Source organism: Rothia sp. HMSC071F11 (assembly GCF_001809115.1).
In the GTDB taxonomy this organism is placed as follows: Bacteria; Actinomycetota; Actinomycetes; order Actinomycetales; family Micrococcaceae; genus Rothia; species Rothia dentocariosa.
Map to the genome: position 1 here is coordinate 57,672 of NZ_KV795724.1, position 110,646 is coordinate 168,317.

Annotated in this window: 91 protein-coding genes, 1 tRNA gene and 2 pseudogenes (1 of these 94 cut by a window edge); 72 read left to right on the forward strand and 22 right to left on the reverse strand. The window is 52.6% G+C overall.

Annotated features, from left to right (window positions below):
• The 21 genes and pseudogenes from rsmH to nrdR form a co-directional block, all read left to right on the forward strand.
• Positions 1 to 11: the end of a 16S rRNA (cytosine(1402)-N(4))-methyltransferase RsmH gene (rsmH, locus tag HMPREF2554_RS00325; protein ID WP_115333574.1), read on the forward strand. The gene continues 1,069 nt to the left of window position 1, outside the view; 11 of the gene's 1,080 nt are visible here — the last part of the coding sequence; its start codon lies off the left edge, out of view; the stop codon is at positions 9 to 11.
• 78 nt (positions 12 to 89) lie between these two features.
• Entirely contained in the window at positions 90 to 1,067 is a 978-nt protein-coding gene (locus tag HMPREF2554_RS00330; RefSeq protein ID WP_115333573.1) for a cell division protein FtsL, read from the forward strand.
• A 50-nt stretch (positions 1,068 to 1,117) separates the two neighbouring features.
• Positions 1,118 to 2,965 carry a peptidoglycan D,D-transpeptidase FtsI family protein gene (locus tag HMPREF2554_RS00335; RefSeq protein ID WP_070553572.1) on the forward strand — a complete coding sequence of 616 codons (1,848 nt, stop codon included), beginning with the start codon at positions 1,118 to 1,120 and terminating at the stop codon, positions 2,963 to 2,965.
• Positions 2,966 to 3,092: 127 nt separating this feature from the next.
• Positions 3,093 to 4,811, forward strand: a complete 1,719-nt coding sequence (locus HMPREF2554_RS00340; RefSeq protein ID WP_013398838.1) for a Mur ligase family protein — start codon at positions 3,093 to 3,095, stop codon at positions 4,809 to 4,811.
• A gap of 9 nt (positions 4,812 to 4,820) precedes the next feature.
• Complete coding sequence (gene murF, locus HMPREF2554_RS00345; RefSeq protein WP_004004387.1) at positions 4,821 to 6,428, forward strand: UDP-N-acetylmuramoyl-tripeptide--D-alanyl-D-alanine ligase; 1,608 nt, start codon at positions 4,821 to 4,823, stop codon at positions 6,426 to 6,428.
• Positions 6,429 to 6,430: 2 nt separating this feature from the next.
• Complete coding sequence (gene mraY, locus HMPREF2554_RS00350) at positions 6,431 to 7,636, forward strand: phospho-N-acetylmuramoyl-pentapeptide-transferase (RefSeq protein WP_013398839.1); 1,206 nt, start codon at positions 6,431 to 6,433, stop codon at positions 7,634 to 7,636.
• Positions 7,636 to 9,237: a UDP-N-acetylmuramoyl-L-alanine--D-glutamate ligase gene (murD, locus tag HMPREF2554_RS00355; RefSeq protein WP_004004389.1), complete on the forward strand. Its 1,602-nt coding sequence runs from the start codon at positions 7,636 to 7,638 to the stop codon at positions 9,235 to 9,237. The genes mraY and murD overlap by 1 nt, the downstream gene beginning before the upstream one ends.
• 103 nt (positions 9,238 to 9,340) lie before the next feature.
• Positions 9,341 to 11,317 (forward strand): FtsW/RodA/SpoVE family cell cycle protein, encoded by a 1,977-nt coding sequence (locus HMPREF2554_RS00360; RefSeq protein WP_013398840.1) that lies wholly within the window; start codon positions 9,341 to 9,343, stop codon positions 11,315 to 11,317.
• A 133-nt stretch (positions 11,318 to 11,450) separates the two neighbouring features.
• Positions 11,451 to 12,545 (forward strand): undecaprenyldiphospho-muramoylpentapeptide beta-N-acetylglucosaminyltransferase, encoded by a 1,095-nt coding sequence (gene murG / locus HMPREF2554_RS00365; protein ID WP_004004391.1) that lies wholly within the window; start codon positions 11,451 to 11,453, stop codon positions 12,543 to 12,545.
• Entirely contained in the window at positions 12,546 to 14,030 is a 1,485-nt protein-coding gene (murC, locus tag HMPREF2554_RS00370; protein ID WP_013398841.1) for a UDP-N-acetylmuramate--L-alanine ligase, read from the forward strand.
• 2 nt (positions 14,031 to 14,032) lie between these two features.
• Entirely contained in the window at positions 14,033 to 15,253 is a 1,221-nt protein-coding gene (locus tag HMPREF2554_RS00375; protein WP_244864687.1) for a cell division protein FtsQ/DivIB, read from the forward strand.
• A 209-nt stretch (positions 15,254 to 15,462) separates the two neighbouring features.
• Positions 15,463 to 16,674 carry a cell division protein FtsZ gene (gene ftsZ / locus HMPREF2554_RS00380; protein ID WP_004004394.1) on the forward strand — a complete coding sequence of 404 codons (1,212 nt, stop codon included), beginning with the start codon at positions 15,463 to 15,465 and terminating at the stop codon, positions 16,672 to 16,674.
• 94 nt (positions 16,675 to 16,768) lie between these two features.
• Positions 16,769 to 17,584: a purine nucleoside phosphorylase YfiH/LACC1 family protein gene (locus HMPREF2554_RS00385; RefSeq protein WP_041321732.1), complete on the forward strand. Its 816-nt coding sequence runs from the start codon at positions 16,769 to 16,771 to the stop codon at positions 17,582 to 17,584.
• Positions 17,585 to 17,638: 54 nt separating this feature from the next.
• Positions 17,639 to 18,460 carry a YggS family pyridoxal phosphate-dependent enzyme gene (locus HMPREF2554_RS00390; RefSeq protein WP_013398844.1) on the forward strand — a complete coding sequence of 274 codons (822 nt, stop codon included), beginning with the start codon at positions 17,639 to 17,641 and terminating at the stop codon, positions 18,458 to 18,460.
• Positions 18,461 to 19,272: 812 nt separating this feature from the next.
• Positions 19,273 to 19,584 (forward strand): annotated as a pseudogene (locus HMPREF2554_RS11695) (cell division protein SepF); the annotation flags it as partial.
• A 3-nt stretch (positions 19,585 to 19,587) separates the two neighbouring features.
• A complete protein-coding gene (locus tag HMPREF2554_RS00400; protein WP_004004398.1) occupies positions 19,588 to 19,890 on the forward strand; it encodes a YggT family protein in 303 nt (100 codons plus the stop codon).
• Positions 19,891 to 20,164: 274 nt separating this feature from the next.
• Entirely contained in the window at positions 20,165 to 20,749 is a 585-nt protein-coding gene (locus HMPREF2554_RS00405) for a DivIVA domain-containing protein (RefSeq protein ID WP_013398846.1), read from the forward strand.
• Positions 20,750 to 20,919: 170 nt separating this feature from the next.
• Positions 20,920 to 21,543 carry a signal peptidase II gene (gene lspA / locus HMPREF2554_RS00410; RefSeq protein ID WP_013398847.1) on the forward strand — a complete coding sequence of 208 codons (624 nt, stop codon included), beginning with the start codon at positions 20,920 to 20,922 and terminating at the stop codon, positions 21,541 to 21,543.
• 66 nt (positions 21,544 to 21,609) lie between these two features.
• Positions 21,610 to 22,518 carry an RluA family pseudouridine synthase gene (locus tag HMPREF2554_RS00415; RefSeq protein ID WP_172461401.1) on the forward strand — a complete coding sequence of 303 codons (909 nt, stop codon included), beginning with the start codon at positions 21,610 to 21,612 and terminating at the stop codon, positions 22,516 to 22,518.
• A gap of 56 nt (positions 22,519 to 22,574) precedes the next feature.
• Positions 22,575 to 26,117, forward strand: coding sequence for a DNA polymerase III subunit alpha (gene dnaE / locus HMPREF2554_RS00420; protein ID WP_013398849.1), 3,543 nt, complete (start codon positions 22,575 to 22,577; stop codon positions 26,115 to 26,117).
• Between the two features lie 250 nt (positions 26,118 to 26,367).
• A complete protein-coding gene (gene nrdR, locus HMPREF2554_RS00425; RefSeq protein ID WP_070523452.1) occupies positions 26,368 to 26,979 on the forward strand; it encodes a transcriptional regulator NrdR in 612 nt (203 codons plus the stop codon).
• Between the two features lie 110 nt (positions 26,980 to 27,089).
• Here the strand turns inward: nrdR and ppgK are convergent, their stop codons facing one another.
• On the reverse strand, positions 27,090 to 27,881 hold the full coding sequence (ppgK, locus tag HMPREF2554_RS00430; RefSeq protein ID WP_172461400.1) for a polyphosphate--glucose phosphotransferase: 792 nt from the start codon (positions 27,879 to 27,881) through the stop codon (positions 27,090 to 27,092).
• A gap of 125 nt (positions 27,882 to 28,006) precedes the next feature.
• On the reverse strand, positions 28,007 to 28,903 hold the full coding sequence (map, locus tag HMPREF2554_RS00435; protein ID WP_070523455.1) for a type I methionyl aminopeptidase: 897 nt from the start codon (positions 28,901 to 28,903) through the stop codon (positions 28,007 to 28,009).
• 256 nt (positions 28,904 to 29,159) lie between these two features.
• On the opposite strand from map, the gene HMPREF2554_RS00440 reads away from it, so the two are divergent.
• Positions 29,160 to 29,354 carry a hypothetical protein gene (locus tag HMPREF2554_RS00440; protein WP_004004406.1) on the forward strand — a complete coding sequence of 65 codons (195 nt, stop codon included), beginning with the start codon at positions 29,160 to 29,162 and terminating at the stop codon, positions 29,352 to 29,354.
• A gap of 106 nt (positions 29,355 to 29,460) precedes the next feature.
• On the opposite strand, the gene panB is transcribed toward HMPREF2554_RS00440, so the two are convergent.
• The 3 genes from panB to HMPREF2554_RS00455 form a co-directional block, all read right to left on the reverse strand.
• Positions 29,461 to 30,384 (reverse strand): 3-methyl-2-oxobutanoate hydroxymethyltransferase, encoded by a 924-nt coding sequence (panB, locus tag HMPREF2554_RS00445; RefSeq protein ID WP_070553574.1) that lies wholly within the window; start codon positions 30,382 to 30,384, stop codon positions 29,461 to 29,463.
• A 99-nt stretch (positions 30,385 to 30,483) separates the two neighbouring features.
• Positions 30,484 to 32,016, reverse strand: coding sequence for a hypothetical protein (locus HMPREF2554_RS00450; protein ID WP_070553576.1), 1,533 nt, complete (start codon positions 32,014 to 32,016; stop codon positions 30,484 to 30,486).
• Positions 32,017 to 32,081: 65 nt separating this feature from the next.
• On the reverse strand, positions 32,082 to 33,731 hold the full coding sequence (locus tag HMPREF2554_RS00455; protein WP_070553578.1) for a hypothetical protein: 1,650 nt from the start codon (positions 33,729 to 33,731) through the stop codon (positions 32,082 to 32,084).
• Between the two features lie 478 nt (positions 33,732 to 34,209).
• Here HMPREF2554_RS00455 and HMPREF2554_RS00460 point away from each other — a divergent pair, with 478 nt between their 5' ends.
• Genes HMPREF2554_RS00460 through HMPREF2554_RS00475 form a run of 5 tightly spaced genes read left to right on the forward strand, consistent with a single transcriptional unit; the run spans position 34,210 to position 40,351 of the window.
• On the forward strand, positions 34,210 to 35,550 hold the full coding sequence (locus tag HMPREF2554_RS00460) for a glutamine synthetase family protein (protein ID WP_004004410.1): 1,341 nt from the start codon (positions 34,210 to 34,212) through the stop codon (positions 35,548 to 35,550).
• Between the two features lie 27 nt (positions 35,551 to 35,577).
• Positions 35,578 to 38,964, forward strand: a complete 3,387-nt coding sequence (locus HMPREF2554_RS00465; protein WP_070553580.1) for a bifunctional [glutamine synthetase] adenylyltransferase/[glutamine synthetase]-adenylyl-L-tyrosine phosphorylase — start codon at positions 35,578 to 35,580, stop codon at positions 38,962 to 38,964.
• Between the two features lie 24 nt (positions 38,965 to 38,988).
• Positions 38,989 to 39,408 (forward strand): hypothetical protein, encoded by a 420-nt coding sequence (locus HMPREF2554_RS11375; RefSeq protein WP_141744352.1) that lies wholly within the window; start codon positions 38,989 to 38,991, stop codon positions 39,406 to 39,408.
• Positions 39,378 to 40,073, forward strand: a complete 696-nt coding sequence (locus HMPREF2554_RS00470) for a hypothetical protein (RefSeq protein ID WP_013398859.1) — start codon at positions 39,378 to 39,380, stop codon at positions 40,071 to 40,073. The genes HMPREF2554_RS11375 and HMPREF2554_RS00470 overlap by 31 nt, the downstream gene beginning before the upstream one ends.
• A 14-nt stretch (positions 40,074 to 40,087) precedes the next feature.
• Complete coding sequence (locus tag HMPREF2554_RS00475) at positions 40,088 to 40,351, forward strand: type II toxin-antitoxin system Phd/YefM family antitoxin (RefSeq protein WP_013398860.1); 264 nt, start codon at positions 40,088 to 40,090, stop codon at positions 40,349 to 40,351.
• 68 nt (positions 40,352 to 40,419) lie between these two features.
• Here the strand turns inward: HMPREF2554_RS00475 and HMPREF2554_RS00480 are convergent, their stop codons facing one another.
• Positions 40,420 to 41,058: a hypothetical protein gene (locus HMPREF2554_RS00480; RefSeq protein WP_013398861.1), complete on the reverse strand. Its 639-nt coding sequence runs from the start codon at positions 41,056 to 41,058 to the stop codon at positions 40,420 to 40,422.
• 119 nt (positions 41,059 to 41,177) lie between these two features.
• On the reverse strand, positions 41,178 to 41,594 hold the full coding sequence (locus tag HMPREF2554_RS00485) for a hypothetical protein (protein WP_244864689.1): 417 nt from the start codon (positions 41,592 to 41,594) through the stop codon (positions 41,178 to 41,180).
• A gap of 354 nt (positions 41,595 to 41,948) precedes the next feature.
• On the opposite strand from HMPREF2554_RS00485, the gene HMPREF2554_RS00490 reads away from it, so the two are divergent.
• Complete coding sequence (locus HMPREF2554_RS00490; RefSeq protein ID WP_013398863.1) at positions 41,949 to 42,203, forward strand: type II toxin-antitoxin system Phd/YefM family antitoxin; 255 nt, start codon at positions 41,949 to 41,951, stop codon at positions 42,201 to 42,203.
• A 2-nt stretch (positions 42,204 to 42,205) separates the two neighbouring features.
• The gene (locus HMPREF2554_RS00495) at positions 42,206 to 42,466 is read left to right on the forward strand and encodes a Txe/YoeB family addiction module toxin (RefSeq protein WP_013398864.1); all 261 of its coding nucleotides are present in this window, start codon (positions 42,206 to 42,208) and stop codon (positions 42,464 to 42,466) included.
• An 89-nt stretch (positions 42,467 to 42,555) separates the two neighbouring features.
• On the opposite strand, the gene hrpA is transcribed toward HMPREF2554_RS00495, so the two are convergent.
• Positions 42,556 to 46,995 (reverse strand): ATP-dependent RNA helicase HrpA, encoded by a 4,440-nt coding sequence (gene hrpA / locus HMPREF2554_RS00500; protein ID WP_013398865.1) that lies wholly within the window; start codon positions 46,993 to 46,995, stop codon positions 42,556 to 42,558.
• A gap of 111 nt (positions 46,996 to 47,106) precedes the next feature.
• Here hrpA and HMPREF2554_RS00505 point away from each other — a divergent pair, with 111 nt between their 5' ends.
• The gene (locus HMPREF2554_RS00505; RefSeq protein WP_013398866.1) at positions 47,107 to 47,802 is read left to right on the forward strand and encodes a GNAT family N-acetyltransferase; all 696 of its coding nucleotides are present in this window, start codon (positions 47,107 to 47,109) and stop codon (positions 47,800 to 47,802) included.
• On the opposite strand, the gene HMPREF2554_RS00510 is transcribed toward HMPREF2554_RS00505, so the two are convergent.
• From HMPREF2554_RS00510 to HMPREF2554_RS00520, 3 genes are all read right to left on the reverse strand, one after another.
• Positions 47,799 to 48,743: an NADP-dependent oxidoreductase gene (locus HMPREF2554_RS00510; RefSeq protein ID WP_013398867.1), complete on the reverse strand. Its 945-nt coding sequence runs from the start codon at positions 48,741 to 48,743 to the stop codon at positions 47,799 to 47,801. The two genes, HMPREF2554_RS00505 and HMPREF2554_RS00510, sit on opposite strands and share 4 nt — an antisense overlap.
• A gap of 223 nt (positions 48,744 to 48,966) precedes the next feature.
• Positions 48,967 to 49,485: an HXXEE domain-containing protein gene (locus HMPREF2554_RS00515; protein ID WP_013398868.1), complete on the reverse strand. Its 519-nt coding sequence runs from the start codon at positions 49,483 to 49,485 to the stop codon at positions 48,967 to 48,969.
• Positions 49,486 to 49,611: 126 nt separating this feature from the next.
• Positions 49,612 to 49,684, reverse strand: a tRNA-Arg gene (locus HMPREF2554_RS00520).
• Between the two features lie 118 nt (positions 49,685 to 49,802).
• On the opposite strand from HMPREF2554_RS00520, the gene argS reads away from it, so the two are divergent.
• From argS to HMPREF2554_RS00565, 10 genes are all read left to right on the forward strand, one after another.
• On the forward strand, positions 49,803 to 51,467 hold the full coding sequence (gene argS / locus HMPREF2554_RS00525; protein WP_210395998.1) for an arginine--tRNA ligase: 1,665 nt from the start codon (positions 49,803 to 49,805) through the stop codon (positions 51,465 to 51,467).
• Positions 51,467 to 51,622, forward strand: a complete 156-nt coding sequence (locus tag HMPREF2554_RS11645) for a hypothetical protein (protein ID WP_013398870.1) — start codon at positions 51,467 to 51,469, stop codon at positions 51,620 to 51,622. The genes argS and HMPREF2554_RS11645 overlap by 1 nt, the downstream gene beginning before the upstream one ends.
• A gap of 28 nt (positions 51,623 to 51,650) precedes the next feature.
• Complete coding sequence (lysA, locus tag HMPREF2554_RS00530) at positions 51,651 to 53,165, forward strand: diaminopimelate decarboxylase (protein WP_013398871.1); 1,515 nt, start codon at positions 51,651 to 51,653, stop codon at positions 53,163 to 53,165.
• 205 nt (positions 53,166 to 53,370) lie between these two features.
• Positions 53,371 to 54,654, forward strand: coding sequence for a homoserine dehydrogenase (locus HMPREF2554_RS00535; RefSeq protein ID WP_013398872.1), 1,284 nt, complete (start codon positions 53,371 to 53,373; stop codon positions 54,652 to 54,654).
• A gap of 79 nt (positions 54,655 to 54,733) precedes the next feature.
• Complete coding sequence (gene thrC / locus HMPREF2554_RS00540) at positions 54,734 to 55,834, forward strand: threonine synthase (RefSeq protein ID WP_013398873.1); 1,101 nt, start codon at positions 54,734 to 54,736, stop codon at positions 55,832 to 55,834.
• A gap of 195 nt (positions 55,835 to 56,029) precedes the next feature.
• Positions 56,030 to 57,010, forward strand: a complete 981-nt coding sequence (gene thrB / locus HMPREF2554_RS00545) for a homoserine kinase (protein ID WP_013398874.1) — start codon at positions 56,030 to 56,032, stop codon at positions 57,008 to 57,010.
• A gap of 389 nt (positions 57,011 to 57,399) precedes the next feature.
• A complete protein-coding gene (rho, locus tag HMPREF2554_RS00550; RefSeq protein WP_041321737.1) occupies positions 57,400 to 59,490 on the forward strand; it encodes a transcription termination factor Rho in 2,091 nt (696 codons plus the stop codon).
• A 164-nt stretch (positions 59,491 to 59,654) separates the two neighbouring features.
• Positions 59,655 to 60,737 carry a peptide chain release factor 1 gene (gene prfA, locus HMPREF2554_RS00555; protein WP_004004426.1) on the forward strand — a complete coding sequence of 361 codons (1,083 nt, stop codon included), beginning with the start codon at positions 59,655 to 59,657 and terminating at the stop codon, positions 60,735 to 60,737.
• A gap of 17 nt (positions 60,738 to 60,754) precedes the next feature.
• Complete coding sequence (gene prmC / locus HMPREF2554_RS00560; protein ID WP_013398877.1) at positions 60,755 to 61,696, forward strand: peptide chain release factor N(5)-glutamine methyltransferase; 942 nt, start codon at positions 60,755 to 60,757, stop codon at positions 61,694 to 61,696.
• Between the two features lie 92 nt (positions 61,697 to 61,788).
• The gene (locus tag HMPREF2554_RS00565) at positions 61,789 to 62,838 is read left to right on the forward strand and encodes an L-threonylcarbamoyladenylate synthase (RefSeq protein ID WP_013398878.1); all 1,050 of its coding nucleotides are present in this window, start codon (positions 61,789 to 61,791) and stop codon (positions 62,836 to 62,838) included.
• Between the two features lie 119 nt (positions 62,839 to 62,957).
• Here HMPREF2554_RS00565 and HMPREF2554_RS00570 read toward each other — a convergent pair whose 3' ends face one another.
• Complete coding sequence (locus tag HMPREF2554_RS00570) at positions 62,958 to 63,968, reverse strand: NAD-dependent epimerase/dehydratase family protein (RefSeq protein ID WP_013398879.1); 1,011 nt, start codon at positions 63,966 to 63,968, stop codon at positions 62,958 to 62,960.
• A 307-nt stretch (positions 63,969 to 64,275) separates the two neighbouring features.
• Here HMPREF2554_RS00570 and HMPREF2554_RS00575 point away from each other — a divergent pair, with 307 nt between their 5' ends.
• The 13 genes from HMPREF2554_RS00575 to HMPREF2554_RS00635 all read left to right on the forward strand — a co-directional run bounded on the left by HMPREF2554_RS00575 (position 64,276) and on the right by HMPREF2554_RS00635 (position 77,368).
• Positions 64,276 to 66,195 carry a glycosyltransferase gene (locus tag HMPREF2554_RS00575; RefSeq protein WP_244864692.1) on the forward strand — a complete coding sequence of 640 codons (1,920 nt, stop codon included), beginning with the start codon at positions 64,276 to 64,278 and terminating at the stop codon, positions 66,193 to 66,195.
• Positions 66,196 to 68,106 (forward strand): polysaccharide biosynthesis protein, encoded by a 1,911-nt coding sequence (locus HMPREF2554_RS00580; RefSeq protein WP_013398881.1) that lies wholly within the window; start codon positions 66,196 to 66,198, stop codon positions 68,104 to 68,106.
• Positions 68,107 to 68,257: 151 nt separating this feature from the next.
• A complete protein-coding gene (locus tag HMPREF2554_RS00585) occupies positions 68,258 to 69,364 on the forward strand; it encodes an MraY family glycosyltransferase (RefSeq protein ID WP_013398882.1) in 1,107 nt (368 codons plus the stop codon).
• The gene (locus HMPREF2554_RS00590; RefSeq protein ID WP_013398883.1) at positions 69,361 to 69,852 is read left to right on the forward strand and encodes a hypothetical protein; all 492 of its coding nucleotides are present in this window, start codon (positions 69,361 to 69,363) and stop codon (positions 69,850 to 69,852) included. Before HMPREF2554_RS00585 ends, HMPREF2554_RS00590 begins: the two co-directional genes overlap by 4 nt.
• A 39-nt stretch (positions 69,853 to 69,891) precedes the next feature.
• Positions 69,892 to 70,146, forward strand: a complete 255-nt coding sequence (locus HMPREF2554_RS00595; RefSeq protein WP_013398884.1) for a DUF2339 domain-containing protein — start codon at positions 69,892 to 69,894, stop codon at positions 70,144 to 70,146.
• Between the two features lie 99 nt (positions 70,147 to 70,245).
• Complete coding sequence (gene atpB, locus HMPREF2554_RS00600) at positions 70,246 to 71,043, forward strand: F0F1 ATP synthase subunit A (RefSeq protein ID WP_004004435.1); 798 nt, start codon at positions 70,246 to 70,248, stop codon at positions 71,041 to 71,043.
• Positions 71,044 to 71,169: 126 nt separating this feature from the next.
• Entirely contained in the window at positions 71,170 to 71,361 is a 192-nt protein-coding gene (gene atpE / locus HMPREF2554_RS00605; protein ID WP_004004436.1) for an ATP synthase F0 subunit C, read from the forward strand.
• A gap of 50 nt (positions 71,362 to 71,411) precedes the next feature.
• On the forward strand, positions 71,412 to 71,969 hold the full coding sequence (locus HMPREF2554_RS00610; protein WP_013398885.1) for a F0F1 ATP synthase subunit B: 558 nt from the start codon (positions 71,412 to 71,414) through the stop codon (positions 71,967 to 71,969).
• Positions 71,969 to 72,784 carry a F0F1 ATP synthase subunit delta gene (locus tag HMPREF2554_RS00615; RefSeq protein ID WP_013398886.1) on the forward strand — a complete coding sequence of 272 codons (816 nt, stop codon included), beginning with the start codon at positions 71,969 to 71,971 and terminating at the stop codon, positions 72,782 to 72,784. Before HMPREF2554_RS00610 ends, HMPREF2554_RS00615 begins: the two co-directional genes overlap by 1 nt.
• 152 nt (positions 72,785 to 72,936) lie before the next feature.
• Positions 72,937 to 74,562 carry a F0F1 ATP synthase subunit alpha gene (gene atpA / locus HMPREF2554_RS00620; RefSeq protein WP_013398887.1) on the forward strand — a complete coding sequence of 542 codons (1,626 nt, stop codon included), beginning with the start codon at positions 72,937 to 72,939 and terminating at the stop codon, positions 74,560 to 74,562.
• 79 nt (positions 74,563 to 74,641) lie between these two features.
• On the forward strand, positions 74,642 to 75,586 hold the full coding sequence (locus HMPREF2554_RS00625; RefSeq protein ID WP_037230839.1) for a F0F1 ATP synthase subunit gamma: 945 nt from the start codon (positions 74,642 to 74,644) through the stop codon (positions 75,584 to 75,586).
• A gap of 55 nt (positions 75,587 to 75,641) precedes the next feature.
• Positions 75,642 to 77,084, forward strand: coding sequence for a F0F1 ATP synthase subunit beta (gene atpD / locus HMPREF2554_RS00630; RefSeq protein ID WP_013398888.1), 1,443 nt, complete (start codon positions 75,642 to 75,644; stop codon positions 77,082 to 77,084).
• 2 nt (positions 77,085 to 77,086) lie between these two features.
• Positions 77,087 to 77,368 carry a hypothetical protein gene (locus HMPREF2554_RS00635; RefSeq protein ID WP_013398889.1) on the forward strand — a complete coding sequence of 94 codons (282 nt, stop codon included), beginning with the start codon at positions 77,087 to 77,089 and terminating at the stop codon, positions 77,366 to 77,368.
• 113 nt (positions 77,369 to 77,481) lie between these two features.
• On the opposite strand, the gene nucS is transcribed toward HMPREF2554_RS00635, so the two are convergent.
• Positions 77,482 to 78,195, reverse strand: coding sequence for an endonuclease NucS (gene nucS, locus HMPREF2554_RS00640; protein ID WP_041322057.1), 714 nt, complete (start codon positions 78,193 to 78,195; stop codon positions 77,482 to 77,484).
• 112 nt (positions 78,196 to 78,307) lie between these two features.
• Between nucS and HMPREF2554_RS00645 the strand changes: the two genes are divergently transcribed.
• Positions 78,308 to 78,634 carry a hypothetical protein gene (locus HMPREF2554_RS00645; protein ID WP_004004444.1) on the forward strand — a complete coding sequence of 109 codons (327 nt, stop codon included), beginning with the start codon at positions 78,308 to 78,310 and terminating at the stop codon, positions 78,632 to 78,634.
• Between the two features lie 66 nt (positions 78,635 to 78,700).
• Entirely contained in the window at positions 78,701 to 79,519 is an 819-nt protein-coding gene (locus HMPREF2554_RS00650) for an alpha/beta hydrolase (protein WP_013398891.1), read from the forward strand.
• An 81-nt stretch (positions 79,520 to 79,600) separates the two neighbouring features.
• Here the strand turns inward: HMPREF2554_RS00650 and HMPREF2554_RS00655 are convergent, their stop codons facing one another.
• Positions 79,601 to 80,836, reverse strand: a complete 1,236-nt coding sequence (locus HMPREF2554_RS00655) for an AI-2E family transporter (protein WP_041321742.1) — start codon at positions 80,834 to 80,836, stop codon at positions 79,601 to 79,603.
• Positions 80,837 to 81,136: 300 nt separating this feature from the next.
• Here HMPREF2554_RS00655 and HMPREF2554_RS00660 point away from each other — a divergent pair, with 300 nt between their 5' ends.
• From HMPREF2554_RS00660 to HMPREF2554_RS00680, 5 genes are all read left to right on the forward strand, one after another.
• Positions 81,137 to 82,093, forward strand: a complete 957-nt coding sequence (locus tag HMPREF2554_RS00660; RefSeq protein ID WP_013398893.1) for a co-chaperone YbbN — start codon at positions 81,137 to 81,139, stop codon at positions 82,091 to 82,093.
• 298 nt (positions 82,094 to 82,391) lie between these two features.
• Positions 82,392 to 83,240 (forward strand): ABC transporter ATP-binding protein, encoded by an 849-nt coding sequence (locus tag HMPREF2554_RS00665; RefSeq protein ID WP_013398894.1) that lies wholly within the window; start codon positions 82,392 to 82,394, stop codon positions 83,238 to 83,240.
• Positions 83,216 to 84,871 (forward strand): hypothetical protein, encoded by a 1,656-nt coding sequence (locus HMPREF2554_RS00670; protein WP_013398895.1) that lies wholly within the window; start codon positions 83,216 to 83,218, stop codon positions 84,869 to 84,871. The genes HMPREF2554_RS00665 and HMPREF2554_RS00670 overlap by 25 nt, the downstream gene beginning before the upstream one ends.
• Positions 84,872 to 85,039: 168 nt before the next feature.
• Positions 85,040 to 85,339 carry a DUF3039 domain-containing protein gene (locus HMPREF2554_RS00675; protein ID WP_004004450.1) on the forward strand — a complete coding sequence of 100 codons (300 nt, stop codon included), beginning with the start codon at positions 85,040 to 85,042 and terminating at the stop codon, positions 85,337 to 85,339.
• A gap of 238 nt (positions 85,340 to 85,577) precedes the next feature.
• Positions 85,578 to 87,368 carry a DEAD/DEAH box helicase gene (locus HMPREF2554_RS00680; RefSeq protein ID WP_172461382.1) on the forward strand — a complete coding sequence of 597 codons (1,791 nt, stop codon included), beginning with the start codon at positions 85,578 to 85,580 and terminating at the stop codon, positions 87,366 to 87,368.
• Positions 87,369 to 87,385: 17 nt separating this feature from the next.
• On the opposite strand, the gene HMPREF2554_RS00685 is transcribed toward HMPREF2554_RS00680, so the two are convergent.
• Entirely contained in the window at positions 87,386 to 88,012 is a 627-nt protein-coding gene (locus HMPREF2554_RS00685) for an isochorismatase family protein (RefSeq protein ID WP_013398897.1), read from the reverse strand.
• Positions 88,013 to 88,053: 41 nt separating this feature from the next.
• Positions 88,054 to 89,361, reverse strand: a complete 1,308-nt coding sequence (locus HMPREF2554_RS00690; protein ID WP_305793961.1) for a nicotinate phosphoribosyltransferase — start codon at positions 89,359 to 89,361, stop codon at positions 88,054 to 88,056.
• Between the two features lie 142 nt (positions 89,362 to 89,503).
• On the opposite strand from HMPREF2554_RS00690, the gene clpS reads away from it, so the two are divergent.
• The 7 genes from clpS to HMPREF2554_RS00725 all read left to right on the forward strand — a co-directional run bounded on the left by clpS (position 89,504) and on the right by HMPREF2554_RS00725 (position 95,434).
• Positions 89,504 to 89,851: an ATP-dependent Clp protease adapter ClpS gene (gene clpS, locus HMPREF2554_RS00695; RefSeq protein ID WP_013398899.1), complete on the forward strand. Its 348-nt coding sequence runs from the start codon at positions 89,504 to 89,506 to the stop codon at positions 89,849 to 89,851.
• 3 nt (positions 89,852 to 89,854) lie between these two features.
• Positions 89,855 to 90,421 carry a DUF2017 domain-containing protein gene (locus HMPREF2554_RS00700; RefSeq protein WP_013398900.1) on the forward strand — a complete coding sequence of 189 codons (567 nt, stop codon included), beginning with the start codon at positions 89,855 to 89,857 and terminating at the stop codon, positions 90,419 to 90,421.
• Positions 90,422 to 90,644: 223 nt separating this feature from the next.
• Positions 90,645 to 91,685 carry a glutamate racemase gene (murI, locus tag HMPREF2554_RS00705; protein WP_013398901.1) on the forward strand — a complete coding sequence of 347 codons (1,041 nt, stop codon included), beginning with the start codon at positions 90,645 to 90,647 and terminating at the stop codon, positions 91,683 to 91,685.
• A gap of 12 nt (positions 91,686 to 91,697) precedes the next feature.
• Entirely contained in the window at positions 91,698 to 92,585 is an 888-nt protein-coding gene (locus HMPREF2554_RS00710) for an MBL fold metallo-hydrolase (RefSeq protein WP_013398902.1), read from the forward strand.
• 7 nt (positions 92,586 to 92,592) lie between these two features.
• A complete protein-coding gene (gene rph / locus HMPREF2554_RS00715) occupies positions 92,593 to 93,330 on the forward strand; it encodes a ribonuclease PH (RefSeq protein ID WP_013398903.1) in 738 nt (245 codons plus the stop codon).
• A gap of 7 nt (positions 93,331 to 93,337) precedes the next feature.
• A complete protein-coding gene (locus HMPREF2554_RS00720) occupies positions 93,338 to 94,000 on the forward strand; it encodes a non-canonical purine NTP pyrophosphatase (RefSeq protein ID WP_013398904.1) in 663 nt (220 codons plus the stop codon).
• Between the two features lie 204 nt (positions 94,001 to 94,204).
• On the forward strand, positions 94,205 to 95,434 hold the full coding sequence (locus HMPREF2554_RS00725; RefSeq protein WP_013398905.1) for a hypothetical protein: 1,230 nt from the start codon (positions 94,205 to 94,207) through the stop codon (positions 95,432 to 95,434).
• 88 nt (positions 95,435 to 95,522) lie between these two features.
• Here HMPREF2554_RS00725 and HMPREF2554_RS00730 read toward each other — a convergent pair whose 3' ends face one another.
• Positions 95,523 to 95,735, reverse strand: a complete 213-nt coding sequence (locus tag HMPREF2554_RS00730; protein ID WP_013398906.1) for a DUF7455 domain-containing protein — start codon at positions 95,733 to 95,735, stop codon at positions 95,523 to 95,525.
• 227 nt (positions 95,736 to 95,962) lie between these two features.
• On the opposite strand from HMPREF2554_RS00730, the gene HMPREF2554_RS00735 reads away from it, so the two are divergent.
• From HMPREF2554_RS00735 to cydC, 4 genes are all read left to right on the forward strand, one after another.
• Positions 95,963 to 98,065 (forward strand): DNA gyrase/topoisomerase IV subunit B, encoded by a 2,103-nt coding sequence (locus HMPREF2554_RS00735; RefSeq protein ID WP_013398907.1) that lies wholly within the window; start codon positions 95,963 to 95,965, stop codon positions 98,063 to 98,065.
• A gap of 487 nt (positions 98,066 to 98,552) precedes the next feature.
• Complete coding sequence (locus HMPREF2554_RS00740) at positions 98,553 to 100,130, forward strand: cytochrome ubiquinol oxidase subunit I (RefSeq protein ID WP_041322060.1); 1,578 nt, start codon at positions 98,553 to 98,555, stop codon at positions 100,128 to 100,130.
• A 20-nt stretch (positions 100,131 to 100,150) separates the two neighbouring features.
• Positions 100,151 to 101,224: a cytochrome d ubiquinol oxidase subunit II gene (gene cydB / locus HMPREF2554_RS00745; protein WP_013398911.1), complete on the forward strand. Its 1,074-nt coding sequence runs from the start codon at positions 100,151 to 100,153 to the stop codon at positions 101,222 to 101,224.
• Between the two features lie 180 nt (positions 101,225 to 101,404).
• Positions 101,405 to 105,199: a thiol reductant ABC exporter subunit CydC gene (gene cydC, locus HMPREF2554_RS00750; RefSeq protein ID WP_244864696.1), complete on the forward strand. Its 3,795-nt coding sequence runs from the start codon at positions 101,405 to 101,407 to the stop codon at positions 105,197 to 105,199.
• Between the two features lie 113 nt (positions 105,200 to 105,312).
• Here the strand turns inward: cydC and HMPREF2554_RS00755 are convergent, their stop codons facing one another.
• Positions 105,313 to 105,783 (reverse strand): GNAT family N-acetyltransferase, encoded by a 471-nt coding sequence (locus HMPREF2554_RS00755; RefSeq protein WP_013398913.1) that lies wholly within the window; start codon positions 105,781 to 105,783, stop codon positions 105,313 to 105,315.
• A gap of 207 nt (positions 105,784 to 105,990) precedes the next feature.
• Here HMPREF2554_RS00755 and HMPREF2554_RS00760 point away from each other — a divergent pair, with 207 nt between their 5' ends.
• Positions 105,991 to 106,368, forward strand: coding sequence for a nuclear transport factor 2 family protein (locus tag HMPREF2554_RS00760; RefSeq protein ID WP_013398914.1), 378 nt, complete (start codon positions 105,991 to 105,993; stop codon positions 106,366 to 106,368).
• A 62-nt stretch (positions 106,369 to 106,430) separates the two neighbouring features.
• Here the strand turns inward: HMPREF2554_RS00760 and HMPREF2554_RS00765 are convergent, their stop codons facing one another.
• The 4 genes and pseudogenes from HMPREF2554_RS00765 to HMPREF2554_RS00780 form a co-directional block, all read right to left on the reverse strand.
• Positions 106,431 to 107,030, reverse strand: coding sequence for a tetratricopeptide repeat protein (locus HMPREF2554_RS00765; RefSeq protein ID WP_013398915.1), 600 nt, complete (start codon positions 107,028 to 107,030; stop codon positions 106,431 to 106,433).
• A gap of 163 nt (positions 107,031 to 107,193) precedes the next feature.
• Positions 107,194 to 107,709, reverse strand: coding sequence for a GNAT family N-acetyltransferase (locus tag HMPREF2554_RS00770; protein ID WP_013398916.1), 516 nt, complete (start codon positions 107,707 to 107,709; stop codon positions 107,194 to 107,196).
• Between the two features lie 21 nt (positions 107,710 to 107,730).
• A complete protein-coding gene (locus HMPREF2554_RS00775) occupies positions 107,731 to 109,062 on the reverse strand; it encodes a tetratricopeptide repeat protein (RefSeq protein ID WP_244864698.1) in 1,332 nt (443 codons plus the stop codon).
• A gap of 203 nt (positions 109,063 to 109,265) precedes the next feature.
• Positions 109,266 to 110,646, reverse strand: a pseudogene (locus tag HMPREF2554_RS00780) (tetratricopeptide repeat protein); the annotation flags it as partial.

The window sequence follows — 110,646 nt, forward strand, 5'->3', positions numbered from 1 at the left end:
TATCCAGCTGAATCTCTAAGACAGCTTAACTCTCCCGGCACATCTACCTAATTGGCATAACAACAGATACAGACTTGAAAGAGTAGGATATGACCCCTCCGCAACACTCTCCGAGCGTTACCACTCCCGAAGCGCCGACTGTAACCGGCGTAGAGGAGACGCCCCGCGCTGCCACTCAGCGCAGGGGAACTCGGAACGCTAATTTGCGTATTATTCCTGAGCATAAACCTGCTCAGAAACACCCAACGCGCCGGGGTGTACCGGGGCGGAATAAACCTGCGTCAAACGTGAAAAGCCGTGTTTCTCAAATCCAGGTTCCACGTACTTCTGTAACTTCTGATACGCACGCTCGAATTGCTCATCGTGCACAGAACCGGTTGTCGGAACATGTAACCGCATACGCTGGTCCGCGCACTGGCGGTGCTCAGCATCCGCGTACTATCGGATACCCGGCGAAATCTGCATACCCAGCTCGTTCGATTGCGGCTAAGAGCTCACGAGTAAAAGCCCAGGCTCGGGAGACTCGTCGTGTACCGCTTGCCCTGTCACTGGTACGTCCGCGAAGCTGGAGTCCTGTGGCGTTGGTGGGTGTATTTGTTGCTATCCCGTTGACCTTGGTCTTTATCTTGATGCTCAATATCTTGATCGCAACCCGTCAATACGACCTTGTGGACTTGCGTACCCAAGAGCAAACACTGACCCAAGAGAACCAAGCCCTGCAACAAGAAATTGGGTACCAACAGGCCCCGCAAAACTTGGCGAACCGTGCAAGCTCGCTGGGTATGCATGCGACGGATATTCCGGCAACTTTGGATATCAACAGCGGGCAGATTAACGGCACGGCTACTCCTGTAGCGAAGCCTAAAGATGATGCCCCGGGCGCTCGCAACCTCGTGGATGCCCCCGCCGTTCCCAGTCAGGGGAGTCGCGCTTCGACATCTGCAACGCCGAGTGCAGCACCGTCTGCATCGGCGGATAAACAGCAACCGGCTTCGAGTGCGTCTGCTTCATCGTCGGCGTCTGCAAAACCCTCGGCATCCACTAACCCTTCAGCATCTCAACGATAGTATATTGGTGGGGACTGGAACGAACTGTTTAAGAGTTTGAAAGGACACCTTTGAGCTTTCATGAGAATGCGCCCGTGCCGCCCGAGCCTCAACAGCTTGGGCGTCGCGGGTTTGTAGTGGGTGCTTTGGCTACTGGCGGCTTGGCGGCCGTGGGTGCACGGCTTCTCTATCTACAGGGGTTTGATCCACAGCATACTGCCGAGAAATCGCGTGAGAAACGCATGCGCTCTCAGACTGTTCCAGCGGTTCGAGGTCAGATTCTCGATATTAACGGAGTGGTGCTTGCTCGAAGCGTGCAGCGGTACAACATCATTGCTGATCAGACTATTGTTGCTTCGTATAAGCGCTACGATAATGACCGCGATACTAAGAGTGAAATCACTCCAGAACAGTTGGTGTATGAGCTAACCGACATTCTGCATACCGTTGACCCTACGGTTACCGACGAGTTTATCAAGTCTAAGCTTGACGGAGACTCAAAATATGCCGTCGTGAAATCAAATGTCACCCCTGAGATATTTCGCCGTATTGATGCTCTAGGAGCCCCGTTCCTTTATGGGGAAGCCATCTCTGAGCGCCTGTACCCAAACGGACCCGTGGGCGGCTCTGTTGTGGGTCGTTACCGTATTGTTGATGAGGCAACCGGTAACGAGAACGAGACGATCAAGAAGAATTTATCTGTAGGTATTGAGCGCGTCTTTGAAAAAGATCTTGCGGGCGTGGACGGTCAGCGTACCTACGAAATTAGTGCCGATGGTGTGCGTATTCCTGTTACTAAAGAAGAGGCGACCGATGTAGAAAATGGGAAGAACGTACGTTTGACCATTAACCAGGATATCCAGTATTTCGCGCAGCAGATTGTCAAAGCGCGTGTGGACGAGCTCAAAGCGGAATGGGGAACCGTTATCGTTATGGATGTGCGGGATGCCTCGATTTTGGCAATGGCCGATTCTACGATGATGGATCCCGGCGCTGAGAAAGTTAAGAACGAGCAGGATACAAGCCCACGTGCTATTTCCCAGGTTGTTGAGCCTGGCTCGACTGAGAAGATTCTGACTGCATCAGCTTTGATCGAAAGCGGCATTACGACCCCTACCTCGGCGTATGATGTTCCGGAACGTTTGGTGATCAACGGGCAAACATTCACGGACACCTTTGACCACCCCGCACAGCGCCGGACTTTTTCAGGTATTATTACCGATTCAATGAATACCGGAACGGTACTTGTCGGGCAGAAACTCCCCAAGGAAGATCGCTATAACTGGCTCAAAAAATACGGTATGGGGGATTATACGGGTATTGAGCTGACTGGCGAACAGCAGGGACTAGTAACTGATTGGCATGAGTGGGACGGTCGTCAGGAATACACAGTTTTCTTCGGGCAGGGTATTGCCCAGACCCCTCTACAAACCGCCATGATTTTTCAGGCACTCGGTAATAACGGTGTGAAACTTAAACCGCGCATCGTTGACGCTTTGATTGATGCCGATGGTACGGTGCATAAACGCGATGTGGAACCCGGCACCAGGATGGTGAGCGAAAAAACTGCTGAACAATGTCGAGAACTAATGGAGAATGTTGTACTTCAAAGCCATGCGAAAACAGCCTCTGTCGAAGGGTACCGGGTCGGCGGTAAGACGGGTACAGCTGAAGCTCCCAGCGATAAAGGCGGATATGACGGATACACCACATCCTTTATAGGTCTTGCGCCTATAGACAACCCGCAGTTTCTCGTAAGCGTTACTCTGCAGCGCCCTCAGGGTGATGTGCGTAGTGTGGGAGCAACAAGCCAGTTCTCACAGATTATGGAGAAAGTACTGCATACGTATAACGTGCCTAAATCCACCACAGATCCAGTAAAAATTCCTATTTTTGCGGATGGAAAATCTAACGGGTAAGTCACATGCGGTCACCCGACCGTGTAGAACTTATTACAATAGGAACGTACCTTGGCGTTGATCGAGGACGATAACAATAAAAATCTCGGCGGCAAGAAATGCGTATGACCGTCAGGAAAGAAGGATAATGGACAGCGAAACGCGCTTGGCTCAAGACGCTCGTCGCACCTCGCACTTGGGAGGCGATGTGCAGAGTCTGCGACCTCGGAATCCACGAGGGAGCACGGTTACTGAGCTCGTGGAGCATCTAGAGGCTTTAGGTGCGCATCCTGTTCTAGAACATCAAAGCTCTGAAGAAGATGTGCGAGGGATCAGCATGGATTCTCGTGCAGTTCGTCCTGCAGACCTATATGTTGCTCTTCCAGGCGCGAAAGCTCATGGTGCACAATTCGCGCAAAAAGCGCTGGAGGCCCAGGCTCACGCTATCCTCACGGATACTGCAGGCGTTCGGATGATTCGGGAGGCAAATCTTTCTTTAGATAGGTGCTCCCTGCTGGTCTGTGACTCTTTACGTCCTGTTATAGGATCACTCGCCGCTTTGATCTATGGGTCACAAGATTACAAGGGTCTGAATCGCTACGCTGTCACAGGAACCAATGGAAAAACGACGACTACCTACATGCTGGAGTCGGTATTCCGAACTGCTCTCAAGGCTAAGACCGGTCTTATCGGTACTATCCAAATTCTTGTTGATGGTGTGAGCGTTCCTTCAGCTCTAACCACCCCAGAGTCTGTTCACGTTCATTCTCTCCTTGCGATTATGGGGGAGTGCGGCGTGTCTCATGCAGCAATGGAAGTTTCCTCGCATGCTATCGACTATCACCGTGTGGATGGTGTAGTTTATAAGGTCTCTGGGTTTACAAACCTCACCCAGGATCATTTAGATTTGCATGGCACCATGCAGAATTATTTTGATTCTAAAGCACAGCTTTTTACACCCGAGCGGACTGAGCGCGCTGTCATCACTGCCGATGACGAGTGGGGCGAGAAGATGCTTCGCCACGCCCAGATTCAGCTGGGGACAGGTAATGCTGTTCGGCTTGTTACTGAGTACGGCATGGGTCTAGCCGAGGTTCCAGCTGAGTTCGGTCCGCTTGATTGGGCGGTAATCAACGTTGAACGTGATGGGTTAGGGCATCGTTTCACGCTGGCTAACGGCGCGGGAGACACCATTCCCTGTTGTACCCATCTTCCGGCAGATTTCAATGTTTCAAACGCCGCACTCGCCGCACTGATGGTATATATTGGTGCTTCTGAGGAAGAACGCATTATCCTACGACCTGCCCTAGCTGATGGCACGGCACTAACCCCTATAGTGCCCGGGCGTATGCAGCTGATTTCTCTGGCACCGCATACTATTGTCGATTTTGCCCACAACCCTGACGGGCTCACTCGGGCGCTTGAAGCCATGGACCGACCAGGTGGTGGGCGAGTCATTATTGTTTTCGGGGCAACAGGCGAACGCGATCATCTCAAACGTCCCCTAATGGGAGAAATTGCTGCACAGCACGCCGATATTGTGATTGTGACCGATGACGATCCGCACGGTGAAGATCCCGCCCCAATTCGTGAGGCTGTTGTTGCCGGGGCTGAACGAGCTAATGCCGAAGGTGCGCGAGCATCCCAAATCCTTAATCTTGCTCCGCGAGAAGTGGCGATTGCTCGGGCAATTGAACTCGCAGATGCGAGAGATGCTATTCTTATCGCCGGTCGTGGACATGAAACGGCACAGGATGTTGCCGGTACCGATGTGCAACTTGACGACCGCGTGGAGACCGCGAAAGCGCTTGTCTCCAACGACTTCGAAATTCTTCCGGATTATCGACGCATGCTTGAAGAAGCATAAGGAGCATAGATGATTAAGCTTTCCGCCGCCGAAATTATTACGGCAACAGGCGGCTCACCGCTCGGCTTAGCCGGGCGTGAGAGCGAGCTAGGTGCTACCTTCGCGACCACCGATTCGCGTGAGGTTATACCAGGCACCCTATTTGTTGCTAAGCCAGGTGAGGTGACCGACGGACACAACTTCGTGTCAGGAGCCTTCGACAAAGGTGCTGTCTTAGCGCTTGTCGAACGCCCTGTTAAAGATGAGCGGGGTATTCTGTACCCCAGCATCCAGGTTGATGATGTGGTTCTCGCCATGGGTAAGATCGCACAGTACGCTGTTGAAAAGATGCGGTCTCTAGGCGATCTTACGGTTATCGGTATTACCGGTTCTGCGGGGAAGACCACCACAAAAGATTTATTAGCAGCGATCCTAAGTTCTCAGGGCGAAACTATAGCCCCTGTAGGTTCGTACAACGGCGAAGTTGGCGTACCTTTGACTGTATTCCGCGCTGACGAAAGTACTCGCTACCTTGTGATTGAGATGGGTGCCGATCATGTGGGGAATATCGAATACCTGGCAAATATTGTGCACCCTGACCATGGTGTGATCCTTAAAGTTGGCACCGCACATGCTGGCGAGTTTGGCGGGGTCGACAACATCGAACGTACTAAAGGGGAGCTTGCCGAAGGTATTCGTACTGGCGGAACCTTGATCCTCAATGCTGATGATGAGCGTGTTGCACGCATGTCAGCTCGTGCAAGTGCGCCGGTAACCTACTTTGGGGTGGGGGAGAAACCGCAGTACGAACGCTATACTGCCGCTTTGGGGCTGCATACTAATGATGCTGGTTGTCCGGAATTTACTCTTCGCCTTCCCGACGCCAGCGAATATGAGATTTCCTCCAAACTCATTGGTGAGCATCATGTATGCAATATTCTGGCGGCTGCTACGGTAGCCTATAACGCTGGTGTTCCTGGAGACGCTATTGCGCATGCCCTCAATAACACCGGGGCGCTGTCTAAATGGAGGATGGCTCGCACAGACCGCGCAGACGGCGTGACTGTTATCAACGATGCGTATAATGCTAATCCCGAGTCAATGACAGCCGCTTTACGCACTTTGGCCCAACTGGGACGAGGCGCGAAGCCACGACGGACTTGGGCAGTTTTGGGGGCCATGCTCGAACTGGGCGAGGCCTCTTTGGAGGAGCACGATCGACTCGGTCGTCTGGTGGTACGCATGAATATATCAAAGCTTATTGCGGTTGGGAATGAGGCGAAACCAGCCTACAACGCCGCGCATCTTGAAGGTTCATGGGGTAACGAAGCTACCTGGGTAGAGACACCGCAAGAAGCACTAAATATTTTGCGTGCAGAGTTACGTTCTGGCGATATTGTGCTGTTTAAATCTTCAAATGGCGCTAAACTAGGTTCTTTGGGCGATGAGGTTGCCTTCTGCACCGAGACCTTTGGCGAGGCTCAAGAACAGGCTCCAGCTTGGCTGAGTGCTGGCGATTTTGTTGAGGTGACGGATTTAACGGGCGCCGCTCTGAGCACGGTATCAGCTGGTAGTTCTGCAGCGCAAACCTCGACGACCGCCCTAGACCGTAGCCATCTTCACGAAGGAACACATTAACCATGATTACTGTGCTTATTGCTGGAATCCTAGGGTTTATTATCTCCTTCTCAGCAATACCGCTCTTCATCAAGCAGATGCAGAAGCTCAAGTTGGGGCAGCTGATTCGTGAAGAAGGCCCCGCCGCGCATCAGCATAAGGCGGGGACGCCCACGATGGCAGGTCTTATTTTTATCCCAGCCGCCGTTGTTGCCTACTTGCTTGCGTTGCTGATTAACGCTGCGGTTTTTGGAACCTCGCCGGTTCCTAGTGCGACGGCTTTATTGACCCTCGGGTTTACACTAGGAATGCTCGGAGTCGGTGCCGCCGACGATATTATGAAGTTCCGCAACCAGGGGAACGAAGGACTTACCGAGAACCAGAAGACTATTGGTCTGCTGGCGGTGACTCTTCCTTTTGCGTATTTGGTGTTTCAATTTCCTAATGCGGCGGGAGTGACCCCCGCCTCGACGGCGATTTCGTTTGTGCGTGATCTTTCGTTCGACTTCATGGCTGCTGGGGCTATAGGCGGTACTATCCTCATGGTGTTGTGGATTACCCTGATTTCTCTTTCGGGCACTAACGCCGTGAATTTCACTGATGGTCTCGATGGACTTGCGGGTGGCGCAACGATGACCATCTTTACTGGATACCTTGCCATGACTATCTGGCAATACGTACATGCCTGCAGCGGTGGGGCGGGAAATGCATGCTATGATGTGCGGGATCCAGGGTCGCTGGCACTTATTGCAGCCGCACTTGTTGGTTCCCTCGCCGGGTTCCTATGGTGGAACGTTTCTAAGGCACAAATCTTTATGGGAGACTCTGGTTCTCTTGCTTTGGGGGGTGCACTGGTCTCCTTCGCTATTTTCACCCGTACCGAGCTCCTGCTTCCCATTATCGCGCTTGTGCCGGTTCTGGAAGTGTTTTCGGTGATTGTGCAGAAAGTTGTCTTCAAAGTTAGCCGTAAACGTTCTGTATCTGTTGGCGATAAAATTCCTCATGCCTACCGTTTCTTCCGCATGACTCCTTTCCACCATCATCTTGAGAAAACCGGTGCAAACGGAAGATACTCCATAGATAAGAAGGGTCTTGTCCCCGGCTCTGTCAGCAGTGGTGAAGTGAACTCGGTATTCCGTCTGTGGATTGCAAATGCGCTTTGTGTGCTGGTTGCTCTTGCAATTTTCTTTGGAGATTGGTTCTCACAGACGTCTGGAGTGATTCACTAATGCCTGACGCTAAGAACTCGCAGCGGGCCTCCAAGTATCAGGCACAGCGTGCCCAATATGCAGATGCTATCGCTGTCAATCCAGTCGTCAATAATCCTCGGCTTGCTGAGCTCACTACCTGGGACGGGCCTTGGGCGGGGCTGAAGGTTGTCGTGATAGGCCTCGGCACCAGCGGCGATGCTGCAGTGGATGTGCTGGCCCAGAAAGGTGCCCACATTACCGCTATTGATGCGCAGGATACGCAAGAAAAGCGAGAGCGCATCCGAATTTACCAAGAGGCCTATGGAAACGTGGCGGGTTTATTTGGTGAGGAATACATGGAATGTGTGCCTCGTGTCGATGATCAAGACCCGGATGTTATCGTGACTTCGCCAGGAATTCGTCCAGATAGCCTGGTCATGCTCGATGCTTATGAACGGGGTATCCAAATTTGGAGTGAAATCGAACTGGCATGGCGTCTGAATCAACGTCAAGGTCGGGTTACTCCAAAGTGGCTGTGCCTGACGGGAACCAATGGGAAAACTACGACCGTGGGCATGGTCGATTCGATTCTTAAAGCAGCCGGTAAAAAATCTCTGCAGGTTGGGAACGTGGGCATGCCAGCAGTCTACGCTGTTGCCGACGATGAACCCTATGAATTTTTTGCGGTAGAGCTTTCGAGCTTTCAGCTGCATTGGACTTCTTCACTATCGCCATACGCTTCCGTGGTGCTTAACGTAGCGGAAGATCACGTCGATTGGCACGGTTCCTTTGAGGCTTACAAGGCCGATAAAGCACGTGTGTACGAAAATACTCAGGCAGCGTGTATTTTCAATACCGATCATGCTGATACTTTGCGTATGGTCGAAGAAGCAGACGTTATAGAAGGTGCCCGTGCCATCGGTATTAGCTCAACCGAGATCCCCTCAGTCTCCATGTTGGGCTTGGCGGAAAACATTATTGTTGACCGTGCGTTTTTGAAGAATCGATACAGCGAGGCACTTGAGCTTGGTGTTCTTGAAGATTTAGCGCCCGTTCCCGGTCAAGCTCCCGCACAGCACACCGTGGAGAATGCGCTAGCCGCTGCCGCATTATGTCGTGCTGCAAATATTGCTCCTGAGGCTGTGCGGGATGGACTGCGTTCTTATAAGCCTGGTGCGCATCGTAATCAGACGGTGCTTTACCGCGATGGAATCCAGTGGGTCAACGATTCTAAGGCTACTAACCCACACGCCGCTAACGCTTCAATGAGCGCTTATCCTTCGCTGATTTGGATTGCTGGAGGTCTTTCTAAAGGGGTGGAGTATGATGATCTTATAGCTCAGCATGCTTCACGTTTGAAAGCAGTATTAATCATTGGCACTGATACGGCGGGACTTAAAACATCTTTGGCGAAGTATGCAAGCCATGTTCCTACCTATAATATGACGGCTTCGGCGAATGATCCCTCTGACGGGGTTACTGTTATGGAAGCTGCCGTAGTCAAAGCAGAAGAGCTAGCCGCTGAGGGTGATACAGTACTCATGGCGCCTGCCGCTGCTTCGATGGATCAATTTAACAATTATGCCGTTCGTGGTAACGCTTTTGTGGATGCGGTCAAATCTCATATTGTCGGTATCTGAAGGCATATTGATTGCTCTGAAACGATAAACGCCGTGTAGACTTTTCTGCTGTAGGAAAAAATCTATTGAGTTTGTCGTGTTAAGACACAGAAGAGGAGAACGCATGAGTAATGCACCCGGTCAGACTCACTCGTCGACCCGTGGAGGCGTAAGTCATGCACAGCGCCAGGGCAGGAACGGCTCAACGAGGCTCGGTTCTTTTCTGCATAACGCTATCTCGTCTCTTTATAAGCGTTCCGCATCGCGCGATTTAGCGGATGTGCCGCGACTGATTCTTTTAGTATGCGCTGGTCTCACAGTTTTTGGCGTGATCATGGTACTGTCTGCATCATCTGTGAGCATGATTTCACAGGGAATGTCCCCTTTCTCACAGGTAACCCGTCAGGTAATGTTTGCCGCTCTAGGCGCCGCTGCATTAGGGGCTATAGCAGTATTGAAAGTACAGCGGTACCGCAAAATGTGGGTCGTTAATATCCTCTTAACCCTGGCGATTCTTGCCCAGATTGCCGTTCTTGCTATTGGTACCGATATTAATGGCAACCGTAACTGGATTAGGTTCAGCGGCATTCAGATTCAGCCTTCGGAGTTCTCTAAACTCGCTATTGTGCTGTGGATAGCGATGGTCATGACTCGGCAGGGCAGTAAACTCAAAGAGAAGACATCTCGTGCAATTTTTCCCGCACTTTTTGGACTCTTGCCTTTGATGCTGCTTATTCTGGCAGGTAAAGATCTCGGTACCGTGATCGTCTACGCCTTTATCTTCTTGGGCATGGTATATATTGCGGGCGCAAACCGTAAGACTATGGTATGGCTTTCGATTATTCTGATCGTGAGTGCCGTAGTGGGGTCAATTTCGAGTTCAAACCGTCGTGAACGACTGATGAGTGTTCTCGGTGTGTGCACCGGTTCTGTCTGTGATCAATCTCAGGCTGGCGGGGTTGCGTTGGCAACCGGTGGGTTCTGGGGCGTTGGTCTAGGACAATCCCGCCAGAAGTATAACTATTTGCCCGAAGCACATAACGATTACATTTTCGCCATTATCGGCGAGGAACTGGGGCTTTTGGGCACGCTTACCGTAGTGCTTTTGTACCTGGGCCTGATCTATTGTGCGTTACGCATTATCGCCCGAACCGCAGACCCGTTTATTCGTATTGCAACGGGCGGTATTATCGCATGGCTTTCCACTCAGGCTATTGTGAATATGGCGATGGTTTCCGGTATTCTTCCCGTGATTGGTGTGCCGCTTCCCTTTATTTCATACGGCGGTTCATCCTTGATTTCATCAATGCTTGCCGCAGGTATGCTCTATGCTTTTGCGCGGCAAACTCCACTTGTAGGTGGGCCCATACCGGCCGCCGATTTAACGAAACAGACACCTCGCGAAGTGCGACGCGCTAATGAAGACTGGAAGCGACGACTGTCTCTTCAAGCCATCGTTGAAGATGAGCGGCTTCAACTGCAAGAAGCCGGTGGAGCTCTTGGTAAAGATTACTGGGGTGGGGGCTTACTGCGTAGAGTTAAAGAACTGCCATCCTGGTTGGGCATAACCCAGCGACAGCGTGAGCATACTCGCAAGACGTATGAGCAGCGCGCTCAAGCACGTGCCGATCGTGCTGCTGAGCGTCGCCGTGAGGCGGAGCATCAGGAAGCTCTCGCTCATGAAGAGCAGCGTATTCAGCGTGAACGGCAGCGACTTCGTGAGCAGCGGTTCCAAGAGGAACATCCAAATGGATTGCATACCCATGAACGGGTTCCTCAATTGCGCCGTAAGGGAGATGCGCATCCTGCATCTCGCCCCTCGCAGGGCAAGCAACGGTCAACCCCTGCAGACCATGAAGACACAATTCCCCTGCAGAACCTGCAAAAGCGCACAAACGCCAATCGAGCGCGTCACCGTTCTTCGTCATCGGGACGTTTGCCAGCCGGGTTGCGACCTTTGCACCCTCAACCGGGTTCCCAAACATCTTCTTCAGGGCAGCCTTCTGCGGGAACATCACGTCAGATACGTCGGCAGCAGCCTTCACAGAGTCAGCAGAACCCGCGAGGCCGTAAACCTGGCCAGGGTGGTTCACGCTCATAGCCTCTGAAATAGGGAAAGGAGGAATACCAGGCTCGGGACGTGGGTATATACCCGACTTCATATTCTTTCACTACGGGGTTAGTCCTGCTATGTCGTAAAATGAGGTGAATGTATTTGTTGGGAGTTATTATCTATGTCTAAGGCACCCTCTGTGGTTCTCGCTGGCGGCGGCACCGCTGGTCATATTAACCCGATGCTTGCTATAGCACGCGAAATCCGCCGGATTGAGCCGGAAGCTAATATTCTGACTCTTGGCACCAAGGATAAGATGGAAGCTCAATTAGTTCCTGAAGCTGGATTTGATATTGAGTTTATTCCGCGTGTAGCTTTCCCCCGAAGTCTATCGCTTAACGCATTAACCTTTTTACCAAGATTCGCAAAAGCGATTTCGCAAACCCGTAAAATTCTCAAAGATGCGAATGCAGATGTTGTAGTAGGCGTAGGTGGTTATGTGTGTCCGCCAGCATATCTTGCCGCTTTTTTCTCCCGCATTCCTGTTGTTATTCACGAGGCTAATGCAAAGCCCGGTCTGGCGAATAAACTGGGTGGTCCTCTAGCGAAGTTTGTGGGTGTGGCTTTCTCCAACACCCCTTTCCCTCGCGCCAAACTTGTGGGTATGCCCATGAAAGATGAGATCGCGCATCTGAACCGTCGAGCGGCACGAGCACAGGCGAGGCATACTCTAGGTCTTGACCCTGATAAGCCTGTTCTGATTGTGACGGGCGGTTCCTTAGGCGCACAAAGCCTTAATAACGCCGTCGCTGAGAACATTACGAATTTTGAGGACTGGGGTTTTCAGGTTTTGCATATTACTGGTAAAGGCAAAGCTATTGTGGATGATTCAGGCGAGCCCGTTACAGCCCCAAATTATCGTCAGATTGAGTTTAGCCACGGCATGCAGGATGTTTATGCCGCAGCCGATCTTTTGATAGTCCGTGCTGGAGCCGCAACCGTAAGCGAAGTTGCTGCGGTGGGTGTACCCGCAATTTTTGTTCCGCTCCCGTTTGGTAATGGTGAACAAAGTCTCAATGCTCGTTCTCTGGTTATGGCAGAAGCCGCGCTTCTCATCGAAGATAAGAAAATGACCGGGGCGTGGTTTGCCCGTGAAATTCCATCGTTGATGGCTGATGCTCAGAAGTTAAAAGAAATGGGTCGTCGAGCATATAAATTGGGCATTCGTGATGCCGCACATGTTATGGCTGAGGCAACCCTGAAGGTGGTTAAATAAATGTCCGAACTGATGAACCTTAACATGGTGCTTCCTGAGCCCCTGAACCCGCCGTTTCCCGCGCGCGCATCTCTGCAGGAGTTGGGACGTGTGCATTTTGTAGGGATCGGCGGTGCCGGTATGAGTGCTATTGCAACGTTGATGCTGAAAGCTGGTATTCCCGTAAGCGGCTCTGACCGAGCAGAAACGGCGACTATTCAGGCTTTACGTGAAGCGGGCGCTCGTGTTTATACTCCCCAAGATGCTGCGAATATTCACGATATTGATACCGTTGTTATCTCAACGGCCATTCACGAAGATAACCCCGAACTGATTGCGGCTCGTGCTCAGAACCTTCGGGTATTGCACCGCTCTGAGGCTTTGGCTGCCGCTATGGGAGCATCACAGGTTGTAGCGGTTGCTGGCACGCATGGTAAGAGCACAACCAGTTCCATGATTGCCGTCATGCTGGATAAGTTAGGGTTTCACCCGTCTTTCGCGGTAGGAACAGTTATTGCAGGATACGGCAGCAACGCGCGATTGGGGGCCACTGGTGAAGGCTCTTGGTTTGTAGCAGAGGCTGACGAATCCGATGGGTCTTTTGTGCGCTACCAGCCTGCGATCGCAGTGGTTACCAACGTTGAACCTGACCACTTGGATTTCTACGAAACTCCCGAACGCGTGTATGAGGCGTTTAACCGTTTTGTTGCCTCTATGGTCCCTGGTGGCGTCTTGGTGACATGCTGGGATGATGAAGGCGCTCGTGCGCTTGCAGAACGTGCGCGCGATGCTGGGATTGAAGTGGTAACTTACGGCCAGTCTACTGAGGCTGATCTACGGGTTTCACGCATTACGAGCCACGGCTCGGAGTCTTCGGCAACACTGCGCTGGTCTTTCGAGTGCGCGAGTAAACATTACGAAGGCGAACAGGATGCTCAGCTGCGGGTACCCGGTATTCACAATCAGTTGAACGCAGCGGCAGCTTTTATTACCGCTCTTCTCGCTGGAGCACAACCTGAGGACGCGGCCGCCGCGTTATACGGCTTCGGAGGAGCAGATCGACGTTTTACTCTGCGTGGTGACGTAGCGGGTATTAAAGTCTTTGACGATTATGCTCATCACCCAACAGAGGTATTCCGTGCACTTGAGACCGGCCGCACGGTTGCCGATGGGCATAACCTCTATGTGGTTTTCCAGCCGCATCTGTTCTCACGCACCCAAGAATTTGCCGCCGATTTCGCGCAGGCTCTTTCGAAGGCTGATCGTTCGTATGTACTGGATATTTATCCTGCCCGGGAACTTCCGATTGAGGGAGTCACGAGTGAACTTATCACCGGTGCTGGATTTTCTGAGGTGCATTATGCGTCGGATGCAGCTGCAGCCATTGAAGATATTGCTATGTGTGCTGTTCCAGGCGATATTATTATGACCATTGGTGCAGGTGATGTTACCGCATTAGGAGAGCGTATTCTGCATGAGCTACATGCCCGTTACCTTAAGGAGTAATAGTGGCTAAAGGACGTCAAAAGCGAAAACCGGGCACGGAAGCGTTTGCAACCTCGCCGATACGTACTCCGAAGTTACCGGTTGTTCGCGGCAAAAAGAAAGCTAAACCTGCTGAAGATACGTCAAAATCTTTTGAAGGTATGAGCCCTCAGAACCAGACGAATCCTGTTGAGCAAGAAACTCATACCGAAAGTAAGAGCCAGACGGGTTCTTCCCGTGCAACGTATTCTGAATCTTCAGAGCTCAAGGACCGTGATATACGTCTGGATGCAGGGGAATCTGAACCGGATGAGTTGGATTCACAATCGGCGAAATCTACGTCTAGTACCTTTGGCCGATGGCGTCGTGAACGTGAGAAGGAACGCCAAACCGAGATAGCGCGGGAACAGGAGATCCGCGAAGAGCAGGGGCGTATCGCCCAATTACGCAATGACCCTGGGCTCGACGGGCTTTTGGCAGAAGACCAAAGTAAGAGTCAGACTTCGAAGCGCCGACGTCCGCTCACTCGCTTGCGGAAAATCCTTTATGGCGTTGGTGCGTTTATGCTTGCTGTGCTTCTATATATCGGTTTGGTCTTTTATTCTCCGCTGCTCTCTGTTCAGACTATTCGAGTTGAAGGCGCTTCGCTATTGGATAGCGTGCAGGTTGAGCAGAAACTGGAACCACTCAAGGGCACGCCGCTGACTCGTATTAATGATCAGAAGGTGCGTGAACTTATCGACCAGGAGCATGTACTGCGCGGCGTGCAGATTGAGGCGCATCCTCCGCATGAACTAGTTGTAAACCTCAAAGAGCGTACCCCTGTTGCCGTCATTCATCAGGACGGGAAATATATGGTTGTTGATAGTGAGGGAATCAAACTTCGTGAAGTTGAGAATGCTGATGGAATCAATGTTCCGCTTGTCGATGTTGGACAGGAAGCTCCCCAGGACTCTGCGGCCTTCCGCACGGTTGCAAATGTGCTCTCTGCTTTGCCCTCGTCAATCCTGACACAGGTGAAGGAGGCACGGGCAAGCTCAACCTCAAATATTAACTTAACCTTGAAGGATGGGGTTGTCGTACAGTGGGGTACAGCTGAAGAGAGTGACCTTAAAGCTAAGGTTTTAACCAAACTGATGGAGGCGGTACATGAGGACCAGTCAAAAACCGCACAACAAGGACAAGCTACTAATAAAGTAAACACTTATGATGTTTCTTCGCCGCGTGTTCCGGTTACTCGTTAGCCTTTAACCTTATGGTTAAGCATCGGGTAAAAAGATAGATTTTTTATAAAAATCTATAAATAATACACGTCAAATACCTCAGGCAACTAGGAACCTGGTGAAACTGTTGGTATCCTTGCAGATAAAGTCACTATGAGGTTAGGAAGACTAAGGTTCTACTTGAACCTTTGGTTTTTTCTAGAGATTTACACGAAATAATCGAGGGATAAATGGACGCTGGAACTCCCCAGAACTACTTGGCAGTCATCAAAGTCGTCGGTATCGGTGGCGGTGGCGTCAACGCAGTCAACCGTATGATCGAGGTTGGCCTGCGAGGCGTAGAATTCATCGCTATTAACACAGATGCTCAGGCACTTTTGATGTCTGACGCTGACGTCAAACTTGATGTTGGTCGTGAACTAACTCGCGGTCTCGGAGCGGGCGCAAACCCCGAGGTCGGTCGTCAGGCTGCTGAAGACCACGCCCAGGAAATCGAAGAGGTTATCAAGGGCGCAGACATGGTCTTCGTGACTGCAGGTGAAGGTGGCGGCACCGGTACCGGCGGTGCTCCCGTTGTAGCACGTATTGCACGCTCTTTGGGTGCCCTCACGATCGGCGTGGTAACTCGTCCCTTTACCTTTGAAGGTCGTCGCCGTTCGAACCAGGCAGAAACCGGCATTGCTGCACTTCGTGATGAAGTAGATACCCTCATTGTGATTCCGAACGATCGTTTGCTCTCTATCTCTGATCGCAACGTTTCGATGCTTGACGCCTTCAAATCGGCAGATCAGGTTCTTCTCTCCGGTGTGCAGGGTATTACCGACCTGATTACTACTCCGGGTCTGATCAACCTTGACTTTGCAGATGTTAAGTCTGTTATGCAGGGGGCTGGTTCGGCTCTGATGGGCATTGGCTCTGCCGCTGGTGAAGACCGCGCTGTTAAAGCCGCCGAGCTCGCTATCGCATCCCCACTTTTGGAAGCATCCATTGATGGGGCACACGGTGTACTCCTCTCCATTCAGGGCGGTTCCGATCTCGGTCTATTTGAGATTAATGAGGCTGCACGCCTGGTCCAGGAAGTCGCACATCCTGACGCAAATATTATCTTCGGTGCTGTGATTGATGACGCCTTGGGTGATGAAGCACGTGTGACCGTTATTGCCGCTGGATTTGACGCTGTCAATCCTGAGACTAACACCAACGCTAACAGTTCAGCTTCGGCAAATGCTCAGGCGCAGCGTACTCAGCAGGCATTCGGCGGCTCTGCGCAGGCCGCTCCTGCAGCTCCCGCATCAACCGGATATGGTTTCGGCGGTGCGCAGAATGGTACTCAGCAGAATGATGTTCCTGCCGCGGCTGGCTTTGATGTTGATCTACCGCCCGTCGTGGAAGAGTCCCCGGCGCGGCGCGATACCCTCGATGTGCCCGACTTCTTGAAGTAAGTCGCACACATCCTTTTTAGACATAAGGGAGCCAAGGACATATACGTCCTGGCTCCTTTGTGTATGCTTTGACCTTATGACAGCAGAAAGAACCATGAGTACCCTCAACCCGTTCTACTCCACAGGAACTTATACCAGCGGCCCATATACCGTGCATATCGGATTTACTTCACGGTCGGCCGGTAATTTGGGGCTTCATGTTAATGCGGGCGAGTCCCATACCGCAACGCTGAAAAACCGTGCTGATGTACAAAGTCTCTGCGGTTCGGCTCCTTTCCTCTACCTCAATCAAGTACACGGTGCAGATATTGTATGCGCCGATCATATTCTGAGTACACAGATTTCTCCGAATGACGAGCGTGGAGCATATACGTTGAAACGTGCCGATCAATTACGCGAGCAGGCTCCGCAAGCAGATGCTGCCTACAGTACAACAGGTCAGCCTCTAGCTATTATGGTTGCTGACTGCATTCCACTCGTGTTCGTGGGAGAGAAACCTACCCCACATGACGTGCCCATTATTGCTGTGGCACATGCAGGGCGTCCTGGGCTACTTGCAGGAGTTATTCAACGCACAGTTGCGACGATGCGAGAGCAGGGCGCAACACAGATTCACGCGTGGTTAGGGCCTAGTATATGCGGAAGCTGCTATGAGATACCTGAAGATATGCGCGAACATGCGACACAGCAGATTCCTGAAACGTACGCTCAGACAAGCCAAGGAACACCGGCTTTAGATTTGCCAGCGGGAGCGATTGCTCTCTTGAATAAGCTGAAGATAGAGGTTTCTACCGACTTGGCAGCCTGCACTTATGAAAGCACCAGTCTTTTTTCGCATCGAGGATTTATGAATCGAGGTGAAGCACCCGGACGTATCGCTGGGCTCGTATGGGTGACGAAACCTTCCTAAGATCTTAAAATCGAAGAAGAGCTGAGTATGAGGGTATATCGGTAAAGGGGACTGATGATGAGCGAAGAACAGACATTGACGTACACCTCGGAACGCGCGCAGCAGCTTGCGGATAACTACGCACGGGTTATGGCGCGCGTCCGCGATGCTGAAGCCGATACCAGTGGTGTGCGCACCGAGCATAGCCCTACAGTTCGCCTTGTCACCGTGACCAAGTTTTTCCCTGCCTCTGATGTAGCAGCGCTTTACACCCAGGGGGTACGTATTTTTGGTGAGAACCGTGATCAAGAGGCGGCTCCTAAAGCTCGTGCTCTTCGAGCCATCGAAAAACCTGCCGACCCCGCTTACTGGACGTTTATTGGGCAGTTGCAAACGAATAAGGCAAAGTCCGTCGTAAAATATGCCCATCAGGTACAGTCCGTAGATCGTTCGTCTCTGATTGATTCTTTAGCAAAAGCCTATCGCAACCAAGTAGCTCGCTATGAGGCGGGGGAGCAGGATGCCCCAGCGGCTCTATCCCAAGGAGCTCTAGAATGTCTGATTCAGGTTTCGCTTGAAGCGCAGGCAACGGCCGGACATGCATCGGAAGGGGCGCGTGGTGGAACGGACCAAGACGAGATTTTAGAGCTTGCTGAGCGTATCGAAGCTCAAGAAGAATTACGCTGTGGGGGTATTATGGCGGTGGCGCCACTGGGTGCGAACCCCGACGAATCCTTTGAAAAACTCTGGGAATTGGCGCAGGGCCTGCGCGCCGAGTTTCCGCATGCAGATCAGATTTCGGCGGGTATGAGTGCAGATTTAGAAGCCGCTATTCGCTGGGGGTCTACGTGTGTGCGGGTAGGAAGCGACATCATGGGGAAGCGAGATTACCCCTAGATTTTTACCAGGTTTTGTTGTGCAAGGCATGCAGCAGATGAGAAATACGCTGATAGGATTTTCAAGCGCTGGTAGAATGTACACCTGTGAGGGATGGTTGACGTCGTCTTTAAGAATATGCATCATCGTCAATAAAGCCCGTGGGAATACCCCCAAAATTCTCTGTGAACATATATAATCGGTGTCGAACCGACAGCATGTGCGGTGCTATTTCCCACGTTAGAATCTCAGGTATCGGTGGAGCGAATCTCCCGCATATATGTGAATGTACGACTGCGAAACGAGAGTAAAGAATGGCGAAACAAGGCGGTGGCAAACTTGCCAATAGCCTCGGTTCTTTCTTCGGCGTGACTCGTTATGGGTCGGAAACTGAAGAATTATCGGAAGGTATGCAGGATGTCCATAGTCATGATTCGACGGATGAGGCATCTATTCCTTCCACTGAAACTCCCGCTCCATCACCTGGAATCCGGCTGAATGCATTACCCACACCAGCATCTGCTAACCCTGATACCGCAGCTATGCCACAGGCAACGGGCGCTGCGGAGCCACTATCTGTAGAATCAGAAGCGATTACGGCATCGTCTGCTTATCAAACTTCAGCTCAGCGGCAAGAAACCAACCAGTTTGCCGCGACTTACACGCCAATCCCACACCGGGAACAGAAAACTAACCGAGAGGAATACCAGGTGCAAAATCACTACGAGACCGACGAGTACCCCTACCCTTCCTCCGGCTACGATCAAGTTCATGAGCTTGATGTGAACTCTTACGGCATTGACGAGGGTCTTGGTGCCGGATACCCCTACGAGGAAGATGAGGACGAATTGCGCCGCATTACAACAATCCACCCCCGCTCATACAACGACGCCAAAATTATTGGTGAAGCGTTTCGTGAGAATATTCCTGTGATTATGAATGTCGCTGAAATGAGCGATTCGGATGCTAAACGTCTTGTGGACTTTGCCTCCGGACTCGCATTCGGGCTCTCAGGTCGCATTGAACGTGTGACCGGGCAGGTATTCTTGCTAACCCCCGAAAACCTAGAGGTACTGGGGGCTGACACGACTCCGGCACCGGGCGCTTTTGAGGCTGAGGGTCCGTTTCCTTTTGACCAGGGGTAATGCATGGGGTACATCTTCGCCATCATTACCATAGCCCTGCACATTCTGTACATTGGGTTGCTCTTGCGGATGCTTCTGGACTGGGTGCGTGTCTTTGTGCCGGGGTGGCGTCCGCGAGGGATTGCCCTGCTGTGCGCCTCTGGAGTGTATGCTCTGACGGACTGGCCTATGAACCAGCTTCGCAAGGTTGTACCGCCACTGCGTATTGGTAATTTCGCCCTTGATACTGGGTTTCTGATTCTGATTTTAGGCGTGGGACTTTTATTGTCAGTGATGACCTCTTTGACACTAACTTTTTCACGCTAAATAACAGTTATATTTCCTGGTCAAAGCATAAATTTTTCTGATATGCATAAAGATGTATGAAGCAATAACGGCGAGGCAGACTTTCCGTCAGGAAATACATTTACTATGATGGTAAGAGGTTCTCTGCGCCGAATTCCTGGAAAATCGGGTCTTGAAGTGTAGAGAAGAGTAGAATAATGGGCGGTACCCTAGCCAGCACCGTAAGTTTATTTAATAAATTTATGGGCATCCCAAAACCTATTCACAGATAACTTTATTCCAAAGGAGATAAGCTGTGGCTATCACCCCCGAAGATCTGATTAACAAGAGCTTCAAAATTGTGAGAAACGAATCCGGGTACGACCGCGATGAGGTTGATAATTACCTTGATGAGCTTGTTGTTGAGCTCCGCGCGCTGTACACCGAAAACGAATCCCTCAAGCGTAAGCTTGCAGCCGCCCAGTCTGGTTCGGCAACTCCGGCGACCAACAATACGTCTTCTTCGTCCGCAACGGCTAAGTCCGCTGCACAGGATAAGACCAGCACCCCAGCACCCGTTGCTGCTGGCGGCGCTCAGGATGCAGCAGGTCTGCTTGCCATGGCCCAGAAACTCCATGACGAATACGTCTCTCAGGGTGAAAAAACCCGTGCAGAACTCGTTGCTAAGGGTGAGAAAGAAGCTAAAGATCTGGTGGCAGCTGCACGTTCTCAGCGTGATGAGGTTCTTTCCAAGCTCACCGATGAGCGTGACAGTTTGGAAATCACCGTGGAATCCCTGCGTGGTTTTGAGTCGCGTTACCGTTCGAAGTTGCAGGAACACCTCACCTCTCAGCTTGAAGAGCTGAAGACTCTTAAGTCTTTTGAAGCAGATGCTCGCTAAGCTCTAAGCTTCGATACCTTTTTATAAACACCGTCCGCATCCGTGGCAAGAAGAACTTTGCTACTGGCTTTGCGGGCGGTTGTTTATACCTGGCTTAAGATAAGCTAGAGGAGGGCGAATTCAGGTACAACATCCGCCGCCCTGCTCATTGCCCTTCACCGAGGAGATACATGGAATCTGAAGAGACCACTGCGTCTGCCGCTGGTTCAACAGCATCGCATAAATCTGTTACGCGCATACTCTCATCACGCGGCGCATGGGTAGTCGGGATTCTAACGGCTCTTACTATTTTTTTCATTGACCAGGGCACAAAACTTCTGGTGGTTACCAAGATGCAGATTGGGGAGCGCATCCCCGTGATCGATGGTCTTCTGTGGTGGTATTCCATCAGGAATTCTGGCGCTGCCTTTTCTCTCGGCGAGAATGCAACCTGGATATTTACGGTTATTATGGCGCTTGCCGCTGTAACCGTCCTTTACCTCTTCCGAAGGACGCGGGCTCTGAACTGGACCCTTGCCCTTGGAGGGCTGCTGGGCGGTGTTCTCGGAAACCTTTTTGATCGTCTTTTCCGTGAGCCAGGATTCGGTATGGGACACGTGGTGGACTTTATTTCGGTGCCTAACTTTGCCATCTTTAATATTGCCGATTCGGCGATCTGCGTTTGTATGGCTTTAATCGTACTGCTTAACTTCCGTGGCATAACGCTGCTCGGTACACGTGCTAAATCCTCTGCGAAGAAGGCTTCCGCACTATCTACCCACGTGAAAACTCAGAAGATCTCCGAAGGGGAATAATTGACCGATAATGTTGCGCCAGCAGGCATAACCGCCGAGTTCGATGTTTCTGAGGCTCTAGTAGGTATGCGATTGGACGCTGCTCTCGCCGGTGCCCTTGAGATACCGCGTACCCGCGCATCCGGCTGGATTCGCGACGGGCATGTGCGTGTGGTTCAGTGTGGAAATGAGCTGAAAATCGGTAAGTCGCATAAACTTTCTGCGGGCGAGACTGTGTTTGTGAATGCGCCTGCTCCGCGTGACCTTGCCGATATTCAGCCCGAAAAGGTAGATGGCTTCGGCATAGTCTATTGCGATGACGATATTGTGGTGGTCGATAAACCTGCTGGCGTTGCCGCGCATCCTTCTCATGGGTGGCATGGGCCTACTGTTCTTTCGGCTCTTCTGGGAGAAGGCGTTACCGTGGCTACCTCCGGGGCGGCGGAGCGTCAGGGGATTGTACATCGGCTGGACGTCGGCACTAGCGGGCTTATGGTGGTGGCACGCAGCGAGCGGGCATATACCGAGCTTAAACGTGCCTTTAAGGATCGTACCGTTGAGAAGGTATATCATACCCTGGTACAAGGACTGCCGGATCCTCTCATGGGGACTATTGATGCTCCTATCGGCAGGCACCCCGGACATGAATGGAAATTCGCCGTTATTGAGGATGGACGTTCTTCTATTACCTACTATGAAACTTTGGAATCTTTCGGGTCTGCCTCTCTTGTTGAGGTGCATTTAGAAACGGGACGGACTCACCAGATCCGTGTGCATTTCTCTTCATTACGGCACCCCTGTTGCGGCGACCTCACTTATGGAGCCGACCCCCGGTTTAGCGCCGAACTTGGCCTGACCCGGCAGTGGCTGCATGCGCATCGTCTAGGGTTCACTCACCCTACCACCGGAGAGCGCGTTGAATTTGAGAGCCCCTATCCGCAGGATTTAGACTATGCACTTGAGGCACTTCGCACCGGGAACATTACTAGAGCATAACTAAAACTCAGTCAGCACACTAAGAGACCAACAACCACAGCTAACGAGGAGAAAACGTGGCTAAGAAGGGCTTCGCGCATCTGCACGTGCATACCGAATATTCCATGCTGGACGGCGCTGCCCGCCTAGGCGATCTCTTTCAATACGCACGGGAACTCGGAATGGACTCTATGGCCACTAGCGACCACGGGTTCCTTTTTGGTGCTTTCGACTTTTGGCGTCAAGCGAAGGCCAATGACATTAAACCCATTATCGGTGTGGAAGCGTACCTGACTCCCGGAACCCACCGTACCGACCGTTCACGTGTGCGCTGGGGCGATGGCTCTCGCGACGATGTTTCCGGTGGTGGTGCATACACCCATATGACTATGTGGGCGGAAACCACCGAGGGCATGCACAATCTTTTCCGCGCATCATCTGTCGCCTCACTGGAAGGCCAGCTGTACAAGCCGCGTATGGATCGCGAAGTACTGCAAACCTACTCTAAAGGGCTCATTGCCACGACCGGATGTCCTTCCGGAGAAATTCAGACTCGTTTGCGTTTGGGGCAGTACCAAGAGGCAGTCGCCGCGGCAGCAGAATTCCGTGACATTTTTGGCAAAGATAACTTCTATTGTGAGGTCATGGATCACGGGCTTGATATCGAGCGTAATGTGCAAGCAGATCTGCACCGTCTGGCCAAGGAACTCAACCTGCCGTTTGTCGCGACGAACGATCTGCACTACACTCGCCAAGAAGATCACACCGCGCACGCTGCACTTTTGTGCGTGCAGTCTGGTTCGACCCTGACCGACCCTAAACGCTTTAAATTCGATGCGGACAACTTCTACCTGCGCTCGCCGGAAGAGATGTATCAGATATTCGGCGATGTTCCGGGTGCCTGCGAAAACACTCTTGAAATCGCCGAACGATGCAACGTCGAGTTCAATACCAAAGCGAACTATATGCCAAACTTCCCTGTACCCGAGGGAGAGAACGAAGAATCCTGGTTCGTGAAGGAAGTTGAACGAGGACTGCACTACCGATTCCCCAATGGCGTGCCCGATAAGGTACGTGAACAAGCGGAATATGAGGTAGGCGTTATTACCTCCATGGGATTCCCCGGATACTTCCTGGTGGTGGCTGACTTTATCAACTGGGCAAAGAACAACGGTATCCGTGTGGGCCCAGGGCGTGGCTCCGGCGCAGGCTCGATGGTCGCCTACGCCATGCGTATTACCGATCTGAACCCGCTCAATCACGATCTGATTTTTGAGCGCTTCCTCAATCCCGACCGCGTGTCAATGCCCGACTTCGACGTGGACTTTGACGATCGCCGCCGTGCCGAAGTGATCGACTATGTGACCGAGAAATATGGCGAGGACAAAGTTGCACAGATCGTCACCTTCGGAACTATTAAGGCGAAGCAGGCGCTCAAAGATGCTTCTCGCGTGATGGATCAGCCTTATTCGGTAGGTGAGCGCCTCACGAAGGCGATGCCGCCGGACGTTATGGGTAAGAACATTGCACTTGCCAATGTGTATAACCCCGAAGATAAGCGCTACTCCGAGGCGGGCGATCTGCGTGCACTTATCGAGGATCCGGTCGATAAGATTTACGGCGAAGTCTTCGAGACCGCAAAAGGTCTGGAAGGTCTGAAACGTCAGTGGGGCGTGCACGCCGCGGGCGTTATCATGTCGAGCAAAAACCTGACTGACGTGATTCCTGTGATGCGCCGCGAGGCTGATGGACAGGTTATTACCCAGTTTGATTACCCCACCTGTGAAGGTCTGGGTCTTATCAAAATGGACTTCTTGGGTCTTCGCAACTTGACGATTATTTCTGACGCACTAGATAACGTCAAGATGAACCGCGGTATAGAGATAGACCTTGAAAACCTAGAGGTTGATGACAAAGAGTCCTACCGCCTACTGGCGCGTGGTGACACCCTAGGCGTATTCCAGCTCGATGGCGGTCCAATGCGCAGCCTGCTCAAGCTTATGGAGCCTGAAGAGTTCGAGCATATTTCCGCTGTGCTTGCCCTGTACCGCCCTGGACCTATGGGCGCGAACTCGCATACGAACTATGCCCTTCGTAAGAACGGTAAGCAAGAGATTCAGCCGATTCACCCCGAGCTTGAAGAGCCTCTTGCCGAGATTCTTGATACTACCTATGGCCTGATCGTATATCAGGAGCAGGTGATGGCGATCGCCCAGAAGGTTGCGAATTATACGCTGGGTGAAGCGGATCTGCTGCGCCGCGCGATGGGTAAGAAGAAGAAAGCTGAGCTGGATAAACAATATGAGGCTTTCCACGATGGCATGATTTCTAACGGGTACTCGGAGGGCGCAGTTAAGGCTCTGTGGGATATTCTGCTTCCGTTTTCCGATTACGCATTCAACAAAGCCCATACTGCGGCATACGGTTTGGTATCGTACTGGACCGCCTATTTGAAGGCGCATTATCCGCAGGAATATATGGCGGCTCTGCTAACGAGTGTGGGCGATAACAAGGATAAGCTGGCTCTGTACCTCAACGAATGCCGTGCCATGGGTATTACCGTGCTGCCCCCGGATGTGAACGAATCCACCCTGACCTTTGCGCCTGTGGGGAAGGATATCCGTTTCGGTATGGGCGCTATTCGTAACGTGGGCGCAAACGTGGTCGACGGCATGATTGCAGCCCGCGAAGAGAAGGGGCACTTTGAGTCTTTTAACGACTTCCTGAAGAAAGTTCCGCTGGTTGTGTGTAATAAGCGCACCATAGAATCGCTGATTAAGGCGGGTGCTTTCGACGAGCTGAAACATACTCGCCGTTCGCTTTCGCTGGTACACGAGTCGGCAGTGGACGCGGCGGTCTCCGTAAAGCGCAAAGAGGCGGCAGGCCAGTTTGACCTCTTCGGATCCCTGGGCATGGACGATGCACTCGGTGACGATCTTTCGGTGACAGTTCCAGATATTCCCGACTGGGAACGCCGCGAGAAACTGAATTTCGAACGTGAAATGCTGGGTCTGTACGTCTCCGATCATCCGCTGCGCGGTCTGGAACGTGCGCTTTCGGACGCGGCAACCGCATCCGTGCACGATATTATCGACGAGGACTCGCATATTCGCGACGGCGAAGTGGTAACGATCGCGGGCATGCTCACGAGTGTTTCGCGGCGTATTGCCAAGTCGAGTGGTAACCAGTATGCGTCGGTAGAGCTTGAGGACTCATCGGGTGCTACCCTGACCGTCATGTTCTTCTCCCGGGCATATGAGACGATGGGCAACGCCCTGGCGGATGACCTGATTTGTTCTATTAAGGGCCGTATTCAGCGGCGTGATGACGGCAGCGTGAATATGAGCGCCCAGGAAATGCAGATTCTTGAGCTGAGCGATGATGGTCGCGGCGCCCCGATTACGATTTCGGTGCCCGAGTACCATGTGACGGAGGACCGTCTTAAAGAGCTGAAGGACGTTCTGCGTGATCATCGCGGGAATGTGGATGTTCGAATGCTCCTGCGCACTCGCGATAAAGAACAGCTGGTTCTTCTGGATTCGAGTGTGCGAGTCGATCCCAATCCCAGCCTCTTTGGTGAGATTAAGACGATTTTCGGTCCCAGCTGCATTCGCCGGTAGGGGAGAAGCCCTCAATATCTAGCGGTATAGGTAAGGCTTATTCAGGAGGGATAATTCCCCTGGATAATCCTTACCGAACCGTTAGGTCAGCTCTTCAGAGATCTACACAGCGGGCTAATGCTGGGTGTTAAACCATCGTGGGCGTGGCTGGATGAACACAAGCCTCTGACGGTTCTCTTGACGGCATCTGTAAAATAAGAATGATGATGCTCGACGCGGGTGCTGCACAGTGCCCACCTGAGGAGACACCATGTATTGCCCGTACTGCAAACACACAGACTCTCGCGTAGTAGATTCGCGAACTACCGACGACGGCGCGGCCATCCGCCGCCGTCGTCAATGTACCGCGTGCAGTCGGCGTTTTACAACCGTTGAAACAACTACTATTTCCGTCATTAAACGCTCCGGTGTGACCGAGCCATTCGACCGTTCCAAAATTGCTGCCGGTGTGCGCAAAGCCTGCCAGGGGCGTCCGGTGGGTGAAGACGATTTGGCAAAACTTGCTCAAGAAGTCGAAGAGCTTATTCGGGCCCGCGGACTCGCCGAAATTAACGCGCACGAGGTGGGACTTACCATCCTTGAACCGCTCTCCAAACTGGATGCGGTAGCCTACCTGCGCTTTGCCAGCGTTTACCAAGCATTCGAGAACCTTGAAGACTTTGAATCTGCGATCGCTCTTCTGCGTGAGGACCGCGTGGGAGATGCCGAGCCTCCCGAGGACGCGGTAGCCTCTTCGGATAAAACTTCCCAAGACAAACGAGATAAAGACGCGAAGCCCGCGAAGAAAAATACCGCCAAAACTACCAAGGCTCGCTCTGGGAAATCAAACGAGAGTAACCCGCTTCAGGGGACGTTCCTCTAAGCATCAGTTGTTTAATCCCGCGAGCAGACAATATTTTGACGAGCAGATAGCAATCGGCTATCTGCTCGTCAAAATACTGTCTGCTCGCGCTTTATGAAGTTTTACAGGCTTTAGAGCTCGCCGCGCCGCTGACGTTCGGAAGGCATTCCGCCAGCCCAAAGCGCAGCACCCACGATGCCCGCATTATTGCGCAGAGTCGCCATCACCATAGGGGTGCGAATCTCGTCCTCGAAGTAGGGCATAAATTTTTCGGGGTTCTTTGAGATGCCTCCACCAATAATGAAAAGGTCGGGAGAGAACAACGCTTCAACATGCTGGAAATACCGGCGCAGACGCTTTTTAGCGTACTTCTTCCACGAAAGATCATGAACTTCGCGTGCTCGCGCGGATGCGCGGGATTCCGCATCATACCCGTCAATTTCAAGGTGTCCGAGTTCGGTGTTCGGCACCAAAACCCCGTTGTTAATCAGGGCGGAGCCAATACCGGTTCCTAAAGTGATAACGGCGATGAGCCCCGTCTTGTCTCGTCCTTGCCCGTAGGTGGCTTCGGCAAGACCGGCGGCATCAGCATCATTAATGCCGTAGACAGTCCTTGAATCCAGGGCGTCACTGATGAGCTGCTCAAGGTTGGTGTTAATCCAGGCGGGATCAACATTTGCAGCTGAGAAAACCACACCATTCTTCACGACGGCGGGGAAATCAACGCCGATAGCAGAATAAGGCTCTGGCGCTATCTCACGTGATTGAAGCTCATCAACAATCTGGCGTGCCACCTGCGCGATAGCCTGTGGGGTTGCTGGCTGCGGGGTGGGAATGCGAAAACGTTCGGATACCAGATTGCCGGTTCGCAGATCGACGATACCGCCTTTCATACCGGTACCGCCAATATCAATACCGATCATCAGGTCTTTGGGGGTGGGCGCCGGAACATCGACGTATTCTACCGAGTTTTCGACCGGAGGAATTGCGGCAGTAGTCTCGTTCATAGGTCTCTCTTTCGTCGTGTCTGTGTTATTTGGGAGAAAAACTAAGGTAGGGTGAGAACATCCACGCCGTCTGCTGTGACAACCATGGTGTGCTCAAATTGGGCGGTACGTTTGCGATCGCGGGTGACCACAGTCCAATCGTCATCCCACAAATCCCACTCGATCGTGCCGAGGGTCAGCATGGGCTCGATGGTGAAGATCATGCCCTCTTTGATCTCCATATCATAGGCGGGTGCCGCATCGTAGTGCGGGATAATAAGGCCCGAGTGGAATTCACGCCCCACGCCGTGCCCGGTATAGTCACGCACTACACCGTATCCAAAACGCGCCGCGTATTTTTCAATCACGCGACCGATAACGTTGATTTGACGGCCTGGTTTAACCGCCTTCATCGCGCGGTTGAGGGCTTCTTCAGTACGTTCTACCAGCAGACGGGATTCTTCATCGACGTTGCCCACTAACAAAGTTTTATTGGTGTCGCCGTGCATTCCATCAAGGTATGCGGTGACGTCAAGGTTTAGGATGTCGCCGTCCTCAAGTACCGTGGAGTCGGGAATGCCGTGACAGATTACCTCGTTCAGCGAGGTGCATACCGATTTCGGGTAGCCGCGATAATCCACGGTGGAGGGGTAAGCGCCGTGATCGCAAATATACTCGTGGATCAGCACATCGATCTGATCGGTTGTCGTGCCCGGGACGGCAATCTTTGCCGCCTCCACAATAGCGCCTGCAGCAACCTTACCCGCTGCACGTACTCTCTCAACCTCTTCAGGGGTGTACATATTTGAGTCGTTGCCCTCATTGGGGGTTTTCTTACCCACGTATTCGGGGCGAACAATATCTGCCGGTACAGTGCGCATGGGGGTGACAACTCCGGGGGTCAGGCACCCTATGGGCGCGGCACCCGGTTCTGCGGGAAGATTATGAGAAGTAGCCATAAAATTATCTTACCGGCAGAACACAGGTGTATCGCTAGGTACCCCATACAAAACCCGAACCTTTTTCCATATACGCAGAATATTTTTCATCATGCGCGCACAAGCTCTAAAACGGCTATAGAGTAGTCCACGAAAAATAGTGAAAACAGTACACGAGGATGTAAAAGATGTGTAAATACGTTACTGTAAAGGACATAGAAAACCCGCATAGTTTTCTGCCACCAAAGCGCAAGCGTGGGCATGCTGAAGGAGAATAATGAGCATTACCGAAGACATCACCCCCGGTCCGCACCCTGTGCAATACTGGTACAACACCTTTACTGGGCAGGTAGAAGAAGGGCAGCAGAGTAAGATTACCCACCTGTGGGGTCCTTATGCGACACGCGAAGAGGCCGAAAAGGCCATGGAGACGGCGCAGAAGCGTAACGAAGAATGGGACAACCAGGACTAGCCGATTTCCGAGCAAATCTTAAGAGCCGGACTCACCGCGTGTGAGGCTGGCTCTTGTGCTTTGTAGATTTTCTGCTGATCCCTAAGACGGTTTTTCTGAGGGGATCCTACTCGAAAGTGTGCTCATGTGCAGGGAATTCGCCCGAGCGCACCTCGGCGCGGTAGGCACGTGCCGCATCCTCAAGAAGCGAACCGATCTGCGCAAATTGTTTGACGAACTTGGGGAGTTTACCCTCGCGCATTCCCATAGCGTCTTGCCAGACGAGAACCTGACCGGTAGTGACGTTACTTGCGCCGATACCGATAGTAGGGACTGCGCCCACCGCCTGATCAACGCGGCGCGCGGTCTCTGTAGTCACCATTTCGAGAAGCACGCAGAATGCGCCAGCTTCGGCGAGAGCGCGTGCATCCGCAACAACGGCATCGCTTTTTTCGCCGCGGCCCTGCACTCGGAAACCGCCGAGAGCATGTTCCGACTGCGGGGTGAAACCGACGTGTGCTACAACTGGAATACCTGCACGAACTATGGCGCGAACCCACTCGGTCATAGCGGCGTTAGCCTCGATTTTGATAGCGTGTGCCCCGCCTTCTTTCATGAGGCGCGCCGCCGAAGCGACCGCTTGTGCGGGAGACTGCTCGTAACTGCCGAAGGGGAGATCAGCAACTACCATAGCGCGGGATGCGCCGCGTGCTACTGAGGCTACGAGCGGAATCATCTCGTCAAGAGTAACGGTGAGAGTGGACTCATATCCGTAGACGACATTAGCGGCGGAGTCACCGATAAGAAGCATATCGATTCCCGAGCGGTCAAAAATCTGGGCTGTTAAGAAGTCATAGCAGGTGAGCATTGAGAACTTTTCGCCCGCAGCTTTAGCTTGCGCGAGGTGGAGGGTACGCACTTTTTTCACCGTTTCAAGGCTGAAAGGCTTATCTCCGGTTCCCGTGGGGGTGGCACTCGTCGCGTTGTGCGGGTGCTGTGCAGATGCGGCAGGTGCGGATGGTGCGTAAGGGGCGTTTTCGTTCTCGCTCATGGGGTCTATTTTATCGTGGTTGCTCCGGTATTGCTGGGGAACGGTTCGCTGATAGATAACGCCTGATGCTATGGCATACCAAAACACCCATCATTTGGTTTAGTACAGGGCGCGTAATGGAGAGTAGTCGCCTCTGACAAGGGACTTTCGCCAGCCCCAGCGCCAACCGTGACGTTCTGCGTGGAAGAGGAAAACGGTATCTTGTGTGAGAGCAGGGGTCCAGTACACGAGTGGGTCGGTACCGGAGCCTCGTTTCTCAGCGGCGAGCGCATCGCATTGGAATTGTTCAAGACAGTGTTGTGCTTGGGTTCGCAGTTCGGCTGAAGACCGGGTCAGAGCCTCCGTTACAGTCGAGAGAATTTCTCCATGCGTAAAAGCTGAGAATTTTTCGTGATATTCAGTGCGGGCTCGATGGTGCAGCGCAGATGCGGATTTCATGAGGCGTTCGCACTCGCGGATCATCTGGCTAAGCGACATCATCTCGTAGAGTTGGGGTACCTGAACATGTGCCTGAGAGAGGGTGGCACGAAGCTCTGGGCTTATAGGCAGAAGGTGACCGAGCGTGTATACGTTGGTGCGGGCTAGATTAGCCGAGATAAGTGTTTCGGTAGTGGTGCTCAGGAGGGCGCGCGCATCGTTTTTAGTGTCTGCGGAAACTGCGTATCCGAGAGCTTTGAGAATATCGAGAGTAAGCTGTGTTGCCTGTACTAGCGCGGTGATGGGGTCTTGTGATGGCACCGCCGATTGTAGCTCGGTGAGCCTTGCACGATATTCGGTAAGTGTCTGAAAATGCTCTGATGCGTGGTCAGTATCAATCTGCTGAAGCAGACGCTCAAGGGTTTTCAGCGTTGGGCTCAGCTGTGATTGTGCGGAGTTGAATGCGTCCGTGAGCAGAGTAAGGTGTCGATAAATCGTCTGGGCACCTTGGAGATATCGTTCATGGTGTGTATTCTTGTGCAGCGTTTGGGCTAGGCGAAGGTGCCTATGTAGTACATCAAATGGGAATGAGGTGATGGCTGGATAGCGTGTCTCAAGATCGTGAATTTGGCGCGATAAAGCCTGTTGGTGCTCCCGAGCATGGTAGGCGATATGCGCGAGTTTTTCATCGGTGAGATAACTTTCGGGAACGGGCAAATAGGCAATGCTCAAGAGCACCCCGAGAGAGCAGCTGAGAGACTGCGCTACAGCGGTTTTGAGGGCTTGATCGTCTCTGTGCACCGTAGTCGCGAAAGCATAATATGCAGCGTGCATATTCCGGATGAAACTATCGGTATCTTCCAGATAGTCACGACTGACGGCTTTGCTGACTCGAACTTGGGCTATCTGCGCCCGTTCTCGTAGCAGCTGAAAATATTGGGCGGCGTATACAGCTTCGCGGTACCATGCGGTGCATCTGTGCATGAGTTCCGCCTGCGATAGCTCGAAAATTGAGGGGTGAGCGTTGGCAGGGGCGAACCCTTGGGGAGAGAGTGCTACTGCCGAGAGCGCATACGGATCGGCCACGATAAACTCGGGCTCATAGACTCCATTGGGTAAAGGACAGGGTTCTTTGAAAGAAGAGATATAAGAAATAAGCCAGATGATACTGAACATAACGAGCATGAAGGCGCCGCTGAAAATAAGATACTCCACAATTATTCCTTCCTGGTTTTACGAAGGGTAGCTTCGCCACTTTATATGACGTGATGAACCGAGTATCAGACTTTCAGATAGTCCGGTCGTGGGTAGTCTGGCTCCTCCCACACCTTATGCCAGGGTACAAAAAAGTCATCCTTATACAGGGAATGATAAAACCAACTAGGGTTTTGCAGCAGCCAGTAATGATATTCCTCTGAATCGGGCTGCAGTCTGCTGCGCTTATCGCGTTCGAGCATACGCTGGCATTCGTCATATGCCGCATACATTTCGGTGTCAGATACAAGAAGCTCGTAGCTTAGCGCCGTCACAAACCGTTTTTGGCTTGGGGAATCTGGTGTCATATCGGGGAAGTAGCCGTCGTATGTTTGCAGCATTTCCTCTCGTGCATGCCGTAATTGTTTCACCAGGTTTACCAGGTACTCTAAAGAGCCCGATAGATCATCTTTATCCTCCAGAAGTATTTGGCAAGCATACTGATTCAGCATAGCCGCGCAGAGCTCATGTGCGTTCAGCGGCGCGTATTCTCCAGCAAGAAGGAGCTTTGTGTAACCGTATTCGCGGCGTATCTGCGTTATGCATAGGTGTTGAATAAGGCGCTCGCAGCGTGTATAAGATTCCTCTGAAAGTACCGGCTTCACCTCCGTAAGCAGATCTACGCAAAAGCTCGTTATGCGGTCTCGATGCCCTTGACTTTGTGACAGATCAGCGGGGGGCTTGCCGGTTGTCGCTAGGATTTCTTCGAGCTGTTCGGCACGGTGGCTAACAATTTGCCGATAAAAACGGTTGCGGCGTTCTTCGGCTCCGTGCTGCGCTGCTTCAAGAAGCTCAACGGCAGCCTGCGTTTCGGGGGCGGCACGGCAGTACTCCCTGTATTCGTCAAGGGCTTCTTGCAGCGCCGTCAATATAGTCCTAACGCCGCATATTGCACGCTGAATTTCGTGGTGCAGGTAAGTTCGTGCCGCATCCCCGCGAATATGCGGATGTTCGGCGAGTTTATGCTGCGCTGCCTCTAGAACCTGTGTTGCGGCGGCAAGCACCGCACAAGCAATCTGTTGGGGAAAATCACTATTTCCATACGATAGTACGGCGGAAAGATGCTGTTCGGTTTCATCACGGATGCCGCAAAGTTCTTGTACCTTAGCTTCTTGCCCTTTAAAGATTTTTGCGGATATATTTCGCGGTTCTTTCCACTCTCCAAGTATCAAACCTGTCTGACGTATAACACCCCGAGAGTATCCGAGAGCGTCGGTACTCGCCTGACGGAGTTTCTGCGGTTGAGAAGATTTAGTATCTAGCGCGTATTCATATCTGTTCAAGGCCGTGTAGGCTCGCAGAATGTCAACACGGACAGCTTCAGAGTAGGCATCGTCCAACGCGGGTTTTTTGAGGGTATCAGGGTGGATAGCGATATTGAGGTAAATACGATGCGCCCACCGTACGTACAGTTCATGCCGGTCGCGCAGTTGGCGAGGCGATAGAGCCCAGGTAATTTCGTCGAGTTTAAACGGGTTTTTGGGAGTCTCTGGAATCGGGGTGGAGTTTCGGTTGCGGAACTTGTCTATAACCCACAGGATTGGCGTGAGGGGTATAGCAAGAAGGGCGCATACGATAAATCCAGCGAAAATGAGAACGGGAATTCCTATAACGATAAAACATACGATGTACATGAACGCTATAGCTATCATTCTGCATATTTCTGCAATGCTCATATGTATTTCCTCTGGAACGTATTCAGTGATTTCGTGGTTGGGCTGTACACAAAATTTTGAAGTGATGGGAGTCACCCAGCAACTTCTATCTTAGGTGACTCGCCGGGCAGTCCAGCGCCCGTTAGCGTGAATTGAACATGAATTTTGAGGGAATAAACTACTGTCTACATAAGAAGCTGGCTTTAGATCGAGAACGCCACAGGTCTAACTTCTTAGCTAGAAGCCCGCTTTTATAGTTCAGTTTTCAAAGGTGGGTAAAACACGGAACATACAACAACTGAGCTACACCTGCCTACTTGCCCCATAGAATTTACATAAACGAAACCTGAACATCGGGCGTTTGCGGGAAGAAACCGATAGTCTAGAAAGAGACATAAAACCGTGCCAGCGCACTCGCGTCTTGCGGCACCAACATATGCGTGAGCACGGCATCACTCACCGCCGAGTCAGCTACCGCCCGGAATACAGGGAGATATCTATGGACCGTCAACAGGAATTTGTACTGCGCACCATCGAAGAGCGCGACATTCGCTTTATTCGGCTGTGGTTTACCGACGTGGTGGGAACCCTCAAATCCGTAGCATTAGCCCCAGCTGAGGTTGAAAGCGCCTTCGAGGAAGGGCTCGGCTTTGACGGTTCCTCTATTGAGGGTCTTTCGCGCGTGTACGAATCCGATATGCTGCTTCAACCCGATCCCTCCACATTCCAGATATTGCCTTGGCGCGGGATTGAAGACCATACCTCCCGCATGTTCTGCGATATTCTTACACCCGATGGTGAGGCGAGCGCATCCGACACTCGCGGCGTACTTAAGCGAACCCTCAACAAAGCGGCTGAGATGGGGTTCACTTGCTATACGTCGCCTGAAATTGAGTTTTATCTGCTCAAATCTGCTCAGCTGGGTGATGATGGTTTTCCGGTACCGGTAGACTATGAATCCTATTTTGATCACACTCCCGGCGGGATTGTACAGGATTTCCGTCGCAAGGCGGTGACCATGCTTGAAGAGGTTGGTATCTCGGTGGAGTTTAGCCACCATGAAACCGGTCCCGGGCAGAACGAGATCGACCTGCGCCATGCTGATGCCCTGCAGACCGCCGATAATGTGATGACGTTCCGTACCGTTATCAAAGAGGTTGCGTACACGCGGGATCTTTACGCAACGTTCATGCCTAAGCCTTTCACCAAATATGCCGGCAGCGGTATGCACACCCATTTCTCGCTTTTTGAGGGCGATACTAACGCGTTCTTCGAGGCCGGGGCTGAGTATCGTCTCTCAAAGACGGCGCGGCACTTTATTGCCGGGGTGCTCAAGCATGCCCCGGAGTTTACATCGGTCACCAATCAGTTCATCAACTCATACAAGCGGCTGTGGGGCGGTGGGGAAGCACCCAGCTACGTTTCATGGGGGCACAATAACAGGTCGGCGCTGGTGCGGGTACCGCTCTATAAGCCGAATAAGATGCAGGCGGCGCGCATCGAATACCGAGGGCTTGATTCGGCCTCGAACCCTTACCTGGCATATGCGGTAATTCTTGCCGCAGGGCTCAAAGGTATTGAGCACGAGTATGAGCTTATGCCTGCCGTGACTGAAGACCTCGCCGCCATGACAACCGCAGAACGCCGCGCTATGGGGTACAACCCGCTGCCTGCTTCTCTGCGTGAAGCTATTAACCGTACCGAGGACTCCGAATTTATGGCAGAGGCTCTGGGGGAGCAGGTTTTCGAACAATTCTTACGCAATAAGCGCGCCGATTGGGAACAGTACCAAGCGCAGGTCACCCCGTACGAGCTCAAGCATAATCTGGGTATTCTCTAGTAGACAGGCGAGTTTCGGGAGGGGACCATGCCAGAGCAGCAACCTACTGAAGGCACAGCGGCGGTACCGGCGGATGCGGAACGTCAAGAACGCGCACGCAGGCGCAAGCGCATGGTCGCCGCTGGGTTCTACGATGCCGTAAAGAGTGAGCGCTGGCTTGATTCCCCCGAACTCGCCCAGGTTAATACGGATGCTCTCTTCGCCGGGCTCCGCTGGGCACCCTCGCCGGATATCGCTTTACCTTCGCTGGTGAGGCTTATCGAAAAGCACCCCGCAACGGCGGAGCGCGCGAACCGCGGGGATGCCGAATTTAGCATGTTCCGGCTTTTGGGCTCTTCGCAGGCGTTGGGCGATTTTCTGTACCGCAACCCGCATTTAATCGACCATGTTCTCGACAGCCACGGGCTAGACTCTGAACCCGAGCTTATCGCCACTCAAGAGCCCAGCACTGTTCAGGCGGAGGATATTGAGCCGCAGATAGACCCGCACGATGTTGAAGAAACCCCGCATATTCGCGGGTACAGCGGCACTGCCGGGGGTAAAAAGCTCGACGATATTGATGAGCCTACAGCCCCGCTGGCAACCGCATACCGCACGGATCTGTTGGAAGCGGTGGGTGCAAACCCCGACGATGAGCGGCCGCGCGCATCACGTGAGATGACGGGTAAAGATGGGTATACAGCGTTGCGTGTGGCGTACCGTGCCGCACTCACGAAAATTGCGCTTGTTGATGTGTGTTCGCCCGATCCTGTGGAACTTATGCCCACGGTTGGGCGGCATCTTGCTGATCTTGCCGCCGCTGCGCTGGAAGGAGCGCTCGCGATAGCCCGCACCGAGGTTGCCGAGGGGCTGGGCGGTGGACTGTGCTCGGCACCTGCTCGGGGTGCATCCGTAGATGCCCTGGATTTGGCGATTATCGGTATGGGCAAATGCGGGGCGCGCGAGCTGAACTATATTTCTGATGTAGATGTGGTGTATGTGATAGCACCCGTTCCCGCCAGTGAACTGCCTGAGGGCGTAGAACCCCTCACCGAGCAGGACTGTGCCCAGATCGGTACTGAGCTGGTACACGCGCTGACGAAGGCGATCATGGCGCCTGCCTCCGAACCGCCGCTGTGGGAGGTGGACGCGAACCTGCGCCCCGAAGGTAAGGACGGGCCGCTGGTGCGCACCGTCGAATCCTATGTGCGGTACTACAAGCGTTGGGCTGAGAACTGGGAGTTTCAGGCGCTTTTGAAGGCCCGACCGATCGCTGGGTCTGCGCATTTGGGTGAAAAATATGCACGCGCAATCGAGCCGTTTGTGTGGGAATCAGCCGCTCGGGATTCCTTTGTGGAATCTGTGCAGGCTATGCGCGCCCGCGTGACCGATAATATTCCTGCCGCCCAGCTGGAACGTCAAATAAAGCTCGGTCCTGGCGGTCTGCGTGATGTCGAGTTCACGGTTCAGCTTTTGCAGCTGGTGCACGGGCGCACTGACCCTGCGGTGCGTACCAAATCTACCCTGGATTCGCTCGCCGCGCTTACCCGTGCCAGCTACATTAGCCGTTCCGATACCGAAGCGTTCTCACGCGACTACAAGAAATTGCGTCTGCTGGAGCACCGTATTCAGCTTATGCACTTGCGCCGCACCCAACTGATGCCCGACCGTGCCGGGGAACAACGCGTTCTTGCCCGCTCCTTGGTGCCCGCCGAACGTATGGGAACGCTCTCGGCTGAGCAGATGCTCAAAGCCTGGCAGAAACTCAAACGCAATGTGCGCTCCCTGCACGAACGTATATTCTTCCGCCCGCTGCTGGCTGCGGTTTCAACCCTGAGTCGCGATGAAGTGGCGCTTTCTGACCAGGCGGCGCAGGACCGTCTGGCAGCGCTCGGCTACCGCGACCCGCGCGGAGCCATGCGGCATATCGAAGCGCTCACCAACGGGGTCAGCCGCCGCGCTGAGATTCAACGGCACCTGATGCCCGTGCTCTTGGGCTGGTTTGCTGAGGGGGTGGATGCAGACGCCGGGCTGCTGGGGTTCCGCCTGGTTTCAGAGTCTTTGGGCACCACGAGCTGGTACCTGCGTATGCTTCGCGATTCGCCCGCCGCAGCGGAGCGGCTGTGTCAGATACTCTCAAGCTCGCGGTATATTACCGATCTGCTGGAAGATGCGCCCACCTCCATCACCTGGCTTGATAAGGTTGCCGACCTGCAGCCGCTGAGTGCGGGTGCTCTCAAGGCCGAAATTACCTCACTCCTATCACGACATGAAGATTCTGCGGACGCTATGCGCGCGGTACGGTACCTGCGCCGCCGCGAGATTTTGCGTATCGCCATGGGAGATGCCCTGAACCTGCTGAGCGTGCAGCAGGTGTGCACCGGGCTGGCGACCGTGGACGAGTGCACCATCGGCGCGGCGCTCGCCCTGGCGGAACGCGAAGAGGCCAACGCAGGGGAGCGTGACGAGAAAACCACGCCCCAGAAGAGCGACGCACCGCAGAATGATTCTCAAGAGGCAACGGGGGAGAGCCTCGAAGATGAACAGAGGAATCCGCTACTAACCGAGATCACGGTAATTGCAATGGGTCGCCTGGGCGGCGCAGAGAACGGCTTCGGTTCGGATGCAGACGTGATGTTTGTGCACCGCCCCGTGGAGGGAGCCGATGAGAAAGAAGCCCAGGCGCAGGCAAACCACATTGTGAACCGGCTGATGCAGCTGATTAAACAGCCGGTACGTCCGGCAATCCGTGCCGAACGCCCGCTTGAGGTAGACGCGGATCTGCGCCCGGAAGGTAAGCAGGGGGCACTGGTTCGCTCGCTGGATTCGTACCGCGCTTACTATGAGCGCTGGGCTGAGACCTGGGAGTTTCAGGCGCTCTTGCGGGCGCGCCCGATTGCCGGGTCTGAAGACTTGGGGCGTGCGTTTGTTGAGCTGGTTAATCCTTACCGGTATCCGCGTGAGTTCACGGTGGAGCAGGTACAGCAGGTGCGGCGCATGAAGGCGCGTGTGGAGCATGAGCGGATGCCGCACGGGGCGGACCGTACCCGGCAGTTGAAGCTGGGGCGTGGCGGGCTCTCTGATGTGGAGTGGCTGGTTCAGCTGATTCAGCTTCAATATGCTCATAAGGTTGAGGGGCTTCGCACGACCTCGACTCTGGAAGCGTTGGATGCAGCCGTTCAGGCTAACCTGGTGGCTGCTGAGGAAGCCGAAGTTTTGCGGGATGCGTGGCTGCTGGCGACCAAGATTCGCGGCGGCAACGTGCTGCGCGGCGTACGCCAGTCCGATTTGCTGCCGACTCTGCGCGATGCTTTGGAAGCGGTTGCCCGCTGGAGCGGCTACACCCCAGGCAGCGCCCGCCAACTGGAAGAAGACTATCTACGCGTTACCCGAAATGCCAGGAAAGTTTACGAAAGGCTTTTCTTTGAGGGATAAGGGAATAAAAAGGAGTGTGTAACGTTGAAATATGAACAAAATATTCCAGGTTATATGAGGAATTATTTAAATAATAAATCTAAAAGAAAATATATGGAAGCTGCATTAGGTATCTTATGGAGAATACCAAAAACAGCTCCTTTATATATGAGTGTATTAGGTGTTTTTCATTTATATTTATGGGCATTTTTTATATCTTCAGGAAATCCAGTGGATATTTCCTTCATAATTCAGAAGGAGGGTATAACAGGTGGAATACCCCGGCTGCTGCCATTAATAGTATCGCATTTTATGATGCTAATAATAGTCTCAACGCCCGGTGTGGTAATAATAATTTTAACATATTTAGCAGTGAAGTTTAAAAGTTGGGTTTATAAGAAAAGTGGGAATACATGGAATAAGCGTAGTTACATTTGTGGTTTTTGTTTTTTGGTTTTGAGTTAACTTTAATTTATTTAGCTTATGTGTTTTTGATTAGTGATTTTATAAGAAATTTTCATCTCAATACATCTTTTGTTTATTGGATTGAGTCAGAAAATATTCTTCCTCAACTAATAATTATATTTATATTACTTATAATTCCTATACTATTCTTTGTAAAATACCAAGAGGATAGTCGTAAGTTATCAATTTATAGAATAGTTTTGTGGGTAGCTATTCTCTCTATCTCAGTAGTCCCGTTTTCTATGTTTGGAGGTGTATATTCTAAGGGGTATGGTACTGAGTGTGTTTCTCTTGAAACTGAAGATAATATGATTGTGGATTCAAGTGCAAAGATGGGTAATGGGGAAGAAGGGAAAAAGATATTAAAGATTTCGGAAGTTATTCAATCAGGTGGTGGATATGTCGCTGATATACTGAGTGAAGGTAAAGGGAATAAAAATTATATTTTATCTAGTTATGTCTATTCTGAGGATAAGGACTACTTGAATATTATGGTTTTTTCCATTCGAGAATGGTATAAGGACGATGGGGAATATGATCGAACAGGGAACGACCTGTTAATTGACAATAAGGGTGAAGGGAGGAATGGGGTGCTAGTATCCATCAAAAAATCTTCTATTAAAAATAGATTCATGTCTACTCCCTTGTGTTTTAACGGTAATTAGCGAGGGAACACCCTATGAAAACTTTTTCCTATAACGGTTCTGCCGGGCAATTGACCGAAGTTCTCGACTGCGTCGAAACGTATTGTGAAGAACTCGTGATTACCCATGTTGGGCATGAGTCCATTGTGGTTTTACCTCTTTCTGAATACGAATCACTCCGAGAAACTATGTACCTGATGAATTCTCTGGCGAACGCTCGTCGCCTCATGGATTTGATAGCCCATCTTGAGCAGCATATTCACAAAACAAGAGCGGTTTCTTTATCTGAGGGTATTTGAACCGCTCTTGGATAAAGAAACCGCTCCCGAAATGGGCGACGACTCTATGTATATGTCCCTGCTGAACGTTACACCTGTTGACCGCTTAGATTTTGACCGATGGGGTTTTCCGTAAGATATTGCGGAGCGGCTGCCAATGAGGCTTCCTGCATCAAAACCTGTTGATCCTCGGGGCTCGTTGGGGAAGGCCAGCGACCATTAACCTGACGAAATACCAGCGCACACATAACCCGTTCACCTCGCAGATACCGGGACGTAAATGCAATCTTACGCTTATCTGCTGTCTTGAGAACCAACCATCCACCGGGATGCCCCGAGCTATACGCGTACGAATCAATCTCGTGAAAGGGGATGCGGGTAACTTTGCCGTACCATGTGCACTGCTCTATGTAATCTACGCCGGTTTCAACATACTGACGTTGGCCCATGAGAATTGCCCAGACGCCAAACACTAAGCAGATTCCAATAACCCCAAACGCCATATATGGAGGCATCGGATTACTGCCCGAGATCAAGGCTGGGGTGATAAGGGCAAAGAGCACTCCCACAGCAACAAGGAAATAACCACAAAATCTATACCAACCGGGCAGCTTTGCCCTGATTGTCCCATCGGGTTGAGGCTTTACCTGCGCGGCATGTTTTCTATAGAAGTAGCCGCTAACCGCACCGATACACACCAGAAGAATCGCAGTAATAATAAAAGTCATATATCCATAATACGTGTTCAAAAACTGAGGAAGGGGAGACCAGATACTTGCGGGACCGATCTTAGAGCAAGGTTTTCTTGCCCACCTCCAAATCTTTGCTGTTGTAGGCACCGTATCCGTTACCGCCGCAAACCCCGAGCTTTCGGAGTCTTCGCAAGGTACTGCTGAGCGGCTCTCATGGATGATTCCTCTCCCAAGACTCGTTGTTCCTCCTGGTTGTATGGGGAGGGCCAGCGGCCATTAATCTGGCGAAACGCCAACGCAGCAATCACCCGTTCACCCCGTAGAAAACGAGAGTTAAACGCTATCCTGCGTCTATCCGTCGTCTTAAGAACCAGCCAACCGCCAAGGCCCGCTGGACTATACGAGTACGAGTCAATCTCATGGAAGGGAATTCGGGTCACTTTGCCGTACCAAGCGCGGCGTTCGATATAGTCCACGCCGGTTTCAATGTATTGGCGCTGACCCATAAGAATCGTCACGATACCAAGACCGAAGGTCATAGCAGGAAAGCCAATCGCCATGTTTAGGGGCATAGGATTGCTGCCTGAACTTAAAATAAGTGAAGCAAAGGCTAAGAAGACTCCTGCTGCAATGAGAAAATAACCAAACGCGATGTACCAGCCGGGCAGCTTCGCTCGGACGGTTCCATCAGGCTGAGGTTTTATCCGCGCGGCATGTTGTCTGTAAAAATAGTTGCTTCCCGCACTAATACCTATCAGAAGAACCAACGTAGCGATAAAACTCATACCATCATCATACGTGTTCAAAACCTGCGGATTGGTGCAGAAATAACTGGAGAAACCGACCCAAGTGCATGGATACCTGAGCTTTATTGCTTCCCTATCAAGCTTTCTGTACATTATACTGTACGGAGAAGGAAGGTGTTTATGAAAACCATGTCTTACACCGAGTCGCGGGCTCGGTATGCTGAAGTACTTGACCACGTTGAAGATCACCGTGAAGAGGTTATTATTACACGTGCCGGGCATGAACCGGCAGTCATTCTCTCATTGTCTGAGTACGAATCTCTTCAAGAGACTGCCTACCTCATGCGTTCCCCGGCTAATGCACGTCGTCTTATGGAATCCATCTCCCGTCTTGAAGCTGGTCTTGGGTCTGAGCATCAGCTGGTTGAGGAATAGTCGTGAGAATTATTTTTGACGATTCAGCATGGAGCGACTATCTCTGGTGGCAGGTGCAAGATCGGAAGGTTCTCAAGCGCATTAATCTACTGATCAAAGATGTTGAGCGAAATGGTAATGAAGGTATAGGGAAGCCTGAAGCTCTCAGACATCAATTTTCAGGCTGGTGGTCACGCAGAATTACTGATGAACACCGTCTCGTATACAAGCTTACTGATGACTCTATTGTCATAGCTTCATGCCGATATCACTATGGCGCGTAGAAGGGTTGGGTGTTGCCACAAGATTCAGAATCTTGTGGCAACACCCAACCCTTCGAGGAACGAAAACCTAGATAGAGCTCGCCGAAAACCTACCTTTTCACTTGCTCCAGCGCCTCGCGCTGAGCCTTGGCGATGCGCTTCTCAGAGACCGTGTACGCCGTGCCGAGTTCCTGGGCGAAGAAGCTCACGCGCAGTTCCTCAAGCATCCAGTTCACGCGGGCGAGCGCATCGGGAATAAGAGTCCCCTCGGGCAGCGACTTGATAGCAGAATCGTAGGAATCCTCTAAATCCTGCACCGTGAGCATGAGCTGATTATCTCGGTTCAGGTTCGGTCCCAGCTTCGTCAAGCGTATCTGCGCTGCCTTCAGATAGCGCGGCAGGTGAACCAGCTGATCGTACCCGGTGTTCGCCACGAATCCGGGGTACACCAGATTATCGAGCTGCCCCTTCACGTCTGAGACGGCGTGCATGGTGCTCAATGAGGTTGCTTTCTTAATGGCTTTGCGCAGCGCCGCCGCTTCTGAGAGGATTTCGGCAACCAGCTTGGTGACCTCAAAGACGGTATCGATTAGTTCGGCGCGCACCTGCTCGAACAGCTCGCGGTACTCGGCACGCGTGAACACGGGCGTATGCGGCACCAGCTTGTCGAGCGCGGCAACCGTGCAGTCCCGAATCAGCTCATCAATCGAACCATGCGGGTTCTGTGTGAACACAATCTTCTCTTTATTTGACAGGTGATCGCTTACGTACCGCTCAGGTGAGGGCACCTGCAGCTGCAGAAGACGAATAATACCGCGCCGCTGCGAATTCACCTGCTCGGCCTCGGTGGGGAAAATACGGATGCCCGCGCTCGTTTTTTCGTCCACCAGCGCCGGGTATCCACTGACCGCCTGGGTCGCAATAATGCGCTGTACCTTGCGCGGAATCTCCTCGCCGGGAAAGTCAGTCAAGCCCGTGGTCTCACGGATAGAATCTTGCGATCCTATACCTTGAGCGGCGGTTTTCTCGGGTTTTGCGCCCGGATCTGAGCTGTTTTCCTGCGCGCCCTGCTGCGCCGAACCGGTTTGCGATGAGGCCCCCTGCGCGGAGTTCCCACCTGCGAGCGCCGCCATCTTCGCCACCGTATCTTCAGAAGCACCCAGCGAATCTGCCAGGGCGGAGCGAATCTGCGCATGGAGTTTTTGCTGCAGTTCACGGATATCTTTGCTTTCGCCCAGAATCTTATTGCGGGCATCGCGCACCTGGAACGTGAACTTCAGATGATCCGGCACGGACTTCCAGTCGAATGCATCCGGCTCAACCACCACGCCGCGCAGACGACGCAGCACCAGTGCGAACGAGGGCAAAAGCTCGTCGGTCGCGGGGGAGTAGTCAGCCTCCAGAGACTCCAACGCCATGCGTGCAACATCCGGGGCGGGCACAAAATTACGGCGAATCGCCTTCGGAAGCGATTTAATGAGTGCCGTTAAAAGTTCATGGCGCATCCCCGGAATCTGCCAGCGGAACGGCTCGGGAGTCAGCTGGTTCAAGAACAGAATCGGTACCTGAACCGCCACGCCGTCGCGTTTTGCCGCATCCGTGCGGGCACCGCCCAAACCTGCCCCCGGGGCGTATTCGTACCGCAAATCCAGGGTGAGTTCGCCGCCGTCAGTACGCTGTACCCACTGGCGCGGGAACTGCGAATCGTCATAATCGGCGGCATCCTCATTAATAAGGTTTTCCGGGTTGAAATCGAGCAGGTTATCGTTTTCTAAACGCGCGTGCTTCCACCATTTATCGAAGGAACGAACGTCCGTCACATGCTCGGGGATGCGCGCATTATAGAACTCGAAAAGCACGGCGTCATCCACTCGCAGATCTCGGCGGCGCAGGCGGGCCTCAAGCTCCTCAACCTCAGCCAGGGCACGCAGGTTGCGCTTGTAGAACTTGTGCTGGGTGCGCCAGTCGCCCTCCACCAGGGCGGAACGAATAAAAATCTCACGTGCAGCGGCGGCATCTACCCGGGAATACTGCACTGGGCGGTCGGCATAAATCGTCAGCCCGTACAGTGTGCCCTTCGTATACGCCACGGCGGCGCCCCGGCTTGCCGACCAATGCGGCTCGGAATACTGCTTTTTCAGCAGGTGCCCGCCCACTTCTTCAACCCACTGCGGCTCAATCGCGGCGTTTGTGCGCGCCCACAGCCGGGAAGTCTCCACAAGCTCGGCAGAAAGCACCCAGTCAGGGTTCTGCTTGAAAAGCCCTGAACCTGGGAAGATAGCGAATTTTGTGCCGCGCGCCCCCAGATATTCACGCGGGCCACGCGGGGCTTTGCCGTAGGTTTTCTCACGCTCCTCCTTAGCGCCCACATGCGAGAGCAGGCCCGAAAGCAGGCTCTTATGAATCTCAACCTCACGCCCCGACGCGTCAATATCGCGCCCGTTCGACACGCGGATATTCGCGGTGCGCCCCATCTCGCGCAGCTGGGCGAAAAGATCCTGCCACTCACGAATACGCAGAAAGTTAATAAACTCGCGGTGGCACATCTTTCGCAGCTGTGAAGAGGAAAGCTCAGCCTGGCGCTCATTAATGTACTGCCACAGCAGCAGGAACGACGAAAAATCAGATTTATCGTCCGTGAAACGGGCATGCATCTCATCGGCGGTGCCACGCACCTCAGCCGGGCGTTCACGCGGATCCTGAATCGTCAAAGCAGCGGCAAGAACCATCATCTCTTTAGCACAGTCACGGCGCGAACCCTCAATAATCATGCGCGCCAAGCGCGGATCAACCGGGAACGCACTCATTGCACGCCCCGTAGCGGTCAGCGTCGAGGTAGCACGATGATGCTTCCCCCTCTTATCCGTGCGCGCCGGTTTTTCAGAAAGCGCCCCAAGCTCACGTAGCAGATTCACGCCGTCATTAATCGCGCGCGATGCGGGCGGCTGCACAAACGGGAAACGCGCAATATCGCCGGGCTCACGCACCACGCCGATCGCAATCATCTGCAAAATAACGGCCGCCAGGTTCGTGCGCAGAATCTCCGGGTCGGTAAACTCGCTGCGCGACGCGAAATCCTCCTCAGAATACAGCCGAATTGCAATACCATCGCTCACACGGCCGCACCGCCCCGAGCGCTGGTTCGCGCTTGCCTGCGAAATCCGTTCGATCGGCAGGCGCTGCACCTTCGTGCGCGCCGAATACCGCGAAATGCGGGCGGTACCGGTATCGATCACATACTTGATACCCGGCACCGTCAGCGAAGTTTCCGCAACGTTCGTCGCCAGCACGATGCGCGGCCGACTCCCCGGCGTAAACACACGATGCTGCTCCGCGAGAGACAGACGCGCATACAGCGGCAGAACCTCATAGTTCATACGTGGGGACTTGGCAACCAAAGACTCTAAAGCATCGTGAGCATCGCGAATTTCACGCTCGCCCGAGAAGAAAATCAGGATATCGCCGGGCGCCCCCTTCGACAACTCCTCAACGGCGGCAAGGATTCCATCGGTTGGGTCACGGTCTTCGTCGCCTTCATCTTCATCAGCGTAGTCGTCCCCATCGAGCGGGCGGTAGCGAATCTCCACCGGGTAGGTGCGCCCCGAAACTTCAATAATCGGGGGAGCATCATCGGGAAGAATCTGCTCGGCAAGCTCACGTTCCTCATCGCTGAGAGAATCGTCTACCACACCCTTACCTGGCACGAAACTCGGTGCGAAATGCCTCGCGAATCGTTCAGGATCAATGGTTGCGGAGGTAATAATGACCTTCAAATCGGGGCGCTTCGGCAGAATCCGCTTCAGATACCCCAGAATAAAATCAATATTTAGGCTGCGCTCATGTGCCTCGTCAATAATGAGCGTGGAATACTTGCGCAGCAGCTTATCGTGCTGAATTTCGGCGAGCAGAATACCGTCCGTCATGAGTTTGATAGCGCTGTTCTCGCCCACCTCAGAGGTGAAACGCACCTGGTAACCCACGGTCTCACCAATTTTCTGCCCCAGTTCTTCGGCGATGCGCTCCGCCACCGAACGTGCGGCAAGGCGGCGCGGCTGGGTGTGCCCAATCATGCCTTTTTCAGCAAGACCGAGTTCCAAGCACATCTTGGGCAACTGCGTGGTCTTACCCGAGCCGGTCTCGCCAGCGACAATGATGACCTGGTGATCACGAATAGCCGTCTTAATGTCTTCGCGGCGCTCGCTGACGGGCAGTTCTTCGGGATAGGTAATCTCAGCGGGAATCAGCGGGTTGTAGGGACGCTGTTCGGGCCGGTCCCGGTGGTTCTTGTGATGCGCGCGTTTTTGCGGGTTTTTGGAGCGTGAAGCGTTATTTTTACGCGAGGAATTCTTGTGGGAAGTATCCCGCTTTGCACCTGGCTCTGCTGTGGAAGCATCGCCGGGTTTCTCACCGGATATTTGGGATGTGCGCGCGGGCTTTTGAGGTGCGCGCACCGGCGCCGCATGAATGGCAGCCGCCATGCTCGCCATACTGGGCGCGGTTCGAGTGGTCTTAGGAGTATCTGTGTGTTCGGTGGGTTTCTGCTCAGACATATTGTTACTAGTTTACTCTTCTGTATTTGGTACCCAAGAGGGACGTGCTTTCGGCGGAGACTTGTGTAATCTTGGAGCAGATACTAATAATCTCAAACGCAAAGGCAGGTCATGAAAATAAAACTGCGGGCTTGGCGGGAAGATGATGCCGCAAGACTCTATGACATATACCGTGCAACGCCCGATCTTGTACATCAGATGCCAGCTCTCGGTGGTGTAGAAGATGCACGTATTCTCATCTGCGAAGAGCTTCTTCCGTCTTCTGAACACATCCCATGGTGTTTGGAAGTTGATAACCAAGCTGCCGGGTGCGTAGGTTTCAGATGTATGGGGCGCCAGCCTTCTGGAACCTGGGATAGAGCTTGGGTTTACTACTGGATCTCGGCAGAAACCCGAGGGCTCGGTATAACAAGTAGATGCGTGCGTGCGGCGTGCGACTGGGCACAGAATATAGACGCGTCGAATGATAGCGCTGTATCACCTGGAAAACCCGCAGAACAAGCCAAGATCAGCTACGATTTCTCAGCTCTTACATCCGCAAGGTCCCCACGTGTTCGCCGTTTAGAGCTTGGGTACCGCACCAATAACCCTGCATCAGCGGCAGTGGCACGCCATATAGGGTTCGTGGTTGAGGGCGTAGAACGTGAAAAGTTCTGCTACAACGGCGTGCTCTATGATGCCGCCATAGCCGCGCGCCTTCACAGAGACGTGGACCATATGCTGGCAGCCACCTCATCGTCTGGAGTGTCGGCAGCGCAGCCCTATAAAGATTCAGGTTCTTCTTCCAGAGAACACGTAGAATCCTAAGGAACAAGCACCACTTTGCCGCGCACATGCCGGGAGCCCACAAGCTCATGAGCTTTCGCTGCCTGCTCTAGCGGGAAAGTCTGATCCACGTGAATTTTCACGATCCCCAGCGACATGAGTCGAGCAATCTCACCCAGCTGATAACGGTCGGGATGCACCGTCAGCCACTCTGCCGTAAACCCGCGCTCGCGTGCAGTCTCTAAAGGATCGGGGCTTGTGAGGGTCACGATTCGACCGCCCGGAACCAGTACATCCAAAGAATCTACGAAGGTTTGTGCACCCGTAGAATTCAGTACCACATCAAGGGTAGGACCTAGAACCTGCCGGAAATCTTGGGTTGTGTAGTCGATAAATTCTGCGCCCAAAGACTGTATAAACTCACGGTTTTTCTCAGAAGCCGTAGCGTAAACTGTAGCGCCAGCGTCGAGGGCAAGCTGAATCGCGAGATGACCAACACCGCCTGCGCCCGCATGGATCAGCACGCGCTCCCCGGAAGAAAGTTTCGCAACCTCAAAAAGTGCCTGGTATGCCGTCAATGCTGCCAGGGGAGCGGCACCCAGCTGCTCATCGGGAATATCTGCAGGGGCGTGCACAAGCTGATGGGCAGGAGCCAAAACGTATTCGGCATATGTCTTACCCGGATGCGGAAACTGCACCAGCCCGAAAACCTTCTCGCCTGGCTGGAATCCCGTGTAATCGCCCGCCGTTTCACAAACCAAACCGGCAACATCCCATCCTAAAACGGCGGGTTCTTGGTCAAGATTAATCAATGATGCCGCAGGGCCCAATCCCTTGCGCGTTGTAAGGTCTATAGGATTAACACCAGCGGCGGTAACTTTGAGAAGAACATGCCCGCGAAGGGGCGAAGGCATAGGAGTCTCTGTAAAATGCAGATTCTCGGGCTCACCCCATACGGTGAGCTGTACCTGGTGCATGGTCATGATGAGCCCCTTCTGCCGTGACGATAACGATTGGAAACATTCTCTCAAGCGCAGGTCACGGGGCAAAATAGCATGTCATAAAAGGCAACTCTCACACATGCCGTTTTCGTGGCGAGTGTGTGTATATCCTAGCTAAATTGAAGCCCTATAAGTTCCTGTAGCAGAGAACTATCAGCGCCGTGGGGGCTTATTGCCTAACTATAGAAACCCGGGAACCCTAGTATTACGCGATCTTCTGAATGAACGTTTCAATCTTTCCCGATAGTCGGTAAAGCATCTGTAGGTTAATAAGAACCACAGCGCTCAAGACCACGGTCAAAATAACTAATTTGAGGTAATCGATATGCTGGGTAGCAAAGATAGCGTATAAGGTAATAGCGTTAAACGGCATCGTAAATACTGCGGTCCTGCTGCCCGGTGCCCATCCCGGAAAGATAAACGCCTCGCGGATATGAAGGATAAGATGCAGGATATAAGCGATAAAGATAGCTGTGACGGTCTCAATGGAATCAAATATGACCCCGCTAAAAAGGATCAGACAAGCAACAATAAATTCTTCACCGATCATGGCGGCAATAGCTGCGGTTGAGGGGTAATGGTCTTGCCCCGCTATAAACATTTCGTCGTGGTACCGGTTATCGCTGGAGTACTTCTCGATATAGCGGCGCACGAAGATGATCTCCTCAAATTCGTGCACCATGAAGAGAGCGATCGTAATAAATGCAAAAGTGCCTATAGACATCCTAGCCTCCCAGGTTCCTGCATAGTTTCGTTTCTCCACGTTATTTCATGGTATGGCTCAGCGGGCTAATGTCAGTAGTTCAATAAAAATGGTCTACCCGCTGAAGCGGATAGGCCAATAAAAAAGTGCCCTTGAAAGGATTCGAACCTTCGACTTCTTGCTCCGGAGGCAAGCGCTCTATCCACTGAGCTACAAGGGCTGACATATGAAATTTTGGTTACCGCCTTGGCACCTCAACCGGAAACTAGGCGTTTCAGCCGCATACGGCGCACAAGCGAACCTCTATATCCTATCAGATGTTGCTAGAATATGTAGCTATGACTCCCGAAGAATTATCAGCAGCAATTGCTCAAGAACTCGATAAAACTATCGCATCCGGTCAGCTTACCCTCGCAGATAACGCAGAGCTTCCCCTCGCGCGCGTGGAACGCCCGAAATCTCGCGAACACGGTGACTGGGCGACTAATATTGCGCTGCAGCTCGCCAAGAAAGTTGGCAAGAATCCTCGCGAAGTAGCAGCTGTTCTTGCCGATAAAATTGCCTCAATTCCGGGAGTTTCAACGGTAGATATTGCCGGTCCAGGCTTCCTCAATATACCCCTGGATGCGGCTGCGGCAGGCACCCTCGCCGCCACTATCGTCGAAGCCGGGAAAACATACGGAACCAGCGATAAATTCGCGGGAAAAACCATCAACCTCGAATTCGTCTCGGCTAACCCCACCGGCCCCATCCACTTGGGTGGAACCCGTTGGGCGGCCGTGGGCGATGCGCTCGCCAATATCCTCGAAGCCGAGGGCGCAAATGTGGTGCGCGAATACTACTTCAACGATCACGGCACTCAAATTGATCGGTTCGTCAACTCGCTTCTTGCTGCAGCCAAGGGAGAGCCTACCCCTGAAGACGGCTATGCGGGCGCCTATATTACCGATATCAAAGATCAGATTCTCGCCCAACGCCCAGACGCGCTCGACGCCGAAAACCCCGCAGAAGTTTTCCGTGAAATCGGAACCGAGCTTATGTTCGCACAGATTAAAGATTCTCTGCACCGTTTCGGCACCGACTTTGATGTCTTCTTCCACGAAAACTCGGTATTTGAATCTGGCGAGGCCGACCGCATCATTGAGCAGATGAAACAGGATGGTCAGCTTTTTGAATCCGAGGGCGCGTGGTGGATGCGCACCACTGACTACGGCGATGACAAAGACCGTGTGGTCATTAAATCGGATGGTAATCACGCCTATGTTGCTGGAGATATTGCGTATTTCCGCAATAAAATGACCCGTCCTGAGAACCCTGCGGACATAGCCATCTATATGCTTGGCGCAGACCATAGCGGCTATGTGGGACGGCTCAAGGCTATCGCTCAAATCTTGGGGTACCGGACCGAGCAGATTGAGGTCATGATTGGGCAGCTGGTGAACCTTGTCAAGGACGGCAAACACGTGCGTATGTCGAAGCGCGCCGGTAATGTCGTCACCCTTGAAGACCTTGTAGAGGCTGTGGGTGTGGATGCGGCACGTTACGAACTGATCCGCTACTCGGTAGACAGCACAATTGATATCGATCTTGATCTGCTTGTGCAGAAGAGCAGCGATAACCCTGTCTATTATGTGCAGTATGCGCACGCCCGCACTGCGGCTGTAGAACGTAATGCCATTGATGCTGGCGTGCATCTTGCCGATGGCGTGGACACAGGGCTTCTGAATACGCCCGCAGATACTGAGCTTCTTGCAGTGCTGGGGCAATACCCGGCAACCGTGCGTACTGCAGCGGAATTCTACGAGCCGCACCGCATGAGCCGTTATCTGGAAAACCTTGCGGCGGCCTACCACAGCTGGTACGGCCTCTCGCGCGTGGCTCCAAAGGGCGATGAGCCAGTGACTGATCTGCACCGTACCCGTTTGCTTCTCAACAATGCAACACGTCAGGTACTCGCCAACGGATTGGGTCTGCTGGGGGTCACCGCCCCCGAGCGTATGTAATGCCGAACCGACCGGAAGCTGCGTACCCCGCCAACACGATGACGGGGCACGCGGCTTTTGTATATTGGTTTATCCGCTATCTGAACACCACCTATGAGCAGCATCGTGGCAGCAAGGCGTTCCGATATAGTGGTGATGGCATCACGAATCTGTGACCGTGACACAAGACCCGAGGACTTCTGCATGAGCGACGCACAATCCCTGTACGCCCCCGACTGGCTTACCTGCCCCGAACATCCGGCTGAGCTGAACCGTACCATCTGGACGGACTCATTTCAGCGTAATCATGGGGGAGAGCTAACCATCGACGGCATTGCAGCGAGTGAGCTTGTCAAAGAGTTTGATACTCCGCAGTACGTATTTTCGGAAGATACATTCCGAGCTAGGGCACGCGGGTACCGCCAGGCATTCAAGGATGCTTTCGCCCGGTATGGCGCGCAGGTGAGTGTCTACTACGCAGGAAAGTCATTCTTGTGCACGTCCGTGGCGCGGTGGGCGCATGAAGAAGGTTTGTGTCTTGATACGGCATCGGGAGGGGAACTGGCGATTGCCCTGCGGGCTCAGGTTCCCGGGCAAAATATTGCGCTGCACGGTAATAACAAGTCGCACGGCGAGATTGTGCGCGCCATCAAACACGGAGTAGGGCGTGTGGTGGCAGATTCCGTTGACGAGCTTAAACTCATCGCGGATGTGCATGCCGAGCTGAACGCAGAACGCGCTGCAGCGGGGCAGGAGCCGTATCCGGCGGTTCCCGTGCTCATTCGGATTACGCCCGGTGTACATGCCTCCACCCACGAATCTATTGCTACGGCGCATGAAGATCAAAAATTTGGGATGTCGCTTCAGCCTGGAACCGCGCGTCTTGCCGGGTTAGAGGCAGATGAACTTGAGTATTGGTCAACCACTGAGGACGAATCCTACGCGATGCTTGCCGCCGGTATCCTCACCGCTACGGATTCCCTGGAATTTCGGGGTATTCACTGCCATATAGGCTCACAGATTTTTGAGGCGCAGGGCTTCGAGCAGGCGGCAGATACGGCTCTTACCTTTATGCACGCCGTGAACCAGAAATACGGTCTTAGCCTGCCTGAGCTTGACCTGGGCGGCGGCTACGGTATTGGCTATACCGAGGCCGATACCCCGCGCAGTATTGAGCAGATTACCGTCTCGATTGCGGATGCAGTCGCGGCAACCTGCGTGCGTCTTGGCCTGGCGATTCCGCATATGTCTTTTGAACCTGGCCGCTCGATTTCAGGCCCCTCAGGGGTGACGCTTTACACCGTCGGCACCATCAAAAACGTGAGTATTGAGGATGAGCACGGTCAGATTCGAGTGCGCCGGTACGTCTCTGTGGACGGCGGTATGAGTGATAATGCGCGCCCAGTGCTCTATGACGCCGACTATGCGGTAACCCTGGCAAACCGCGCCCCGGCGGGAGAGCACGTGCTTTCACGTGTGGTAGGTAAACACTGCGAATCGGGTGATATTGTGGTGCGGTATTGCTATCTTCCTGCTGACCTGCGTGCGGGGGATATTCTCGCGGTGCCAGCTACCGGTGCGTACTGTTATGTGCTGGGGTCGAACTATAACTACCTGAGCCGTCCGCCGGTTATTGCTACGTCGGCGGGGGAAGCGGCGCATCCTATTATTCGTCGCCAAAGCGAAGATGAGATGCTTGCTCTCGATACGGGCTTCTAGTACGGGCACCAAATCTTTTCCGCATGATGACCCGCATGGCGTATGTTTGGGTAAGAAACTGCTTGTAATATAACGACACCCCCGTAAATGGCGGTAATGTTGGCGTCTTGACCGCGTCCAGGCGCCGCTCTCTTGATACAGTTGATGATGACGTCGCCCGTTCGTACAGGCGCGTTCACCACTCGGTCAAAATGTAGGAGATAACGTGACTGACACCATTAAGGTTGCTCTGCTCGGCGCTGGGAACGTTGGTTCTCAGGTAGCGCGTATTTTTAGTGAGGATAGCGCGGTTCTCAAAGAACGGATAGGTGCGCCTGTTGAGCTGATCGGTATAGCCGTGCGTGATACTGCGGCTAAACGCCACTGGGATGCCGAACCAGGGCTGTATACCACCGATGCAGACGCCCTGATTGACGCTGCCGACGTGGTGATCGAGCTGACCGGCGGTATTGAACCTGCACGAACCCGCATTCTGCGCGCTCTAGAGGCAGGTAAATCGGTGGTTTCAGGGAATAAAGCGCTTCTGGCAAAACACGGTGTTGAGCTACAGGCTGCTGCCGATAAGTCCGGTGCACAGCTTTCCTATGAGGCGGCGGTCGCCGGTGCAATTCCGATTTTGCGCCCCCTGCGCGATTCTTTGGCAGGAGATACTGTCACACGTGTGCTGGGCATTATGAACGGCACCACCAACTACATTCTGGACCAGATGGATACCACCGGCGCAACCTTTGCCGATGCGCTCAAAGACGCCCAGGAACTCGGCTATGCCGAAGCAGACCCCACCGCTGACGTTGAAGGTCATGATGCTGCATCAAAGGCGGCTATTGTAGCCTCATTGGCGTTCCACTCTGATTTCACCATTGATGACGTTCACATAGAGGGTATTACCGCCGTAAACGCCGATGACGTTGCCGCCGCAGATGCCGACGGCTACGTGATTAAACTCCTGGCTATTTGTGAGCGCGACGGTGACGGAGTCAATATTCGCGTAGCTCCTACGCTCATTCCACGGCAGCATCCGCTAGCAGGTGTCCATGGCGCGTTTAATGCCGTGTTTGTACAGGCGCAGAACGCAGGCGAGCTGATGTTCTATGGCCCTGGTGCCGGTGGGGCACCGACCGCTTCTGCTGTTCTGGGTGATTTTGTGTCGTTGGCGCGCCGTCTGGTATTGGGCGGTCCGGGTGTGCCCGAGTCCTCTTACGCGCAGCTGCCTGCTACCGGATTGGGCGACATTATCTCCCGCTATTCGGTAGGCATGTTGGTTGATGACAAATTGGGCGTACTCGCAAATATTGCTCGTATTTTCGCCGAACACGGTATTTCGGTGGATTCTTTGCGTCAATCTACTCCGCGGGATGGCGCCGCACAGATTCGCCTGGTGACGCACTCTGCCAAAGACTCTGACCTGCGCCGCGCGATCGCGGTGATCGACGGTTTAGATACTGTGCGTGAGATTATTTCCGTGATTCGCGTCGAGTCCGGTAAATAGATCAGGAAGACTAGAATTTCAGCGCGGAAATTCTCAAGTCCGCGCGAGTAAAACCATCAGCAGAAAGTAGGAGAATCCCATGGCACATGTGTGGCAGGGCGTCATTAACGAATACCGCGATCGTCTTCCGTTCGGGGACGAGGTAAAACCGGTAACTCTAGGCGAAGGCGGAACCCCGCTGATTCACGCACCGGCGCTGTCAGCGCAGACTGGCAATACGGTATACCTCAAATTCGAGGGGATGAACCCCACCGGATCTTTCAAAGACCGCGGCATGACGAGCGCTATTACTGCCGCTAAACGCGAAGGTGCGAAGGCTGTTGTGTGCGCTTCGACCGGTAATACTTCAGCGTCGGCAGCGGCATATGCGCTTCAAGCGGGGATGCGCTGCGCGGTACTCGTGCCGGACGGCAAGATTTCGATGGGCAAACTCTCGCAGGCCATCGCCCACGGCGCTGATATTATTCAGATTGACGGAAACTTCGATAACTGCCTCGAAATTGCCCGTAAACTCAGCGAGAATTACCCAGTATTCTTGGTGAACTCGGTGAACCCCTACCGCATTGAGGGTCAGAAGACCGGTTCTTTTGAGGTCGTCGACACCCTGGGAGATGCCCCCGATTACCATCTGCTCCCGGTAGGTAACGCGGGCAATATTACCGCTTATTGGAAGGGGTACAAGGAGTATTCCGAGCCCTATACGAACCGTGACGGCAAGGTCCTAGAGCCGGTCGCCACCAAGCGACCCATCATGTGGGGTTTCCAAGCAGCTGGCGCGGCCCCGATTGTTGCAGGGCACCCGATTGACACTCCCGAAACGATTGCGACCGCAATTCGCATCGGTAACCCTGCCTCATGGGAGAAAGCTGAAGCGGCACGCGACGAATCCGGCGGCGTGATTGAAGCTGTCACCGATGAGGAGATTCTTGAGGCGCACCGCTGGCTCTCTTCCCGCGAGGGCGTTTTCGTTGAGCCCGCTTCAGCCGCTGGTGTTGCGGGTCTGCTCAAGAAACATCGCGCGGGTGAGGCTCCCGAGGGCAAGACCATTGTCATTACGGTGACGGGTCACGGTTTGAAGGATCCGCAGTGGGCGCTGGAACCGGTCAACGGTGCGAAAGTTGAACCGACTAAGGCAGCCTTCGATGTTGTGGCTGTGGCAGATATTCTTGACCTGAACTAACCACCCTATAGCCTGTTAACCGATAGGTCGATGCGCCCTTGTCCGAGAAAATTTTCTTGGGCAAGGGCGTCTTATTCTGTCCGTAACCCGCTCAATGCTAGGATAAATTCTCGTAAAGTAAGTGACATTAGTGTTGTTCCACCGCTTGAACAGCACAGTATGCGCTCCTAACATCCACATGCACCCGAGGTTTCCATGTCGAATTCTGATACCCCTATCACATGCGCAGATATTCCTGTCGGTAAAACCGTCACCGTCAAGGTTCCGGCATCAAGTGCTAACCTCGGGCCCGGCTACGATACCTTAGGGGTGGCTTTAGGGTTTTATGATGAACTTAGGGTTGAGCGTATTTCTGAAGGTTTAGAATTTGAGCTTTCCGGCGAGGGCAGTGAGGCCGTACCGCGCGATGAAACCCATCTGGTGATTCAGGCGATGCGTTCCACTTTTGAGAAGGTCGGACTTCATGATTTCCCAGCCCTCAGGCTGACGGCGCACAACCGTATTCCGCATTCACGTGGCATGGGCTCATCTGCCTCCGCTATTGTTGCGGGCGTTGCGGCGGCTTCCGGGTTGCTTCCCGAGCACGCTCAATTGAGCCGTGACCAGATTCTTCAAGTAGCTTCAGACCTTGAAGGACACCCCGATAATGTGGCGCCTTCGGTGTATGGTTCGCTATCAATATCCTGGGGCGAACTGGGGGACTGGCGCTCGTTGGTCGTACCGGTTCATTCTGCCGTTGTACCTATCGTAGCGGTACCCGATTATGAAGTTTCTACAAAACTTGCACGTTCGCTGATTCCTGCTGAGATTCCGCATGAGCAGGCTGCGGCAAACTCAGGTCGTGCTGCTTTATTGATTCAAGCCCTTTCGCAAGCACCGGAGTATCTTATGGATGCAACCGTGGACTATCTGCATCAGGGGTACCGTATTCCTGCGATGCGACCGAGTGCGGCGCTGGTTGCCTATCTGCGTGATCGGCAGCTTCCCGCCGTAATTTCGGGGGCCGGGCCTACCGTATTAACCTTCTCCCGTAGCTGTGAAGAAGTCGCTGCAGCACAGCGAGCGATCGCTGAGTTTGAGGTTACTCATGAGGGGAACGAATATGAGGGGCGTCGCCTGTCATGGCGCGTCATGCCCCTTGAAATCGATGCAGAAGGTGTTATAGTTACACAGTAAGGTGTTTTTCACCTGACATGGTTTATCGTGTTTGTTTTATCTCCCGGTCGCACGAAGAACCGCCACATCCGGGAATGGAAAGTATTTTCTTTGAACCACGTCTTTTTGTGTGTTCGCGTATGCTTCTTCTTCCGTGGGGAGCTCGCGAGGAAATATTTTTCTGTGGTCATGTATTTTTTGCCTCACTTCACAAGGACTTTGCCGTTTCTTGACCTCACGTAACGACGGTTCGAAAGTGAGTGCCTCGGATATACATGAGGCAGTATAGCGTAGCGCGATACCGCACAGTATGCGGTATGTAGTTTCTACACTGTATGCATGATGAGAAAAACCCGATCCTCAATTCTGAGAGGATTTTCTGGGTGTCCCTGACTAAAAGGATAAATCGTTTGGCAAAGAACATTGTCGTGATCGAGGATAATGGCACCGGTTCCGGTGACGCTTTCTCCGAATTCAGCGGCTTGAAGGTCGCACAGCTTCGTACTCTCGCTCAGCAGCTCGGTATTCGTGGATACCTGAAAATGAAGAAAGCTGAGCTTGTGGAAGCGTTAACCCTGCATCAGCGCGGCGGCACCACCGAAGGTGCCGAGGCTGCCTCGACTCAAGAAAGCACAAAAACTTCTAAAAACACCCGCTCAAAGTCGCAAGATTCTCAAGCGCAGGATGAGACTCCGGCACAGAAGCGCGCGCGTAGTCGCAAGGCCGCTAAGGCAGCTTCTGAAGAAGCCGCTAAACCTGATGAGGCTTCCTCAACAAAGAAATCTTCCGAAGGAGCAGCATCTGGCGAGAGTACCGAGACCCCCGAGCGCGAGGAACGTACTACTCGCCGCACTCGAAATTCACGATCTCGGAAAGACCGTGAAGCTAAGAACGGTCGCGGTCCCCAAGAGGGTAAGAATACGGATTTGCCTCCCTTAGATGTGAAAGCAGAACTGGCTTCTGAAAGCATCGGTTCGCGTTCTGCACAGCGTGATCTTCCCGAGAATTCCGCCGATTTGAAAGCCACAACTTCGGACGGCTCTACTACCCTGGACTCCATTACGGCGGCTCTGGATATGACTTTCGGCTCTGAACCTGAGAAGCCGACTAAACGTACCCGCACACGCGAGCGGAATAACCGTCGTAAGGGTGAAGAAGAGGCCGAAGAGCGCACTAGCCGCCGTAACAAGCGTGACCGTTCTGAGAAGAATGAGCGTTCCGAGAAAAACGATCAACGATTCGAAAAACAGAATCAAAATCGTGAGGAGCGCACTAGCCGCCGCAATAAGCGTGACCGCTATGAAAAGAACGATCGTCGTAACCGTCGTGGGGATTCCGATGAGCCTCAGGTGAATGAGGATGACGTACTGGCACCGATTTCAGGTGTTCTCGATATCCTCGATAATTACGCCTTTGTGCGCACCTCCGGCTATCTGCCCGGTCCGAACGATGTCTATGTATCCCTGGCTCAGGTTAAGCGTTACCACATGCGTAAGGGTGACCATATTCTGGGCGCTATTCGCGTGCCGCGCGAGGGAGAACAAAACTCGCGCCAGCGTTTCAACGCGCTTGTGAAAGTTGAAGCTATTAATGGGCAGCCTGTGGAAGAAGCTTCCAGCCGTCGTGAGTTCTCGAAACTTACCCCGCTGTATCCCAAGGAGCGACTGCGCCTAGAGACCACCCCGAAGAAACTGGGTACCCGTGTTGTTGATCTGGTATCTCCGATCGGTAAAGGTCAGCGCGGTCTGATCGTTTCGCCGCCAAAGGCCGGTAAAACCCTTATGCTGCAGTCGATCGCGAACGCTATTACTGCCAACAACCCTGAGGTTTACCTCATGATGGTTTTGGTGGATGAACGCCCTGAAGAAGTAACCGACATGCAGCGCACGGTCTCCGGCGAGGTTATAGCTTCAACCTTCGACCGTCCTGCTGAGGATCACACCACCGTCGCTGAGTTGGCTATCGAACGTGCTAAACGCATGGTTGAGCTGGGCTACGATGTGGTTGTGCTGCTGGACTCCATGACTCGCTTGGGGCGTGCCTACAACCTGGCGGCTCCTGCCTCCGGACGTATTCTCTCCGGCGGTGTTGATTCTGCCGCTCTGTACCCACCGAAGAAATTCTTCGGTGCCGCTCGTAACATCGAAGAAGGTGGCTCGCTTACTATTCTGGCGACGGCTCTGGTAGAGACCGGCTCGAAGATGGATGAAGTTATCTTCGAAGAGTTCAAGGGCACCGGTAATATGGAACTGCGTCTGTCACGTCAGCTCGCGGATAAGCGTATTTTCCCGGCGGTGGATATTAACGCCTCCGGCACACGCCGCGAAGAGAATCTGCTCTCTCCGGACGAAGTTAAGATTATGTGGGGTCTGCGCCGTGCTCTGGCCGGTATGGAACCCGAGCAGGCTCTAAATATTCTTACGAACCAGCTTCGGAAGACTGAGAGCAACGTTGAATTCTTGCTGACCGTTCAGAAGAATGGGCTGCGCCTTGTGGATTAGCATGGTAGCCGTCTCGTAGCGGTTATCGCACAGCATTGTTCGCCCCGTACCGCCCAAGAGATTGTGCGGTACGGGGTGTGCGGTGCCTAGACCCTGTAATAATGAAGTGAAGATATACGCGAGTTCCGAAAAAACGGCGCGTATACCAAGGTAAGAGAGCAAAAATGTTTGAGTCTATCCAGGTGCTCCTTGACGAGCACACTGAGCTTCAGGAGCAGCTGGCTGACCCCGCCGTTCAGGCAAATCAGGGGAAGGCTCGCCGCGTGGGACGGCGTTATGCGGAACTCACCGGTATCGTGACCGCATATAACAAATACAAGTCCTTGGCGGATGACTTAGAAGCGGCGCGTGAAATGGCCTCAGAAGACCCTGATTTTGCGGCTGAGATTCCTACTCTTGAGGCCGAGCTTGAAGAAGCCCAAGAGAGGCTACGCCGTCTTTTGATCCCTCGTGATCCTGATGATGGTCGCAACGTTATTCTTGAGGTCAAAGCGGGCGCGGGCGGCGACGAGGCGGCTCTCTTCGCGGGTGATCTTTTGCGTATGTATCTGCGTTATGCCGAGCATAAGGGCTGGAAGACCGAGGTTATTTCCTCCACCAGTACCGATGTGGGTGGGTACAAGGATGCCCAGATAGCAATCAAGGGAACCTCCAACGAACCTGCCGAAGGCGTATGGGCACACATGAAATATGAAGGCGGCGTGCACCGAGTTCAGCGTGTTCCCGCGACTGAATCGCAGGGGCGCATTCACACGTCGGCTGCGGGCGTGCTTGTATTTCCTGAGGTTGATGAACCCGAAGAGATCGAGATCAGTCAGAACGACCTGAAGATTGATGTTTACCGTTCTTCCGGTCCCGGCGGACAGTCTGTGAATACAACCGACTCTGCCGTGCGTATTACTCACCTTCCTACGGGCATTGTTGTGGCTATGCAGAATGAGAAATCACAGCTGCAGAACCGCGAAGCTGCAATGCGCGTGCTGCGCGCCCGTTTGCTGGCGCATCAGCAGGAGCAGATCGACGCTGAGAACGCCGCGCATCGTGCCTCTCAGGTGCGTACGATGGACCGTTCGGAACGCATACGTACCTACAACTTCCCCGAGAACCGTATTGCCGACCATCGTACCGGATACAAAGCATATAACTTAGACGCGGTTTTGGACGGCGACCTTGATCCAGTCGTGCAGTCTGCCATCGAAATGGATGAGGCTCACCGACTGGAACAGGTTGGCCAAGAGCAGGAATAATCCGAGGCAACGCAGAAGTGACAGGATTACGGGTCACCCCAACAGCACACCGCGGCGAAGGGCTTGATGAAGCCTTGCGCCGCGGTGCTGACGTACTGCGTCACGCCGGGATAGAACAATATCGGGCAGATGCCGAACTTCTTGCCGCATATCTGTTAGGTACTGGCTCTCAAGGCATTCAGCGCGGTAGCTATGGGGAATCTTCAGTAACTCGTGCGGACGTGCAGCGGTTCGCCCTGATGGGGCGTAGGATTACGCCACAGGATTCAGTACGCTATACGGAACTGCTAGAGTGCAGAGCTCAGCGCGTTCCGTTGCAGCATATTACGGGGGTCGCACCTTTTTATCACCTGGAGATAAAGGTAGGTCCGGGTGTTTTTATCCCTCGTCCTGAAACTGAGCTTCTAGTGGAGGAAGCTCTGCGGGTCTTGGCGACATACGAGTCTAACGCTCGCCCTCGCGTCGTGGATTTATGCACGGGATCCGGGGCAATCGCCGCAGCGGTTAAAGAAGAGAATCCTCAAGCAGAAGTTTTTGCGGTTGAACTTTCCGAGCAGGCTCTCCTCTGGGCACGCAAGAATCTTGATCCTCAGAACGTACACCTTATTCCGGGCGATATTCGTACCTCGCTTGAAGATCTGCCCGGATACTTTGACTTGGTGCTTTCAAACCCTCCATATATTCCTCCCCACCGCAAACCCCAGGCTCTTGAAGTCGCCGAGTATGACCCGCAAATGGCGCTTTATGGCGGGGGAGAAGACGGCATGGAAATTCCTCGGGAGGTGATCGCTCGGGCTCACTATCTTTTGCGTCCCGGCGGTTTCTTTATGATGGAGCACGATGATTCACAAGAGACCCGAGTGACTGAGACATTGGCGGCACAGGGGTTTGTGAGCATATACTCAATCCGAGATTTGAACGGCAAACCCAGACACACCGCGGGATATAAACCCCGGTAGAGAGCGGTATATTCGGGCGTGGCCACTCGCTTATTGCGTAACCTTGTCACACCATCCATCGCCTCGTACCAAAACATGAGAGAATAAGGCACGTGAACGCAAAGCTGTACCCAGTAACGACTGATACCGAGACCACGGAGGCCGTCGAAGCCGCTCGTGAGGCATTGAATGCCCACGAAACTATCGTGATTCCTACCGATACCGTCTACGGCATCGCCTGTGATGCTTTCTCGCATCAGGGCGTTTCGAAGCTTCTGGCTGATAAAGGCCGTTCCCGTACCATGCCTCCGCCTGTGCTGATATTCGACCTTGCAGCTCTTGCGGGCGTTGCTGACGAAATCCCAAACGATGTTTATGATTTGGGCAATAAGTTTTGGCCCGGAGCTCTAACGATTATTCTGTATTCCTATCCGTCGCTGACGTGGGATTTGGGCGAAACTCAAGGGACGGTTGCTGTACGTGTGCCCGACGATAAGTTTGCGCTCAAGCTTTTGACTGAGCACGGTCCATTGGCGGTGTCTTCGGCTAACAAGACAGGACAGCCTGCGGCAGCTAAGGCCGAAGAAGCGCTTAATCAGCTGGGTGAGGACGTCACGCTTGTTGTGGACGATGGTCCTCGTCCTGCACCGCAGGAAGACGGAAGCGTTGGCGATAGCAAACCGTCCACAATTCTGGACTGTACTTCGACTCCTTATGTCGTGGTCCGTGAAGGGGCTATTACCGTTGAAGAGCTTCGTGAGGTTGTGCCTTCAATCGTAACCCGTAGTGAGCTTAATGCTCGTAACGAGGAGAAGGACAAGCAAGAAACTTCCACTCAAGAAGATACTGAGCAGAAACCTACCGGTCAGGAAGACCTTGATGAAGCATATGACCAGTGGGACGCAGAACATGCCGGCAGCGGCAAAGAACCGGAGCGTGCAGCATCACCAGTAGCCGGTTCTATCGCAGACATGCTGTTGGGCGCCGTTAATACCGCCACCTCGCTTGCTGCCGATAAAAAGCCTGAGGTTGATCAAAAACGCTCGCGTGGTTACCGCAATAACACACCTCAGCCGGTCAAGACAGCGCAGGCTCCAGTTAAGCCGGTATCGACGGATGCCGCTCGCGCCCTTGTGCACGGCGAAGCGAAATCAGAATCTTAGAGGGCAGATAACTCTCACAAGAAAATACTGCTATTCAAAAACGGTGAGGGAATCGAGATACTAACTCTCGAATCCCTCACCGTTGCTTATTCTGTGTAGAAAAGTGTAAGGACCTGTAGCTAGGCGTTCTTAAATCGCTTATCTTTCTTTTTACCGAGTGCAGTATGGGCATTGCGCAGCACTTCACGCACTCGCGGCTCGGGTAGAAGACCGTTTTCACGAGCCCAGGAATCGTCGAGTTCTTGTCCAAACCACATGAGCTCGACTTTGCGAACGGAACCTTGGAACCTATCGTTCATCATTTCGGAGACCGTATACCCGGTCTTAACCGCCAGATTGCACAGCCATTCAGGCAGGTGCACGGGCTTGCGGCGACCGGCATCCGCCATGGTAGAGGCTACCGTCTCGCCTTCCCACGGCTGCAGCACAATAGAGGGCAGTTCACCCTTAAAGGAGCCGACTTTAACCACAAATTCAGCCAGCGCATATGAGCTCGATACGGGGGATTTGCGGGTTCCTGCACCTGCTACAGAAGCTAACGGGGAAGAGGCTATTTTGGCGAAGACCTCGGTAGTGCGGCGCCCGCGCCCCTGCACGCTGGTGGCACGCAGGATGCACAGCTCAACAGGTTCAGAGGTTTCGCCATGCGAGGCCTCGTGGAACGTATCCTGCAAGTCTAAAAGAGCTTCTTCACCCAAGGCTTTTGAAAAGGAGTATGCGCTAAAGGGAGCTGTGTATTCGCTCGCATCAAGAACAGATTTTGCGCCCTGAACTGCTGCCGAACTGAGGTGAATAACTCGGCGTACTCCGGTACGGTGTGCTGCTATAGCGATAACCGCCGGTAACAGAGCATTAGCACCCACTAGCGCAGGTACGTCTTGCATATTGGGGGCAGCAAGACCTGCTGCGTTAACAACAACCTGAGCCCCGGCAAACGCATCCGCTAGGGAGTCGATGATGCCTTCAAGGAGCTGAGCTTCTTCGATAATAGTTCTTGAGTCGAGTGCTCGGGTTGCTAAACGGGGTGCCTCAATGGGATCTACGCTGATTCCTTCGGCATTTAGTCGTGCCACGATGGACGACCCCACGAAGCCACTTGCACCGATAACTTTCCATTTAGACTCGGACACGTCTTTTCACCTTTCTCACCCCAAACTGTTACGGAGTGTGTATTTCAACTTTCGCATATTCGGTGGTGTTTAAGAAACAGAAATAACGTTTTAGAGTAGTACTTCAGGGCAGAAGAGAGCTAAAGCATAGTCGTGGCACAGGAGCACGTGGCGGAGCTAACTTTTTGGTCTCTAGTCGAAACTGAAGCTGGAACGTAATGTTTAGCTATAGAGCTTTCGACGGGTAGAATAGCTATCTTGGGATGTCTCATATATCCGTGTGTTTATAGGTCCGCCTGAAAAGTGCGTGCTGGGGGAGGAAGCGTCGATGCCTGATGAGAGCGAAAACTCGGTGAGTGCGCCTGTCTGCGGTGTGGCACAGCTCGGTAGGCCGCGTGTTGTAGCGGTTGTTGTGACCTATAATCGTCAAGATTTATTACCCATTACCCTTGCGGGTATCGCCGCAGGGCAGGTTGTGCCGGACGCTGTTGTCGTGGTTGATAACGCCTCTACCGACGGCACGGTCGAGTATCTAAAAAATCTAAGCTATTCGCTTCCGCTCGATATCATCACATTGTCTCAGAATATGGGAGGTGCGGGTGGATTCGCCGTTGGAATCGATCGAGCGTTAGCGCGCCACAATCCAGATCTTGTGTGGGTTATGGATGATGACACTGAACCAACCGAAAACACCCTGCATGAGTCTGTTCAAGCATGGGAATCATATTCGCCGGACCGCAGCCGTCGTCCCGCCTTGATAGCTTCACGGGTTGTGTGGACCAATGGGGAAGACCATCCCATGAATACGATGCGCACTATGTTCGGTGCTGGCTCTGGGCGGCATCGTCGTGCACAAGCGGTGGGGGGTCGGCCTATACGCAGCGCCTCCTTTGTATCTTTGGTGATGGACGCTCAAGTTATTCGTCAGAATGGCGGCCTACCGATTGCGGATTTTTTTATCTGGAATGATGATTTTGAATTTTCGACCCGTCTTGCACATCATCGAGATGCCATTGCTGTACCCGCCTCGGTGGCTCGTCACCACACGAAAACTTTTGGGACGACGAATGCGAAGCCGGGCCCACGATTTTATAACGATGTTCGCAATAAAATGTGGGTTTTCACGCGATCCCGTACTCTTAGCCCGCTTGAGAAGTTGTTATATGGCGGGTCGGTAGCAAGACTTTGGGCTTCGACGGTTCTGCGTACGGACGAAAAATCTATTTATTTGGGGTATTTCCTGAGGGGCATCAAGGATGCGCTGCATGCCCCTCGCCTTAATCGTGATGTGCTTCGCGAAGTGTACGACCTTGAATTTCCGGGGCATTATGGCGCTCAAAAAAATCGTGGTTCCTTCGGCGCACCACATTCTCAGGCAGAGTTCTCTGTTCTGATGAGTGTTTACGCTCGGGAATCTGCTGATCATGTGGAGGCGGCTATTGCCTCGAACGCTCAGCATCAGACCCTTCGGCCTGCTGAACTGGTTTTGGTTCAGGATGGCCCGTTGCCTTCTGAAGTACGCGCGGTCGTTGACCGTTGGGTCGAACGTAGCAGGGCGGGGGAATGCGCTCCTATCGTCACAGTCAAACTGCCTCAGAACGTGGGTCTTGCCGCTGCACTCAACGAGGGGCTGAATGCTTGTTCTTACGGCATCGTTGCCCGCGCGGACTCTGACGATATTTCGGAGCCAGACCGATTTGCAACCTTAATTCCGGCGCTTATCGAGAGCGACTGCGCGGTGATGGGCTCTGCCATGTACGAAGTTGATGCGCAGAATACCGCAGTAGAGGCTACCCGCCAGACGGTAACTGACGCATCTCGGTTGGCTGACATGATGCCTTCGCGCAATCCCCTGTACCACCCAACGGTGGCTTTCTACAAAGACGTTGTTCAGCGTTTAGGCGGGTATGAATATGTACCCGGGGCCGAAGACTGGTGGCTGTGGTCGCGGGTTATCTCCGCCGGTTATAAGATTGGTAATGTGCCTGAGCCATTAGTCCGTTATCGTGTGGGTGCAGGTGCCTACACACGGCGGGGCGGACTTAACGCCTGGAAACAGGATTGGGCGATTCAACGTCGACTATATACCGGGCACGCGATCTCAAAGCTCGGGTGGATTAAGAATATGAGCGTTCGAACGGCGTACCGGTTTATTCCGGAGAGTACACGCCGTAAGGCATTTCGAGCGCTCACCGATATACGGCCTAGTAGGAACGTAGAGAATAGTTTGCAGGGGAAGGACGCATAAGTGGAGAACTATCCCACGACTCAACCGATTGCGGTGGTGGATCGCCAACGCCCCTACACCCCTAAAAGCTGGTGGCTTCTCGTTCAGATTGCATTAGATTCCGTAGCCTGGATTATAGGGCTTGTCATCGCGTTTATGCTACGATACAGCCTGCTTCTGAACCAGAATTCTGTCTTTGATGTGATTGATCTTCAAAGCGTGGCGCTCAGTATGGGGTTTGCGATTATTCTGCAGATTCTTGTGGGCTACGGTATGAAGGTGTACCGCGGCCTGTATTCTTACGGTTCTTTCGAGGAAGTCTGGCGTACGGGCGCAACTGTAGGTATCGTCTCGGTGGCGCTTTTCCTCTTCAGCTACGTAGATGAAGCTCTCGGACTAGTACATGTGCCTCATGGTGTGCCGCCTATCTCGGTGGGTATTACATTGCTGTTCATGGCGGCGATGCGCATGGTTAAGCGTATTTATGTTGAGCATAAGACTTTGCGTAATCTTGATGGTGAGCCTGTTATTGTCTATGGTGCCGGGTTCACGGGTCGCACAGTTATCGAAGCTCTTATGCATGATGACTCTGCATATATGCGACCTGTTGCGGTGGTGGACGATAACCCTCAGCTACGCGGTATTAACATTCACAATGTGCCGGTTTATAACACCGGTAAAGAACTGGATGCGGTCATCAGGCGCTATGCCCCTAAAAAAATGATTGTCGCTATCACCAACATGCCGCATGATCGTTTCGACCGGGTCTGGGCACGCATGCAAAAACACGGAGTCGAAGTAACTCGTGTAGCGAGCGCCAGCGAAAAGCTCTTCGGCAACAACGTGGTAGAAACCGACGATAACGAGCTCATGAAGCTTATCCGCGGCGAAATTAACTACGATGTCGATACTGAAGTTTTGCGCAGCTACCTTCAAGGTAAGCGGGTCTTGGTGACCGGCGCAGGAGGATCTATTGGTTCTGAGCTATGCCGTCAGATCCACGAATACGACCCTGAGCTGCTCATGATGCTCGATCGTGACGAAACCCTGCTGATGGAAACAAAGCTCTCGATCACTGGCGAGTCCAGCCTGGATGATGAGCGTATTATTCTCGCGGATATTCGTGAGGGGGAAAACCTGCGTAATATCTTCCTTGAACGAAAACCGCAGGTGGTTTTCCACGCCGCAGCTTTGAAGCATGTTTCTGCACTGGAGGCATACCCTGAGGAAGCATGGAAAACAAATTCGCTGGGCACCCTTAACGTTCTATATGCTGCGCAAGCGGCGGATGTTGAAACATTTGTGAATGTTTCAACAGATAAAGCGGCAGATCCTAAGACCGCTTTGGGGCAGTCAAAACGAACCGCTGAATGCTTAACCTCGTGGTTTGGACAGCAGACGGGGAAGACTTATGTATCGGTTCGATTCGGTAACGTTTTTGGCTCGCGCGGCTCTATCAAACCTCTGTTTACGCAGCAGATTCTCAATGGCGGTCCCATTACACTTACTGATGAGAACGCTACCCGATACTTTATGCTCATCACGGATGCTTGCCTGCTGGTGATGCTGGCAGGGGCTATTGGTCATCCGGGTGAAGTTATGGTGCTTGATATGGGTGAGCCTGTATCTATCTACGATGTTGCACATGAGATGCGTAAAGCCTATGAGCGTTACGATGTTGATATTGTAGTGACCGGTCTGCGTCCTGGCGAAAAATTGGATGAAACCCTCTTTGGTGCTAATGAGCAACACACTCGAAGCACTCAAAACAAGTTTATTTCTCACTCGACGGCACCAGCTCTCAATCCTGAGGATTTGGATTATGAGCAGTGGATTCAGAATTATGAAGCGCATCGTTCTTATGAGCGTCATGGATTTACCCGCGTAGTAGATCCGCGTCAGGGTCGTCTTCTGGAAGAACACAGGAATTAGCCGTTTTTGAATATTGAACGATGAAATTTTGCCCCGTTAACGTCTACATAGGCGTGTACTACGTGATGAATTCGTCTTGTAGAACCAGCAGCGGGGAAGTAGAATCCCAAATTACACCCTGTTACGAGGTTTTACCGTCTAGAGGAGAGACATGAACCAGGCATCTCTGGTGCTTATACTAGCGTTTGTGTTAGGAGCGCTTCTGCCTTTTGCGGTACGCCCCCTGTTGCACGCGCTAAATATGGTTGATATACCCAATGAGCGTTCCTCGCATACGATTCCGACGTACCGGGGCATGGGGCTGGCAACCGCTAACGCTACCTGTTTGAGCTTCGCGGTCGCTACCCTCATGGAGTGGACTGTAAATCTCCCCATCTCGTTAACTTTTTTGGCAGGCGGCGGTCTTGCTTTGCTTTTGGGATGGACCGAAGATGTCTATGGGGTCAGCGTTGCCAAGCGTGCCGGGATGCAGCTTGTTATAGGACTCGGTATTGCACTTTCTCTCGCTATTATTCAAGAGGCATCATTGCTGTGGGTTCCTGTAGCAGGGATCTTTATTGCGGGGTATATAAACGTTACAAACTTTATGGACGGCATCAACGGTATCTCCGGATGCCATGGGCTGGTGGCTGGGCTTGCCTACGCCTATATGGGTGGCGTAAGTAGTTTGCCGTGGATGACGATAGGCGGTCTGGCAATTGCAGGTGCCTATACGGCTTTCCTACCTTGGAATTTACGCACGGGTCACAATGTTTTCTTAGGTGATGCTGGGTCTTATTTCCTGGGTGCCTCTCTTGGAACAATTGCTGTTGGTGCTTTCTATGCTGGAATTCCGTTCCTTGCGTCGATAGCCCCGCTTCTGGTTTATCTTGCAGATTCTGCGATGACTCTTATACGTCGTATGGCTGCTGGGGAGCAGTGGTACAAACCGCATCGAACCCATGTGTATCAGCGTCTGACTGACGTCGGATTGGGACATATCAGCGCAACAATTATGGTGAGTTCTGCGACTGCGATTGTATGGGCTTTTGTACTCTTTGCCTCAGATCTTTTCCTAACAGGTGCCTTTTTCGCTGGTGTTGGCGTTCTTGCCCTTGCTGTAGCTGTCATTGTTTTATACCTGCGGCTTCCCGAACTACTGGATACGCGTCTGCAGCCTGCCGAGCAGGGGCACGCTAATTCCAAGCAGAATATTGCAGATCTGAACACAGAGACGCATCCTGTGAGCGAGCGGAAGTCTGAGGGCTCACAGGAGTGAAACAACGGCGGCTAAATTCGATTCGGAGAGCTCTGTGGAACCCAAAATTTATCTATGGTATAGGTAAGAAAGACAATAAGCAAAATAGGGTGCAAGGCTTTTCCTGGGGGCTTTTAGCCTATCGCGAGACCGTAATGTTTGTACTGGTTTTAATTCTTTGTTTACCGATTCTGGGAATCATATTGGGCATTCGCGGGTCGGCGGGATTTATGGTTGGGTTTCTGGTAGTCTATATATGTTTCACCATGGGCGTAGCAACTGCTTTGGGGGCACACCGTATAAAGATTGGGATTCCTCAGGCTTTGCTTGTAAGTTATGTGGTGAAGGTGTTACTCATGGCGATGGTGCTTTTACTAGTACCTATGCCAGAGGCACTTAAACACGGTTGGACGCTTGGTGGTGCCGTCATAGGAGCGGTACTGTGGTTAAGTGTCGAGGCTGTAACCATTATGAATTCAAGGATTTTGTACTTCGATCCTGAGTCTTAGCACACACAAAGGCTTACTCAGAAGTAGATAGGGAAATTTTTGACCGATTCTGAGAAGAAATGGTGGGACGGAGATAAGAAACTCCGTACCACAGGAGAACTGGTATCCGGCGGTGGACTATCTGGCGGCGTGATGTCTGTTTTGTATCTTATTATCGGCATAGCTTTTTGGGGATTGGTCGGCTTTGGAGCTGACTGGCTCCTCAATACCCGGTGGTTTGTATGGGTTGGTGTTCTGATAGGTGCTTGCGGAGGCATCTACCTGGTATATCTGCATACGAGCCGCTCTAAATAAATAGCCTAAAAATTTTAGGTTTTGCACACATTCCATCCAGTTAGTTGAGCATAGTTTTGCACCAGCAAGTAGCCAGCTAACGGCAAGAAAGGACTTGCTTTGAACGAGAACGGGTCTGTACTCGCAGAAGGCTATACGCCGCCGACACCGGCCGATATGCATCTGCCTGACTTCTTCCAGGTTGATTCTCTTGGGTTCGGCTTTGGTAAACAGATGCTGCTCGTCATCCTGTCTGTCGTAGTCGTTTCCCTATTCTTTATGATGGCTGCACGCAAGCGTGCAATGGTTCCGGGTAAAGCCCAGTTCATTGCAGAATCAGGCTATCTCTTCACCCGTAATTCACTTGGCAAAGACCTGATTGGCGCACAGCATTTCAAGCCTTTCGTGCCCCTGCTCTTTACTTCTTTTTTCTTTATTCTGATTAATAACCTTTACGGTTCAATTCCCCTTATTCAACTTCCTTCTTTTTCTCACCCAGGCAGTGCCTATGCATTGGCTATCGTCGGCTACCTTACCTGGGTCGGTGTAGGTATCAAGCGCAAGGGACTGGTTGGATTTTTTAAAGATCTGACGATGCCCTCCGGAGTTCCGGGGTGGGTGTACGTTATTTTGGTACCGATTGAGTTCCTCTCGAACCTTATTATTCGTCCCGTGACTCACGCGCTTCGTCTTTTCGCTACGATGTTCGGCGGTCACATGGCAATGATGGTGGCAGCATCCCTAACTCAGTTCCTAGTGATGAGCGTCGGCGGGGCTGCAGCTTTGGGCGGTATCGCCTCTGGGGCGTTGGGTCTATTCCTCTACTTCCTGGAACTGATGATTCAGGTAATCCAGGCTTATGTCTTCACACTGCTCCTCGCGGTATACCTGCAAGGGTCAGTTTCCGAAGGACATTAAAAATAGGTTTTCGTAACTGGCTATCCAGTTGCGAAGAAAGCAACCCGTTTTACGGGTCGAATACACATAAGTAGCTCTGTAACTTCGGTATTTTCACTGAAGCACACACTGTTGAAAGGAATCAACATGAACGTTATTGGTTACGGCCTCGCAGCTATTGGTGGCGGCATCGGCGTGGGTCTAATTTTCGCTGCCTACATGACGAGCGTTGCACGTCAGCCCGAGTCCCAGCGTACCCTGCAGCCAATGCTGTTCATGGGTTTTGCGGTGGTTGAGGCTCTGGCGATTCTGGGCCTCGTTCTGGCATTCATCATCTAAGCTCAGATATAGCTGTTAACGAACCAACCTAAAGAACAGGAAATCCCTCAATGACTTATCTGGCAGAAGGAGGGGGCGCAGAGCACAGCTCTAACCCTCTAATTCCCAATCTCTGGGAATTGGGCATCACCGTCGTTGGGTTCGTGATTCTCTATTTCATCGTTCATAAATACGTTGTCCCGGCGTTCGAGAAGATCTACCAGGACCGTAAAGAAGCAATCGAGGGTGGTCTTGCCAAAGCTGAGAAAGCTCAGGCGGAGGCCGCAGCGGCTCGCGAAGAGTACAACCAGCAGCTTGAAAACGCTCGTTTGGAAGCTCAGAAAATTCGCGAGGAAGCGCGTACCGAAGGCGAATCAATTATCGCAGCGGCTCGTGAGCGTGCAACCGTTGAGGCTCAGCGTATTACTGATAATGCGCAGAAGACTATCGAGGCTGAGCGCCTAGCTGCTTCAGTATCTCTTCGTCATGAAGTTGGTACTTTGGCGACTACTCTTGCAGGAAAGATTGTGGGCGAAGCCCTTGACGATGATGAGCGATCGGCCCGCGTGGTAGATCGTTTTCTTGCTGACCTTGAAACCGAGCAACAGAATGCAGGTGCAACTCGGTAATGGCAGGAGTATCTACTGAATCACTGAGCAAGGTGGAAGCGGTTCTTGAAGCCAACGCTTCGTTGAACCCACTCAACCTAGCTAGCGAGCTTTTCGCCGTGGTCGATGTACTTGACCACGATGGCGGTTTACGCCGTGGTTTGACCGACTCTTCGCGTGAAGGGAAGGACCGAGAAAATATTGCACAGGCTATTTTTAGCGGCAAAATTTCTTCTCAAGCACTCAAGGTGCTGACTACGGCGGTAGCACTGCGTTGGTCTCAAGAGCGTGATCTTGCAGACGCGCTTGAGAAGGCTGCGGTACTCGCATCCATCGCATCCGCTCAGTCTCGTGGTGGTGCTGATGCCCTTGAAGAGGTTACCAACGAGTTGCTGACGTTTGTGCGCAACGTTGATGGTACCCCCGAAGCGCAAGCGGCGCTGTCCGACAACTTGGCAAGCAAAGAAGCAAAGAAGAAGCTCGCTGTAGCATTAGGCGGTCCAGCCGTCACTGCGGAAGGCGTACTTCTCTTGGAACGAATTGGTAGCGAATCCCGTGGTCACCATGCCGCTCGCCTCGCTGATGAATTCGTGGAAATCATCGTCACGCGACAGAACCGTTACATCGCAAAGGTAACTTCTGCAGTAGCGCTGTCGCAGGCACAGCTTGAACGCCTGAGCCGGACCTTGAACAAGATCTATAATCGTCAGCTTAAACTCGACGTATCTATAGATACAGCTGTTCTAGGCGGTATGCGCGTACAGATTGGAGATGAGGTTATCGACGGAACCGTTGGTACCCGTCTTGATGATCTTGAACGTGACCTTCAAGCATAGAGATTAGCTGAACATTTCTGCGATACGTCGCAACGGTGATTTAGAAGATACCTTGGGAAGCAGACAAATTTTTAGAATATTGTTCCTTCCCACGAAGCAAGTTTCGGTTGTTCCGAGAGGTGCAACCACAATTAGGAGAGCAGGGACATAAGATGGCCGATTTGACCATCAACGCCGATGATGTCCGTAACGCGCTGAACGAATTTGCAGCGTCTTACGAACCCGGCAACGTGGAACGTGTTGAAGTGGGGCGCGTTGTAGCAGCCTCCGATGGTATTGCGCGCGTCGAGGGTCTGCCCTCGGTGATGGCGAACGAACTACTTCGTTTTGAGGATGGCACCCTTGGCCTCGCGCAAAACCTTGATACCCGCGATATTGGCGTCATTATTCTGGGCGACTTTACCGGTATCGAAGAAGGACAGCCAGTTCACCGTACCGGTGAGGTGCTTTCGGTCCCGGTGGGCGAAGCTTACCTCGGTCGTGTAGTCGATCCGTTAGGTAACCCTATTGATGACCTGGGTCCTATTAAGGATGAAGGGCGTCGTGCTCTTGAGCTGCAGGCACCTGGTGTAACGCAGCGTAAGTCTGTGCATGAGCCCCTACAGACCGGTCTGAAAGCTATTGACGCTATGATCCCGATCGGTCGAGGGCAGCGTCAGCTTATTATTGGTGACCGTCAGACCGGTAAAACTGCGATTGCAGTCGATACGATTCTGAACCAGAAGGCTAATTGGGAAACCGGTGACCCCAGTAAGCAGGTTCGTTGTGTTTACGTGGCAGTTGGACAGAAGGCCTCCACCATTGCTGCTGTTCGACACACTCTTGAAACCAGGGGAGCGTTGGAATACACCACGATCGTTGCTGCCCCCGCATCTGACGCAGCAGGCTTTAAATACTTGGCTCCCTACACCGGTTCTGCCATTGGTCAGCACTGGATGTATGGCGGAAAGCACGTCCTGATTATCTTTGATGATCTTTCAAAACAGGCAGAAGCGTACCGCGCCGTGTCGCTATTGCTTCGTCGTCCGCCAGGGCGTGAAGCATACCCCGGTGACGTTTTCTACCTGCACTCTCGTCTATTGGAGCGTTGCGCTAAGCTCTCTGATGAGTTGGGCGCAGGGTCGATGACCGGTTTCCCCATTATCGAAACCAAGGCAAATGACGTTTCTGCCTTCATCCCGACCAACGTCATTTCTATCACTGACGGCCAGATCTTCCTACAGTCCGATCTGTTCAACGCTAACCAGCGCCCCGCCGTGGATGTTGGTATTTCCGTCTCTCGTGTGGGTGGTGCAGCGCAGACCAAGGCTATGAAGAAGGTCTCCGGTACTTTGAAACTGGACCTTGCTCAGTACCGTGCTATGGAAGCGTTCGCAATGTTCGCCTCCGATCTCGACGATGCTTCCAAGGCACAGCTGACTCGCGGCGCCCGTCTTACCGAGCTGCTTCGCCAGCCGCAGTACACTCCGTATGCGGTAGAAGAGCAGGTTGTCTCCATTTGGGCAGGTACCAACGGTTACCTTGATGATCTTGAGGTTTCTGACGTTCTTCGCTTCGAGGCAGAGTTCATTGACTATCTGCGTCACCGGACCTCGGTGTTGAGTGATATTGCCGCATCCGGCAAGCTTGAGGATGAAACCCTAGATGCCTTGAAAACTGCCGTTGCAGATTTCAAGAAGGGATTCCGCTCGGAGGGTACAAGTCACCTTGTTGACGCAGGTCATGAGGAGCATAAAGCGGCTCAGGATCGTGACATCACTCAGGAAACCATCGGTTAGCGATTAGTCCTAGGTGTTAGCCCCGCTCTGAACTTTCAGAGTTATGGGCGGGGCAGATGTCCAGGAGAAAGGAAGCTCTATGGGAGCCCAGATTAGGGTTTACCGACAGAAAATTGCTTCGACATCGTCTATGCAGAAGATCTTCAAGGCGATGGAGATGATCGCGACCTCCCGTATTAACAAGGCGCGTCGGAGCGCTCAAACCACGGGTCCTTACGCAAACGCATTGACCCGAGTTGTGACTGCTTTGGCAACGCAACAGTCCGTGCAGCATCCTCTGATCCATCGTCCCGATACATTCGGCAAGCATGAGCATAAGCGCTCTGCAGTCTTGGTGATGACGAGTGATCGCGGTCTTGCAGGCTCGTATTCGTCGTCTGTGCTGAAGAAAACAGAAGAGCTTATCGAGAGGCTACGCGGCGAGGGGCGCGAAATACAGCTGTACTTGGTGGGGCGTAAAGCGAAGTCTTATTTTGAATTCCGGGAACGTCCCTATGAACGTGCTTGGGAAGGACACACCGATAATCCGCATATTGATACCGCAGTTGAGATTCGCGATGTGTTCTTGGAGGAGTACGAAAAGGGACATGAAAACGGCGGGGTAGACGATCTGCATATCGTATACACCGAATTCAAGTCCATGGTGACTCAAGAGACCAAGATTCTTCGTTTGCTTCCCATCCACGTGGCAGAAGCAACTAAATTGGGCGAGGAAATCGTACCTGATGAAGAACTTTCTTCAGCCGATTATCAGCAACCCGCATCCTTTGAATTTGAGCCTTCTCCCCAGGAAGTATTGGATGCGCTGCTACCGCGTTATATCGCTTCTCGTATCTTCGCGTGCCTGCTCCAAGCCGCTGCAAGTGAACTTGCGTCGCGTCAGCGTGCGATGAAGACTGCGGGCGATAACGCTGAGACTCTAATCAAGAAGTACACTCGACTGATGAACAACGCTCGTCAGGCCGAGATTACTCAGGAGCTCTCTGAGATTGTGGGCGGCGCAGACGCTCTCGCCTCCTCTTAAGAACACTGCTAACTCGAAGCTATCTACTTTCAACTTTTCAAGGTAAGTGAGAAACATGACTACTACCACCACCCAGGGCGCAACGGGTCGTATTGCCCGCGTGATTGGCCCCGTGGTTGACGTTGAGTTCCCCGCTGGTCAGGTGCCGGATATTTACAATGCACTGACCACTGAACTCACCCTCGACGGGAAAACCTACACCATCACCTTTGAGACTGCTCAGCATTTGGGTGATTCGATTGTTCGTGCCATCTCTATGCAACAGACTGACGGTCTTGTGCGTGGGCAGGCTGTTCTAGATACCGGGGCTCCTATCGCTGTACCCGTGGGCGATGGCGTGAAGGGGCACCTCTTCAACGTTCTTGGTAACGCACTAGATGTGCCGAACTCCGATATCGATGCTGACGCATACTGGCCTATTCACCGCGCCGCTCCCGGCTTCGCAGAGCTAGAGGGATCGACCGAGATGCTAGAGACCGGTATTAAATCTATCGACCTGCTCACCCCTTACATTAAGGGTGGTAAGATCGGTCTGTTCGGTGGTGCTGGTGTTGGTAAGACAGTGCTGATTCAGGAAATGATTACCCGTGTGGCGCGCAACTTCGGTGGTACCTCGGTGTTCACCGGCGTTGGTGAGCGTACCCGTGAAGGTAACGACCTGTGGGTTGAGATGGAAGAAGCAGGGGTTTTGAAAGATACTGCCCTTGTCTTCGGACAGATGGATGAACCCCCGGGAACTCGTCTGCGTGTGGCACTCACCGGCTTGACTATGGCGGAATACTTCCGCGATGTGAAGAACCAGGATGTGCTGCTCTTTATCGATAACATCTTCCGCTTTACTCAGGCAGGTTCTGAAGTTTCGACTTTGCTCGGCCGTATGCCCTCTGCTGTTGGTTACCAGCCTAACCTGGCGGATGAAATGGGTCTGCTTCAGGAACGCATTACCTCGACTCGCGGTCACTCTATTACTTCGATGCAGGCAATCTACGTTCCTGCAGACGATTACACCGACCCTGCACCGGCGACAACCTTCGCACACTTGGACGCGACTACCGAGCTTTCGCGTGAGATCGCATCGCGCGGTCTGTACCCGGCAATTGACCCGTTGACCTCGACCTCTCGTATTCTTGATCCGCAGTACATTGGGCAGGAACACTATGACACGGCTATTCGAGTGAAGGCTATCCTGCAGGAAAACAAGGACCTTCAGGATATTATCGCGATTCTGGGTGTTGATGAGCTTTCTGAGGAGCAGAAGGTCGTTGTTTCACGTGCACGCCGCATTGAGCAGTTCCTTTCACAGAACACCTATACCGCAAAGCAGTTCACTGGCGTTGAAGGATCCACTGTTCCGTTGAAGGACACCATCGAATCATTCCAGATGATCTGCAATGGCGATGTAGACCATATTCCTGAGCAGGCGTTCTACAACATCGGTGGCATGGATGACGTGATGCGTCAGTACGAGGAAATCAAGGCACAGACCGGAGCCAAGTAATTATGGCACTAACAGTTGAAGTTGTTTCTCGCGAAAACGTTGTGTGGACTGGTGAAGCCTCCTACGTACGGGTACGTACTATGAACGGCGATTTGGGTATTTATCCCGGACTCATCCCCACCTGTGCGCTTCTTGCGGAGGACGGAGAACTTCTGATTCGACCCGTCAATGGTGGCGAACTCACCACGCGTTTGCATGATGGGTTCTTGACCGTCTCAAATGATAAGGTAACGATCGCGGCAAAGCATGCCGAGATCGCTACCCCTACGACGGGTAAGAAGTAAACCGTTAATAAGGTAAAAGCCGGTACAACCTATTGTTGGTTGTACCGGCTTTTACTTTCCCGAATACTTGAGTTTTAGAGTCGCGAAGATCTCTACAGTGCATAAATGTTGGCTTAGAAAAGCCGATCTGCTGCGTCGTCGATACCGCGCATCGCATCGTAATCGAGAGAGATGCAGCGGATACCGCGATCTTCGGCAAGAGTCCGTGCCTGGGGCTTGATCTTTTGTGCAGCAAAAACTCCCTTGACGGGTGCCAGCCGTGGGTCGCGGTTGAGCAGATCGAGGTACCGGGTAAGCTGTTCCACTCCGTCAATATCGCCCACGCGCTTGAGCTCTACCGCAATGCTGATACCATTGGAGTCTCTCGCCATAATATCTACAGGACCAATAGCTGTAGGGTATTCACGGCGTACCAAGGAGTAACCCTTGCCGAGTGTTTCGATCTGTTCAGCAAGAAGACGCTGCAGGTCGGCCTCTACGCCGTCTTTGATAAGTCCAGGATCGACTCCTAAATCATGGGCGTGCTCATGAATAACTTCGTACACGCGGATAAGGAGGCGGTCATCACTTTTAGCGGCTTGTACCGTCCACAGCTGCTGCACATCTGTATCAAGATCTTCCCGGGTGCTATCTGGAATCTCGTCATAGTCTGCGACAAGGAGAGAGCATGGTGGGCTCATCCAGTTTAGCGGCTTATAGGAACCGCCATCGGAATGGATAAGCACAGAACCGTCATTCTTCACCATAAGTAAGCGGGTAGCACGGGGGAGATGGGCACGCAAACGCCCTTCGTAATCAACGGAACAGTCAGCTATAACGATACGCACCCCATCTACTCTACCGAGGAAGAGTATGACATGCCAGCTGTAGAAACCGCTGCCTGGCGGCATCAAAGCAGCTAAAAGATGGCATGCCGTACTGAACGCTAGAATAGAAAGCATGGCACGCAAGAATCACCCCGGTAAACGTTCCTCGGGCACAACCTCCAACAAATGGACGCGGTCTGCACCCGGTGGACGTGATATATCTCGTATTCTTGACCCGGCGCCGCGCATTGAACGTGACCGTTTTGGTGATTGGCTGGTGCAGTACATTCCCGCCGTAAATGCTCTGAAAACCTATACGTGCCCAGAATGCAACCGTCCAATTCCGCCAAGAACAGCGCATCTTGTTGTATGGCAAGAAAGCCATACACTGGGGCGTTCTCGCGCCATTGATGAGCGCCGCCACTGGCACCAACATTGTTGGCGTACCAGACGCGCTTAGAACTATTACGAGATCGGAATACCTATCGTGGGCGCGAAGACCTGTTAGAACGAAGAAAGTGACACTATGGCGACTGAAGAGTCCTCTGGAAAACTCCGAGAGTTTGATCCCTCACGGTATGTTTTCACCCAATCTGATCAGCCTGTTCTCATTAAATCTCGCACGGTACTTCCCGCGCGCCGAGAGAATTTTGATGTTACAACCGCTGACGGGAAGCGCCTTGTGGGTGAACTGGCACTTCCCGAAGGGGAAATTAAAGCTACTCTCGTGACTTTTCACCCGCTTCCAACGCACGGCGGATATATGGATTCGCATGTGTACAAGAAGGCTTCATTCCGTCTGCCAGCGCTTGCAAATATTGCGGTTCTGCGGTTTAACACCCGCGGTACTTCTTCGATCCGCGGTACAAGCGAGGGAGTGTTCGACGGAGGATTTGCTGAGAAAAAAGATTTTGACGCGATCTTACAATATGCCGTAGAACGCCAGCTGCCGAATATCTGGTTAATCGGGTGGTCCTTCGGCACGGAGCTTGTGCTCAAGTACGCCCCAGAACATGCATCAGAATTTGTGGGGGCTATTCTGCTTTCCCCGCCGCTGCACCGAGTGCATCCCGCCGAACTGGACGAATGGAATAAAATCTCAAATCCGCTCTATGCCTTTATCCCGGAGTTTGACGACTATCTACGCCCCACCGAAGCGCGCGAGCGTTTTAAATCAATAGCCCGCACTCAGGTCGTGCCTTTTGAGAACTGTAAACACCTTTGGGTGGGCGAAAAGTCAGTAAACAGCGTGATCAACGCCCTTGTCTCAGTGGTGACGGGCCAGCAGACCACACTTCCTACCGAATACAACGGCCCGGTCGCAGAAGAGATTACTGAACCATAATCTGTCTACTCCGTCTATACGAAGGATGCGCCTGCCGCTTTTCTCAACGGCGGGCGCATCCTTATTTTGAAGAAAAGGGTTTTACCGATGGTCTTGGCGGGGAATAAAGACTTCCTTCACCAGAATCAGTAGCGATGCGGCAACAGGAATCGCGATAAGCGCGCCCAAGACGCCCCACAGCGCACCGCCTGCAGCGACAGCGATAATAGCGACACCGCCGGGAACCGAAACAGCCTTTGACATAATACGCGGCGAAATTACGTACGCCTCGATCTGCAGGTAAATGAAATAGGCGATCGCAAATGTGACAGACATTTGCCAGCCTTGCGTCAGAAGAATAAGAGACACCAGAACAAGCGCCGCTACGCCGCCAACCAATGGGATGAAGGCCAAAATCAAGACGAACACAGCCACAAGTTGAGGGAATGAGAACCCCAAGATAATCATGGTGATAAGCGCGAAGGTTGCGTTGAGAACAGCGACAACTCCCTGCCCCATCACATAGTTACCAACGGCACCCGTGATACGTTCGGTAAGTTCCTCAACACGTTCCCGCTTGGAAGCCGGAGCCAAACGCGACCCCCACGCCTTAATAGTGCGCATTGATGAGAGGAAATAGAGCGAGAGGAACAGCACAATAATAGTGCCGGTCAAAATCTGCGCAATTGTGGAACCCGCAGTAATTAGGTTGCTCATGAATCCGCCGACCGCAGAGCTTGATGTAAGAGACTCTAGGAACTTTGGAACGTTGTTATTAACCCAATCGTTAACATGCAGAACGTCATCAATGCGTTTGAAAGTATCAGAATCGATGAAATCCTGATAAATAGCGGGTGCCCGATAGACAAAGCTGCTGGCCTGTGCGCTGATAATAGGCACAATCCACACCACAAGTCCGCTAATGATGGCTGCGAAGGAAAGAACCACAATCACCACACCGGCACTGCGTTTAACGCCGAAACTCTCAAGTTTACGAACAATGGGATCAAGCCCAAGCGCGATGAAGATAGCGCCAGTGACCCAGCCGACAAGCGCGCCGACATTGGTAAAAGCGTAGTAAGCCAGCAGGGCCAGACCAACACCAACCGTCGTCAGGAAACCGAAAGATACAGGATTATGCAGCGGTGAGCTTTTCTCATAAATATGAAGTTCAGAAGCCTCATCGACTTTTGGAGAGATGCGGGGAGGAAGAGAAGCTTTGCGGCGTTGTGAACGTGCCTGACTGATGCTATCGGTCAAATCGCTGATGGTACCCGTAATATGTGAAGTCAGGGATTCGCGCTTTGTAGACGATACGGAACCGTCCTGTTCAAACATGGGTTCTTCCTGCTCCGGCTTTTTCCGCGGAACCCGGGGAACTGGGGGAGGAGTCTGCTGGGCTTGCGGATTCGAGCTATCGGACATAGTCTGCCTTTCATAAAGCTTACCTGGCTATTCTACCGGGCATCTCTGAAAACTGTATGCGCTCGCAACATTCTTGAGGCAGAAAGCTACCGAGTAAGCCTATCTGAAATTTCGCGCACCTCGAACGATTGCCGAGAATCCTGTAAAACAGCGGGTCGCGCGGGATAATTAGGGAGTACGTTAAATTTCTCTGAGGCTCGCAAAGGATTCTCGATGACAATTCCTCCCACCCCGAACCAACTGCCAACAAACCCCCAAGGCTCAGCAGAACAAATTCCCGCGTCGGTACGTAGCGCTCCAGTGCTTGGCGGTCACGATATCAGTACTTCTACACCCACTGCAGCACAAAGCAATTCGGCGAAAAGCTGGCGTTTCGATGTTGCAACACCTGAAGATTTTCAGAAGTACGTACAACTGTCTACTCAAGGCGCCGTGATCTTTGGGCTATATGCCCCGCATTCTCCAGCGTCGCTTGAAATGCTAGACGCCGTCGAAAACCTAGTCAATGCGGCGGAAGGTGCGATGCTGCTTGCCGCCGTCGATATTACGAAACTTCCGGAGGCTGCCCAAGCGTTTGGCATGGACGGCGTACCGGCAGGTGTGGCCGTTATCGCCGGTCGCCCGGCCCCTCTTTATAACGGTCAGATCAGTCCGCAGGATCTGTCAGAAATGCTGAAGCAGGTCTTGCAGGTTGCTGCGCAGTATCAGCTTCCCGGTGGATTTGAGCCTGCTCCTTCGGATGAGGAAGAGAAAACCCTGCCGCCGCTGCACGCTAAAGCACTGGAGGCCCTTGATGAACGCGACTATGAAGGAGCACGAGCCGCCTACCGCGAGGCTTTGACAGAGAACCCAGGCGATCATGATGCTAAAGTTGGGCTTGCTCAGGTTGATTTATTAGCTCGCGTGGCAGATTTGGATCTTGCCAAAGAGCGTGAAGCAGCTGCATCCGACGCTCTCAACATTGAGGCTGCCTTTAACGTTGCCGATCTTGACGTTATAGGCGGGCATGTTGAAGATGCCTACGCACGACTGCTGCGACTTTTTAAATCTGTTTCTCCGGAAGATAAGACCCGAGTACGTGAACGTCTTGTGCAGCTCTTTGACGTTGTGGGTGCTACAGACCCGCGAACGGTCAAAGCACGAGCTGAGCTGACGACGGCAATTTTCTAGACCCATAGAAGAGAAAATAAGGTGGGATGTATGTAGCTTGTGACGCATCCCGCCTTATTCGCACCTTCAACGTGAAGGTAATAAAAAATACTCTAGTAATCCTTATAGTTCATGCTTTAAAAAGTTTAGAGAATTATTGGTGATATAAGCCCCAAATATGGTTCTGAAGTATTCCCAAACTGGTACCGTTGTATGTATGAAAGAACACAATTCTGTGCCTGGGACGGTACCTGAAGACTACGGCTATTCACCAGAGAATACACAAGCTGGTGCACCAACGTATGATGCAGGCCAATCAATGACCGATCAGAGTTATGCAGACGCGCAGCCGGGGAGCTTGCCTCAAGTCACACGTGAGGCTCTTAGTCACCAACCTGGTGCGCACCTTGTTAATGCCATCGAAATTCATGGTTTGACGAAGGCGTTCGGCATGACTGTTGCCGTTAATCGCATTAATCTTTCCATTCCTACCGGCTCTTTTTACGGTTTGGTAGGGCGCAACGGTGCCGGTAAGACGACGACTATCTCAATGGTTTCTGGTATGCTGCAGCCCACCGAAGGCGTGGCGTTGATTAAGGGAACCGATATGTGGCAGAACCCTTTGGAAGCCAAAAAGCACTTGGGCGTTCTGCCGGATGGCGTACACCTTTTCGATAAACTCACAGGTGAACAGCTTATTACCTATTCGGGGTACCTGCACGGTCTCGAACGTGACACTGTCGCCGAACGTACCAAGGATCTTCTGCAGGCTATGGATTTAACCGATGCAGCAGGTCGCGCGGTCGCCGACTATTCAGCAGGTATGACTAAGAAGATCGCCCTCGCAGCAGCGCTGATTCACGCCCCTTCAGTCTTGATCTTGGATGAGCCCTTTGAAGCGGTTGATCCGGTTTCAGCGGCTAATATTCAGGATATCCTCAAAGGATTCGTCGCCTCAGGCGGAACAGTTATCCTCTCCTCGCATGTCATGGACTTGGTGCAGCGTTTATGCGATCACGTCGCCATTATGGATGAGGGACGGATTCTCGCTGCGGGTACGGTTGATGAAGTGCGTGGGGAATCTACTTTGGAAGAACGTTTCATACAGCTCGTGGGCGGACGCACCACCTCGGAAGGACTATCATGGTTGCGCACCTCGTCTCACTAAAATGGCGGTATGTGCTTGCTTCGCTCAAACGTAGTGTGTGGGCGATTATTGGTATTGCCTTTGGCGCCCTATATCTGCTTGGCACACTGACTGGTTTGGGATTCGCTTATGTTGGTTTAGGGATTGATGGTAGTTTAGATGGTCCTGCACTCGCCCTATTCCTCGGGTTTCTTGTATCTCTTGGCTGGGCTCTTATCCCCATTGTCTGGACTGGCCTAGACGGAACCCTTGATGAAAGCCGCTTCGTGTTATTCCCGCTAGAGGCTAAGACGCTGCAGAAGGGGCAATTCTTCGGTGGGTTTATAGGTCTTCCAGGTATAGCGACGATTATCCTAATCCTTCTGGGAACCCTCGGATTTATTGGTAATCCTGTGGGATTAGCAGCCTATCTGCTGAGCATAGTGTTGGGGCTGGCTTTGCTGATGACAGTGGCGCGCCTTGCCAATCAGCTTGGCGTTTATTTGAATGCTAACCCCCGTATTGATCTGATCTTCAAGATTATTCTGGGCGTGCTGTTGGTAAGCTCGGGCTTTATCTTCAGTGGAGCTATATTCTATGTGATAGATCATTTCCAGGAGATCGCTCAGAACGTTCAATGGTTGGGGTATACGCCTTTCGGGTCTGCTTTTGCGATTGCATACCATGTGGCGGCGGGTAACTGGGCTCTAGCAGGTCTAAGTCTGGTACTTTCCCTCATATACCTGGGTGGTGCTTGGGTATTGTGGGGTCGTAGCCTCGAACGCTCAATGCGTAATGTCAGCGGTGAACAAAAACGGGGCAAGGCTAAGAACCTGACGGCAGGAGATATTGGTATTTTTGCGAGGTTCCCAAACACTGGTTGGGGTGCTGTGGCTGCACGTACCATTCATAGCTACTTCAAAGATACGCGCATGACTTTGCTGATCGCCATGACTGCCATGCTCTATGTACTCTTTGCTCTCGTGATGCCGCTCTTCACGGGCAGCATGGGGTCTCGTGGCGTGACGACGGGAATCCAGCTCGCTAATTCCGGGGCTGGACCTGAAACGCTCTTCGGCTTCTGGGTTTATTTCTGCAATGTTTTCACAGGATTCTACATAGCATATATGGTCTCGTACGATAACACGGCTTTTAGTCTGCACGTGCTCTCGCCGCTGCGTGGGCGTGATGATAGGCTTGGGCGTGCACTCGGACACTCCATCGTAATGCTGCCGATCGTCGTGGTGATGTTCTTTATTATGTGCGCTGTCCACGGGCTTATAGCCTATTACCCGGTCGTGCTTTTGCATCAGCTGGGAGTCTACGCAGGAACCGTAGGGTTCGGATTGATGCTTGATACAGTGCTTTCGCCACCGGTCGCGCCTCCTGGAGCCAACCCCTTCAAAACGCCTAAGCAGCCAGACGGCTTTGCGAAGCAGCTTTTACTGATGGGCAGCATGATTATCTGCATGCTGATCGCTCTTCCTGGTGGGATTGGCTCGTTCATCTACATCGTCGGCGGCAAGGATGACATGGTGCTGATTATCTCCGGCGTTATCCAGCTGGTTATCGGCGCTGCACTGTTTATCATTGGAATTTCTGCAGGTGGTAAACTCTACGATCGCCATAGCTCGATGATGCTTCAGCGGGTTGCAAAGTTCAATACGAACTAGAGCCTATATAGAGAATATGGGGCGGCATTATGGGCAGTTACACGTATGTTTCCAAGCGTCGCCCTTATTCTCTATGGAATAACTATACTTCCCTTCCCGTTGTTACACTAGTTTCTACAATAGAACTAGTAGCACTAAGACGGCGAGAACATACTTGAAGGAGAGAACATGAGCTCCATTGAAGGCGTTGAAGATCCCTTCGGTCCCGAGACTGCGGGCGGTACCGCACTACTTGAGCGGGAAGAAGCCCAGCTTTCTGAGCCGGGCGACCATGAACGCTTCTCGCACTACGTGCGTAAGGAAAAAATCATGGAATCCGCCCTTACCGGTGAACCCGTTCGCGCGCTGTGCGGTAAGGTGTGGACTCCTGGACGCGATCCGCAGAAATTCCCAGTCTGCCCAACCTGCAAAGAAATCTACGAGGGTCTTAAGCCTGGTAAAGATAATTCGGATAACGGCGACAAATAACGGAAGTTTCGCTCCGGAATATGCAGAAGTATGTGCTTGTATCCCCAGCATGGGGTGCAGGCACATACTTTATTTTTGGACTCAAACAGACTTCGCACTGGGCAAAATAATTAAGCGAACCCTCGCGGACGTATCACGACACGGTGGTAGAATTTATAACCTGTGTTTCTGCAGGAGCCTTTGTACACAGGAAATACTGAAGCAGAGGTAAACCAGAGAAAATATGGGGGAGAAAAGCATGAGCGAGTACGAAGAGCCTACATTGTTTGACAGCATGGTTAAGCCAAAGCTCTCCCCGGCATACCCCGATCGTGCCCCGTGGGGTACTTCCGTCAGTTTGCGTGCCTGGCAGGCCGAGGCGATGAAAAAATATTTTGAGACGAACCCTCGGGACTTTATGGCTGTAGCAACCCCTGGTGCGGGCAAGACAACCTTTGCTCTCACCTTGGCACGCGAACTCTTCGATCGCGGGGTTGTGCGAAAACTTACCGTGGTAGCACCCACCGACCACCTCAAGAAACAGTGGGCGGATGCCGCTGCTAAGGTCGGTATTCCGATCGATCCTAATTTCAAAAACGCCGATGTTCACGTTGGACGCCAGTACAAGGGCGTAGCGCTCACATATTCGCAGGTTGCTAACAAACCGCAGCTGCATGCCCGAAATACCGAAAATGACAAGACTCTTGTTATCTTCGACGAAATCCACCATGCAGGTGATGCTTTATCATGGGGCGATGGTCTGCGTGAGGCTTTCGATGAGGCCACACGCCGCCTTGCGCTGACCGGTACACCATTCCGATCTGATGCCTCACCTATCCCATTTGTTACCTATGAGCAAGACCATGAAGGTATTCGTCGGTCGCGGGCCGATTACTCCTATGGTTATGGCCCCGCGCTGAAAGACCACGTGGTGCGGCCAGTTATTTTCATGGCATATTCCGGACAAATGCGCTGGCGGACCTCCGCCGGAGAAGAAATGGCGGCGAATCTAGGGGAAGGATTCACTAAAGATATTACCGCCCAGGCATGGCGCACCGCACTTGATCCTCAGGGTGAGTGGATTCCCACCGTGCTCTCTGCGGCCGATAAACGACTCACCGAAGTGCGCCGCACTGTTCCTGACGCGGGAGCGCTCGTCATCGCAACTGACCATGCCGACGCCAAAGCCTATGCCGAAAAACTGCACAAGATCACGGGTGAGAAGCCGACCGTAGTACTTTCTGACGATCGTGAAGCATCCGCTAAAATCGACGATTTTCGTGAAAGCAACAAGCGGTGGATGGTCGCGGTACGCATGGTGTCCGAAGGGGTGGACGTACCCCGCTTGGCGGTGGGCGTGTATGCTACCAGCACCAGCACACCTCTCTTCTTCGCACAGGCGATTGGTCGTTTTGTGCGAGCTCGTAAACGTGGGGAAACCGCATCTGTCTTTCTGCCGTCTGTGCCGCAGCTGATGATGCTTGCTAATGATATGGAAGTTGAGCGTGACCACGCCCTCGACCGCCATACCACCGACGACGATATCGATCCAATGGCTGAAGGGCTGGACGATGAAGCGCTCGAAGAAGCAAACCGCGAGGAACGCGCTTCCGAACAACTAGCGCGCGGTAAATTCGAGGCGATTGGTTCGCAAGCTTCCTTCCACGGCGTGCTCTTCGATGGCTCCGAATTTTCGTCAGGTGGTCTGGAGATCGGTTCGGAAGAGGAACAAGACTTCCTCGGTATTCCCGGTTTGCTGGACGCCGACCAGGTGGGTACTCTGCTTCGTGCACGCCAGCGTGAACACGCATCCCGCCGCCCAGCGACAGCAGCTCCCGCAATTGTGGACCACCGCCAGCTTAAAGAGATGCGCAATAAACTGGCGAAAAACGTGGCAGCTTGGTCTATCCGTTCAGGCAAACCACACGGTGTTATCCATAATGAGCTGCGTAAAATTTGCGGTGGTCCTGCGGTCGCGCAGGCGTCAGCGGAGCAAATTCAGGCTCGCCTGGATAAATTGGCGGACTGGTTCGTGGGCAGGAGCTCGTAGAATAATTTTTCGCCTGACTAAAGCACTTCCGCAACGATAATACCGTCATCCTCCATATTGGCGATAACATCATTCAGTTTGTCTTCATGAACCGGCGCCGTGAGGTCAATCAGAACGCGAGTTTCGTACCCGGCGTCTACTGCATCCTTTGCTGTCGCTAGTACACAGAAGTCGGTCGCGATCCCGACAATATCAACATCTTTAACATCATGTTCGTCGAGCCAATCGGCGAGCGGGGTGTTAGGTGCCTCATCTTCCAACGATGCTTCGGGATCGTGCTCACCGGTCATCACGGAATCTTCGGCAGCTTGAAGACCCTCGAAGCCCGAATATGCCGCCTCATACTTGCCTTTGCGGAAATATGCTTCGATATAGTCGGTATCAAGATTCGGGTGAATCTCTGCCCCCTCGGTGTTGGCGACGCAGTGTACAGGCCAGGAATTCACATAATCTGGATTTTCTGAGAAATGATCGCCCGGATCAATGTGCCAGTCTTGAGTTGCCACAATGGCATCGTACTGGTGATGGTGTTCCTCAACGTATTCGCTAATTAGCGACGCAACGTTGGCGCCTTGCTGTGTTGCAAGGGCTCCGCCAGGGCAGAAATCATTCTGAACGTCGACAATAATAAGCGCTTTTGCCATGTGTATAGTCCCTTTCTTGGCAATATCTGGATGGGCTGTGGCTAGATGAATTCAGTGGGAATAACGGGTTCGCCTTCTGAAAGGCGACGAGCGGATTCGGGAAGTTCCGCTAGGGATGCGCTATGTCGTTTGGTTGCGTTGCGTACCGCCTCTTCGCCGGTAAAACCGGGCAGGAGCTCGCCAGAAACCACAAAATCGCGAATAAGGTCGCGAGTATTTTCGAGGGCAGCGGGGTTGTTCCCCGTTCCGATAAGCTCGGCGGTGGCGATACCCAAGGAATTGTGGCGGCGCGCGGCTTGCTTTGCCCCACCTGGGGAACGTTTGCCAGCAGAGGTTTTAGCGACGGGTTCCAGTTCGCCAGCGGCATTTTCACGTTCCACCAGCTTGTACACCATTGCAGAGGTAGGGGCACCGGAACCGGTCACCAGCCTGGTGCCCACACCGTAGGAATCTACCGGCGCGGCGGCTAAGGAAGCGATAGCATATTCATCAAGATCACTCGTCACTGTAATCTTGGTGTTGTGGTTGCCCAGAGAATCGAGAAGTTCACGCACGCGCTGTGCCGATGCTACCAGATCACCTGAGTCTAGGCGGACTCCGCCGAGCTCTTCGCCCGCGAGTTCCACGCCAAGGCGTACCGCATTCTCGACATCATAGGTATCAGCAAGAAGAGTCGTGCGTGCCCCTAACGATTGCAGTTGCGCTTCAAAGGCTTCGCGCTCAGAGTCGTAAAGAAGGGTAAAGGCGTGGGCGCTGGTACCGAGAGTGTGAAGCCCATAGCGCCTGCCCGCTTCCAGGTTGGATGTTGCAGTGAAGCCTGCAATAGCAGCGGCACGTGCCGCCGATACAGCGGCACGTTCGTGCGCACGGCGCGAGCCCATCTCAATACAGGGACGGTGGCCCGCCGCCGCAGTCATACGTGACGCGGCAGATGCAACAGCTGAATCATAGTTCAAGATAGACAGCAGGTAGGTTTCTAAGACGCAGGCTTCTGCGAAAGTTGCTTCGACCTGTACAACGGGGGAGTGTGGAAAGAAAATCTCTCCCTCGACATAGCCTCGAATATTGCCGGTAAACCTAAAATTCTCAAGGTATTTTAGGGTTTGCGCATTCACAACATTGCGAGAGGCTAGAAAAGATAGATCTTCGTCATCGAAGCGGAAAGACTGAAGCCCTTCGAGAAAGCGTCCTGTACCCGCGAGCACGCCGTAGCGGCGACCCGCGGGCAAGCGACGTGTAAAGACTTCAAAGGTACAGCGGCGATGCGCAGTTCCAGAGGCGAGTGCTGCCTGGAGCATCGTAAGTTCGTAATGGTCGGTTAGAAGCGAGGTAGTTGCCATATGTCTCATTTTAGTTGTCTGTTAGGCAGGTTACTACCTTTACGGGATGTGTTGTCCGCGACATAATGTAAATTTGACTTTAAGATATTTATGATTATTTGAACGGAATCAATCCCGCAGGAACAAAGCCCCCACGAGTATAATCTTATGCATGACCAACAAGCTCACCCATCTTTCCAACCACACTGTGACGGCTGTTCTTGCGACCGATACTCTAGATGCCACTGAGCTTGATGCGACGATTGACGAAAATCTTGAAACGCAGACGCCGTGGCAGGTAATCGTCTGGAACGATCCCGTTAATCTTATGACCTATGTTTCCTATGTTTTTCGCGCTCATTTCGGGTTTAGCCGTCGTCGTGCCGAGAAACTGATGCTCCAGGTGCACAATAATGGCAAGGCTGTTGTGTTCACCGGTAGTCGTGAGGATGCGGAAAAGCATACCCAGGCCATGCACGCGTGGGGTTTGATGGCGAGCTTTGAAAAGGCGGAGAACTAATTTATGGCGCAGGGTTTTCGACATACACCGCATGGCTACGCCGCTCGATTTGAGAAGGCTGAATTTGATCTTATTCGAGATCTAGCCGAAGACGTGATTGCTCTTCTGGAATCTCCGGATTCGGAAAATCATGATCCTCTTGAAGCTCTCATCGGTATTGTCGAGAATCCCAGCATCCCAGACGATCCAGCGGTGGCACGAGTACTGCCTGCAGGAAGTAGCGATCCTGAGGCGGCGCTGGAATATCGCCGGTACACTGAACAGGATTTACGCGCCACGAAGGTGGCAAATCTGAGTCTCCTCGCTTTCGATATTGAAGCGGGAGACATCGTGCTTAGTGATGAGCACGCGCATGCGTGGGCGTCTGCACTTAACGATATCCGTTTAGTCTTGGGAAGCCGTTTAGACATTATCGATGAAGAACGTGCAGACCAGGTGCACCATCTCACGGACTGGTCAAAGGTTGAGAACGATGACGATTATTTGGCGGTCGTGTACAATTTCGTGACCTGGGTACAGGACTCGCTTATGGTTGCGATGCTTGATTCGATGGAAACCCCGCAGTCTTAGAAACGTGCTGGTCAGAGACAAAATAAGCGCATCGCACGATGCCCTCCAGATTAACGAGCTCAGTACCGCATGCGATAGAAACATCACTGCCCGAACCTTGATGTGGCTCATCCTATAGGGTGGTTTAGGACTCAGAGACGGCTATCTAGAACAGGACAGTATCTGTGACACCTTAGAATGAAAATAAAGTACATCATATGCTGAAGGAAAACAGGTAAAGTTCGTGAGCGATAACTTAGATACCTCAAATCCATATCGTACCCGCACCCCGTGGGGAACTCCCGCGCCACCGGCTGGTCCAACATCAAGCGCACCCATCGGAGTTTTTGACTCCGGGGTGGGTGGTCTGACCGTTGCACGCGCTATTATGGATCAGTTGCCACATGAGCGCATTATTTATGTAGGCGACACCGCTCATGGACCTTACGGCCCGCTCAAAATTGCCGAGGTTCGTGCCAACGCCCTGCGCATTATGGACGAGCTTGTTGATTCCGGCGTAAAAATGCTGGTTATTGCGTGCAATACTGCCTCTGCCGCTGTGCTCCGGGATGCGCGCGAACGCTACACCCGCCACTACGGTATTCCCGTGATTGAGGTAATTCAGCCTGCCGCGCGTCGAGCACTAGCCGCGACCCGCAACCGTAAGATTGGGGTTATCGCCACAGAGGCAACGGTGACCTCACGCGCTTACGAAGATACATTTGCGATCGCTCCGAACCTTATGGTGCAGTCTGTCGCATGTCCTCGATTCGTCGAGTTCGTGGAGAAGGGCGTGACATCCGGACCCGAACTTTTGCGTACTGCCGAAGAATATCTGCAGCCTCTTAAAGATTCGAGAGTAGACACGCTGGTACTTGGCTGCACTCACTACCCTTTGCTGACGGGCATTATTTCCTACATCATGGGGGAGGGCGTAACTCTTGTGTCTTCGGCAGATGAGACCGCCAAAGACGTTTATCGGGCACTTCTTACCGAGAATATTGAGAACCCTGACCTTGAAACGAATCCGCATCATGAATTCTTAGCGACCGGCGAATCTGAGACTTTCGAGAACCTAGCGCGCAGGTTCTTGGGCCCAGAAGTTCACAATGTGCGGCACACGGCATCTGTGGCAGAACGATTCCCCACAGGCTCTTTGGCGGCTCTTCCCGCACCAGCAGGCAGCGAAAAGGCCACTGCGAAAGACTCCAACTCCGAAGAAGCCTCAGGACTGCCTTCCGTCACGATTGACTCAAATCTTGCTGCTTTCACACACACCGAATAGGAAACACCCCGTATGCGCTTGACGATTATCGGCTGTACCGGCTCGTTTCCCGGACCAAATTCTCCGGCGAGCTGTTATCTGCTCTCAGCAACCGATTATGCTGGGCACACGTGGCGTGTGCTCATGGATATGGGCAACGGCTCACTAGGTGTACTTCAACGGTACATTGACCTGGCTGAGATTGACGCTATCCTGATATCGCATCTTCACCCTGACCATTGCATTGACCTCTCCGGTTTGCATGTCGCCGTGAAATGGGATCCCCGAGGCTGGCCCAAAGGCAGGATTCCTCTCTACGGGCCTGCTGCCATTAACGAATATCTTTCGGCAACGCACGGGCTTGACCCAGACCCGGGCATGAGTACCGAGTTTGAATATCATACTTGGGACGAAGGACATAAAGTCGAAATCGGTCCTTTCACAGTTGAACCCTTTAGGGTGCTCCACCCCGCTAAAGATCCTTACGCGCTACGTATTACCTGCAATAGCCGGGACGGCAGAACACTTTTTGCTTACTCCGGTGATACCGATACATGCGATGGGCTCATCAAAGCTGCCCGCGGTGCCGATCTTTTCCTATGCGAAGCGGCGTATCAAGAAGGACGTGACGATGCGTTGCGCGGTATTCACCTGACCGGTAAGCGCGCCGGTGAAGCAGCTCAAGAAGCCGGGGTACGCAACCTTTTGTTAACGCACCTGCCCGTGTGGAATGACCCCGATATCGCCCGTACCGAGGCACAAAGTGCATTCGACGGGCCGGTAGGCGTCGCCGAGGTTGCAGCAAGCTATCGCGTGCATCCTAGGCCAGCGCCTACGCATCCGCCAACCTCAACCCTGAACGTTATCGAACTGCTCGATCCGCCCATGTCAAACATATCTCTTCCACCGGAAGAAGAGTAGGAGAACTATGACTTCTGTAGCCCGTGCCGACGGTCGTGCCCTCAACGAACTGCGCCCCATCACTATCACTCGTGGGTGGTCAAACCAAGCCGAAGGGTCTGCGCTGGTAGAGTTTGGCGATACCCGGGTGCTGTGCACCGCATCCTTCACGGAAGGGGTACCACGCTGGCTCAAAGGTGAAGGAAAGGGGTGGGTAACCGCAGAGTACGCCATGCTTCCGCGCGCTACAGGCACCCGGTCTTCGCGTGAATCCGTCAAGGGAAAGATTGGCGGTCGTACACACGAAATTTCCCGTCTTATTGGACGATCCCTACGTGCCGTTATCGATATGAACGCGCTGGGGGAGAACACTATCGTTCTGGATTGCGATGTGCTTCAGGCAGATGGCGGAACACGTACCGCTTCGATCACGGGTGCCTATGTAGCGCTCGCCGATTCTATCGCGTGGGCACAGCGTAATGGTCTGCTTTCACCCAGTGCTAAGCCTTTGAAAGACTCTGTGTCAGCTATTTCCGTGGGTATTATCGACGGTACTCCCATGCTTGATTTGCCCTATACCGAGGATGTGCGCGCTGAAACTGATATGAATGTGGTCGTGACCGGCTCTGGGAAATTTGTGGAGGTTCAGGGTACGGCAGAAGGCGCACCGTTTGACCGTAATGAGCTGAATGCTTTGCTCGACCTTGCTTTAGAAGGCACCGCCGAACTTGCTCGGATACAGCGTGAATCTCTTGAAGAGGGGTAATACTTTTATGGTTAAGGTTGTCTTAGCGAGTCGCAATCAAGGTAAGCTGCGCGAACTTCGCGAAATTTTGCGTAACCGTATTGTTGGGCTGAACGTGGATACCGATGTGGTCGATGCCGCCAGCATCAATGCCCCCGATGTTCCAGAGACCGGGGTAACATTTGCCGAGAATTCATTGCTCAAGGCGCGTGCCGTGGCAGAATCTACAGGGTTTATCGCTATTGCCGATGATTCGGGTCTTTCCGTTGAGGTTCTTCACGGCGCTCCCGGCATTTTTTCGGCGCGCTGGGCGGGGGAGCATGGGGACGATACCGCGAATCTCACCCTGCTTTTAGGGCAACTTCGCGATATTAGCGATGAACATCGTGCCGCTAAATTCTGCTGTGCCGCCTCCCTCGCTGTTCCTTCAGCGCTCGGTGGGTATGAAGCAGTCGAGTACGGCGAGCTTCCTGGAACGCTTTTGCACGCACCGCAGGGGGATGGCGGGTTTGGGTATGATCCTATTATGATGCCGGTGGAGCTTAATGGTGATAACGCGCTTTATGACGGAGCCTATGCAGACCAGTCGTGTGCCCAGATCCCGGCAGAGATCAAAAATTCAATAAGTCACCGAGCTCGTGCCTTTGAAGCATTAGTTCCGCATCTGCAGCAAGCTCTTGAGCATAAATAATCATGCGTCCTATGAGATTCTTTCATAAAGACGCATGATCGGAGTGTTTTAGCACATCAATCGGGTATGTACGACATCTTCTAAAGAAAGAACGTTGCGGTTATCTCTTTCTCAGCTTCGACCGTGAAGATCATATAAAACGATTCTGGTACAAGGCACAATGGTAAGTAATATATACGGCAACAGATATGCTTTGAGGCCCTGATGATTGTTCTCTTTGCTGTAATGATTATTCTGTTGATTCCCGCGCTGTGGGCATACTCTTATATCTGGCGCGGGCTCAATCGGCGTGTTATCGCCGCTGTTAAAGTAGTTGATCCAGTGATAACTCTCGGGCCCTATGCCATGGGATGCTGGGGGCTCTTAACAGCATGGGTGGGCATCAATATCTGGGCGACAGGTACCGCAGCACTGGTTGGAAGCATCGTAACTCTGAGCGGCGCAACTTTATGTTTCCTCTGGGTAGGATTTTGGGTCTTGATGCACTGTTTGGGCGGGCAGACCCCCGGTAAACGGCCCCTTTGGTGGCGCGAAGCAGTTGCCGCAAAATACGCGTGGCGCAATCTGGAAAGGATGCCCGCCTACTTCGGCGCACGCACCAGCATTCTTCCGGTGCAGAAGCCGCGCATCGTCAAACCCTATTCAGGATCATGGACTCGACCAGTGGGAGCAACGCTGGAAGGTTATCTGCCGGATGGAAAATCCCGTGAGGGTTTTGACGAATATGGGCGGCCTATGCCCCGTATGTACCCTGTAGGACCAGAACCAACTATTTTTGAAGTTGCACGCTGGGGTAAATCGGTAAGCGCCGATAGGTTGCTTTACACTTTTCTGCCTACAGCACCCTTTGAACGGTTACGTTTGTCCGGTACTATTCGCGGTCCGTTCACCTTTGCGGGAGAAGTCCCTCATGGGGCCGTCACCAAATGGCCGCGTCGTTCCGGCGCAAACCGCGCTTTTGGGAACTACGCCAAGCTGGGAGACATCACGGAACGTCGGGTAGAGCTCTTGATTGACCACCGTCTTATCGCGGCTTTGCAGACAACCCGTGAATGCTATGAGCGCCGACATAGCTGGATGCTCGCGTTCACCGATATTATGCCTGATGATCTTCTTTATTCCACGACCGACGATGGGTTCTTGCAGATTACCTTCGGTACCGTCGCTGAAGGGTACGAGGAACCTTGGATTTTTACCTCGACGCAGAAAGATACACCACGACTTCGCCGTCAAGTAGCGCGCGCCATGCGTGTGCGTAAGATCCTGAAGCAGACAAGCGCCGAACTGATGGACTGGTATTTTGTGCCTAAGATCAGCGAATTTCCACACGGTCCTGTGACTAACGAACTGCCGGAAGAGTTCTATTTCTCGTCTAATATTATGGTGACAAATAGGCATGAAAGCTCAGCGCGGGCGACCGGCGAAACGCATTAGAAACTTCAAGGGTACGATTTCCTTCGTGAAGAGGAAACCGTACCCTTGGTAATTTACTGGCGGATGTCACACCCTCGGGAATCTCGCCCTAAAGTCGTGACGTCTGGTCGTCCCACAACAAGATGCCCGCAAGCCCTTTGAGTTTTTCTTCGTGGGCACGTCCGTGGTGACCGCAGAAGAACAGTTCGCCCCCGGAAGGCAAGACCGCACGAATATATGCCTGAGAACCACACACATCGCAACGGTCGTGGGAATTTAACGTACGCGAATCAACAGATTCGAGAGTTGCATGAGCGTTCACTGAAAATCTCCCTTACTGAAGTTCTCATAGGTTCCTAGAATTGTCGTAACTCTATCCAACCACATATACCCTCGGTGCCGTACTTTCGCCTCGAACCTTTCGCTCTCAGCGTCTAGGGTGGGCTACACATGAAATCGCTACATCGTTCGTAACGAGGGTAAACACAAGTTACCTACGGTGCACGATAGAATAGACTTACGAAGAAAACCATTTCGAAAGGGAACATCTTGGCTGCATCGAACTATACTGCCCGACACCTCTCGGTTCTCGAAGGTCTTGAAGCGGTGCGTAAGCGCCCGGGCATGTATATTGGTTCGACCGACTCCCGCGGTCTTATGCAGTGCCTTTGGGAGATTATTGATAACTCTGTTGATGAAGCTCTTGCCGGTTACGGACAGTCAATTCAGATCATTCTCTACCGAGACGGTTCTGTTGAAGTACAGGACGACGGTCGCGGTATCCCTACCGATGTTGAGCCTCGAACCGGGCTTTCCGGGCTAGAGGTGGTTTTCACGAAACTCCATGCCGGTGGCAAATTTGGCGGCGGATCGTACACAGCATCGGGCGGTCTGCACGGTGTGGGCGCCTCGGTGGTGAACGCGCTTTCATCGCGACTTGACGTTCAGGTAGATCGCGGGTCAAAAACCTATCAGATGTCCTTTCGACATGGGCTACCGGGCGTGTTCGATTCCGGGCGCACCCCTAAGCCTGAAGACTCTTTTACACCTGCAGATGAGAAACATCCTGCGCTTCAGATCGTAGGGCGCGCCAAGCGTGGTGTAACTGGAACCAGAGTACGGTATTGGGCTGATCCGCAGATTTTTACCCCGGATGCGCGTTTTAGCTACGAGGATTTGGTGGCACGTGCCCGCCAAACTTCATTCCTTATTCCCGGGCTGCGCATTGCTATTCGAGACGAGCGGCGCATCCCCGGAACTCCGGGGGAGTTCGGCCCTTACGAAGAGGTCTTTCAGCATGACGGCGGCATTAGCGAGTTTGTTGAATTCCTGGCCCATGACTCTGCCGTGACCGATATTTGGCGTTTTAGCGGCAGAGGCTCTTTTACGGAAACCGTACCCGTTCTAGGCTCGGATGGGCGCTCTAAGCTCACCGAAGTTGACCGTGAGTGCGAGGTTGATATTGCTCTGCGCTGGGGCATTGGCTACGAGACGACAATCCGCAGCTTCGTCAATATTATTGCCACACCCAAAGGCGGCACCCACTCCACGGGGTTTGAACAAGGACTTCTCAAAACATTCCGCAAGCACCTTGCCGACAACGCTCGAAAGTTTAAGGTTGGCAATGATAAGGTCGAGAAAGACGATGCCCTCGCCGGTCTTACCGCCGTGCTGACGGTGCGTCTTGCGGAGCCTCAATTCGAGGGGCAGACAAAGGAAATTCTGGGAACGCCGGCTGTGCGGCAGATCGTCTCTAAAGTAGTTGGTGATCAGCTCAAGGCTCGGCTGAACTCTACGGCACGCGCCGAGAAAGCGCAGGCTACAGCCCTGTGCGAGAAGGTCGTATCTGAGATGAAAACCCGCATCTCAGCGCGCATTCACAAGGAAACTCAGAGGCGCAAAACCGCCTTGGAGTCTTCCTCAATGCCAACAAAACTTGTAGACTGCCGCTCAACAAACGTAGAGCATTCTGAGCTGTTTATTGTGGAGGGCGATTCCGCACTGGGTACCGCCCGCTTGGCGCGTTCCTCGGCCTATCAGGCGCTTCTACCGATTCGCGGCAAAATTCTGAACACTCAGCGTGCCTCAGTAACAGATATGCTGGCGAACGCCGAATGCGCGGCCCTAATCCAGGTAATTGGTGCCGGTTCTGGGCGTACATTCGAGCTGGAGGCGGCACGCTACAGCAAAGTCATCATGATGACCGATGCCGATGTTGACGGTGCTCATATTCGTACCCTGCTTCTTACTCTCATGTACCGGTACATGCGCCCGCTCATCGAAGACGGTCGTGTATATGCGGCTGTACCACCGCTGCATCGTGTAGAGGTTATTAACCGAGGTAAACCGAACGAGATGGTGTATACCTATTCAGAACGTCAGCTGCATGAACTGCTGGGCCAGCTGCAGGCTGAGGGTAAGGGCTATAAAGAGCCCATTCAGCGCTATAAAGGTTTGGGTGAGATGGATGCCGACCAACTTGCCGAAACTACGATGGATCCCCGGCATCGTATGCTACGCCGCATCCGAATTGAAGATGCGGAGGCAGCTGAGCAGGCTTTCTCGCTCCTGATGGGGGCGGAAGTTGCTCCGCGTAAGGAATTTATTATTGCTGGTGCGCATCAGCTCGATCAGGACAATATTGATATTTAGCTTGCACCTGTGAACAATCTGACGCAGGGGAGTTGAAACCTCTTTCTGACAGATATTTGACGCTGCAAGTATTGGTGATTATACTCACTGTGTCCTTCTTCATAAATCATGCATGACTATAAGAAAAAGGTGTCTCTCCTCATAATTTGGGGGAGCCACCTTAGTACGTGTAAATTGCTGACCCTAGATTTCTTGGAAAGTTTTAGGAAAGGCATCACCAAGGCGTGATGCTTATCTTGAAGTTTCTCCCAATATCTACGGGTCAAAGCGCATAAAAATCAATAATTGTGTTAACTACCTTTATAGATTCGTCAAGCCACGCACACCTGAGTGTAAAACTTGCCTGGTTCATGCCGTTTTTAAAACGCGTTACCTTACCTATGTAAGACATCCTGAGATATGTGCACCTGACTTCCGGAGGTGTGCTACGCTCCCGGGCGTGTCTGCCAACAGTAGACTTTACACATTTTAGAAAAGGATCATGTACATGGATCCCCTTGACATTGGGCGGTGGCAGTTCGGTATCACGACCGTCTACCACTTCTTTATGGTGCCCCTAACCCTCGGCTTGGGTATGGTCGTCACCTTCCTGTACCTGCGCTATATCTTCACGAAAAAAGACGAATACAAACGTATGACGAAGTTCTGGGGAAAGCTCTACCTCATCAACTTCGCAATGGGTGTGGCAACCGGTTTAGTGCAGGAATTCCAGTTTGGTATGGCCTGGAGTGAATACTCGCGTTTTGTGGGTGACGTCTTTGGTGCGCCGCTAGCTATGGAAGGTCTTTTTGCCTTCTTTATCGAATCAACCTTCCTGGGGCTTTGGATCTTTGGGTGGGACAAACTCAAGCCCAAAGTTCACGCCCTATGCCTCTTCATGGCGGTTCTCGGTTCTTGGGTATCCGCATACTTTATTCTGGTGGCAAACTCCTGGATGCAGCATCCGGTAGGCGTTGAAATGGTCGATGGCCGTCCCCGCATGACTGATATTTGGGCTGTTCTCACAAATAACACCGCGCTTCTTACCTTCCCCCACGTGATCTTTGGCGCCATTCAGGTCGCCGGTGGATTCCTGGTCGGTATTTCTTGGTATAAGCTCTGGCGCCGACGCCGTGACGGCATTGACATCATAGAGGATGGCAAGGTTGTAGTTGGAGATGCCGAAGTTGGCGGTCGTGATAAGACCGACTACAAGGTTTGGTTCCGTTCCCTGCGCATCGGCGCGATTGTGGGTCTCATCGGGTTCTCTGGTGTGGCTCTTAGCGGTCACGCTCAAGCTCAGCTCATGATTCATCAGCAGCCCCTTAAAATGGCGGCTGCCGAGGCGGCATGCCATGACGGTACCGGTTTCTCGGTTCTTTCTATATCTTCTCTGGGGTCTCAAGACTGCGATAAGGTGCAGGCAGTGCTTGAGGTTCCCGGTGCACTCTCATTCCTGGCCCACGAAGATTTCACCACCGAGGTCAAGGGCGTGAAAACCCTTATGCCTGAATACGAAGCTAAATACGGTACGCATCTGGCGGATAACCCGCTTTACGGTGATCGCGCTGGGCAGAAGATCAACTATTTGCCCCTTATGGAAGTCACCTACTACGGATTCCGGGGCATGATCACGCTTGGTGGTATTGGTGCACTTTCGTACGTCTACGTACTGTGGGTTACCCGTAAAAAAGGAACTGGTACTGTTCCCGAAGCCAAGTGGCTGAAAACCCTGGCTTTGTGGGGAATTTGGGCTCCCTTCTTTGGCAACGCCCTCGGTTGGATCTTCACCGAAATGGGACGCCAGCCCTTCGTGGTGGCGCCCAACCCTGAGGGTGACCCATCCATCCTCATGTTCACGGCGGCAGCGGTTTCTCCGGGTGTGAGCGGCGAAGAGATACTATTCTCACTCATCGCCCTAGGAACGGTATACGGCATCCTGATGGTGGTCGAAATTTACCTGCTGACTAAATACATTAAGGCCGGCGTGGTAGCCGCTATGCCCGAACTCGTGCGTTCTGAACATGAGCAGGACGGCGAAAAGAGCGGTCACGATAAGCGCGATGTCTTGGAGTTCGCCTATTAGGCGGGTAAGGATTCTCAACGATGACCTTCGACTTTAATATCTTTGCCGGGCAGCCACTGCTGCCAACCATCTGGTTCGTCGCTATCGGTATTTTCTGGATTGGCTACCTTATCCTCGACAGTTTCGATTTGGGTGTGGGCATGCTCATGAGCATCTTCGCCAAAAACGAGAAAGAGCGACGCCTGCTTCTGAACACGATCGGTCCCGTATGGGATGGTAATGAAGTTTGGATCGTTACCGGTGGTGCTGCCACTTTCGCGGCGTTCCCGTTATGGTACGCATCCCTATTCTCAGCCCTATATATTCCACTAACTTTAGCGTTGCTTGCGCTGATCTTCCGCGTGGTTGCTATTGAGTATCGCGGTAAGAAAAACGATGAACGATGGATTCGCGGTTGGACTATCACTCTCTCGCTATCATCATTCTTCATCGCTTTACTGGTAGGTGCGCTTCTTGCGCTGACCTCCATTGGCTTACCAATTAATGCCAACGGTGACCGTGTAGGCGGTGCCTTCGCCTGGGCTTCCTGGCCCGTACTTCTAGGCGGTCTCTCTCTTGTAGGGTTTGCCCTCGTGCAGGGACTTGCTTTTGTTGCCTTGAAAACCGATGGAGATATACGCCACCGTGCACGCACCGCCCTGGTGCGTTGGCTTCCGCTTCTGCTTTTGCCTATCGTGCTCTGGGTACTGTACATGCAGGTTACAACCGGTAACGGTATTTCCTGGCTATGCACTATTCTTGCCGTATTTGCAGTGCTCTTCGCGTGGATAAGCGCCCGAAGCTCACGCGAAGGCCGTGCCTTCGCAGGTCTGAGCCTCTTCATGGCTTTTGGCGCGCTGGCGATTTTCACCGCTCTTTTCCCCAACGTACTACCTTCAACCTTGGACGCGGCTCATTCGCTCACCATTGCAAACGCTTCAAGCTCGGAGTACACACTCGGAGTCATGAGCGTTGTGAGCGGATTAGGACTGCCCGTTATTATCGTGTACCAAATCTGGACATACTGGGTGTTCCGCAAGCGTTTGCGCGTTGAAAACATCCCCGATGCCCACGATGCTAGCGAGCTGGTGACGCACCCGAACAGGGCGGCATAGCCAAGAACGTACCCGGTAATCGGGAGGGTACAGAAGTATTTCCGGTGCTTTCAGCAATATGTGAAGGCGCCGGAAATACTTTAAAACCGAAGGCAGACAAGCCCGCCACCAGTGTCTAAACTAGGAAACACACCGGAGAAAATATCCACACTCACTTTAGCGGTAGGGAAGGAACGAGACGTGAGCCCACGCGCCAATAAAACACAGCGCAACAACGATAAACGTCCTCCGCTAGGACCAGACGCCCGTAAAAACCTAGGGATTTTCGGGCTTATCACCGGGATACACACACTGGCAACCGTGATCTTTAGCGCGGCGCTCGCATCCCTCATTGCCCGGGCAGCCCACGCCGGATTTACTGCGCTCGCCGCCGAGCACGAGCATCTAAAGGCCGCCAGCGATCCAGAAACCTATCGCGCTCTCATCGAATTCTCGGGTAACTCACAAGCGAAACTCGACAGTACCAATGGATGGCTTCTAGGACTAGGCAATCTTCTTGGCACCGGAAACGCCATAACGTGGGGGCTAATCGTTACGGCGCTGATAGCGCTTGCTGTACGTGCAGGCGCCGATTACGCGCTGTCCGTAAGTGCTCAGCGTGCAGCCGTAGGAGCCAAAGCAAGTATCCGCCAAAAACTTGTGCATCGTGTCTTAGCCACAGGAGGGGCAGACACCCCTGAAGGTACAGGTGCAACCGCCGTTCTGCTGGCGCGGGGACTGAACGCGCTCGATGATTATTACACTAAAACCCTGACCGCCTTTGTCTCGGTCGCCGTAGTGCCCGTTCTACTATGGCTTATTGTGCTCTCACTGGATATCACAAGTGCCCTCGTTCTAGCGTGCACCCTGCCGCTTATTCCCATCTTCATGATACTTATCGGTAAAACCACACGTGAAGATACCGCCGCTGCTCAAGCCGAGCTGCACCGTCTATCAGACCATATTCTTGAACTCATCCGTGGGCTGCCCGTGCTGATTGGGCTGGGGCGTGAACGTGCACAAACTCGTGCCCTCAGGAAGCTGGGTGAACAATACCGCGAACGTACCATGCAGACGCTTCGCAGCGCATTTATGTCTTCGCTCGCTTTAGAACTTATCACGACCATCTCGGTGGCGCTGATCGCCGTGCTCATTGGCGTGCGTTTGGTACAGGGCACACTCGGACTCGATACCGCAATCCTTGTACTCCTGCTGGCTCCTGAATGTTACCAGCCTTTGCGTGATGTAGGTGCAGCCTACCACCAATCTGAAGACGGCATAGCCGCACTCCGGTCTGCACGTACAGTCCTTGATACTCCCGTACCAGAAGCCTCTGCGGATGCTTCCTGCGAAAAGGTATCGACGGCTCCCGAAACACCCGAGCACCTTGTGATTGAGAACCTCTCGGTCACATACCCCGGACGTACACAGATCTTAAACTCAGTAAACCTGAACATTCCACGTACTTCGAAGCGCCCAAGCGCGGCAGGAAAACAGCGCGGAGCGTTAGTAGGCATTCTGGGACCATCAGGATGTGGTAAATCAACGCTCCTCGGAGTACTTTCCGGGAGCGTCCGCGACGGATTGGTACCAACCGGAGCATCCGAACCGATTAAGGTAACCGGACGCATTATAGGTACCGGCAGCCCCCTGAGTATTCCGCAGAATCCTATTTTCGCCGCTCCCACAGTCCTGCACGAGATGGCGCTCTATGCCTTCAGCGCCGATCGCAGCGAAGAGGACTATGCGGCTAAACTTCTCACGGGGGAAACACAGATATGCCCCTCAGATCGTGAACGCCTAGAGAACTATTTGTGGAATCTCGGGCTCGAAAACCTGAGCGAGCTCAGCCCCGAATCGCTCAGCGCGGGTCAAGCGCGCAGGTTGGCGTGCGCCCGCATCTTAGCTCGCATTGATGCCCTCCACCGTGCAGCCGATCACCATCAAAATCTCCAGATTACCGTTCTAGTAGATGAACCTACCGCCCACCTGGACGCACACGCCGCCCACCTTGTAACTCAGTCTCTGGACGCACTCGCAGAACGCGGAGTAACCGTTCTAATCGTGACCCATGAAACGGAACTTACCGAGTACTGCGATAGTGTGGTGCAGGCATCGGCGGTAGTCGAGGGAGCGCATGCGAAACCATCGCATGAGCAAGCGTATCGGTGGAGCATCGTCCAGAATGAGACACCCAAGATTATCCCCGCTGCAGCCCCGCATAAGCAGGACTCAGCCGATACCTTTGCTGAGCATAGCCCAACGTTACACAACGCTCCTGAAAAGATGGTTCGAGAAAACACAGGACATGCTGTCGGAGTCGTGAAAACCCTCAAAACACTGCGGAATCTTACGGGACTAGGTATATTACAGGGACTGCCGCCGGTCATTCTTGCCGCCCTCACCTCCCTTGCCGCAATTTCTCTGACCGCGCTCTCAGGATGGCTTATCGTACGCGCAGCCGAAGGTCCAGCCATGATGTTCCTTATGGTAGCTATCGTGGGCGTGCGCTTCTTTGGGCTAGGGCGTGCCTGTGCTCGATATGCCGAGCGTTTGCTCACCCACGCTAAAGTCTTGACCGCAGCGAATAATCTGCGTGTGCGCGCCTGGACCGGGGCCTATCTTAATGTTGGCAGCGTGCGGGCCCTGCTTCGCGGAGACGCCCTGCTGGAAAGGCTTATTGGCGGCATAGATGAGCTGCGCGACAGGATTCCGCGTGTTCTCATTCCACCTGCCGCACATGTGCTTGTGATGTTAACAGCACTAATAACCACCATTGTTGTGCTACCTCAGGCTATTGTGCCCGTAGCGCTCGCAGCTTTGATAACAACAATTCTCGTGCCATGGGCTGTTACGCGCGCGGACGCTCACGCTGAGGAAACCACACGTGAAAGTACAGCTGAGCTTTTGCGTTTAGGCGCGGGTGTACTGAGTGCCGCAGAAGATATTCGCGCTAACGGGGTTGCGCCGAGCATCGAGATTGCTACAACACGTTTGAATGACCGCAATGTTGCCGCATTGACTCGCACCTCGTATGCCCAAGGTCTTGGTAGGGCGCTTGTGACCCTGAGCTGGTTCGGAGCAGCACTGTGGTGCGCAATTATCGCGTATCCGTTAGCGGTATCGGGAACGGTAGGTGCTCCGGAATCTGCCGCCGTAGTTCTTATGTGTACGGCAATGATAGAAAGTTCCGTGCAGCATATAGAAGCAGTGCGTTCGTGGCCTTCTTTTGCCACTCTGTTGGCGCAGATTGCTCCCGGTATTGCGGATGAAAATAGTATTTCAGACCTTGAGGACGATACACAGGATACATCTCATGCTGGGCGTGTTCGCGCCCCTCAGGGGCAGGAACCTGCTCTTGAACTTGTCGATGCTGCCGCTCGGTGGCCGAGCATGGACAAGCCCGTTTTTGAGCATCTTAACGCTACGGCGCATACCGGAAAGTGGACGGGAATTACCGGTCCCTCAGGTTCGGGCAAGAGCACCGTGCTGGCGACTCTTTTGGGCTTCCTGCCGTTGGAAGCTGGCGAAATTCGCTCCTACGGGAAAGCACTGGGGAACGATCAGCTCCGCGGGTATGCGGCATGGTGCCCACAGGCTGCGCATATTTTTGAATCTACTCTTGAAGGCAATTTACTCTTGGCGCGCGATCATGCTGATCGCCCGAGCGAAGAACAAATGATAGGGGCCCTGCAACGTGTAGGTTTGGGGGAGTGGTACAGCACCTTGCCGGAAGGTCTGCACACTCGTGTTGGTGCTGGTGGCGGGTTCCTTTCGGGAGGTCAACGGCAGCGTCTTGCGGTGGCTCGTGCTCTGCTCGTGGAATCTCCGGTGCTTCTGCTGGATGAGCCTACCGCGCATTTAGATTCTGAATCAGCTGCGGCGCTTATGACTGATCTGGACACTGCAACTCGCACCAGCGGAATGGCAACTGTTTTGGTCTCGCACCGCCCCGAAGATATTGCCCGCTGCGATGCGGTTGTTACATTGGAATAGGTCTATACATGACGTTGTGAGGGGTTCAAGAAATGTTAGAACCCGTTTTAGACGTCTTGAGAAGCGTAAGCTTTTGGAAGGATGAAGCCTACGCTCTATGTACGTCAAGCTAGTTAGATTGCTTTTACCATAATCAGACAGGGAGTATCTTCGCCCCACAGGTCTGTCTCTTCAAGAGGCAAAAACCCTACAGCTTTATAGAAATTTCGGGTGCGTTGGTACGGTTCGTTGAAAAAAGATTCTCCAAGCGTCTTTACCTGTATCAGCCTGATACCACGGTTACGTGCCTCTTCTTCGAATGCATTTATTAGGGAAGTACCAATTCCGTATCTGTGAAAGGCAGCATCTACTGCCAGCAAATGAATTTCTGCCTCAACCGGGTAGTGCTGGACGATAAGCATGATACCCACAATTTCGTGGGTTTCTGGATGAGTTACCGTCCACGTTTCCAGTCGTTCAGCATCATGTATGTATTCTGCATTGGACTCTTCACGTCCAAACCATTCAGGCAGGGTCTTGAGGATACGTGCCACCGCTTGAGGGTTATGAGCGGTTTGAGTTGCAGGGAGCCAGGGGATAGTCATGACTGTTTCCTTAAGAATTATGTTTTATGGGTGCTAAAGATAGCCGTGTTCACACTACGGGGTGTGACACGAATACATGGAACGGAATCGTCATAAGACAATAACTAAACAGTCATAAGACGAGCATACCTGATGAATATGAGGAATGAAACTTTCAGATGCTAGGCTGAGCTTGTACGTATTTCCACGTCAGAGAGCGAGGGCATCATGATTGACGAAACAATGAAAACACTTACCGAAGAATTAATTTCACGCGGTACCAGCTACGATATTGATTTTCTGAAGCGAGTGTATGCCGATAACCTAAAATTTGTGCGGATTCTACCGGATAATACCGTGCAGATTCTCTCGAAACAGGACAATATCGATTTCTTTCAAGCCCTCAAAGACAGCGGCGCCGCACCCCTGAACACAGCGCACACCATACTTTTTGCCGATTCTGACGGTGAAGCTGGAACTATTGTGCTCAAACGCAGGATGAGTCAGGGCTCGCAGGAGCAGGATTTTCTATTCACTATCACCTGGAAAAAGCGCAGCGAAAACTGGCAGATTGTTCAAGAAATTGTGGCGGTACTGAGCGAGTAAACAGTGTGCGCCTTAAAAGCAGGTTGCGGTGATAATACCTCACCGCAACCGTTGTTGAACTATTAGGAATCTTCGTCGTTCAGATACGACTGAGCCACCTCATAGAGCTCAGGAAAATCTGGGGAAACACGTTTCCAAGCCTCAAAAGCCTGGTCATTGTGCCCCATCTGCTGGTACAAAACGCCTAAATTCAGCTGTGCTCGTGCATACTGATCGGGAACACTGGCAGGTATTTTCTGATAGGTACTTAGAGCCGTGGTCAGGTTACCATGCAGGTGCAGGAGCACGGCGCTATTGAACTGTGCCATGGAATAGTGCAGAACATCTATTTTAGGAACTTTGCTGTATGCCGCTAAAGCAGACTCATCCTGCTCTAAAGCCTCGTGCACAGATCCGATATTGTACTGTGCTACGGCATAGGGCTGAGTCTCACTTTTGGGAACCTTCTGCCATGCCTTAATGGCCTGCTCATGCTGGCCTTGACCGTCGTAGACAATGCCTATATTTACATGCGCGATGGCGTATTGATCGGGAACACTTTCAGGTACTTTCTCCCATGCTTCACATGCCTGATCGAGCAGACCCTGTTCGTAGTATTGTGCGCCAAGATCTACCTGTTCCTGGGCGTAGCGTTGCATCTCTGCATGAGGCTGATCGACCATGATTTCCTTTCCTGCACCAGGTGTTGATAAGCACCTAATTTTGCCGGGGCTTACCCTCAAGCAAAAACTGTTTTCTCTAACTATACGGGAAGGAGCCTCAGCGTGAAGATAAGCGCATCCTTCATATCCTAACCGCCGAAGGGATTCAGGCTAGGCGCAGCGTTTAGGCGGCAACAGATTTCTTCATCAGGATATCCGTCTGCTGATCGTTACCCAGCTGAAAAATATGCGTACCGAAGGCGGTGAACCCGTTTTTCTCGTAGAAACGCAGGGCTCGATGATTATGCTCCCACACCCCTAGCCACACATAGCTTGCCTTTCGGTCTTCTGCCACGCTCATGGCGTGATGGTAGAGGGCCTGCCCAACACCGTTTCCGTGATAGTTGCTCAGCACGTAGATACGCTCAATTTCGAGCGCGTCCGCCGCCTGCGGTTCGGTTTGTGCGTGTGCAGTATTGAGCTTGAGGTAACCCACGACGTGCCCGTTTACCTCGGCAACGTAGAAGAATGAATTAGGGTTGCTGAGTTCCCGGGCGAGCTGATCTTCTGAGAAGTTCTCCGCAAGGTAGCGGTCCATATCTTCGGCTTTGTTTGCCTCTGAAAATGTTTCGGTAAACGTATCACGAGCAATGCCGCGCAAAATCGGAACATCGCTGATAGTGAGGGGAGTAATCCTCACGTTATCTTAGCCTTCCTACTTTTACCCGTTATTCTGCTTCTTCTGCTCAGAGGGTTTTTCTTGGTTCTTGGCGCTCCCGTCCTGCTGCTCGGTTTCGCCGCTATCCTTGGCTTTTTCCTGGTTCTCGGCGATGATACTCAGGTTGGTTTGTGCCATCTCGTACTGCTCCGAAGCAGACTCGGGAATATTCTTCCAGACAGCAACTGCCTCGTCCGTTTCACCCAGTTTGTAGTAGGCACCACCAATATTGAATTGGGCCTTGTAGAAGTGCTCAGAAGCATCCTTGGGAACACGTTCCCACGCCACTAGAGCATCGTCAATATTGCCCTGTTCTTCGTAGATAAGTCCGGTATTATATTGGGCTACCGCGTAGGGCTCAGAGGCGCTGGCAGGAATACGTTCCCAAGCCTCGACTGCTTTCGTCGGTTTGCCCTGCTCCACATAGGAAGTACCGATATTGTACTGTGCCGAAGCGTAGCGTTCCGGTAAGCTCTCGGGTACACGCTCCCACGCGGTAATAGCCTGTTCTAGCTTTCCTTGGCTGTCGTACACCATGCCCAGATTCATCTGCGCGGTCGCGTATTGTTCGGGAATATCGGCAGAAACGGTCTCCCAAAGTTCGAGAGCCTGCTCTGTCTTGCCTTGGTTGTAATAGGTTACGCCCAAGTTGTTGAGAGCCATCGCGTACTGGTCAGGAACGGTGCTGGGTACCTGCTGGTAGGCTTCAGATGCCTGTTCGGCTTTACCCTGCCCTTCGTAGAGCACGCCCAGGTTGTTGAGAGCTTTCGCGTATTTTGCGGGGGCTGCATCGGGAACGTTCTTGTAGGCTTCAGCGGCCTCGTCCATTTTACCCTGCTGTGTGTAGGTGGCACCCAGGTTGTATTGCGCGTGCGCATAAAGATTAGTGACATCCTTGGGAACACGCTGGTAAGCTTCAATAGCTTCATCAACGTTGTTTTGCTGTGCGTAGGTTACGCCCAGGTTGAACTGCGCCATCGCGTACTGCTTTGGGGCAGCAGAGGGAATATTCTTCCACGCTTCAAGAGCCTTATCAGTTTCGCCCTGTTTAATATAGGCAGAGGCAAGGTTGTTGTGCGCCTTGGCGTATAGTTCGGGAACATCTTTGGGAATGCGGTTCCAGGCTTCGACCGCCTGCTCTACTTTGCCCTGGTCTCGGTAAACGATACCGAGATTGTTTTGGGCTGTTGCGTAGGCTTGCGGGTTCTCGTCGGCAGAAATCGTGCTCAGCACGTCGATAGCTTTATCGAAAGCACCAGCTTTGTAGTGCTCCTTGCTCAGGTTAAGACGCTCCTGCACGGTCATCTGCTCTAACGGGTTCTCTGCTTCGGTCACGGTGATCTCCATAGGCGGTGTCTGTGGAATTTCGGGCAGGAAACAATCCTCTGCCTGAAACGCATATATATAAGAGTAACGGTGTGCAACCTCTGTGTGAAGTTTGACGCCCCCGTAGAAAGATGAAGATTAGAATAAGTTTTTGCGGGTAGACACCATGTTTTCACGCGGAGGAAGAACTCTCGTGCAGGCTCCGTGCTCCTTTACCCCTTGTTTCTAAATGGGTTTTGAGAGATGCGAACCTTGCTCTCCTTGACGTCTTCTTTTTGGTCAAGACCATCATCTTCTTTTTGATCTAGCAGGATGCGGAAGAAATCTTGGTACTTTGCCGAGCCGGGGGAGAGATAGATTTTATCGATACGTGGCAGTACAGGCTCCTCATACTCGACGTACATCCACTGTTTTTCCCAATCATGACGGATTTTCTCATCGTGAAGATGAGTAATGTACATTATCCGACATTCCTGTTCCTCTTGAAATGCAATATGTTTCACCAGGTACTGCAAGGGGAGAAGGATAAAACGGACGGCTTCAAGAATTTTCTGTTTTTCGTCTTTATTGCACTTATTGTATGAGTGATCTTCATCTGTAAATATTGATTTAAGTATGAGTGAGATAGATTTATTGCTATTATCTTCTTCGTTAAATAAGTTTTTTTCAACATTTTCCTCTTTTATTGAAATTGATTCATAATATTTTTCCCATTTTTCTTTCGAATTTGCGTCTTCATTGTGTTCGCGATAGAAAGTGGATTTGTCTCGTTGAGCCAGAGTCCAATACCCGGTCTCAGGGTCCAGGTAAATGCACCGGTAGAGTGTAGATTTGTCTATTAATAATCTCTTATTATCGTTCTCTGGTTTCCCTGCTTCGCCAGACTTATTAGATGGATCCGATGAGGCACCGGCTATATACTTTAGTGCGCCTGAGTGCTCGCTAAAAAACTCTTTGTTGAATACCAAGCTAACGCCTGTTGCTTCTCGACCATTCTCTTTTCCATAGAGGCGAAACTGGTTAAGACTGTCATGATTAAAAGTGAAACAACTAACGAAAGTTGCGGTATCGTTTGTATGTATGGTTTCTGGAATACCTTGCTGGTCCCAATAATCACTTAGAACTAGACCTTCCGTTGGGTCATTGACGCCACGAATAGTATTGAGTCGGAACTTTGATGGCTTCTGCTCATTTTTCTTACATTCAAATAGTTTAAAAGCTGTTAACGCTCGACTATAGTGTGCAACCTTCGACTCAAATTCTGGGATTATCTGAAGAGACTTTAGGATTTCATCAGTATTTTTAGCTAAACTATGAAGATCTTCCCTTAGTGCCAGAGGGCAATTAAGAATTTTGAATCCGCGTTCAGACTTATAGTAGGAGAAGCCACTCGCATTATCGTACGCTTCGTGTGCTTGTTCCTCTTTTTCTTTATCTAGTGAGTAAACCTCCCCAAGACCAAGTTGTGCTTCGACATAGGCTTCAAGGCTGTGGTTGGAGTCAACTTTTAACCAGGTATCAATGGCCTTTTCCGGTTTGTTCTGGTCTTTATAGACGAATCCGAGGCTGTACTGTGCCCATGCGTAGGCTTTG

Excerpts from the sequence above, each read along its gene's own strand:
- HMPREF2554_RS00330 (WP_115333573.1), top strand. The coding sequence starts at position 90 with ATGACCCCTCCGCAACACTCTCCGAGCGTTACCACTCCCGAAGCGCCG.
- HMPREF2554_RS00340 (WP_013398838.1), top strand. The coding sequence starts at position 3,093 with ATGGACAGCGAAACGCGCTTGGCTCAAGACGCTCGTCGCACCTCGCAC.
- murF (WP_004004387.1), top strand. The coding sequence starts at position 4,821 with ATGATTAAGCTTTCCGCCGCCGAAATTATTACGGCAACAGGCGGCTCA.
- mraY (WP_013398839.1), top strand. The coding sequence starts at position 6,431 with ATGATTACTGTGCTTATTGCTGGAATCCTAGGGTTTATTATCTCCTTC.
- murD (WP_004004389.1), top strand. The coding sequence starts at position 7,636 with ATGCCTGACGCTAAGAACTCGCAGCGGGCCTCCAAGTATCAGGCACAG.
- HMPREF2554_RS00360 (WP_013398840.1), top strand. The coding sequence starts at position 9,341 with ATGAGTAATGCACCCGGTCAGACTCACTCGTCGACCCGTGGAGGCGTA.
- murG (WP_004004391.1), top strand. The coding sequence starts at position 11,451 with ATGTCTAAGGCACCCTCTGTGGTTCTCGCTGGCGGCGGCACCGCTGGT.
- murC (WP_013398841.1), top strand. The coding sequence starts at position 12,546 with ATGTCCGAACTGATGAACCTTAACATGGTGCTTCCTGAGCCCCTGAAC.
- ftsZ (WP_004004394.1), top strand. The coding sequence starts at position 15,463 with ATGGACGCTGGAACTCCCCAGAACTACTTGGCAGTCATCAAAGTCGTC.
- HMPREF2554_RS00385 (WP_041321732.1), top strand. The coding sequence starts at position 16,769 with ATGAGTACCCTCAACCCGTTCTACTCCACAGGAACTTATACCAGCGGC.
- HMPREF2554_RS00390 (WP_013398844.1), top strand. The coding sequence starts at position 17,639 with ATGATGAGCGAAGAACAGACATTGACGTACACCTCGGAACGCGCGCAG.
- HMPREF2554_RS00400 (WP_004004398.1), top strand. The coding sequence starts at position 19,588 with ATGGGGTACATCTTCGCCATCATTACCATAGCCCTGCACATTCTGTAC.
- lspA (WP_013398847.1), top strand. The coding sequence starts at position 20,920 with ATGGAATCTGAAGAGACCACTGCGTCTGCCGCTGGTTCAACAGCATCG.
- HMPREF2554_RS00415 (WP_172461401.1), top strand. The coding sequence starts at position 21,610 with ATGCGATTGGACGCTGCTCTCGCCGGTGCCCTTGAGATACCGCGTACC.
- nrdR (WP_070523452.1), top strand. The coding sequence starts at position 26,368 with ATGTATTGCCCGTACTGCAAACACACAGACTCTCGCGTAGTAGATTCG.
- ppgK (WP_172461400.1), bottom strand. The coding sequence starts at position 27,881 with ATGATCGGTATTGATATTGGCGGTACCGGTATGAAAGGCGGTATCGTC.
- map (WP_070523455.1), bottom strand. The coding sequence starts at position 28,903 with ATGGCTACTTCTCATAATCTTCCCGCAGAACCGGGTGCCGCGCCCATA.
- HMPREF2554_RS00440 (WP_004004406.1), top strand. The coding sequence starts at position 29,160 with ATGAGCATTACCGAAGACATCACCCCCGGTCCGCACCCTGTGCAATAC.
- panB (WP_070553574.1), bottom strand. The coding sequence starts at position 30,384 with ATGAGCGAGAACGAAAACGCCCCTTACGCACCATCCGCACCTGCCGCA.
- HMPREF2554_RS00455 (WP_070553578.1), bottom strand. The coding sequence starts at position 33,731 with ATGAGCATTGCAGAAATATGCAGAATGATAGCTATAGCGTTCATGTAC.
- HMPREF2554_RS00460 (WP_004004410.1), top strand. The coding sequence starts at position 34,210 with ATGGACCGTCAACAGGAATTTGTACTGCGCACCATCGAAGAGCGCGAC.
- HMPREF2554_RS00465 (WP_070553580.1), top strand. The coding sequence starts at position 35,578 with ATGCCAGAGCAGCAACCTACTGAAGGCACAGCGGCGGTACCGGCGGAT.
- HMPREF2554_RS00475 (WP_013398860.1), top strand. The coding sequence starts at position 40,088 with ATGAAAACTTTTTCCTATAACGGTTCTGCCGGGCAATTGACCGAAGTT.
- HMPREF2554_RS00480 (WP_013398861.1), bottom strand. The coding sequence starts at position 41,058 with ATGACTTTTATTATTACTGCGATTCTTCTGGTGTGTATCGGTGCGGTT.
- HMPREF2554_RS00485 (WP_244864689.1), bottom strand. The coding sequence starts at position 41,594 with ATGCCCCTAAACATGGCGATTGGCTTTCCTGCTATGACCTTCGGTCTT.
- HMPREF2554_RS00490 (WP_013398863.1), top strand. The coding sequence starts at position 41,949 with ATGAAAACCATGTCTTACACCGAGTCGCGGGCTCGGTATGCTGAAGTA.
- hrpA (WP_013398865.1), bottom strand. The coding sequence starts at position 46,995 with ATGTCTGAGCAGAAACCCACCGAACACACAGATACTCCTAAGACCACT.
- HMPREF2554_RS00505 (WP_013398866.1), top strand. The coding sequence starts at position 47,107 with ATGAAAATAAAACTGCGGGCTTGGCGGGAAGATGATGCCGCAAGACTC.
- HMPREF2554_RS00510 (WP_013398867.1), bottom strand. The coding sequence starts at position 48,743 with ATGACCATGCACCAGGTACAGCTCACCGTATGGGGTGAGCCCGAGAAT.
- HMPREF2554_RS00515 (WP_013398868.1), bottom strand. The coding sequence starts at position 49,485 with ATGTCTATAGGCACTTTTGCATTTATTACGATCGCTCTCTTCATGGTG.
- argS (WP_210395998.1), top strand. The coding sequence starts at position 49,803 with ATGACTCCCGAAGAATTATCAGCAGCAATTGCTCAAGAACTCGATAAA.
- HMPREF2554_RS11645 (WP_013398870.1), top strand. The coding sequence starts at position 51,467 with ATGCCGAACCGACCGGAAGCTGCGTACCCCGCCAACACGATGACGGGG.
- lysA (WP_013398871.1), top strand. The coding sequence starts at position 51,651 with ATGAGCGACGCACAATCCCTGTACGCCCCCGACTGGCTTACCTGCCCC.
- thrC (WP_013398873.1), top strand. The coding sequence starts at position 54,734 with ATGGCACATGTGTGGCAGGGCGTCATTAACGAATACCGCGATCGTCTT.
- thrB (WP_013398874.1), top strand. The coding sequence starts at position 56,030 with ATGTCGAATTCTGATACCCCTATCACATGCGCAGATATTCCTGTCGGT.
- prfA (WP_004004426.1), top strand. The coding sequence starts at position 59,655 with ATGTTTGAGTCTATCCAGGTGCTCCTTGACGAGCACACTGAGCTTCAG.
- HMPREF2554_RS00575 (WP_244864692.1), top strand. The coding sequence starts at position 64,276 with ATGCCTGATGAGAGCGAAAACTCGGTGAGTGCGCCTGTCTGCGGTGTG.
- HMPREF2554_RS00585 (WP_013398882.1), top strand. The coding sequence starts at position 68,258 with ATGAACCAGGCATCTCTGGTGCTTATACTAGCGTTTGTGTTAGGAGCG.
- atpE (WP_004004436.1), top strand. The coding sequence starts at position 71,170 with ATGAACGTTATTGGTTACGGCCTCGCAGCTATTGGTGGCGGCATCGGC.
- HMPREF2554_RS00610 (WP_013398885.1), top strand. The coding sequence starts at position 71,412 with ATGACTTATCTGGCAGAAGGAGGGGGCGCAGAGCACAGCTCTAACCCT.
- HMPREF2554_RS00615 (WP_013398886.1), top strand. The coding sequence starts at position 71,969 with ATGGCAGGAGTATCTACTGAATCACTGAGCAAGGTGGAAGCGGTTCTT.
- atpA (WP_013398887.1), top strand. The coding sequence starts at position 72,937 with ATGGCCGATTTGACCATCAACGCCGATGATGTCCGTAACGCGCTGAAC.
- HMPREF2554_RS00625 (WP_037230839.1), top strand. The coding sequence starts at position 74,642 with ATGGGAGCCCAGATTAGGGTTTACCGACAGAAAATTGCTTCGACATCG.
- atpD (WP_013398888.1), top strand. The coding sequence starts at position 75,642 with ATGACTACTACCACCACCCAGGGCGCAACGGGTCGTATTGCCCGCGTG.
- HMPREF2554_RS00635 (WP_013398889.1), top strand. The coding sequence starts at position 77,087 with ATGGCACTAACAGTTGAAGTTGTTTCTCGCGAAAACGTTGTGTGGACT.
- HMPREF2554_RS00645 (WP_004004444.1), top strand. The coding sequence starts at position 78,308 with ATGGCACGCAAGAATCACCCCGGTAAACGTTCCTCGGGCACAACCTCC.
- HMPREF2554_RS00650 (WP_013398891.1), top strand. The coding sequence starts at position 78,701 with ATGGCGACTGAAGAGTCCTCTGGAAAACTCCGAGAGTTTGATCCCTCA.
- HMPREF2554_RS00655 (WP_041321742.1), bottom strand. The coding sequence starts at position 80,836 with ATGTTTGAACAGGACGGTTCCGTATCGTCTACAAAGCGCGAATCCCTG.
- HMPREF2554_RS00660 (WP_013398893.1), top strand. The coding sequence starts at position 81,137 with ATGACAATTCCTCCCACCCCGAACCAACTGCCAACAAACCCCCAAGGC.
- HMPREF2554_RS00665 (WP_013398894.1), top strand. The coding sequence starts at position 82,392 with ATGACCGATCAGAGTTATGCAGACGCGCAGCCGGGGAGCTTGCCTCAA.
- HMPREF2554_RS00670 (WP_013398895.1), top strand. The coding sequence starts at position 83,216 with ATGGTTGCGCACCTCGTCTCACTAAAATGGCGGTATGTGCTTGCTTCG.
- HMPREF2554_RS00675 (WP_004004450.1), top strand. The coding sequence starts at position 85,040 with ATGAGCTCCATTGAAGGCGTTGAAGATCCCTTCGGTCCCGAGACTGCG.
- HMPREF2554_RS00680 (WP_172461382.1), top strand. The coding sequence starts at position 85,578 with ATGAGCGAGTACGAAGAGCCTACATTGTTTGACAGCATGGTTAAGCCA.
- HMPREF2554_RS00685 (WP_013398897.1), bottom strand. The coding sequence starts at position 88,012 with ATGGCAAAAGCGCTTATTATTGTCGACGTTCAGAATGATTTCTGCCCT.
- HMPREF2554_RS00690 (WP_305793961.1), bottom strand. The coding sequence starts at position 89,361 with ATGAGACATATGGCAACTACCTCGCTTCTAACCGACCATTACGAACTT.
- clpS (WP_013398899.1), top strand. The coding sequence starts at position 89,504 with ATGACCAACAAGCTCACCCATCTTTCCAACCACACTGTGACGGCTGTT.
- HMPREF2554_RS00700 (WP_013398900.1), top strand. The coding sequence starts at position 89,855 with ATGGCGCAGGGTTTTCGACATACACCGCATGGCTACGCCGCTCGATTT.
- HMPREF2554_RS00710 (WP_013398902.1), top strand. The coding sequence starts at position 91,698 with ATGCGCTTGACGATTATCGGCTGTACCGGCTCGTTTCCCGGACCAAAT.
- rph (WP_013398903.1), top strand. The coding sequence starts at position 92,593 with ATGACTTCTGTAGCCCGTGCCGACGGTCGTGCCCTCAACGAACTGCGC.
- HMPREF2554_RS00720 (WP_013398904.1), top strand. The coding sequence starts at position 93,338 with ATGGTTAAGGTTGTCTTAGCGAGTCGCAATCAAGGTAAGCTGCGCGAA.
- HMPREF2554_RS00725 (WP_013398905.1), top strand. The coding sequence starts at position 94,205 with ATGATTGTTCTCTTTGCTGTAATGATTATTCTGTTGATTCCCGCGCTG.
- HMPREF2554_RS00740 (WP_041322060.1), top strand. The coding sequence starts at position 98,553 with ATGGATCCCCTTGACATTGGGCGGTGGCAGTTCGGTATCACGACCGTC.
- cydB (WP_013398911.1), top strand. The coding sequence starts at position 100,151 with ATGACCTTCGACTTTAATATCTTTGCCGGGCAGCCACTGCTGCCAACC.
- HMPREF2554_RS00755 (WP_013398913.1), bottom strand. The coding sequence starts at position 105,783 with ATGACTATCCCCTGGCTCCCTGCAACTCAAACCGCTCATAACCCTCAA.
- HMPREF2554_RS00760 (WP_013398914.1), top strand. The coding sequence starts at position 105,991 with ATGATTGACGAAACAATGAAAACACTTACCGAAGAATTAATTTCACGC.
- HMPREF2554_RS00765 (WP_013398915.1), bottom strand. The coding sequence starts at position 107,030 with ATGGTCGATCAGCCTCATGCAGAGATGCAACGCTACGCCCAGGAACAG.